82 protein-coding genes and 2 tRNA genes (1 of these 84 running past the window's edge) are annotated in these 91,739 nt (G+C 67.1%); 43 read left to right on the top strand and 41 right to left on the bottom strand.

The annotated features are described in order from the left end of the window. A partial coding sequence (locus tag CR919_RS18345) for an IS3 family transposase (RefSeq protein WP_133119640.1) occupies positions 1–127 on the top strand: 127 nt, incomplete at its 5' end. A gap of 168 nt (positions 128–295) precedes the next feature. On the opposite strand, the gene xseA is transcribed toward CR919_RS18345, so the two are convergent. Next, a complete protein-coding gene (gene xseA / locus CR919_RS18340) occupies positions 296–1,636 on the bottom strand; it encodes an exodeoxyribonuclease VII large subunit (RefSeq protein ID WP_099821228.1) in 1,341 nt (446 codons plus the stop codon). A 45-nt stretch (positions 1,637–1,681) separates the two neighbouring features. Further along, positions 1,682–2,752, bottom strand: coding sequence for a tRNA epoxyqueuosine(34) reductase QueG (gene queG / locus CR919_RS18335; protein WP_099821227.1), 1,071 nt, complete (start codon positions 2,750–2,752; stop codon positions 1,682–1,684). A gap of 23 nt (positions 2,753–2,775) precedes the next feature. Here queG and CR919_RS18330 point away from each other — a divergent pair, with 23 nt between their 5' ends. The 6 genes from CR919_RS18330 (at position 2,776) to CR919_RS18305 (ending at position 10,311) form a co-directional block, all read left to right on the top strand. Continuing rightward, a complete protein-coding gene (locus CR919_RS18330; protein ID WP_099821226.1) occupies positions 2,776–4,260 on the top strand; it encodes an NAD(P)H-hydrate dehydratase in 1,485 nt (494 codons plus the stop codon). Continuing rightward, entirely contained in the window at positions 4,257–4,739 is a 483-nt protein-coding gene (gene tsaE, locus CR919_RS18325; protein ID WP_099821225.1) for a tRNA (adenosine(37)-N6)-threonylcarbamoyltransferase complex ATPase subunit type 1 TsaE, read from the top strand. The genes CR919_RS18330 and tsaE overlap by 4 nt, the downstream gene beginning before the upstream one ends. Positions 4,740–4,821: 82 nt before the next feature. Further along, positions 4,822–6,399, top strand: coding sequence for an N-acetylmuramoyl-L-alanine amidase (locus CR919_RS18320; protein ID WP_099821224.1), 1,578 nt, complete (start codon positions 4,822–4,824; stop codon positions 6,397–6,399). A gap of 128 nt (positions 6,400–6,527) precedes the next feature. Continuing rightward, entirely contained in the window at positions 6,528–8,429 is a 1,902-nt protein-coding gene (gene mutL / locus CR919_RS18315; RefSeq protein WP_099821223.1) for a DNA mismatch repair endonuclease MutL, read from the top strand. 11 nt (positions 8,430–8,440) lie between these two features. Next, the gene (locus tag CR919_RS18310) at positions 8,441–9,370 is read left to right on the top strand and encodes a DUF1684 domain-containing protein (RefSeq protein WP_099821222.1); all 930 of its coding nucleotides are present in this window, start codon (positions 8,441–8,443) and stop codon (positions 9,368–9,370) included. 2 nt (positions 9,371–9,372) lie between these two features. Further along, complete coding sequence (locus CR919_RS18305; protein WP_099821221.1) at positions 9,373–10,311, top strand: TraB/GumN family protein; 939 nt, start codon at positions 9,373–9,375, stop codon at positions 10,309–10,311. Positions 10,312–10,392: 81 nt separating this feature from the next. Here CR919_RS18305 and phaR read toward each other — a convergent pair whose 3' ends face one another. The 3 genes from phaR to gluQRS all read right to left on the bottom strand — a co-directional run bounded on the left by phaR (position 10,393) and on the right by gluQRS (position 12,796). Continuing rightward, positions 10,393–10,938: a polyhydroxyalkanoate synthesis repressor PhaR gene (gene phaR / locus CR919_RS18300; RefSeq protein ID WP_099821236.1), complete on the bottom strand. Its 546-nt coding sequence runs from the start codon at positions 10,936–10,938 to the stop codon at positions 10,393–10,395. Between the two features lie 179 nt (positions 10,939–11,117). Beyond that, entirely contained in the window at positions 11,118–11,858 is a 741-nt protein-coding gene (gene phbB, locus CR919_RS18295; protein WP_089236243.1) for an acetoacetyl-CoA reductase, read from the bottom strand. 17 nt (positions 11,859–11,875) lie between these two features. Continuing rightward, positions 11,876–12,796 (bottom strand): tRNA glutamyl-Q(34) synthetase GluQRS, encoded by a 921-nt coding sequence (gene gluQRS / locus CR919_RS18290; protein WP_099821220.1) that lies wholly within the window; start codon positions 12,794–12,796, stop codon positions 11,876–11,878. A 93-nt stretch (positions 12,797–12,889) separates the two neighbouring features. On the opposite strand from gluQRS, the gene htpX reads away from it, so the two are divergent. Then, positions 12,890–13,756 carry a protease HtpX gene (gene htpX, locus CR919_RS18285; RefSeq protein ID WP_099821219.1) on the top strand — a complete coding sequence of 289 codons (867 nt, stop codon included), beginning with the start codon at positions 12,890–12,892 and terminating at the stop codon, positions 13,754–13,756. Positions 13,757–14,476: 720 nt separating this feature from the next. Here the strand turns inward: htpX and CR919_RS18280 are convergent. Beyond that, entirely contained in the window at positions 14,477–15,304 is an 828-nt protein-coding gene (locus CR919_RS18280) for an inositol monophosphatase family protein (protein WP_089236240.1), read from the bottom strand. Between the two features lie 120 nt (positions 15,305–15,424). On the opposite strand from CR919_RS18280, the gene CR919_RS18275 reads away from it, so the two are divergent. Together CR919_RS18275 and CR919_RS18260 are read left to right on the top strand one after the other, a co-directional pair. Beyond that, positions 15,425–16,195 (top strand): RNA methyltransferase, encoded by a 771-nt coding sequence (locus CR919_RS18275; protein ID WP_099821218.1) that lies wholly within the window; start codon positions 15,425–15,427, stop codon positions 16,193–16,195. Between the two features lie 431 nt (positions 16,196–16,626). Next, entirely contained in the window at positions 16,627–18,753 is a 2,127-nt protein-coding gene (locus tag CR919_RS18260) for a GGDEF domain-containing protein (protein WP_099821217.1), read from the top strand. A 69-nt stretch (positions 18,754–18,822) separates the two neighbouring features. Here the strand turns inward: CR919_RS18260 and epmB are convergent, their stop codons facing one another. Continuing rightward, positions 18,823–19,863 carry an EF-P beta-lysylation protein EpmB gene (gene epmB, locus CR919_RS18255; protein WP_099821216.1) on the bottom strand — a complete coding sequence of 347 codons (1,041 nt, stop codon included), beginning with the start codon at positions 19,861–19,863 and terminating at the stop codon, positions 18,823–18,825. Between the two features lie 97 nt (positions 19,864–19,960). Between epmB and efp the strand changes: the two genes are divergently transcribed. From efp to CR919_RS18225, 5 genes are all read left to right on the top strand, one after another. Next, positions 19,961–20,527, top strand: coding sequence for an elongation factor P (gene efp / locus CR919_RS18250; RefSeq protein WP_006379771.1), 567 nt, complete (start codon positions 19,961–19,963; stop codon positions 20,525–20,527). A 219-nt stretch (positions 20,528–20,746) separates the two neighbouring features. Further along, complete coding sequence (locus CR919_RS18240; RefSeq protein WP_099821214.1) at positions 20,747–22,090, top strand: TRZ/ATZ family hydrolase; 1,344 nt, start codon at positions 20,747–20,749, stop codon at positions 22,088–22,090. Positions 22,091–22,116: 26 nt separating this feature from the next. Further along, the gene (ubiG, locus tag CR919_RS18235) at positions 22,117–22,833 is read left to right on the top strand and encodes a bifunctional 2-polyprenyl-6-hydroxyphenol methylase/3-demethylubiquinol 3-O-methyltransferase UbiG (protein WP_099821213.1); all 717 of its coding nucleotides are present in this window, start codon (positions 22,117–22,119) and stop codon (positions 22,831–22,833) included. Continuing rightward, complete coding sequence (locus CR919_RS18230) at positions 22,830–23,525, top strand: phosphoglycolate phosphatase (RefSeq protein ID WP_099821212.1); 696 nt, start codon at positions 22,830–22,832, stop codon at positions 23,523–23,525. The genes ubiG and CR919_RS18230 overlap by 4 nt, the downstream gene beginning before the upstream one ends. Before the next feature lie 11 nt (positions 23,526–23,536). Then, positions 23,537–24,241, top strand: a complete 705-nt coding sequence (locus tag CR919_RS18225; protein ID WP_099821211.1) for a phytoene/squalene synthase family protein — start codon at positions 23,537–23,539, stop codon at positions 24,239–24,241. Between the two features lie 165 nt (positions 24,242–24,406). Here the strand turns inward: CR919_RS18225 and CR919_RS18220 are convergent, their stop codons facing one another. The 3 genes from CR919_RS18220 to yidD are packed head-to-tail and all read right to left on the bottom strand — an operon-like array spanning position 24,407 to position 26,857. Next, positions 24,407–25,255: a M23 family metallopeptidase gene (locus tag CR919_RS18220; protein ID WP_099821210.1), complete on the bottom strand. Its 849-nt coding sequence runs from the start codon at positions 25,253–25,255 to the stop codon at positions 24,407–24,409. Continuing rightward, positions 25,255–26,601, bottom strand: coding sequence for a dihydroorotase (locus CR919_RS18215; RefSeq protein WP_099821209.1), 1,347 nt, complete (start codon positions 26,599–26,601; stop codon positions 25,255–25,257). Before CR919_RS18215 ends, CR919_RS18220 begins: the two co-directional genes overlap by 1 nt. 1 nt (position 26,602) lies before the next feature. After that, entirely contained in the window at positions 26,603–26,857 is a 255-nt protein-coding gene (yidD, locus tag CR919_RS18210) for a membrane protein insertion efficiency factor YidD (RefSeq protein WP_014037867.1), read from the bottom strand. A gap of 273 nt (positions 26,858–27,130) precedes the next feature. Between yidD and dksA the strand changes: the two genes are divergently transcribed. Beyond that, a complete protein-coding gene (gene dksA / locus CR919_RS18205) occupies positions 27,131–28,351 on the top strand; it encodes an RNA polymerase-binding protein DksA (protein WP_099821208.1) in 1,221 nt (406 codons plus the stop codon). Between the two features lie 733 nt (positions 28,352–29,084). Here dksA and CR919_RS18200 read toward each other — a convergent pair. Genes CR919_RS18200 through cysS form a run of 3 tightly spaced genes read right to left on the bottom strand, consistent with a single transcriptional unit; the run spans position 29,085 to position 32,212 of the window. Next, positions 29,085–30,332 carry an MFS transporter gene (locus tag CR919_RS18200; RefSeq protein WP_099821207.1) on the bottom strand — a complete coding sequence of 416 codons (1,248 nt, stop codon included), beginning with the start codon at positions 30,330–30,332 and terminating at the stop codon, positions 29,085–29,087. Further along, positions 30,329–30,781, bottom strand: coding sequence for a SufE family protein (locus tag CR919_RS18195; protein ID WP_099821206.1), 453 nt, complete (start codon positions 30,779–30,781; stop codon positions 30,329–30,331). The genes CR919_RS18200 and CR919_RS18195 overlap by 4 nt, the downstream gene beginning before the upstream one ends. A gap of 54 nt (positions 30,782–30,835) precedes the next feature. Next, positions 30,836–32,212: a cysteine--tRNA ligase gene (gene cysS / locus CR919_RS18190; RefSeq protein WP_099821205.1), complete on the bottom strand. Its 1,377-nt coding sequence runs from the start codon at positions 32,210–32,212 to the stop codon at positions 30,836–30,838. Positions 32,213–32,398: 186 nt separating this feature from the next. On the opposite strand from cysS, the gene CR919_RS18185 reads away from it, so the two are divergent. From CR919_RS18185 to CR919_RS18135, 11 genes are all read left to right on the top strand, one after another. Further along, positions 32,399–32,962, top strand: coding sequence for a hypothetical protein (locus CR919_RS18185; RefSeq protein ID WP_099821204.1), 564 nt, complete (start codon positions 32,399–32,401; stop codon positions 32,960–32,962). 329 nt (positions 32,963–33,291) lie between these two features. Beyond that, positions 33,292–34,302 (top strand): N-acetylornithine carbamoyltransferase, encoded by a 1,011-nt coding sequence (locus tag CR919_RS18180; protein ID WP_025876421.1) that lies wholly within the window; start codon positions 33,292–33,294, stop codon positions 34,300–34,302. Positions 34,303–34,361: 59 nt separating this feature from the next. Then, on the top strand, positions 34,362–35,558 hold the full coding sequence (locus tag CR919_RS18175; RefSeq protein ID WP_099821203.1) for an argininosuccinate synthase: 1,197 nt from the start codon (positions 34,362–34,364) through the stop codon (positions 35,556–35,558). A 140-nt stretch (positions 35,559–35,698) separates the two neighbouring features. Then, entirely contained in the window at positions 35,699–36,787 is a 1,089-nt protein-coding gene (locus CR919_RS18170; protein WP_099821202.1) for an acetylornithine deacetylase, read from the top strand. A 74-nt stretch (positions 36,788–36,861) separates the two neighbouring features. After that, positions 36,862–38,190: an acetylglutamate kinase gene (locus tag CR919_RS18165; RefSeq protein WP_099821201.1), complete on the top strand. Its 1,329-nt coding sequence runs from the start codon at positions 36,862–36,864 to the stop codon at positions 38,188–38,190. A gap of 5 nt (positions 38,191–38,195) precedes the next feature. Continuing rightward, entirely contained in the window at positions 38,196–38,795 is a 600-nt protein-coding gene (locus tag CR919_RS18160) for a GNAT family protein (RefSeq protein WP_099821200.1), read from the top strand. Between the two features lie 10 nt (positions 38,796–38,805). Then, positions 38,806–39,762, top strand: coding sequence for an N-acetyl-gamma-glutamyl-phosphate reductase (argC, locus tag CR919_RS18155; RefSeq protein WP_099821199.1), 957 nt, complete (start codon positions 38,806–38,808; stop codon positions 39,760–39,762). Positions 39,763–39,780: 18 nt separating this feature from the next. Beyond that, positions 39,781–41,076, top strand: coding sequence for an argininosuccinate lyase (argH, locus tag CR919_RS18150; protein ID WP_099821198.1), 1,296 nt, complete (start codon positions 39,781–39,783; stop codon positions 41,074–41,076). After that, positions 41,076–41,339, top strand: a complete 264-nt coding sequence (locus tag CR919_RS18145; RefSeq protein WP_089236219.1) for a YciI family protein — start codon at positions 41,076–41,078, stop codon at positions 41,337–41,339. The genes argH and CR919_RS18145 overlap by 1 nt, the downstream gene beginning before the upstream one ends. Positions 41,340–41,349: 10 nt before the next feature. Beyond that, positions 41,350–42,507 carry a glutamate 5-kinase gene (proB, locus tag CR919_RS18140; protein ID WP_099821197.1) on the top strand — a complete coding sequence of 386 codons (1,158 nt, stop codon included), beginning with the start codon at positions 41,350–41,352 and terminating at the stop codon, positions 42,505–42,507. Further along, positions 42,504–43,775 (top strand): glutamate-5-semialdehyde dehydrogenase, encoded by a 1,272-nt coding sequence (locus CR919_RS18135; protein WP_099821196.1) that lies wholly within the window; start codon positions 42,504–42,506, stop codon positions 43,773–43,775. Before proB ends, CR919_RS18135 begins: the two co-directional genes overlap by 4 nt. A gap of 558 nt (positions 43,776–44,333) precedes the next feature. Here CR919_RS18135 and pgaD read toward each other — a convergent pair. From pgaD to CR919_RS18075, 10 genes are all read right to left on the bottom strand, one after another. Next, positions 44,334–44,825 (bottom strand): poly-beta-1,6-N-acetyl-D-glucosamine biosynthesis protein PgaD, encoded by a 492-nt coding sequence (pgaD, locus tag CR919_RS18120; RefSeq protein ID WP_099821193.1) that lies wholly within the window; start codon positions 44,823–44,825, stop codon positions 44,334–44,336. Then, positions 44,822–46,075 (bottom strand): poly-beta-1,6-N-acetyl-D-glucosamine synthase, encoded by a 1,254-nt coding sequence (gene pgaC, locus CR919_RS18115; protein WP_099821192.1) that lies wholly within the window; start codon positions 46,073–46,075, stop codon positions 44,822–44,824. The genes pgaD and pgaC overlap by 4 nt, the downstream gene beginning before the upstream one ends. A gap of 1 nt (position 46,076) precedes the next feature. Next, positions 46,077–47,975: a poly-beta-1,6-N-acetyl-D-glucosamine N-deacetylase PgaB gene (gene pgaB / locus CR919_RS18110; protein ID WP_099821235.1), complete on the bottom strand. Its 1,899-nt coding sequence runs from the start codon at positions 47,973–47,975 to the stop codon at positions 46,077–46,079. 10 nt (positions 47,976–47,985) lie between these two features. Beyond that, the gene (pgaA, locus tag CR919_RS18105) at positions 47,986–50,025 is read right to left on the bottom strand and encodes a poly-beta-1,6 N-acetyl-D-glucosamine export porin PgaA (protein WP_099821191.1); all 2,040 of its coding nucleotides are present in this window, start codon (positions 50,023–50,025) and stop codon (positions 47,986–47,988) included. 330 nt (positions 50,026–50,355) lie between these two features. Beyond that, on the bottom strand, positions 50,356–51,561 hold the full coding sequence (locus CR919_RS18100) for an MFS transporter (RefSeq protein ID WP_099821190.1): 1,206 nt from the start codon (positions 51,559–51,561) through the stop codon (positions 50,356–50,358). A 226-nt stretch (positions 51,562–51,787) separates the two neighbouring features. Then, a tRNA-Pro gene (locus tag CR919_RS18095) sits at positions 51,788–51,864 on the bottom strand. Between the two features lie 138 nt (positions 51,865–52,002). Beyond that, a tRNA-Pro gene (locus tag CR919_RS18090) sits at positions 52,003–52,079 on the bottom strand. A gap of 56 nt (positions 52,080–52,135) precedes the next feature. Continuing rightward, a complete protein-coding gene (gene cydX, locus CR919_RS18085) occupies positions 52,136–52,249 on the bottom strand; it encodes a cytochrome bd-I oxidase subunit CydX (RefSeq protein WP_025876452.1) in 114 nt (37 codons plus the stop codon). A gap of 54 nt (positions 52,250–52,303) precedes the next feature. Next, on the bottom strand, positions 52,304–53,458 hold the full coding sequence (gene cydB, locus CR919_RS18080) for a cytochrome d ubiquinol oxidase subunit II (protein WP_099821189.1): 1,155 nt from the start codon (positions 53,456–53,458) through the stop codon (positions 52,304–52,306). Between the two features lie 15 nt (positions 53,459–53,473). Further along, a complete protein-coding gene (locus CR919_RS18075) occupies positions 53,474–55,057 on the bottom strand; it encodes a cytochrome ubiquinol oxidase subunit I (RefSeq protein WP_099821188.1) in 1,584 nt (527 codons plus the stop codon). Positions 55,058–55,341: 284 nt separating this feature from the next. On the opposite strand from CR919_RS18075, the gene cydD reads away from it, so the two are divergent. Both cydD and cydC read left to right on the top strand, forming a co-directional pair. Continuing rightward, positions 55,342–57,030, top strand: a complete 1,689-nt coding sequence (cydD, locus tag CR919_RS18070) for a thiol reductant ABC exporter subunit CydD (protein WP_243380314.1) — start codon at positions 55,342–55,344, stop codon at positions 57,028–57,030. After that, complete coding sequence (gene cydC, locus CR919_RS18065) at positions 57,027–58,706, top strand: thiol reductant ABC exporter subunit CydC (protein WP_099821186.1); 1,680 nt, start codon at positions 57,027–57,029, stop codon at positions 58,704–58,706. Before cydD ends, cydC begins: the two co-directional genes overlap by 4 nt. A 50-nt stretch (positions 58,707–58,756) precedes the next feature. Here the strand turns inward: cydC and CR919_RS18060 are convergent, their stop codons facing one another. The 11 genes from CR919_RS18060 to ccmA all read right to left on the bottom strand — a co-directional run bounded on the left by CR919_RS18060 (position 58,757) and on the right by ccmA (position 67,201). After that, positions 58,757–59,101 carry a DUF1294 domain-containing protein gene (locus tag CR919_RS18060; RefSeq protein WP_099821185.1) on the bottom strand — a complete coding sequence of 115 codons (345 nt, stop codon included), beginning with the start codon at positions 59,099–59,101 and terminating at the stop codon, positions 58,757–58,759. After that, complete coding sequence (locus CR919_RS18055; RefSeq protein ID WP_099821184.1) at positions 59,101–60,213, bottom strand: homoserine O-acetyltransferase; 1,113 nt, start codon at positions 60,211–60,213, stop codon at positions 59,101–59,103. Before CR919_RS18055 ends, CR919_RS18060 begins: the two co-directional genes overlap by 1 nt. Positions 60,214–60,366: 153 nt before the next feature. Continuing rightward, positions 60,367–61,356 carry a tetratricopeptide repeat protein gene (locus CR919_RS18050; RefSeq protein WP_099821234.1) on the bottom strand — a complete coding sequence of 330 codons (990 nt, stop codon included), beginning with the start codon at positions 61,354–61,356 and terminating at the stop codon, positions 60,367–60,369. Next, the gene (locus CR919_RS18045; RefSeq protein ID WP_099821233.1) at positions 61,350–61,808 is read right to left on the bottom strand and encodes a cytochrome c-type biogenesis protein; all 459 of its coding nucleotides are present in this window, start codon (positions 61,806–61,808) and stop codon (positions 61,350–61,352) included. The genes CR919_RS18050 and CR919_RS18045 overlap by 7 nt, the downstream gene beginning before the upstream one ends. A 4-nt stretch (positions 61,809–61,812) precedes the next feature. Then, on the bottom strand, positions 61,813–62,430 hold the full coding sequence (locus CR919_RS18040) for a DsbE family thiol:disulfide interchange protein (protein ID WP_025876469.1): 618 nt from the start codon (positions 62,428–62,430) through the stop codon (positions 61,813–61,815). A gap of 9 nt (positions 62,431–62,439) precedes the next feature. After that, the gene (locus CR919_RS18035) at positions 62,440–64,359 is read right to left on the bottom strand and encodes a heme lyase CcmF/NrfE family subunit (RefSeq protein ID WP_099821183.1); all 1,920 of its coding nucleotides are present in this window, start codon (positions 64,357–64,359) and stop codon (positions 62,440–62,442) included. Then, positions 64,360–64,821, bottom strand: a complete 462-nt coding sequence (gene ccmE / locus CR919_RS18030) for a cytochrome c maturation protein CcmE (protein ID WP_089236204.1) — start codon at positions 64,819–64,821, stop codon at positions 64,360–64,362. It lies immediately after the preceding gene. Next, the gene (gene ccmD / locus CR919_RS18025; RefSeq protein WP_099821182.1) at positions 64,818–65,003 is read right to left on the bottom strand and encodes a heme exporter protein CcmD; all 186 of its coding nucleotides are present in this window, start codon (positions 65,001–65,003) and stop codon (positions 64,818–64,820) included. Before ccmD ends, ccmE begins: the two co-directional genes overlap by 4 nt. Next, on the bottom strand, positions 65,000–65,764 hold the full coding sequence (gene ccmC / locus CR919_RS18020) for a heme ABC transporter permease CcmC (protein ID WP_099821181.1): 765 nt from the start codon (positions 65,762–65,764) through the stop codon (positions 65,000–65,002). The genes ccmD and ccmC overlap by 4 nt, the downstream gene beginning before the upstream one ends. 43 nt (positions 65,765–65,807) lie before the next feature. Then, positions 65,808–66,503, bottom strand: a complete 696-nt coding sequence (ccmB, locus tag CR919_RS18015; RefSeq protein ID WP_089236201.1) for a heme exporter protein CcmB — start codon at positions 66,501–66,503, stop codon at positions 65,808–65,810. Then, positions 66,500–67,201, bottom strand: a complete 702-nt coding sequence (gene ccmA, locus CR919_RS18010) for a heme ABC exporter ATP-binding protein CcmA (RefSeq protein WP_089236200.1) — start codon at positions 67,199–67,201, stop codon at positions 66,500–66,502. Before ccmA ends, ccmB begins: the two co-directional genes overlap by 4 nt. Before the next feature lie 143 nt (positions 67,202–67,344). Here ccmA and CR919_RS18005 point away from each other — a divergent pair, with 143 nt between their 5' ends. From CR919_RS18005 to CR919_RS17995, 3 genes are all read left to right on the top strand, one after another. Then, a complete protein-coding gene (locus CR919_RS18005) occupies positions 67,345–68,493 on the top strand; it encodes a pyridoxal phosphate-dependent aminotransferase (RefSeq protein WP_099821180.1) in 1,149 nt (382 codons plus the stop codon). 14 nt (positions 68,494–68,507) lie between these two features. Next, entirely contained in the window at positions 68,508–69,314 is an 807-nt protein-coding gene (locus CR919_RS18000) for an amidohydrolase (protein WP_099821179.1), read from the top strand. 105 nt (positions 69,315–69,419) lie between these two features. Continuing rightward, complete coding sequence (locus tag CR919_RS17995; protein ID WP_089236197.1) at positions 69,420–69,857, top strand: hypothetical protein; 438 nt, start codon at positions 69,420–69,422, stop codon at positions 69,855–69,857. On the opposite strand, the gene CR919_RS17990 is transcribed toward CR919_RS17995, so the two are convergent. Together CR919_RS17990 and CR919_RS17985 are read right to left on the bottom strand one after the other, a co-directional pair. Further along, complete coding sequence (locus CR919_RS17990; RefSeq protein WP_099821178.1) at positions 69,844–70,137, bottom strand: hypothetical protein; 294 nt, start codon at positions 70,135–70,137, stop codon at positions 69,844–69,846. The two genes, CR919_RS17995 and CR919_RS17990, sit on opposite strands and share 14 nt — an antisense overlap. Before the next feature lie 95 nt (positions 70,138–70,232). Beyond that, a complete protein-coding gene (locus tag CR919_RS17985) occupies positions 70,233–71,360 on the bottom strand; it encodes an MFS transporter (protein ID WP_099821177.1) in 1,128 nt (375 codons plus the stop codon). A 78-nt stretch (positions 71,361–71,438) separates the two neighbouring features. On the opposite strand from CR919_RS17985, the gene CR919_RS17980 reads away from it, so the two are divergent. Beyond that, positions 71,439–72,239 carry a helix-turn-helix transcriptional regulator gene (locus CR919_RS17980; RefSeq protein WP_243380308.1) on the top strand — a complete coding sequence of 267 codons (801 nt, stop codon included), beginning with the start codon at positions 71,439–71,441 and terminating at the stop codon, positions 72,237–72,239. Positions 72,240–72,256: 17 nt separating this feature from the next. Here the strand turns inward: CR919_RS17980 and CR919_RS17975 are convergent, their stop codons facing one another. Genes CR919_RS17975 through CR919_RS17960 form a run of 4 tightly spaced genes read right to left on the bottom strand, consistent with a single transcriptional unit; the run spans position 72,257 to position 76,521 of the window. After that, complete coding sequence (locus CR919_RS17975; protein WP_133119639.1) at positions 72,257–72,982, bottom strand: hypothetical protein; 726 nt, start codon at positions 72,980–72,982, stop codon at positions 72,257–72,259. Between the two features lie 27 nt (positions 72,983–73,009). Next, on the bottom strand, positions 73,010–74,737 hold the full coding sequence (locus CR919_RS17970; RefSeq protein WP_099821174.1) for a pseudouridine synthase: 1,728 nt from the start codon (positions 74,735–74,737) through the stop codon (positions 73,010–73,012). Next, positions 74,730–75,602, bottom strand: coding sequence for an SMC-Scp complex subunit ScpB (gene scpB / locus CR919_RS17965; protein ID WP_099821173.1), 873 nt, complete (start codon positions 75,600–75,602; stop codon positions 74,730–74,732). Before scpB ends, CR919_RS17970 begins: the two co-directional genes overlap by 8 nt. A gap of 13 nt (positions 75,603–75,615) precedes the next feature. Continuing rightward, on the bottom strand, positions 75,616–76,521 hold the full coding sequence (locus CR919_RS17960) for a ScpA family protein (protein WP_025876498.1): 906 nt from the start codon (positions 76,519–76,521) through the stop codon (positions 75,616–75,618). 372 nt (positions 76,522–76,893) lie between these two features. Between CR919_RS17960 and CR919_RS17955 the strand changes: the two genes are divergently transcribed. The 10 genes from CR919_RS17955 (at position 76,894) to CR919_RS17910 (ending at position 90,741) form a co-directional block, all read left to right on the top strand. Then, positions 76,894–77,193, top strand: coding sequence for a YciI family protein (locus CR919_RS17955; protein ID WP_089238010.1), 300 nt, complete (start codon positions 76,894–76,896; stop codon positions 77,191–77,193). Further along, a complete protein-coding gene (locus CR919_RS17950; protein WP_099821172.1) occupies positions 77,190–77,465 on the top strand; it encodes a BolA family protein in 276 nt (91 codons plus the stop codon). The genes CR919_RS17955 and CR919_RS17950 overlap by 4 nt, the downstream gene beginning before the upstream one ends. 164 nt (positions 77,466–77,629) lie before the next feature. Continuing rightward, entirely contained in the window at positions 77,630–78,652 is a 1,023-nt protein-coding gene (locus CR919_RS17945) for a LacI family DNA-binding transcriptional regulator (RefSeq protein WP_099821232.1), read from the top strand. Between the two features lie 76 nt (positions 78,653–78,728). Next, positions 78,729–81,785, top strand: a complete 3,057-nt coding sequence (locus tag CR919_RS17940; RefSeq protein ID WP_099821171.1) for a TonB-dependent receptor — start codon at positions 78,729–78,731, stop codon at positions 81,783–81,785. A 244-nt stretch (positions 81,786–82,029) separates the two neighbouring features. After that, positions 82,030–83,634, top strand: coding sequence for a glucoamylase family protein (locus tag CR919_RS17935; RefSeq protein ID WP_099821170.1), 1,605 nt, complete (start codon positions 82,030–82,032; stop codon positions 83,632–83,634). A 4-nt stretch (positions 83,635–83,638) separates the two neighbouring features. Beyond that, positions 83,639–84,979, top strand: a complete 1,341-nt coding sequence (locus tag CR919_RS17930) for a sugar ABC transporter substrate-binding protein (protein ID WP_099821169.1) — start codon at positions 83,639–83,641, stop codon at positions 84,977–84,979. Next, positions 84,976–85,857, top strand: a complete 882-nt coding sequence (locus CR919_RS17925) for a sugar ABC transporter permease (RefSeq protein ID WP_099821168.1) — start codon at positions 84,976–84,978, stop codon at positions 85,855–85,857. The genes CR919_RS17930 and CR919_RS17925 overlap by 4 nt, the downstream gene beginning before the upstream one ends. Further along, positions 85,854–86,690: a carbohydrate ABC transporter permease gene (locus CR919_RS17920; protein WP_099821167.1), complete on the top strand. Its 837-nt coding sequence runs from the start codon at positions 85,854–85,856 to the stop codon at positions 86,688–86,690. The genes CR919_RS17925 and CR919_RS17920 overlap by 4 nt, the downstream gene beginning before the upstream one ends. Further along, positions 86,687–89,854 (top strand): discoidin domain-containing protein, encoded by a 3,168-nt coding sequence (locus tag CR919_RS17915; protein WP_099821166.1) that lies wholly within the window; start codon positions 86,687–86,689, stop codon positions 89,852–89,854. Before CR919_RS17920 ends, CR919_RS17915 begins: the two co-directional genes overlap by 4 nt. Positions 89,855–89,856: 2 nt before the next feature. Further along, the gene (locus tag CR919_RS17910; RefSeq protein WP_099821165.1) at positions 89,857–90,741 is read left to right on the top strand and encodes an endonuclease/exonuclease/phosphatase family protein; all 885 of its coding nucleotides are present in this window, start codon (positions 89,857–89,859) and stop codon (positions 90,739–90,741) included. 115 nt (positions 90,742–90,856) lie between these two features. Here CR919_RS17910 and CR919_RS17905 read toward each other — a convergent pair whose 3' ends face one another. Beyond that, positions 90,857–91,739, bottom strand: partial view of an Rne/Rng family ribonuclease gene (locus CR919_RS17905; RefSeq protein WP_099821164.1) — the 3' end only. The gene runs 2,360 nt beyond the window's last position; the window shows 883 of its 3,243 coding nt (coding positions 2,361–3,243); the start codon falls outside the window, past its right edge; it ends in the stop codon at positions 90,857–90,859.

The raw sequence follows: 91,739 nt of genomic DNA, 5'->3' as shown, positions 1-91,739 counted from the left end.
CAGCATCGAGAGTCTGGAGGCTGGGCTCGTGGAGTACATCAAGTACTACAACCAAGAGCGCATCAGATTGAAATTGAAGGGCCTGAGCCCGGTACAGTACCGGGAACAGGCCCAAGCGGCCGTTTGACCCCACCGTCCAACTCTCGGGGGTCACTTCACGGACGGGTTTACGGCGTCCCCGCAATCCGACACCGCTCCACCAAACCTACAGATAGCCCAGAGCCGGCTGTTGCATTTGACGTTGCCGTTGCTTGAAGCCTCTGCAGGTGCAGGGCGCAGCCCTGCCGAACACCCCTTACTTGACCGCCGTCACCTGGACGTCGATCACGCCGTCGCCGACGCGGGCCTGCAGTGCATCACCCGGTTGCACCTGCTCGATCCGGCGCACCAGCGCGCCATCGTCTGCACGGGTCACGATGCTGTAGCCACGCGCGACGGTGGCCAACGGACTGACCGCTTCCAGCGAACGTGCAAGGCCACGCAGGCGCAGTGCATCACGTTGCAGCAGGCGCTGCAGCGCCGCTTGCGGGCGCCCGCCCAGCGCGGCAAGGCGACGTCGCAGTGCCTCCATCTGCCGTTGCGGATGGTGACCACGCAACACTGCGGCAGCGTGGCGCAGGCGGGCCGCGCGACGCTCCTGCTGCTGGTTGTGTGCCGCATGCAGTCGACGCCCAAGGTCCAGCTGGCGCCGGCGCAGCAGATCCAACCGCGCCTGCGGGCTCTGTGCATTCAAACGCAGCAGGGCGCGATCAGCGCGCTGCATGGCCTGCTGCATGGCGTGGCGTTGCAGCTGCACCATGCGTGCCGCATTGCGGCGCAGGCGCAGGGCCAGGTCGCGCTGATCGGGTACCAGCAGTTCTGCGGCCACCGACGGCGTCGGCGCGCGCAGGTCAGCGGCAAAATCGCTGAGACTGAAGTCGGTTTCGTGACCCACCGCCGAGACCACCGGCGTGCCGCTGGCGGCGATTGCACGGGCCAGGGCTTCATCGTTGAACGCCCACAGGTCTTCCAGTGAGCCACCACCGCGGGTCAGCAGGATCACGTCGTAGCGGCCGCTGGCATCGGCGGCCTGCAGCAGGCGGGTGATCTGCGCGGCAGCGGTCGCGCCCTGCACCAGGGTCGGCAGCAGATCCACTTCCAGCAACGGGAAGCGGCGGCCGAGCACGCTCAGCACATCGCGCACGGCGGCACCGGTGGGCGAGGTGATCACCGCCAGACGCTGCACATGGGCCGGCATTGGCCGCTTGCGGGCCGGGTCGAACAGTCCCTCGGCCTCCAGCCGCGCCTTCAGTTCCTCGAACGCGCGGCGCAGCGCGCCTTCGCCGGCTTCCTCCATGTGGTCCAGCACCATCTGGTACTCGCCACGGGCGTCGTACAGGGTCACCTTGCCACGCACCAGTACGCGCATGCCCTCGCGCGGCACGAACTTCAGGTACTGCGCCTTCATCCTGAACATCGCAGCGCGCAACTGTGCACGCGCATCCTTCAGGGTGAAGTACAGATGGCCGGACGCCGGGCGCGCCACGCTGCCCAGTTCGGCTTCGACCCAGATCGCAGGAAAGCTGCCTTCCAGCAGGTCGCGGGCGAGGGTATTGAGCTGGCTGGGGGTGAAGACGTCGTTGTTGCGTGGCTGCATGGTTACGGCGTGGGGCAGATGGAGCAGGGGCCTCAGGATCGCACGTCAGCGCAGGCCGTGCTGGCCCAGTGCCCACTGCACGTGTTCGCGGACCACGGGGTAAGCATCCTCGGCGCGCGTCTGCAGTGCCGACAGCGCCTCTGCCGTGGTCGGCGCATTGCCCAGTGCCACGGCGATGTTGCGCAGCCAGCGCTCGTGGCCGCTGCGGCGGATCGGGCTGCCTTCGGTACGGCGCAGGAATTCAGCTTCGTCCCACGCGAACAACTGGTCCAGGCGCGCGGTATCCAGGTTGTTGCGCGCGCGGAAGTCGGCCTCGTCGGTACGTTTGGCGAACTTGTTCCAGGGGCAGACCAGCTGGCAGTCGTCGCAGCCATAGATGCGGTTGCCGATCAGTGGTCGCATCTCCACGGGGATCGCGCCGTCATGCTCGATGGTCAGGTAGGAAATGCAGCGGCGTGCATCCAGCCGCTGCGGGCCGGTGATGGCCTGGGTCGGGCAGACGTCGATGCAACGCGTGCAGGTGCCGCAGTGGGCGCTGGCCGGGGTATCAATCGGCAACGGCAGGTCGATGTAGATCTCGCCGATGAAGAACCATGAGCCGCCGTGGCGGTCGATCAGGCAGGTGTGCTTGCCGATCCAGCCCAGCCCCGCGTTGCGTGCCAGTGCGCGCTCCAGCACCGGCGCAGAGTCGACGAACACGCGGTAGCCCAGTGGCGCCACCTCATCGTTGATCTGCGTGGCCAGCTTCTGCAGGCGGTTGCGCATCAGCTTGTGATAGTCGCGGCCGAGTGCGTAGCGCGCCACATAGGCGCGGCCCGGATCGGCCAACGTGGCCCAGGCTTCGGTGTCATCCTTGTGGCTGTAGTCCATGCCCACCGAGATCACCCGCACGGTGCCGGGCAGCAGCTCTGCCGGGCGCGCGCGCAGGGTGCCGTGGCGGGCCATCCAGTCCATCGTGCCGTACAGGCCCTGGCCCAGCCAGTCGGCCAGGTGCGCCTCATCCTCGCCCAGTTCGATGCCGGCGATACCGCAGCGCTGGAAGCCATGCGCACGCGCGAGGTCGCGGATGCGCTGTACGGCCAGGGCCGGATCGAGGGGGGCAGGGGCGGGGGACATGTGCACCAGTTTAAAATCCCTGCATGGCCAACCTTGCCGATCTGTTCGATTCCCGTGCCGCACGCACACTCGATGCCCAGGCCTCCGCGCTGGCGGGCGAGGCTGGCTGGGGCCTCATGGCGCAGGCGGGGCAGGCGGCCTGGCAATGCCTGCTGCAACACTGGCCACAGGCGCGCCGGCTCGGCGTGGTCGTTGGCAGCGGCAACAATGGCGGCGATGGTTACGTGCTGGCCCGTCATGCGCTGCAGGCGGGGCTGCAGGTTGAGGTGGTCGCGCTGCCGGGCAGTCCGCCTTCCACCGCATTGGCGCAGCGTGCGGCAGCGGATTTCAAGTCCGCCGGGGGAGCCGTTGCCGAGTTCAACGGCGAACTGGTCCAGGCCGATGTATGGGGCGATGCCCTGTTCGGCCTCGGCTTCGCCCGCGCACCGAGCGGTGCAGCACAGGCCTTGATCGAGGCGCTGAACGCGCAGCGGGCGCCGGTGTTGGCGCTGGATGTGCCCAGCGGCGTCGATGCCGACCGCGGCTGCGTGCCGGGCGTAGCCGTGCGCGCGACCCTGACCTTGCAGTTCATCGTCGCCCATCGTGGCCTGTACACCGGCGACGCGCTGGAATACGTCGGGCGCAGGCAGCTGGCCCCGCTGACGCTGCCCGACGAGGCCTGGCAGGGTGTCGTTGCCGCTGCAGAGTGCTGGACGCAGCCGCGCCTGCCCGATCTGCTGCCGCCGCGCCGTGCCAACAGCCACAAGGGGGATTCCGGCCATGTGCTGTGCGTGGGCGGCAACCATGGCAGCGGCGGTGCCATCGCGATGGCTGCCGAAGCCGCGCTGCGTGCTGGCGCAGGCCTGTTGAGCATCGGCACGCGTGGCGACCATGTCGGCCCACTGCTGGCCAGGTTGCCCGAAGCGATGACGCATGCGCTGGAAGATGGCGCTGCGCTGCCCGCCTTGCTGGCAAAAGCCAAGGTGGTGGCGATCGGCCCGGGCCTGGGCCAGGACGAATGGTCGCGCGCGCTGTATGTGCGTGTGCTGCAGTCGGGCCTGCCGCTGGTGATCGACGCCGATGCGCTGAACCTGCTGGCGCAGGATGCGCACGCGTTGACCGATGCGATCCTGACCCCGCACCCCGGCGAAGCTGCGCGCTTGCTGGAAACCACCACGGCGGCAATCCAGGCCGATCGCTACGGCAGCGCGCAGGCGCTGGCCGAGCGCTATCACGCGGTGGTGGTGCTGAAAGGGGCTGGCAGCATCGTCGCCGCGCCCGGCCACACCCCTCGATTGATTGCGGCCGGCAACCCGGGAATGGCGGTGGGTGGCATGGGGGACCTGTTGACCGGCATCATCGCCAGCCTGCGCGCGCAGGGTCTGCCTGCGTTCGATGCGGCGGCCGGCGGTGCGCTGCTGCATGCCCTGGCCGGTGATGTCGCCGCAGCCGACGGTGCCCGCGGCCTGCTTCCCACTGATCTGCTGGCGCCCCTGCGGCGGCTGGCCAACCCGGACTGTTCCCGATGACCGAATTCTTCCTTGCTGACAGCGACGCCACCGAACTGCTGGGGCAATGGCTGGCAGCCACCCGTCCGCCGCAGGCGCTGGTCGAACTGCGCGGCGATCTTGGCGCCGGCAAATCGACCACGGCACGCGCGCTGCTGCGGGCGCTCGGCGTGCAGGGCGCGATCCGCAGCCCCACTTACACGCTGGTCGAGCGCTATCCGTTGTCCAGTGGCGGCGAAGCCTGGCACCTGGACCTGTATCGCATCGGCCAGGCCGGCGAGCTGGATTTCCTTGGGCTGGACGAGGGCAGCGCGGTGCTGTGGCTGGTCGAGTGGCCCGAGCGTGGTGCCGGTGCACTGCCGCCCACCGATCTGGTCGTGGCACTGGAAATTGAAGGGCAGGGGCGTCGCGTGCGTCTCACTGGCGTCAGCGACGCGGGACGTGAATGGCTGTTGCGGCTTCCCGAAGGTGGCGACTTGCAGGCCCTTTCTGTCGGCTGACGAGAACAAACACCGGCAGGTTACGGATTATTAAGGAAAAAGGTGTTGCATTCCGTTCAGTGCGGTGATTGAATCCTGAGTCATGCGCCCGGGGAATCGACTCATTGCCATCTGTGCCGCCGTCGGACTTGGTCTGGCGAGCGTCAGTGCGTGGGCCGGTGAGGTCCGTCAGGTCCTGCTGAATACCGGTTCTACCGGAACCCGTGCGGAAATCGCGCTGGTCGGCAGTGGCGGCTACAAGACCCTGTCGTTGGCCGGTCCGAACCGGCTGGTGGTCGATTTCCCCGATTCCAGCGCGGTGCGCAACCTGAAGATGCCTTCGCCGCAGGGCGTGGTCACGGCGGTGCGCACCGGGCAGCCGGTACCGGGCACCTTCCGTGTCGTATTCGACCTGGCCGAGACGGTCGCGCCCTTCCGCCCGCAGATGCAGCGCGAAGGCAATGAATCCAAGCTGGTGATCGAGTGGCCGGGCGATGGTCCGGCCGTGGCCGCCAGCCGACCCGCGGTGACCCCTGCGCCGACGCAGCCGCCTGCAGCATCTTCGGTGAGCCCGGCTTCGACCCCGAGCCCGACCCCAGCACAGACCGCACAGTCCCGTGGTGATGCCGCGCGCGCCACCGCGCTGTTGACCGCGCAGGTCCAGCAGCAGGCCAGTGCCAGCGCTGCGGCACCCGCCGCGCCGACGCCGGCGCCGAGCACCACCCCGGTGCAGATGGCGGCAGCAGGTACCACCGCCAGCAGCACGCCGATGTCATCGCCGGCAGCGATCCTGGCCGGCCAGGCCACCACTGCGGTGGTGACCACCCAGCCGAAGCCGGTGCCGGCCCCTGTTGCGCCGACCGAGTCGCCACGTCCGACCATGCCCAGCGATGCCTCGCGTATCCGCATGCAGCCGGGCATGCGTCACCTGGTGGTGGCGATCGACCCGGGCCATGGCGGCCAGGACCCCGGTGCCATCGGCCCGACCGGCAAGCGCGAGAAGGACGTCACCCTGGCGGTGGCGCGTGAACTGGCCCGTCAGGTCAATGCCACGCCCGGCCTGAAAGCGTTCCTGACCCGCGACAGCGATGTGTTCATTCCGCTGCCGATGCGTGCGCAGAAGGCGCGTGCGAACAAGGCCGACATCTTCATTTCGATCCACGCCGATGCCGCCGAGAACCGCTCGGCCACCGGTTCGTCGGTATACGTGCTGTCGACCAAGGGCGCGTCTTCGCAGCGTGCGCGCTGGCTGGCGGACAAGGAAAACGCCGCCGATCTGGTCGGTGGCGTGCGCCTGCAGCAGACCGAAGGCACGTTGGCCAACGTCCTGCTGGACCTGGCGCAGAGCGGGTACATGAAATCCTCCGAGGATGCTGCCGGCCACGTGCTGGGCGGCCTGAAGCGGATCGGCAACAACCACAAGCCGAACATCGAGCGCGCCAACTTCGCCGTGCTGCGCACCTCGGACATGCCGGCGATGCTGGTGGAAACCGCGTTCATCTCCAACCCGGATGAAGAGCGCCGCCTGATCGACCCGGCCTACCAGCGCAAGGTCGCCGGTGCGGTACTCGATGGCGTGCACACGTTCTTCAGCCGGCAGCCGCCGCCGGGGACGCTGTACGCCGCGCGCGCGCAGGCCGAGATCGACGCCGCAAGCACCGTGGCCGGCGGCAGCAAGTAAGCCGCTGGATCGCCTGATTCTGCTGGAGCCAAGCCCTGCCTGGCTGGCGCTGCACACGGTGGATCTCGACCCTACCTGTCGCCGCTCCGCTATCATCGTGGCATGACGTCTGCCTGCCCCACCTGCCCATGAACGCGCCCGATCCGCGTCCGATCCGGCCGTTGCCGGAAATCCTGATCAACCAGATTGCCGCCGGTGAGGTGGTCGAACGGCCCGCATCGGTGGTCAAGGAGCTGGTTGAGAACGCGATCGATGCCGGCGCCAGCCGCGTCGACATCGAACTGGAAGAAGGCGGTGTGCGCCTGATCCGCATCCGCGACAACGGCAGCGGCATTGCCGCAGAACAGTTGCCGCTGGCCGTCTCGCGGCACGCCACCAGCAAGATCGCCAACCTGGACGAGCTGGAAGCGGTGGCGACGCTGGGGTTCCGTGGCGAAGCGCTGCCGTCGATCGCCTCGGTCAGTCGTTTCACCCTGTCCTCGCGCCGTGCCCATGATGAGCACGGTTCGGCACTGCAGATCGAAGGCGGCAAGATCGGCGAGGTGACCCCGCGCGCGCATGCGCCGGGCACCACGGTGGAAGTGCGCGAGTTGTTCTACAACGTGCCGGCGCGGCGCAAGTTCCTGCGCGCCGAGCGCACCGAGCTGGGGCATATCGAAGAGTGGTTGCGCTCGCTGGCGCTGGCCCGTCCCGATGTCGAGCTGCGTGTCTCGCACAACGGCAAGGCCTCGCGTCGCTACAAGCCGGGCGACCTGTATTCGGACGTGCGCCTGGCCGAGACCCTGGGCGAAGACTTCGCCAGCCAGGCCGTGCGCGTGGACCACAGCAGTGCCGGCCTGCGCCTGCATGGCTGGATCGCGCAGCCGCATTATTCGCGTGCCAGCACCGATCAGCAGTACCTGTACGTCAACGGCCGTTCGGTGCGTGACCGCAGTGTCGCGCACGCGGTGAAGATGGCCTACGGCGACGTGCTGTATCACGGTCGGCAGCCAGCCTATGTGCTGTTCCTGGAACTGGACCCGACGCGCGTCGATGTGAACGTGCATCCGGCCAAGCATGAGGTGCGCTTCCGTGACTCGCGGCTGGTGCATGACTTCGTCTACCGCACCTTGAAGGACGCGCTGGCCGACACGCGTGCAGGCATGAGCGCGCAGGAGATCGGTGCCGGCGCGGTGCATCCGGCCGAAGGCGGCAGCGCGACTGCGATGCCGGGCGCGACGGCCTCCAGCTTCGGCTACGTGCGCGGTCCGGCACCCGGTGCGGGGCAGGGCGGTGGTGGCGGCTTTTCCGGTTGGCGCCCGCAGCAGCCGCTGGGCCTGCAGGTGGCCGATGCACCCGCGGCCTATGCTGCGCTGTATGCCTCGCCAGCCGGTGCCGAGCGCGGTGCGGCACTGCCGCCGATGCCGATGGAGAACGGACTGCCGGTCACCAGTGCCGACGCCGGGGTGCCGCCGCTGGGCTACGCCGTTGCCCAGCTGCATGGCATCTACATCCTGGCCGAGAATGCCGAAGGCCTGATCGTGGTCGACATGCATGCGGCGCACGAACGCATCGGCTACGAGCGGTTGAAGAATGCGCACGATGGCATCGGCCTGCAGTCGCAGCCCTTGCTGGTGCCGATCACCCTGGCGGTGGGCGAGCGCGAGGCAGACACTGCGGAAGCGGAGGCCGATACGCTGGCCGCCCTCGGGTTCGAGATCACCCGCGCCGGACCAGGCGCACTGCACGTGCGCAGCATCCCGGCGCTGCTGGCCCATGCCGAGCCCGAAGGCCTGCTGCGCGATGTGCTGACCGACCTGCGCGAGCACGGCCAGAGCCGTCGCATCGCCACGGCGCGCGACGAGCTGCTGTCGACCATGGCCTGCCATGGTGCCGTGCGTGCCAACCGGCGCCTGACCGTGCCGGAAATGAACGCGCTGCTGCGCGACATGGAAATCACCGAACGGTCCGGCCAGTGCAACCACGGCCGGCCGACCTGGGCCCGTTTTTCGCTGGCGGAGATCGACCGCTGGTTCCTGCGCGGACGTTGAGGGGAGCACCGATGCGACTTTGGAGAACGGGCGGCCTGCTGGCGGCCCTGTTGCTGGCGGCCTGCAGCCCGGCGCCGACGCCGGCACCGGCCGCGGTTGAGGATCCGGCCTTCGCCGCGCAGCAACAGCAATGGCGGGTGCTGCGTTACCAGGACCTGACCCGGCCCGATGGCTGGACCGCGCTGGTCGGCCTGCACTGGTTGCAGAACCGGTCGCACTTCGTCGGCAGTGGTGCCACCAGCGGCATCCGCCTGGCGGTGGGGCCGGCCAAGCTGGGGCTGTTGCGGCGTGAAGGCGACCAGTGGTGGTTCACGCCGGAATCCGGTACCGATGTCACCCTCGACGGACAGCCGGTGCGCGGGCGCGTGCGCATGGATACCGACAAGGATCCGCAGCCGACCCTGCTGGCCTTCGATGGCGGCAAGGGCCAGCTCAGCCTGATCCGTCGTGGCGCGCGCGATGCGCTGCGGGTCAAGCACGCCGATGCACCGGCACGCCGCGATTTCGCAGGCCTGCAGTACTGGCCCGGTGGTCCGCAATGGCAGGTGCAGGCGCGTTTCATCGCGCATCCGCCAGGCAAGACCCTGCCGATCGTGGACATCACCGGCCTGACCACCGAGATGCCCAACGCCGGTGCGGTGGAATTCGATCGCGACGGCCGCAGCTGGCGGCTGGAAGCGATCGGCGAGCCGGGGCAGCCGCTGTTCCTGATCTTCGCCGACCGCACCAGTGGCCACGGCAGCTATCCTGCTGGCCGCTATCTGGATACCGGTGCGCCCACCGCCGATGGTCACGTGATGATCGACTTCAACCACGCCCACAACCCGCCGTGCGCGTTCACCGCCTATGCAACCTGCCCGCTGGCGCCGCCGGAAAACCGCTTGGACCTGCGCGTGGAAGCGGGCGAGAAGGCGTATCACCTGCCTGAAGGAGAGGGCTGAACATGTTGATGAAACTGTTGTTGCGTAGTGCCGTTTTTCTCGTTGCCTGCGCCGCTGGCCCGTTGGCCATCGCGCGCGATGCGCCGGCCGAAGCCACGGCGGGCAAGCCGCCGGTGCCGCTGCTGTGGAAGGTCACCGGGCAGGGAGATGCGCGCCTGTACCTGCTGGGTTCTTTCCATCTGTTGAAGCCACAGGACTATCCGCTGTCGAGCGACGTCGAGCAGGCATTCGAAGCCTCGCAGCGCGTGCTGTTCGAAGTGACGCCGGAGGAACTGCAGTCGCCGCAGATGGCCAGCCAGATGGTGCAGGTGGCTACCCGCAAGGATGGCAGCGAACTCAAGCGTGACCTGGATGCGCCGACCTGGCAGAAGCTGCAGGCCTATGCGACGCAGAACAAACTGCCACTGGCGCAGCTGCAGGGCATGAAGGCGTGGTTCGTCGGCCTGACCATCACCGTGGGCCAGATGCAGAAGCTGGGCCTGGACCCGGAGCTGGGGCTGGACCGTCACTTCATGCAGCGGGCGCAGAAGGCTGGCAAGAAGACTGCAGGCCTGGAAGACATGTCCAGCCAGATCAACCTGCTCGATGGCATGAGCGTGCAGGAGCAGCGGCAGATGCTGTCCGAGGCGCTGGACGAAGCAGGCAAGGGCGATGCCCAGGCGCAGATGCTGCATGAGGCCTGGCGCCGCGGCGATGATCGCCTGTTGTGGAACCGGATGGGCGTGGAGATGCGCCAGAGGTACCCGCAGCTCTACCAGCGCATCAATACCGACCGCAACGATGCATGGTTGCCCAAGCTGCAGCCTTACCTGCAGGCCGGGCAGGGCGGCACGCTGGTGGTGGTGGGCGGCCTGCACCTGCTGGGCAACGATGGCGTGGTGGAGAAGCTGCGCGCGAAGGGCTACAAGGTCGAGCGTGTCTGCAAGGGCTGCAGGAAGTAGATCCACGCCACGCGTGGGGCATTCAAAACAAAACGGCGCGCCCATGGCGCGCCGTTTTCGTATCAGCCGGGGCGGGTCGCCTCAGCGGCGGGTCTTGCCGCCGGTCCCTGCGCCACTGGTCGGCTCGCTCGGCTTGCCGGCCGTGCCGGTGCCGGTGCCCGTTCCGGTGCCACCCGGACGCGGACCACCGAAACCACTGCCCATGTTGCGCTGGAATTCCTGCCACAGCTCCAGGTTGCGCTCGGTCAGCTGGTTCATCATCGCCCACGGCGTCTGCCCCAGCAGGTTGCCCATCTGCTGACGGAACTGCTGCTGCTGGTCGAGGAAGACCTGCATGCTGCGCTCCAGGTAGTTGCCCATGAAGCCCTGCAGGGAATCGCCGTAGAAGCGGATCAGCTGGCTCAACAGCTGGGTGGAGAGCATCGGTTCACCGTCCTGCTCCTGGTCGGCGATGATCTGCAGCAGGACCGATCGGGTCAGGTCGTCGCCGCTCTTGGCGTCGCGGACTTCGAAGTCTTCGCCGTCGAGGATCAGCTGACGCACGTCCTCGATGGTGATGTAGCTGGAGATCTCGGTGTCGTACAGACGGCGGTTCGGATACTTCTTGATGATGCGGGTCGCAGCCATGAAGCGGTACTCGTCACAGTAGACGCGCAGCATGGCGCAGTGCAGCAGCGGTTGCAACCGCCCCAGCCCCCGCCAGGCTTGGCTTTCCGTGCCCGGAATGTTGCGCAACAAGGCTTTGCGTGCTGCGCAGCATGACCAACGGCAGGGTGCAGCGCCGGGCCCTCAGGCCCTGGCGCCGTCTACCAGCCCATGTGGTGGCCGCCGTTGATGTCCAGGTTGCTGCCGGTGATCCACGAGGCCTCTTCGGCCACCAGGAAGGACACGCCATAGGCGATTTCTTCCGGCTTGCCCAGGCGCCCGGTGGGGATGTCGGCGATGATCTTGGCGCGCACTTCCTCGGGCACCGCCATCACCATGTCGGTGGCCACATAGCCGGGCGAGATGGTGTTCACGGTGATGCCGAAGCCTGCGTTCTCGCGCGCCAGCGAGATGGTGAAGCCATGCATGCCGGCCTTGGCGGCGGCGTAGTTGGCCTGCCCGTACTGGCCCTTCAGGCCGTTGATCGAGCTGATCTGGATGACCCGGCCCCAGCCGCGTCGACGCATGCCTTCGATGACCGGGCGGGTGACGTTGAACACCGAATTGAGGTTGGTGTTGATCACATCGTGCCACTGCTCCGCGCGCATGCGGTGGAAGGTGGTGTCGCGGGTGATGCCGGCGTTGTTGACCAGGATCTCGACCGGGCCCAGTTCGGCCTCGACCGCGCGGATCAGGGCTTCGGCGCTGGCGGAGTCGGAGACATCGCCCGGGAAGATCGACACCTGGTAGCCGCGTTCGGTCATCGCCTGCTGCCAGGCGCGGGCCTTGGCTTCGTCACGGTAGTTGGTGGCGACGCGGTGGCCCTGGTCGGCCAGGCGTTGGCAGATGGCGGTGCCGATGCCGCCGGTTCCGCCGGTGACCAGTGCGACGCGAGATGTCATGGAAAGCTGTCCGGATATCAGGTGGGGGAAGGGGGATTCTGCAACATCGGCGCGGAAAGTGCGCCCGCCGGCAGCAGGATGTCCGCGCGTGGCAGCAGGCCGGGGTCGAAGCTGCGCTGGGCGGTGGCCAACAGCGCATCGCGGTCGTCGATGCCTACCAGTGCGGTGCCCGGCTGGCCCAGCAGTTCCCACAACCGGCGCAGCACCGGCACCGGCGCGCGGGCCTCCACCGGCAGCGCGGCCAGTGACTTGGACAGTTTGTGGCCCGGAGCATCCAGCAGCAGCGGCAGGTGCCAGTAGCGTGGCGTCGGCAGGCCCAGCGCCCGCTGCAGCAGGATCTGGCGGGCGGTGGAATCGAGCAGGTCGGCGCCGCGCACGACCTCATCCACGCCCTGCGCGGCATCGTCGACCACCACTGCCAGCTGGTAGGCCCAGCAGCCGTCGGCGCGGCGCAATACGAAGTCGCCCACCTCGGCATGGACATCCTGTTGCTGCCGGCCGCGCAGGCCATCCTCGAAATGCACCACGCTGCCCGCAGGTACCCGGAAGCGGACGGCCGGGTCCGCTCGTGGCTGACGCGCAACGCAGTGGTGATGGATGCCGCCATTGGCGGCCAGATCGCTGCGGCTGCAGTGGCAGACAAAGGCGTGGCCATCGGCCAGCAGGCGGTCCAGCGCAGTCTGATAAGCGTCGCCGCGCGCGCTTTGCCAGATCACCGGCCCGTCGTGGGCCAGGCCGAACGCGGCCAGGGCCTGCAGTTGCGCCTGTGCCGCGCCGGCCACCGTGCGGGGTGGGTCGACGTCCTCGATGCGCAACCGCCACAGGCCGCCATGGTGGCGCGCGAGCAGCCAGCTGCCGAAGGCGGCAAGCAGGGAGCCGGGATGCAGCAGGCCGGTGGGTGAGGGCGCGAAACGGCCGCAGGGAAGGTTGGAGGTCATGCAGGCTGAATCGTCGGTCAGGTTGGCGCTTGAATTCAAGCTGACCGCACCGCAAATTGACGGATATCAACCCCTTCCAAGCCGGAATTTCCCATGTTTACCCGCATTGCCCTGTTCCTGGCGACCAATCTCGCGGTCCTGATCCTCGCCAGCATCGTGATGTCGCTGCTGGGGGTCAATTCGAACCAGATGAGTGGCCTGCTGGTCATGGCCGCGATCTTCGGTTTCGGTGGCTCCCTCATCTCGCTGCTGCTGTCCAAGTGGATGGCCAAGCGCTCCACCGGTGCGGTGGTGATCACCGAGCCGCGCAACCAGACCGAGCGCTGGCTGCTGGCCACCGTCGAGCGCCAGGCCAAGGCGGCCGGTATCGGCATGCCGGAAGTGGCGGTGTATGACGGCCCGGAGATCAACGCGTTCGCCACCGGTGCGAACCGCAACAACGCGCTGGTGGCGGTGTCCACCGGCCTGCTGCACAACATGAGCGAGGACGAAGCCGAAGCCGTGCTCGGCCACGAGATCGCCCACGTCGCCAACGGTGACATGATCACCATGGCACTGCTGCAGGGCGTGCTGAACACCTTCGTGATCGTGCTGGCCCGCGTCGTCGGCGGCGTGATCGACAGCGCATTGTCCGGCAACCGCGAAGGCGGCGGCCGTGGCTTTGCCTACTACATCATCGTGTTCGTGCTGGAGATGGTGTTCGGCCTGTTCGCCACCATGATCTCGATGTGGTTCTCGCGCCACCGCGAGTTCCGCGCCGACGCCGGCGGTGCTTCGCTGGCCGGTCGCCAGAAGATGATCGCCGCGCTGGAGCGCCTGCAGCTCAACCACGGCCAGAGCACGTTGCCGACGCAGATCGCGGCCTTCGGTATTGCCGGTTCGACCGCGAAGAAGCTTTTCATGAGCCATCCGCCGCTGGAAGAGCGCATCGCCGCGCTGCGGGCGTCGACCGCGGCGTAAGCTCCGGCCTCCGATGGAGATGCAGGAACGCCTGGCCTCGCGCTGGGCGTTTTTGTTTGCGGGGATGCATTGCTGGCGCCGGGCTCGCCCGGCGGCTCGTTTCCGCGACCGCGGAGGGGTGTCACTTTCTTTGCTCGTGCAAAGAAAGTAACCAAAGAAACACGCCGCCAGTCCGCGAGCCGATGCTGCGCATCGGTGCCCTGCGCTTCTCGGGGAATCAGGGGACGGCGCCGAACTCGCTGCGCTCAGACACCGGCGCCTCTGCGCCCCTGATTCCCCTGCGATGCTCGGCTCGCTACAAGGCGGACCCAACGTCAAAGGCCACAGCTGCACCCAGTAGATCCACGCCATGCGTGGATGCTCTTGCCGTTGATCTTGATCTTCCAGTCCGCCTTGTAGCGAGCCGAGCACCGCAGGTCCGGCGAGGGCGCAGAGGCGCGGGTGTCTGAGCGCAGCGAGTTCCCGCACCGTCCCTCGACGGATCGAGGAGCGCAGGAAACCGACGTGCGAAGCACGACGGCTCGCGGCCGGCGGAGCGTTTCTTTGGTTACTTTCTTGATGGCGCACATCCCTGTGCGCCACCCTGCGGGCCGGCTGCGCCGTTCCGCGCTGCTCCTGCAGCGCGGTGCACGAGCAAAGAAAGTGACAAGCACGATCACCGCACAAACGAAAACGGCACCTTCGCTGGTGCCGTCTCCATGAACCGCTTTACGCAGAAAATCAGAACTTCGCGTCGAACTCGGCGGCGTAGCCCGTGTTCACCAGCACCTTCTGCAGCGACTCGGCCACCTTCAGGTTGCCGGCCACGATCTGCTGGGTGTCCGGGCCGCGGTTGTCCATGCGGGCCGGGGTCGCGCCCTTGAAGTCGCAAACCTTGCCACCGGCCTCGCGCACCAGCAGCACGCCGGCGGCGATGTCCCAGGCCTTCACGCCGGCCTCGAAGTAGGCGTCGGCGCGGCCACAGGCCACATAGGCCAGGTCCAGCGCGGCCGAACCCGAGCGGCGGATGTCCTCGGCGTGCACCAGCAGGGCGTCCACCGACTTCAGCTGTGCACTGGCGCGTGCGCGCTCGCGCGGGGCGAAACCGGTGTGGATCATGGTGCCTTCCAGATCCTTGCGGTCGGCCACGCGGATACGACGGTCGTTGAGCACGGCGCCGGCACCACGGCTGGCGGTGAACAGTTCATTGCGCAGCGGATCGAAGATCACCGCGTCGGTCGGCTCGCCGTTCTCGACCAGGGCGATCGACACGCAGTAGTGCGGCACGCCGCGCAGGTAGTTGCTGGTGCCGTCCAGCGGGTCGATGACCCACATGTGGCGACGCTCGCTCTGCACGCCACCTTCTTCACCGAAGATGCCGTACTCGGGGTAAGCGCGCTTGAGTTCCTTGACGATCACCTTTTCCGCGTCCGCATCGACTTCGCTGGCGTAGTCCATGCGGCCCTTCTGGACTACATTCAGTGCCTCGAGCTTGTTGATGTTGCGCAAGAGGACGTTGCCGGCGAGGCGGGCGGCCTTGACCATGACGGTTACGGCGGGTTTCTGCATGGCATGGGCTCCCGGAAGGGCAGAAGAGAAGGGCTGGCGGGGGAAAAGAGCGGGTCCGGCGCAGTGGCCGGCCGCACAGTTTACCATTGGTCTTCGTCCAGCTCGACATTTTCCCTGTTCATGTCCCAGTTTCCTGCCGCTACCCGCCTCCGATTCGTCCTGGTCGGGACCCAACACCCCGGCAACATGGGGGCCGCCGCCCGTGCCCTGAAGACCATGGGCCTGGCCCGCCTGGTCCTGGTGGCGCCGGAGAAGCCGCTTGATGAAGAGGCCTTCCGGCGCTCGGCCGGCGCCGAAGACGTGCTCGGCGACGCACCGGTGGTGGCCACCCTGGCCGAAGCCGTTGCCGACTGCCGGTTCGTGCTGGGCTGCACCGCACGGGCGCGCCGGGTCCAGCTGGAGGAGTTCCTGCCGGCAGATGCCGCCGCCCGCGCCGTGGCCAAGGCCAGCGAAGGCGCCGAGGTGGCGCTGGTGTTCGGCCGTGAGCGCACCGGCCTGACCAACGAGGAGCTGCAGCTGTGCCACGCCGCAGTGCACATCCCGTCCGACCCGGAGTTCAGCTCGCTCAACCTGGCCGCTGCGGTGCAGGTGCTGGCCTATGAAGTGCGCATGCAGCTGCTGGGTGCACAGCCGGTGGCCGCGACCGGGCCGGACAGTCGCGAGCAGACGGCCAGCCACGATCAGATGGAGAGCTTCTTCGCCCAGTTGGGCGAGACCCTGGACGAGATCGATTTCCACAAAGGCCGCGCGCCTGATTCGGCGATGCGCAAGCTGCGCCGCCTGTTCCTGCGCAGCGAGCCCAGCGAGCAGGAAGTGCGTCTGCTGCGCGGCATCCTGGCCGATACCCAGCGCATGGCGCGCTTGGCGCAGAAGAACAGCAAGGACAGCTGACGACGGTCTCATTTTTTCGGGTAGTCTGTCCGGATACCCCGGGGGGATGATGCTTGTGTCGGGTCTGCGTAGGGCAATGCAGGGGGAACTGCTGAGCCTGGCCTTGGCCCTGCTGGCCGGGACGGCGCATGCTGCGCCGGTTCTACAGTTGGGGCGTTGGGCAGCGAAGTGGGGCAACTCGCGATGACGCAGGATCATGCGCCTGGCCGTGTGGGCCGTGTGGGCCGTGTGGGCCGGCAGGTGGCCGGGCCGGCGCCGACGGTGTCCGGCCGTGCGTCCGGCGTGCAGCCGCGTGTCGTCTGTCGTCGACGGGTGCAGAGTGCGTTGCAGAGGGTGTTGGGGGCTTCCGGTTTCCGCCGCGTCGTTGCGCATGCGCAGCCGTGGTTGGATGAATTGAAACAAAGGTCGACGCGCGTGCGGATGGAAGTGGAATGAAGTTGCTCGGCTCCGGGATGCAGGCCCGATTCCTGCTGGCGATGGGCGGGGCGATGCTGGTGGTGGTGGCGATCCTGGCCGTGCTGCTGGGGCGGCAGGCGGCGATGCAGGGCGAGGTGAGGTCGCTCAGCAACGGCGTCATCCACGAACTGTTCGACCGCAGCGTGCGCAGTCGTGGCGAGGCCATGGTGCGCGAGCTGTCCGATGCGCTTGCCGGTCCGCTTCACAAGAACGATCTGGACCAGGTCGGGGCGTTGGTGCGCAGCATTTCGCGGCAGCCGGTGGTGCGCTATGTACTGGTGTTCGACGACCGTGGACGGTTGGTCCACGACGGCTCGGCCGGGGTGCCCGATGCCGGACGGCCGATGGCCGATCCGCTGGCCGCCGGGGCGATCGCCGCGCAGTCGCTGGTGGTGCAGCAGTCGCCCACGGTGCTCGACAACGCGATGCCGATCAGGATGGGCAAGCAGCGCATCGGTGGTGTCCGCGTCGGCATGGCCCTGGACGAAGTGCTGCAGCGTGAGCAGGCAGCCAATGCGACCCTCGGTGAGCGGCTGCAGCAGATGGGAAGCCGGCATCTGGGCTGGCTGCTGCTGATGCTGGGCCTGCTGGTGGTGATCGGCGTGGTGGTGATCCTGTACGTGCAGCGCACGCTGGTGGCGCCGATCCGCGAGCTGGCCGCGGCCGCCCGGCGCATCGAGGCGGGTGACTACCAGGCGCCGCTGCGCGAAAACACCCGCGACGACGAGGTGGGTGAACTGGTGCGTGGCTTTGCCCGCATGCGTGATGCGATTGCCCGCCATGACCGCGAAGTGCGGCGCATGGCCTACACCGACGCGTTGACCGGGCTCACCAACCGGCTGGCATTCCGCGAGGCGCTGGACCACCGGTTGATGGCCGCACGTGCGTCCAATCACCGGCTGGGCCTGCTGTTCGCCGATATCGATGATTTCAAGCGGGTCAATGACACGCTGGGCCATGAGGCCGGCGACGAGGCGTTGCTGCAGTTTGCCCAGCGCATCGGCCGTGCCGTGACCGAGGCGGGCGGCGACGACGCGGTGCTGGCGCGGTTCGGCGGCGATGAATTCGTGATCCTGGTTGGCGATGGCGATGTCGCGGCCAATGCGCGGTTGCTGGCCGAAGTGCTGGTGCGCGAGCTGGGCAAGCCGCTGGTGGTGCAGGGCAGGGAGCTGTTCCTGGGCACTTCGATCGGCGTGACCCTGTTCCCCGACGATGCCGCCGATGCCACGACGCTGCTGAAGAACGGCGACATCGCCATGTACCAGGCGAAGATGGCCGGCAAGAACTGCTATCGCTATTACAGCCGGGCCATGGATCACGCGGTCGAGCGCCGCGTGCACATGGAACAGGAGCTGCGCGGTGCCTGGGAGCGCGGCGAGCTGCGGTTGGCCTACCAGCCGATCTTCCGCATGCGCGACCGTCGCATGGTCGGCGTGGAAGTGCTGCTGCGCTGGCAGCACCCGACGCTGGGCACGATCCCGCCATCGGTGTTCATCGAGGTGGCCGAGCAGAGTGGCCTGATCGAGATCATCGGCCCGAAGGTGCTGCGTGCCGCCTGCATGGAAGCCGTGCAGTGGCCGCGGGGCGTGGCCGGTGACGAGCTGTTCGTTTCGGTCAATGTGTCGCCACGGCAGTTGCGCGGCGGTGAGCTGCCGGCGTTGGTCGCGCAGTGCCTGCAGGAGTCGGGTCTACCGGCCTCGCGCCTGCACCTGGAGCTGACCGAGACGGCGGTGATCGGCGATGAGATGCTGGCCGCACAGCTGCTGGATCGCCTGCACCGGGCGGGGGTGAAGGTGTGGCTGGACGACTTCGGTACCGGCTTCTCCGGTCTCAGCCACCTGCGGCAGGTGCCGGTGGACGGGGTCAAGATCGACAAGAGCTTCGTCGCCGACATGCAGCGCGACCCGGACGATCTGGCCCTGACCACGGCGATCATCGCCATGGCCCATGCCCTGGGCATCACGGTGGTGGCCGAGGGTATCGAGCAGGAGGCGCAGTTCGAGCTGCTGGCCCAGCGTGGTTGCGACCTCGGTCAGGGCTATCGCTTGAGCCACCCGGTCACTGCCACCGAGGTGGTGCGGATGATCGAATCGGGCGCGTGACAGTAGATCCACGCCATGCGTGGATGGGCGTTCCTGGCAGAAGCATCCACGCATGGCGTGGATCTACTGTCAGACCGGGCGCTTGCTCGGGTCGCCGGGCAGCTCGCGGACCAGCTTCGGCACCAGATAGCCGGACAGCCGCGCAGTAAGGCCGGCAATCAGGGCCTTGGCCTGGACGTCGTCCACTTCGAAATGGGCCACGCCCTCGACCCGATCCAGCTGGTGCAGGTAATAGGGCAGCACGCCGGCGGCGAAGCTGCGCTCGCTCAGGTCCTGCAGCGCCTGCACGCTGTCGTTGACTCCGCGCAGCAGCACGGCCTGGTTCAGCAGCTGCGCGCCGATGCCGCGCAGGCGGGCCATCGCGGTATCGACGCTGGCATCGAATTCATTGGCGTGGTTGGCGTGGACCACGATCGCCAGTGGCCATGGCAGGCTGCCCAGCCAGGCCAGCAGCTCGTCATCGACCCGCTCGGGCAGCACGATCGGCAGGCGCGTATGGATGCGCAGCCGGCGGATATGCGCGATGCCGCGCAGCGCATCGGTCAGCTCGGCCAGCTTGTGGGTGGCCAGTGACAGCGGGTCGCCGCCGGACAGGATCACCTCATCGATGTCCGGGTCTGCAGCGATGGCCTGCACTGCCTCCTGCCATCCCCCCTTGGCGGCATTTTCGGCGCCATAGTCGAAATGCCGGCGGAAACAGTAGCGGCAGTTGATCGCGCAGCTGCCGGTGGCCACCAGCAGGGCGCGACCGCGGTACTTCTGGATGACCCCGGTGGCCTTCTTTGCTGCACCGTCGCCCACCGCATCGAAGCTGAACCCGGGGGCCGGGCGCATCTCGGCATCGATCGGCAGCACCTGCCGCAGCAGCGGATCGTGGGCATCGCCACGGCGCATGCGCGCGACGAAACCCTCCGGCACGCGCAGCGCGAACTGGGCGATGGCCGCCTCCGATACACCCAGTGCCGTGGCATCCAGATCCAGCCGGGCCAGCAGCGCCTGCGGGTCGCGCAGGGCCTGCCGCCACAGCTGCTGCCAGCGCGCGGGCGCCGCTGGCGACTGGGTCCGGGGGAAGGCGGAAAGCTGCATGGAGAGGGGGCCTGCGGTTATCATGGACACATAAACAGTTGCCCGCCGGGGTTCCGGTGGGCTTTCCATTCTATCCGGCTCGCCGCACGCGCGGCGGTTTCGCCATTTGAGGAGCTTGAGCATGGCCACTGCGGGCATGAACGATGTCAAGAACGGGATGAAGATCCTGGTCAACAATGAACCGGCCGTCATCTCCGAGACCGAGTTCATCAAGCCGGGCAAGGGCCAGGCCTTCACCCGCGTGCGCTATCGCTTCATCAAGTCGGGCCGCACGGTCGAAATGACCATGAAGGCGACCGACGACGTGGAAGTGGCCGATGTGGTCGATACCAACATGGACTACATGTACAGCGACGGCGAGTACTGGCACTTCATGGACCCGGAAACCTTCGAGCAGGTGCAGGCCGACAAGGCCGGCATGGGCGGCGCCGAGAAGTGGCTGAAGGGCGAAGAGTCCTGCATCGTCACCCTGTTCAATGGCTCCCCGATCTTCGTGCAGCCGCCGAACTTCGTCGAACTGAAGATCACCGAGACCGACCCGGGCGTCCGTGGCGACACCTCGGGCGGCGGCGGCAAGCCGGCCACCCTGGAAACCGGTGCCGTGGTGCGCGTGCCGCTGTTCGTCAACCAGGATGAAATCATCAAGGTCGACACCCGTTCGGGCGAGTACTCCTCACGCGTGAAGTAATCCGGGTACGCGCCGGCGCATTCGCGCTGGCGCTCCCACGATCCGCCATGCGGATCGTGGGCCCCCGCTCACCAGCACCCACACCCCGCCGCTTCGCGGCCGCCCCTGACTCAGGGGCTTGCCTTCCAGAAGCCCAGCGGTAGCCGTTTGACCGGTGATCAGTCGCCAGGTCGGAGCCAAGGCTACGTACGGTCCTTCCCCCATAGCCAGTGAGCCCGCATGAGCGATAGCCCGCACCTCCCCGAAGCCTGCGATCTGCTGATCGAAGCCGGTTATGTCGTTCCGATCGAGCCGCATGCGGTGGTGCTGGAAGACCATGCCGTCGCCGTGCGTGGCAGTGAGATCGTGGCCATCCTGCCGCGTGCCGAAGCGCGTGCGCGCTTCCGCGCCACCCAGGTGGTCAGCCGCCCCGAAGCGGCGCTGATGCCGGGCCTGGTCAACGCACATACGCACAACCCGATGACCCTGCTGCGCGGCGTCGCCGACGACCTGCCGCTGATGACCTGGCTGCAGCAGCACATCTGGCCGGTGGAAGCGGCGGTGATCGGCCCCGAGTTCGTGGCCGACGGCACCACCCTGGCCATCGCCGAGATGCTGCGTGGCGGCACCACCTGCGCCAACGAGAACTATTTCTTCGGTGACGTCCAGGCCGCCGTCTACAAGAAGCACGGCTTCCGCGCGCTGGTCGGCGCGGTGATCATCGATTTCCCCACCGCCTGGGCCAAGACCGACGACGAGTACTTCGCCAAGGCCGGTGAACTGCATGACCAGTGGCGCACCGACCCGCTGATCGGCACCGCGTTCGCGCCGCATGCGCCGTACACCGTCAACGATTCCAATTTCGAGCGGGTGCGGATGCTGTCCGACCAGCTCGACATGCAGGTGCACCTGCATACCCATGAAACCGCGCAGGAAATCACCGATTCGATCAAGCTGCACGGCCAGCGTCCGCTGGCGCGGCTGGATCGCCTCGGCCTGGTCAACGACCGCCTGATCGCGGTGCACATGACCCAGCTGACCGAGGCCGAGATCCACCTGTGCGCCGAGCGCGGCGTCAGCGTGGTGCATTGCCCGGAATCGAACCTGAAACTGGCCTCCGGTTTCTGCCCGGCCTGCGCCCTGCAGCGCGCCGGCGTGAACCTGGCCATCGGCACCGACGGCTGCGCCAGCAACAACGACCTGGACATGTTCAGCGAGAACCGCACCGCGGCGATCCTGGCCAAGGCCGTGGCCGACGACGCCACCGCGCTGGACGCGGCGACCACGTTGCGCGCGTCCACGCTGGGTGGCGCCCGCGCGCTGGGCTTCGGCGAGCGCATCGGCTCGATCGAGGTCGGCAAACAGGCCGACCTGGTCTGCGTCGACCTGTCCGCGCTGGAGACCCAGCCGCTGCACAATGTGCTGTCGCAGCTGGTGTACGCCACCGGCCGCCAGCAGGTCAGCGACGTCTGGATCGCCGGCAAGCCCAAGCTGGTGCAGCGTGAGCTGGTCGGCATGGACCTGCCGGGCATCATCGCCAACGCGCGCCAGTGGCGCGAGCGCATCCGTCATATCCGCGCCTGAGTACAGGCGCCGCAAGGACAACCGTCATGACTGCCCCCCACGCTTCTTCCAATTTCGATCAGGCCGAGCTGGACAAGTTCGCCGCGCTGGCCAACCGCTGGTGGGACGCCGATGGCCCGCAGAAGCCGCTGCACGCACTGAATCCGGTGCGCCTGCAGTACGTTGCCGACCGCGCGCCGCTGCGTGGTGCGCGCGTGCTCGACATCGGTTGTGGTGGCGGGCTGCTGAGTGAAGCGCTGGCCCAGGCCGGTGCCGAGGTGACCGCCATCGACCTGGCGCCGGAGCTGGTCAAGGTCGCGCGCCTGCACGCACTGGAAAGTGGTGTCAGCGTCGACTACCGGGTGCAGGCCGCCGAAGACCTTGCCGCCGAACAGCCGGGCAGCTTCGACGTGGTGACCTGCATGGAAATGCTCGAGCACGTGCCCGATCCGGGCGCGATCATCGAGGCCTGCAACCGTCTGCTGAAGCCGGGCGGCCATCTGTTCCTGTCCACCATCAACCGCACCGCTGCGGCCTTTGCCGTGGCCATCGTCGGTGCCGAGTACGTGGCGCGGCTGCTGCCCAAGGGCACCCACCACTACCAGGAATTCATCAAGCCGGCCGAGCTGGCGCGCTGGCTGCGCGAGGCCGATCTGCAGCTGGCCGATGTCAGCGGCATGGCCTACGAGCCGTGGCGCAACCGCGCCCGCCTGAGCAGCCGTACCGACATCAATTACCTGGCCCACGCGGTCAAGGCGCCGTGACCGCCGCAGCATTTCCGCGTGCGGTGCTGTTCGACCTGGACGGCACCCTGCTGGACAGCGCAGCGGATTTCGTCGCCACGCTTGACGTGATGCTGGCCGAGCGTGGCCGCGCACCGATCGATCCGGCGCAGTTGCGTCCGGTGGTGTCGAAGGGCTCGCGGGCGATGGTGTCGGCCGCGTTTCCAGAACTGGAAGCGGCCGCGCGCGATGCGCTGATTCCGGAATTCCTGCAGCGCTACGAAGCCTCGATCGGCCAGCACGCCGTGTTGTTCGGTGGCGTCGCCGGCATGCTCGATGCGCTGGACGCGGCCGGTACGGTGTGGGGCATCGTCACCAACAAGCCCGAGTACCTGGCGCGGCTGATCGTGCCGCAGTACGGCTGGCAGCAGCGTTGCGCGGTGCTGGTTGGTGGTGACACCCTGGCCGAGCGCAAGCCGCATCCGTTGCCGCTGCTGCACGCCGCGCAGCTGATCGGCATCGCAGCGGAAGACTGCGTGTATGTCGGCGACGATGAGCGCGACATCATCGCCGCGCGTGCCGCCGGCATGCCGTCGGTGGCGGCACTGTGGGGCTACCGCCTGCACAGCGATGACCCGTTGGCCTGGCAGGCCGATGTGCTGGTCGAGAACGCCGAACTCCTGCAACTGGCCAGCCTCTGGCCGACCCGGCCGGCGACCCCGGCCCAGCCGTAAGGAACAACGTAGTGAGCAGTACCGCGCTGGACAGTTTCCTCGACAAGTGGCGCAGCCGCTGGCCGGAATGGTCGGTGGCTGAGCCGTTCGTGGCCGAACCGCAGCGCCCTGTGGCGCTGGCGTGGTTCGCGCTGCTGCAGGAATTCGACGACATGCTCAACACCACTGGCGACCCGCTGCCGGCCGACGCCAAGCTGGCCTGGTGGGGCGAGGAACTGCGCAGCTGGGCCGCGCAGCGTTCGCGGCATCCGCTGGGACGCGTGCTGGAGCCGGTGCGGGCACCGTGGGCGCAGCTGGCCGAGGCGCTGCCGGATCTGGTCGAGGCGCGCATTGTCGCGCTGGACGCTGCCGCTGCCGAGCGCGCACTGGGCAACTATGCCGAAGCAGTGGCTGCGGTCGAAGCGGTGGTGTTTGCCGACACGCCGCGCAAGGGCGCCGGCCGTGCAGTGCTGCTGCAGACCCTGGCCCAGCGCCTGCAGGACGCTGGCGTGGCCGGCGTGCCGCGCAGCCTGCTGGACGAGGACGCCGGCAATGCCGCACAGCGTTGGGCGCAGCAGCTGCTGAAAGGGTGGGGCGCCCGTGTGCCCGGTCCGCGCGCGCGCCGCGTGTGGTCGAGCCTGGCGCGTGCCCGCCTGGCGGCGCAGGCCGCCGGCAAGCCGATTGAAGCGACGCCAGTGCGCACGTTGCTGCGTGTATGGTGGGCCGCGCGCGCCTGAACGATTGGCCGCTGCGCTCGCCGGGCATGGCCCGGCGCCACCGCGCATGGTTGATTGCATGCTGTCTGTAGCGCCGAGCCTATGCTCGGCTATTCATGGCCAACTGCAGCCGAGCGTGGGCTCGGCTCTACGGCAGCGGCCCACCACCGTAACGGGCGATGGGCGTTACTTCCGTTCCAACACCAGCAGCGGGTCGATGCGGGTATCGAACCAGTTCATGCCCCAGTGCAGATGCGGGCCGGTAGCGCGACCGGTGGCGCCGACGGCGGCGATCACCTGGCCCTGTTCGACGCGATCACCGACCTTCACGTCGATGCGCGACAGGTGCAGGAAGTTCGAGCTGACGCCGAAGCCATGGTCGAGCAGCAAGGTACCGCCGGTCAGATACAGATCCGGGCCTGCGAAGGTGACGATACCCGCAGCCGGTGCTTTCACCGGGGTACCGGTCGGCACCGCGATGTCCATGCCGGAGTGACCGGCACCGGGCTGGCCGTTGTACACACGCGCATTGCCGAAGCGGCCGCTGATGCGACCCTGCACCGGCCAGATGAAGGTCTGGGTGAAATCGGTGCGGTTGTCGTCCCGCGCGCGCGCCGCGGTGACCTGCGCCTGCTCGCGCTTGATCCGCTCGGCGATGGCCGGCGGCGGATTGACCGTCTTAGGCGGTACGCCGTTGACCCGCTCGGTCGGCCAGTCGCGCGGCGTCACCGTGATGGCGGCCGTCTCGCTGCTGCCATCCGGCCGGCGGATCTGCACCTGCAGCGGTCCCTTCTCATCGCGACCGATGCCGAACACCACGCTGCCGTAGCTGCTCACGCGCAGGTCGCGGCCTGCGTAGCGCACGCTGCTGCCTGCGGGAACCTTGCCGATCACCAGCGCGCCCTGCGACGCGCTGGCCGGGAACACCACGCGGCTGTCGATCAGGTCGCCGATGCCGTCCTGCGCCTGTGCCGACGGTGCGGGGAACAGGGGCGCCGCCAGCAGCAGCGCCCCGAACATGAGTGCCGAACGCATCAGCGGTCGTAGGTCATGCGCTGGCCGGCGGGCTGACCCACCAGCTTGCTACCGTCCCACACCAGCTGGCCGTTGACCCAGGTGGAGGCGATGCGCGATTGGAACGTGGTGCCTTCGAACGGCGACCAGCCGCACTTGGACAGCACGTCCTCGCGCTTGACCGTGAACGGCACGTCTTCCACCAGCACCAGGTCGGCGAAGTAGCCTTCGCGCAGGAAGCCACGCTCTTCCACGTCGAACAACTGGGCGGGAGCATGGGCGAATTTCTGCACCACCTGCTCGCGGGTCAGTTTGCCTTCGTGCACGCGTTCCAGCGCGGCGACCAGCGCGTACTGCACCAGCGGCAGGCCGGACGGCGCCTGCGCATAGGGCTTCTGCTTCTCTTCCCAGGTATGCGGGGCGTGGTCGGTGGCCAGGACATCCAGTACGTCGTCAGCCAACGCGGCGGTGATCGCCTCGCGATCGGCCACGTCCTTGATCGCCGGGTTGCACTTGATCAGGTTGCCCTTGGTGGCGTAGTCCGGGCGGGCGAAGTGCAGGAAGTGCACGCAGGTCTCGGCGGTGATCTGCTTGCGGCTGCCGTCGGCGCGGATCAGCGGGCCCTTCTCGAACAGCGCCAGTTCGTCGGCGGTGGAAATGTGCAGCACGTGCAGGCGGGTGCCGTGCTTGCGCGCCAGCGACATGGCCAGCCGCGTCGACTTGATGCAGGCTTCACGCGATCGGATGTCCGGGTGCATCTCCGGGGTCAGTGCGTCGCCGTACTTTTCCTGGAAGGCCTTCAGGTTGGCATCGATCATCGGCGTGTCTTCGCAGTGCGTGATGATCGGGGTCGGGCACTCGCGGAAGATCGCATCCAGGGTTTCCGGGTTGTCGACCAGCATGTTGCCGGTGGATGCACCCATGAACACCTTCACGCCCGGCGCCTTCTTCGGGTCGAGCGCGCGGATGGCCTCCAGGTTGTCGTTGCTGGCCCCGTGGTAGAACCCGTAGTTGGCCCAGGCACGGCCGCGCGCCAGCTCGTACTTGGCTTCAAGAATGGTCGAGTCGAGTGTCGGCGGGTTGGTGTTGGGCATGTCCATGAAGCTGGTCAGGCCGCCGGCCACGGCCGCAGCCGACTCGCTGGCGATGTCACCCTTGTGGGTCAGGCCCGGTTCGCGGAAATGCACCTGGTCGTCGATCATCCCGGGCAGCAGCCAGCGCCCGGCCGCATCCACCACCTGTTCGCCATCACGCGGGGTCAACCCCTTGCCGATCTGCGCGATGCGGTCGTTCTCGATGCGCAGGTCGCCTTCGAAGGTGCGGCCTTCGTTGACCAGGCGGGCGTTGGTGATGAGCGTGGAGGACATGTCAGTGTTTTCCTGTGCAACGGCAAGAAGGGGCGTTGGGAGATTCGGGCACTGGATCGAAGCCGCCGGGATGGAACGGATGGCAGCGGCCCAGCCGTCGCGCCGCCAGCCAGCTGCCGCGCAGCGGGCCGTGCCGGGAGATGGCGTCCATGGCGTATTCAGAGCAGCTCGGCACGAAACGGCAGCGAGGCCCCAGCAGCGGGCTGATGAAGCGCTTGTAGAAGCGCAGCAGGGCGATGAGCAGGCGCGAGATCACTCAGTCATCTTAAGCCAGTTGGCATGAAGGCCGCATTTGTGCAGGATGGGCCGTTGGTCGCATGTCGTAGATGGCCTGCGACCGCTATCGGCACCCCTCCAGGTGCCGGACAGGTTCCGTACCGCGCAAGGCGGTCCGTGTTCGTCGGACCGCACCTTGGACCCGTTGACTCCTGGACTGAATGGAGCGGGCCCCCAAGGTTGCTGCTGCGGGTCGGGTAGGCTATAAAGGCCCGCTTTCCCGGGCCCCGGGGAATCCAAGGAAGAGCGTTTCGTGGCTGCTAAAAAAACTGCAAAGAAGGCCGTCAAGGCCGCCAAGAAAACCGCCAAGCCTGTTGTGAAGAAGTTGGCGGCCAAGCCCGTTGCCAAGAAGCCGGCCAGCAAGCCGGTGACCAAGGCGGCATCCTCACAACCGGCGGCCAGGAAGGCCACCGCAAAGAAAGCGCCGGCCAAGTCCGGCAAGCCGGCAGTGGCGAAGAAACCCGCTGCGCCGGTCAAGGCCAAACCTGTCGTTGCCAGCAAGAAGGCACCGGCGGTGAAGAAGGTTGCCAGCAAGGCTGCGCCGGTGAAGAAGGCCGCTGCCAAGCCGGCGCCGAAGAAGGCAGCAGCCAAGCCGGCGCCGAAGGCGGTGGTGAAGAAGGTTGCCGCCGCGCCTGCTGCGAAGCCGGCAGCCAAGAAGGTGGCGCCTGCCAAGCCGGCACCTGCCGCCAAGGCTGCCAAGAATGTCGCCGCGCCGGCTGCCAAGCCGACGCCGGCCCCTGTAGTGAAGTCCGCACCGAAGCCAGCTGCGAAGCCGGCCCCGGCCAAGTCTGTCCCGGCCAAGACCGCGGCAGTGGCAGCAGCCAAACCGGCCTCCAAGCCGGCCCCGGCCGCCGCTTCTGCAGCATCGACCGCCCCGCAATCCAAGAATCCCGTGCCCGTTTCGAAATCGCCTGCTAAAACCGCCGTGAAATCCGATTCCGCTCCGAAGACCGTGACCCGCCCCGTGGGCAAGGTCGCTGTGGCCGTCGCCGCCCGTTCGTCGGCACCTGCGCCGCGCAGCAAGTACAAGGTCGTCGAATACAAGACCGACGAGGCCACTGGCCGCCCGATCCTGCCGGCAGGCTACAAGCCGGCCTCGGACGAGGAGTACATGAGCCCGCTGCAGCAGGAGTACTTCCGCCAGCGCCTGCAGAACTGGCGCGCCGATCTGGTGGAAGAGTCCAAGCAGACCATCGAGAACCTGCGTGAGGAAGTGCGTGACATCGGCGATGAAGCCGAGCGCGCGACCCGCGAGACCGAGAACTCGCTGGAACTGCGCACCCGTGACCGTTACCGCAAGCTGATCGGCAAGATCGACAGCACCCTCAAGCGCCTGGAAGCGGGCGATTACGGGTACTGCGTGGACACCGGTGAAGAAATCGGCCTGGAGCGCCTCGAAGCGCGCCTGACCGCCGAGCGCACCATCGACGCCCAGGAGCGTTGGGAGCACCTGCAGAAGCAGCAGGGCGACTGATTCCGGTTCGTTGTGATGTCATGCGAAAAGCCCGGCTTCGGCCGGGTTTTTTGTTGGGATCGAGTTGGCTGTGTAGAGCAGCGCCTTGGTTGTTCCGTGAGCGAGCCGGCGGGTCACCCGGGCCAGGACACGCCGTAAACCCATCCTGGGGGCTCGGTCGCGCCATCCATGGCGCGAACGGTCCTGGCCCGGGTGACCCACCCGCTCCAGAGGGTTCCCGAGTGCGGCCGCTGTAGAGCCGAGCCCACGCTCGGCTCAGGTCGAAGCCGTGGGGCAGGGAAGAGCAAGAGCAAGAGCAAGAGCAAGAGCAAGAGCAAGAGCAGCCAAGCATGGCTTGGCTCTACCAGGAGCGGTCATGCGTGCGCTCGCGGCTGTTGGGTCCGCCTTGTAGCGAGCCGAGCACCGCAGGGGAATCAGGGGCGAAGAGGCGCCGCTGTTTGAGCGCAGCGAGTTCGGCGCCGTCCCCTGATTCACCGAGGAGCGCAGGGCACCGGTGCGCAGCGCCGGCTCGCGGATGGCGGCGCGTTTCTTTGGTTACTTTCTTGATGGCGCACATCCATGTGCGCCACCCTGCGGGCCGGCTATGCCGTTCCGCGCTGCTCCTGCAGCACGGTGCGCGCGCAAAGAAAGTGACACCCCGCCGCGGTCGCGGAAAAGGGCCGCCGGGCATGGCCCGGCGCTACCAGTGCGTCGGCGCACGTAAACCCGCTGTCGCGGAAACGACGAGCCGACGCTACTGCAGATCGCGCAGATTCAATTTCCGCAGCGTCGGGTTCTTCCACGCGGTGATCCCGGCCACGCTCAGCACCGCGAACCCGCCCAGTACCACTGCCGGTACCAGCCCCAGCACCTTGGCCATCGTGCCGGCATAGAACGCGCCCAGTTCGTTGGACGAGCTGATGAAGATGCCGTTGATCGACGACACCCGGCCGCGCATCTCTTCCGGCGTGGCCAGCTGCAGGATGGTGGAGCGGATCACCACCGACACGCCGTCGAAGGCGCCGTAGAACAGCAGGATCAACGCCGACAGCCAGAAGTGCTGGGACAGGCCGAAGCCGATCACGCACAGGCCGAAGCCGGCCACCGCGAACAGCAGCACGCGACCGGCGTTGCGGTGCAGGGGGTGGCGCGCCAGCCACAGGCCGACGCACACCGAACCCAGTGCCGGGGCCGCGCGCAGGATGCCCAGGCCCTCCGGGCCGTGGTGCAGGATCTCGTGCAGGAACGCCGGCAGCATCGCCACTACGCCGCCCAGCAGTACCGAGAACATGTCCAGCGCCATGGCACCGACCATGATCCGGTTGCCAACCACGAAGCGCGCGCCTTCGGCGATGCTCTTGAAGATCGGGGCGGCAGGGCCGGCATGCACCGGTTCTTCCACTTTCAGCGTGGCCAGGCAGCCCATCGCGACCAGCGCGAAGGCCGTGGCGACCGCGTAGGACAAGCCCTTGCCACCGACGCCGACCAGCACGCCACCCAGTGCCGGGCCGGCGATCATGCCGCTCTGGAACACCACGGCGCCGAGGCCGGCGCCACGGGCGAAATGTTCACGTGGCAGCACGCGGGCGAACAGGGCGTTGTAGATCGGTGACAGGAAGGCGCGGACCATGCCGGTCAGGGCGATGGCTGCATAGATCGGCCACACGCCTTCAACCGGCAGCCAGCCCTTGGCCACGCTGGTCAGCACCAGCGCGGTGGCGATCAGTCCGGAACAGGCGACCATGCCCAGCTTGCGGCGCGGCAGATGATCCACCAGATAACCGGCGAACGGCGCCACGCAGAAGAAAGGCAGCACCTCGGCCAGGCCGATCAGGCCCAGCGAGAACGGATTGCGGGTGACTTCGTAGATGTGCCAACCGACGGTGACCGCGACTACCTGGTAGGACAGCATCGCGAAGATGCGGTACGCCAGCAGCCGGGCGAAACCGGGCCGGGACAGCAGGCCCAGCGCGGTGTCTTCGGCCGTGGCAGGTTCGCTCACGATGGATCGCGCTGCAGCTGGGCCTGCGCGGTCTCACGGATGAAGGCCAGCATCGCCGCCACGCCGTTGCTGCGGGTCGGCGACAGGTGGCGGGACAGGCCGATATCCTGGATATAGCTGGGTTCGGTGGCCAGGATCTCCTGCGCGGTGCGCCCGGAGTACACGCGCAGCGCCAGGAAGATCAGGCCGGAGACGATGGCCGAATCACTGATGGCGTGGAAACGCAGCGACTGCGCATTGCCTTCCGGCACGATCCAGACCATCGACTGGCAACCGAGCAGGCGGTGCTCTTCGGTCTTCCATGCTTCCGGGAAGGCGGGCAGCTTGCGGCCGAGGTCGATCAGGTACTGGTAGCGCTCGGACCAATCGCCGAAGAAACCGAATTCCTCGGCGATGGCCGTCTGTGCCTCGGCGGCAGTGGGTTCAAGCGGGAATGGGGAGTCGATCACAACAGTCTCTACAGTGGGAGCGTGGCCGGCGGGCCGGCCACGGGGCAGGGCAGGTCAGCCGCGCTTGCGCGACCAGCGCACGCCCTGCGGGGTGTCTTCCAGCACGATGCCTTCGGCGGCCAGCTGGTCGCGGATGGCGTCGGAACGGGCGAAGTCGCGCGCCTGCTTGGCTGCCGCACGTTCGTCGATCAGGCCCTGGATGCGCGCGTCGTCGTCGCTGTCGCCAGCGGCGTTGCCGAACCACTGCGCCGGATCGGCCTGCAGCAGGCCGAGCGCGAGGCCGGCGCCCAGCAGTTCGCCCTTCAAGCGTGCGCGTTCGGCCGGATCGGTGGCGCGGCGTGCTTCACCGGCGATACGGGCCACTTCGGCCAGCGCCTGCGGGGTGTTGAGATCGTCGTCCAGGGTCGCCTCGACGGTGGCCGGGATCATTGCGCTGGCCTCGACCGATGCCAGCTCGCGCAGGGTGCCGTACAGGCGATCCAGCGTGCGCACCGATTGCTCGATCAGGCCATCGGACCAGTCCAGCGGCTGCCGGTAGTGGGCCGACAGCAGGGCCAGGCGCAGTGCCTCCGGCGGATGCTGGCGCACCAGGTCATGCACGCGCTCGATGTTGCCGAGCGACTTGCTCATCTTGGCGCCGCCGAAGTTGAGCATGCCGTTGTGCAGCCAGAAGCGGGCGAAGATCCTGCCGCCGTGGGCGCATTCGCTCTGCGCCAACTCGTTCTCGTGATGCGGGAACTGCAGGTCGACACCGCCGGCATGGATGTCGATGGTCTCGCCCAGGTGGGCGGCGGCCATTGCCGAGCACTCGATGTGCCAGCCCGGACGGCCGCGGCCCCAGGGCGATTCCCAGCCGGGCAGGTCGTCGCTGGACGGCTTCCACAGCACGAAATCGCCCGGGTCGCGCTTGTACGGGGCCACGTCGACACGGGCACCGGCCAGCATCTCGTCCGGGTCGCGGCGCGAGAGCTTGCCGTAGCCGTCGAAGCTGGCCACCGCGAACAGCACATGGCCTTCGGCGGCGTAGGCATGCCCGCTGCTGACCAGCTGCTCGATCATGGTGATGATCTGCGGAATGTGCGCGGTCACTTCCGGCTCGATGTCCGGCGGTGCCACGCCCAGCGCGGCCATGTCTTCACGGTAGGCGGCGGCGAAGCGGTCGGTGATGGTGCTGATCGGCACGCCCTGCTCGCGCGCGGCGGTGTTGATCTTGTCGTCCACGTCGGTGATGTTGCGGGCGTAGCGCAGGCCACCGAAGCGCCGCCGCAGCAGGTCGGCCAGCACCCCGAACACCACCGGCCCGCGGGCGTTGCCGATGTGCACGTAGTTGTAGACCGTCGGGCCGCACACATACAGGGTCGGACAGGCCGGGTCGAGCGGGGTGAACGGTTCGAGCTGGCGAGTCAGGTTGTTGTGCAGGCGCAGGGTCATGGGTCTGTGACTGGGGGACAAGCCTGTGATTTTAGAACGTGTCGGGGCCCTTTGGGGGGCCGTTGCCACCGGTGGACGTCAGCGGCGGCCCGGGTGGGGTGGGCAGGAACGGCGCGGACGGGTAATGTTCAGCCCCTTGCGGTCACCACTGCCTACACTATTGCCGTGTCCCTGCTCCTTTCGCCAATGAAAACCACCGCGTTGCTGACCCTGGCCTGCCTGTCGGCGCTGCCCGCCGTGGTCCTGGCCCAGGAAGCCGAGCCCCGCAACCGGGTGGTGATCGTGGAGAACGTGAAGTTCGACTACGCCCAGGTGCTCAACGTGGAGCCGGTGTTCCAGACCCTGCGCGCGACCCGCACCGAGGAGCACTGCGAGCCGGTCTCGACCCGCACCCTGGCCCCGGTCAATGTCACTGGCGAGGAGCCGGTCGAGGACAAGGGCCGCATCGGCCGCCTGTGGGATTCGGTGCGCTCGATGTTCAAGCGCAGCGATGAGGAGGTGCTGGAGGAGCTTCCGGCGGAAACCCCCGCGCCGGCGCCGGCCAACACGGGCCCGATGCTGACCCGGGACTGTCGTATCGTCCCTGTCGGGCGCGAGTTCCGCCGTCCCATCGCCTATGACGTGGACTACGTCTACAAGGGCACCAAGTACCGTTCACGGCTGCCGGAAGACCCTGGCAACCGGCTGAAGATCCGGGTTTCGATCACCCCCTGGGTGGGCCCGGAGCAGGCTGCCGCCGGCACCCCCTGATTCTGCGACGCCGGCCTCTTGCGCCGGCCCCGGCCGCATGTAAAGATTGCCGACCAATGAAGCTCACCGACTTCCAGCACGACAGCAGCGCCGCCCGCCAGGCCACTGGCATGACGTCGCGTGCCCGTCGACCGGAACCCCACATTCTCGCTGGGTAATCCGGAGCTTTCTGCTGTTCGTCCGAAAAAAACCCAGCCCGCCGGCTGGGTTTTTTCGTTTCCGCGTTCTGAAAGCTTCATCTGCAACCTTTTCGTACCACCCTGGTTCCCGGTTTTCCCTTCCACCTTCCACCGCGTCGACCACCGGCGCCGCTCATGCAAGGAATGATGATGTCCCCCAAGCACTTCCTGAACACCCAGGACTGGAGCCGCAGCGAACTTGACGCGCTGCTGACCCAGGCTGCGCTGTTCAAGCGCAACAAGCTCGGCGACCAGCTCAAGGGCAAGTCGATCGCGCTGGTGTTCTTCAATCCGTCCATGCGCACCCGCACCAGTTTCGAGCTGGGCGCGTTCCAGCTCGGTGCCCACGCAGTGGTGCTGCAGCCGGGCAAGGATGCATGGCCGATCGAGTTCAACCTCGGCACGGTGATGGACGGCGATACCGAAGAGCACATCGCTGAAGTGGCCAAGGTGCTCGGCCGTTACTGCGACATCATCGCCGTGCGCGCGTTCCCCAAGTTCGTCGACTGGGCCTACGACCGCCAGGACGTCGTGCTCGAGAGTTTCGCCAGATACTCGCCGGTGCCGGTGATCAACATGGAGACCATCACCCATCCGTGCCAGGAACTGGCGCACGTGATGGCCCTGCAGGAGCATTTCGGTACTCAGGACCTGCGCGGCAAGAAGTACGTGCTGACCTGGACCTACCACCCCAAGCCGCTGAACACCGCGGTGGCCAACTCGGCGCTGACCATCGCCACCCGCATGGGCATGGACGTGACGCTGCTGTGCCCGACCGCCGACTACATCCTCGACGAGCGCTACATGGGCTGGGCCGAGCAGAACGTGGCCGAGAGCGGCGGTTCGCTGAAGATCAGCCATGACATCGACAGCGCCTATGCCGGTGCCGACGTGGTCTATGCCAAGAGCTGGGGCGCGCTGCCGTTCTTCGGCAACTGGGAACCGGAGAAGCCGATCCGCGACCAGTTCAAGCACTTCATCGTCGACGAACGGAAGATGGCGCTGACCAACAACGGTGTGTTCAGCCACTGCCTGCCGCTGCGCCGCAACGTGAAGGCGACTGACGGCGTGATGGATTCGCCGCAGTGCATCGCCATCAACGAGGCCGAGAATCGCCTGCATGTGCAGAAGGCGATCATGGCCGCTGTTGCCGGCCGCTGATTCTTTTCGATTCGAACATTTCCGCCGGGCATGGCCCGGCGCTACCAGGACATACCCCCATGAGCAACAAAGACGTCGTTCTCGCTTTCTCCGGCGGCCTTGATACCAGCTTCTGCGTGCCGTACCTGCAGGAGCGCGGCTACAACGTGCATACCGTGTTCGCCGATACCGGCGGCGTGGATGACGAAGAGCGCGATTTCATCGAGAAGCGTGCCGCCGAGCTGGGTGTCACCAGCCACCAGACCGTCGATGGCGGTCCGGCCATCTGGTCCGGCTTCGTCAAGCCGTTCGTGTGGGCCGGCGAGGGCTACCAGGGCCAGTACCCGCTGCTGGTGTCGGACCGTTACCTGATCGTCGATGCCGCGCTCAAGCGCGCCGCCGAACTGGGCACCAACATCATCGCCCACGGCTGCACCGGCATGGGCAACGACCAGGTGCGTTTCGACCTGGCAGTGAAGGCGCTGGGTGACTACCAGATCATCGCGCCGATCCGCGAGATCCAGAAGGAACACACCCAGACCCGCGCCTACGAGCAGAAGTACCTGGAAGAGCGTGGCTTCGGCGTGCGCGCCAAGCAGCAGGCCTACACCATCAACGAGAACCTGCTGGGCCTGACCATGTCCGGCGGCGAGATCGACCGTTGGGAAGCACCGGGCGAGGGCGCCCGTGGCTGGTGCGCACCGCGCATCGAATGGCCGGAAGCACCGCTGACCGTCACCCTGAAGTTTGTCGAAGGCGAAGCCGTCGAGCTCAACGGCAAGGCACTGCCGGGCGAGCAGATCCTGGCCCAGCTCAACAAGCTGTTCGCTCCGTACGGCGTCGGCCGTGGCGTGTACACCGGCGACACCGTGATCGGCCTCAAGGGTCGCATCGTGTTCGAGGCGCCGGGCCTGGTCTCGCTGCTGGCCGCGCACCGCGCGCTGGAAGATGCGGTGCTGACCAAGCAGCAGAACCGCTTCAAGCCGGACGTGGCGCGCAAGTGGGTGGAGCTGGTGTACGAAGGCTTCTACCACGACCCGCTGAAGACCGACATCGAAGCCTTCCTGAAGTCCTCGCAGGCCAAGGTCAACGGCGAAGTGGTGCTGGAAACCCGTGGTGGTCGCGTCGACGCCGTTGCGGTGAAGTCGCCGCACCTGCTCAACACCAAGGGCGCCACGTATGCGCAGTCGGCGGACTGGGGCGTAGAGGAGGCCGAAGGCTTCATCAAGCTGTTCGGCATGAGCTCGACGTTGTATGCGCAGGTCAACCGCGGCTGAGCCGCGATCGACCTGCCCGCGCATTCCTCCTTAACCCCGCGCCGTTGGCGCGCCCCCTTCAACAAGAAGGGGGCTCTCCTCCAGACGCGTTCCGGTAGCGCCGGGCCATGCCCGGCGGAAATCCACAGGATTGTTGATTCATGCTTGAACAGACGCTCGATCACCTGCAGGCGCTGGTGTCCTTCGACACCCGCAACCCGCCGCGTGCGATCACCACCGGTGGCATCTTCGATTACCTGCGCGACAACCTGCCCGGGTTCAATGTCGAGGTGATCGACCACGGCGCCGGCGCGGTCAGCCTGTATGCCGTGCGCGGTACGCCGAAGTACCTGTTCAACGTGCATCTGGACACCGTGCCGGACTCGCCGCACTGGAGTGCCGACCCGCACGTGATGCGCCGCCTGGACGACCGCGTGGTCGGCCTCGGCGTGTGTGACATCAAGGGCGCGGCCGCGGCGCTGGTGGCGGCGGCCAACGCCAGTGATGGCGATGCCGCGTTCCTGTTCTCCAGCGATGAAGAAGCCAACGATCCGCGCTGCATCGCGGCGTTCCTGGCCCGGGGCATCAAGTACGAAGCGGTGCTGGTGGCCGAGCCGACCATGAGCGAAGCGGTGCTCGCGCACCGTGGCATCAGCTCGGTGCTGATGCAGTTCGCCGGCCGTGCCGGCCATGCGTCGGGCAAGCAGGATGCCGCCGCCAGCGCGCTGCACCAGGCGATGCGCTGGGGCAACCGCGCGCTGGACCACGTCGAATCGCTGGCTTCGGCACGCTTTGGTGGACTGACCGGCCTGCGCTTCAACATCGGGCGCGTGGAAGGTGGCATCAAGGCCAACATGATCGCGCCGGCGGCGGAAGTGCGCTTTGGCTTCCGGCCGCTGCCGTCGATGGATATCGATGCGCTGCTGGCGACCTTTGCCGGTTTCGCCGAACCGGAAGCGGCGGTGTTCACTGAAACCTTCCGTGGCCCGAGCCTGCCGGCCGGTGACATCGCCGAAGCCGAGAACCGCCGCCTGCTGGCGCGCGACGTGGCCGATGCGCTGGACCTGCCGATCGGCAACGCGGTGGACTTCTGGACCGAGGCGTCGCTGTTCTCGGCCGCTGGCTACACCACGCTGGTGTTCGGCCCGGGCGACATCGCCCAGGCCCATACCGCCGACGAGTTCGTGACGCTGGAGCAGCTGCAGCGCTACGCCGACGCCGTACACCGGATCATCGCCGCCGGCGCCTGATCGACCTACAACGCCGCTGCGCTTCTGCGCGGCGGAACTGCAACGCGGCGACCGCCGCCTGTGACGAAACCGAAATGTCTCCTGCCCTCCAGCCCCACCGCCAGACCCGCCAGACCATCGTGCGCCTGCTCTCGAGCATGGCCAGCGCGAAGGAGATCAGCCAGTACCTCAAGCGCTTCTCGCAGCTGGACGCCAAGCGCTTCGCCGTGGTCAAGGTCGGCGGCGCGGTGCTGCGCGACGATCTCGACGCGCTGACCTCCTCGCTGTCGTTCCTGCAGGAGGTCGGCCTGACCCCGATCGTGCTGCATGGCGCCGGCCCGCAGCTGGATGCGGAACTGGCGGCCGCCGGCATTGAAAAGCAGACGGTCAACGGCCTGCGGGTGACCTCGCCGGAAGCGCTGGCGATCGTGCGCCGGGTGTTCCAGCAATCCAACCTGCGCCTGGTCGAAGCCCTGCAGCAGAACGGCGCGCGCGCCACGTCCATCACTGGTGGCGTGTTCGAGGCGGAGTACCTGGCCCTGGATACCTACGGCCTGGTCGGCGAGGTGAAGAAGGTCAACCTGGCACCGATCGAAGCCAGCCTGCGTGCCGGCTCGATCCCGGTCATCACCAGTCTTGGTGAGACCGCCGGCGGGCAGATCCTCAACGTCAATGCCGACTTCGCCGCCAACGAACTTGTGCAGGAACTGCAGCCGTACAAGATCATCTTCCTGACCGGCACCGGCGGCCTGCTGGACGAAGAGGGCAGCGTGATCGATTCGATCAACCTGTCCACCGAGTACGACCACCTGATCGCACAACCGTGGATCCACGGTGGCATGAAGGTGAAGATCGAACAGATCAAATCGCTGCTGGATCGCCTGCCGCTGGAATCGTCGGTGTCGATCACCCGGCCCGCCGACCTGGCCAAGGAACTGTTCACCCACAAGGGCTCGGGCACGCTGGTGCGCAAGGGCGAGAAGGTGCTGCGTGCAACCGCCTGGAGCGAGCTGGACCTGCCGCGCCTGAAGGGCCTGATCGAATCCAGTTTCGGTCGTACTCTGGTGGCGGACTATTTCCAGAAGACCACGCTGCTGCGCGCCTATGTCAGCGAGAACTACCGCACGGCGGTGATCCTCACCGATGAGGCCGAGGGCGTGTACCTGGACAAGTTCGCCGTGCTCGACGACGCGCAGGGCGAAGGCCTTGGCCGCGCCGTCTGGAACGTGATGCGCGAGGAAACCCCGCAGCTGTTCTGGCGCTCGCGCAACGGCAATCCGATCAACCATTTCTACTATGCCGAATCCGATGGCTGCTACAAGCAGGGCCATTGGAAGGTGTTCTGGTACGGTGCCGATGGCATCGACCGGATCAGGACCTATGTCGACCACTGCGCCGTGCGCGCACCGAGCCTGGAGGGCTGAGCGCGATGAACCACGCCGACTGGACCCGGGTACCCACGCTGACCGGCACGCATGCGCGGCTGGAACCGCTGCAGATGAGCCATATCGATGGCCTGCGCGGTGCGTTGGGTGACGGCGCGTTGTCGAAGCTCTGGTACACCCAGGTGCCCGATGCGAAGACCATGACCGGCTACGTGCAGGCCGCGCTGCAGGCGCAGGCCGAAGGCAAGGTGCTGCCGTTCGTGGTGTTCGATGCCAATGACCAGATCGTCGGCACCACCCGCTACTACGACCTGCAGGCAGACGTGCCGCGGCTCAGCATCGGCTACACCTGGTACGGCGAGTCGGTGCAGCGCACCGGGGTCAACACCGAAACCAAGCTGATGCTGCTCGGCCATGCCTTCGAGCGCTTGGAATGCCTGAGCGTGGTGTTTGAAACCAGCTGGTTCAACTTCACCTCGCGTACCGCGATCGCACGCCTGGGCGCCAAGCAGGATGGCGTGCTGCGCAATCACCGTCGTCATCCCGACGGCACGCCACGCGACACCGTCATCTTCTCCATCATCGACGCGGAATGGCAGGGCGTGAAACGCCACCTGCAGCACCGCCTCGACTCGCACGCATGAGCACGTACGCATGAGCACTTCCTCCTCGTTCACCGTCGGCATCGTCGGCGCCCGCGGCCATACCGGCGCCGAGCTGATCCGGCTGGTGGCCGCACATCCGAACCTGCAACTGGGCTTCGTGTCGTCGCGCGAACTGGCCGGGCAGCGCGTGTCCGACCACTACCCGCAGTGGCAGGGTGAACTGCAGTTCGAAAATCTCGACGCCGATGCCGTGGCCGCCAAGGGCGTGGATGCGGTGATCCTGGCCCTGCCCAACGGCCTGGCCGCTCCGTTCGTGGCGGCGCTGGAAACGGCGAAGCCGGACACGGTGATCGTCGACCTGTCGGCCGACTACCGTTTCGACACTACCTGGTACTACGGCTTGCCCGAGCTTACCCGCAGCCGTTACCGCGGGCAGAAGCACATCAGCAATCCCGGCTGCTACGCCACCGCGATGCAGCTGGCGATCCATCCGCTGCGGGAACTGCTGGCCGGACCGCCACAGTGCTTCGGCGTGTCTGGCTACTCCGGTGCCGGCACCTCGCCGTCGGACAAGAACAATGTCGAGCTGCTGGCCGACAACCTGATGCCGTACGCGCTGACCAACCACGTGCACGAACGTGAGGTGTCCGTGCAGCTCGGCGTGGCCGTCGAGTTCATGCCGCACGTTGCGCCGCATTTCCGTGGCATCACCCTCACCGCCAACCTGTGGTTGAACCGGGTGCAGACCCGCGAGCAGATCGTCGAGCGCTTCCAGCAGGCCTATGCCGGTGAAGCACTCATCGAGGTCGTGGACGAGGCGCCGTGGGTGAGCCGCATCGCGGGCCGCCATGGCGCCCAGGTCGGCGGCTTCACGCTGGCCCCGGGCGGCAAGCGGGTGGTGGTGGTGGCGACCCTGGACAACCTGCTCAAGGGCGCGGCCACCCAGGCCATGCAGAACCTCAATCTCGCGCTGGGCATCGACGAACTGACGTCGATCCCGCACTGAAACCGTACAGGAGCCCCCATGGCAGACCTTCTTTGGCAGAAGCCCGGCGTCGCTGTCGATGCCCAGATCCAGACCTTCCTCGCCGGCGACGACGTGATCCTCGACCGCGAATTCTTCCTGCATGACATCGCCGCCAGCGCCGCGCACGCGCAGGGCCTGCAGCACATCGGCATCCTCAGCGCCGATGAACTCGCTGGCCTGCTGCGCGAACTGGAGGTGCTGGCGCAGGACTTCCGCGAAGGCCGCTTCGTGCTGGATACGCAGTATGAAGATGGCCATTCGGCCATCGAGGCACGGTTGACCGAGCGCCTGGGTGATGCAGGCCGCAAGATCCATACCGGCCGTAGCCGCAACGACCAGATCCTGGTCGCGACCCGGTTGTGGTTGAAGGAGAAGCTGCAGCGCGTCGCGCAGGTGAGTGCCGAAGTGGCCAAGGTGGCGCTCGACCGTGCGCAGGCCGAGCAGCATCTGCCGATTCCCGGTTACACCCACATCCAGCGTGCCGTGGTGTCGTCGGCCGGCATGTGGTGGGCTGGGTGGGCCGAGGCTTTCATCGACAACGCTGTGCGTGCCCGCGATACCCATGCACTGGTTGATGCCAATCCGCTCGGCACCGCCGCCGGTTACGGCGTGAACCTGCCGCTGGACCGCGAGCACACCACCCGCGCGCTCGGCTTTGCGCGCATGCAGATCTCGCCGATCTACGCGCAGCTGTCGCGTGGCAAGTTCGAACTGGCCGCACTGGAAGCGCTGGGTGGCGCGACCCTGGACCTGCGCCGCATCGCCTGGGACCTGTCGCTGTTCACCAGCGCCGAATTCGGTTTCGTGGCGCTGCCGGCGCAGTACACCACCGGCAGTTCGATCATGCCCAACAAGCGCAATCCGGACGTGATCGAGCTGATGCGGGCGACCCATGCCAGCGTCGCCGCTGCACGTACCGAGATCGAGCAGCTGCTGTCGCTGCCGTCGGGTTACCACCGCGATCTGCAGTCGTCCAAGGGCGCGATCTTCCACGGCTTCGGTCGTGGCCTGGCCGCGCTGGAGCTGCTGCCGGCGCTGCTGGCCAACCTGGAATGGCGCGATGACAAGCTGCGTGCGGCGATCGATTCGGGCATGTACGCCACCGACGTAGCGGTGGAAGCCGCGGTCGCCGGCGTGCCGTTCCGCGAGGCCTACAAGGCCGCTGCTGCCGGCGCCGACAGCGCAGGGCAGGGGCGTACGCCGGAAGGCAGCCTGGCGGCGCGGGTATCGCCGGGTTCGGCGTCGGACCTGCGCCTGGATGAACTGCGCGCGCGCTGGCAGGCGCTGTCCTGATGGCCGGCACCGTCTACCTGGTGCTGGCGATGCGCCAGCCCGGCTTCACCGACGCCGTGGTGCAACCGCACCGCGACTTTCTTGATGCGCTGCAGGCCGAGGGCAAGCTGCAGCTGACCGGCGGCTTTGCCGATGGCAGTGGCGGCGCCTATGTGCTGTGCAACGTCGACAGCCTGGCGCAGGCACAGGCCATCGTCGCCACCGATCCGCTGGTGACGATGCAGGCATCGGCGCTGAGTGTCCACGAATGGAATACCCGCTGAGGCGCTCCTGATGACTGTCCACGCCGCCACCGTTGCATCGCCGTTCCCCGAACAAGCGCTGCCGTCGTGGCGGCGTGCCGTGCTCAAGGTCGGCAGCAGCCTGCTCGCGGCCGATGGCGGTGGCCTGTCGCCGCGTCATGCGCTGGGCCTGGCCCAGTTCGTCTCGGCCAACGTGCTTGCTGGGCGCGAAGTGGTGATCGTCTCCTCCGGCGCGGTCGCTGCCGGCCGCGCGATCCTGCCCAGGGCCGATGAACCCGGTGCAGCGATGGCTGCGCGACAGGCGTTGGCGGCACTGGGCCAGGCGCAGCTGATCGGTCTGTGGCAGCGCTTCTTCGAGCGCCCGGTGGCGCAGGTGCTGCTGACCCATGACGATCTGCGCAACCGCCGTCGCTACCTCAATGCACGGGCCACCCTCAACGAGCTGTTGCGGCTGGGTGCGCTGCCGGTGGTCAACGAGAACGACACCGTGTCGGTGGACGAGCTCAAGCTCGGTGACAACGACAACCTGGCTGCGACCGTGGCGGCGCTGGTCGATGCCGATGCACTGTTCATCGCCACCGACATCGATGGTCTGTACAGTGCCGACCCGCGCACGCATGCCGATGCACGGCCGTTGCACGAGGTGCCGGAGTTGAATGATGCCGTGCTGGCGATGGCTGGCGGTGCCGGTTCAGTCGCCGGTACCGGTGGCATGCGCACCAAGCTGGAGGCCGCGGCCAAGGCCGGCCGTGTCGGCATCGAAACCTACCTGTTCAACGGTCGCAGCGGCGAGGTGGTGCGCGCGCTGGCGCAGGATCGCCTGTTCGGTACCCGCATCCACGCGGCGCGCAGCCGCGAGGCCGCCCGCAAGCACTGGCTGCGGCACGCGCCGCTGGCCGAAGGCGCGATCCTGATCGACGCCGGTGCAGCGCAGGCGATGCGCGAGAAGGGCGCCTCACTGCTGCCCGGTGGCATCACCGGTGCCGACGGCGCGTTCCGCCGTGGTGACATGGTGCAGGTGTGCTGGAACACCGAAGCCGGCCGGGTCTGCGTGGCCCGTGGTGTCAGCCAGTACGCCGCCGATGACGTGCGCCGCATTGCCGGCCGCCACACGCGCGACATCCAGACCGTGCTCGGCTACAACTACGGCGGTACCGTCGTCCATCGCGACGATCTGGTGCTGCCATGAACCCATTGCAGGATGTCCCGATGAGTGAGATCGAATCGCAGGCCCGCGCCTGCCGTGACGCAGCCCAGGTGGTCGCGGGCCTCGACAGCGGTGCCCGCAGGGCGCTGCTGCAGGCGATGGCGCAGTCACTGGAGGTCAATGCCGGGCAGATTCTTGCAGGCAACGCGCGCGACCTCGCTGCCGCCCGCGACAAGGGCGTGGGCAGTGCGATGCTCGACCGCCTGGCGCTGGACCCGGCGCGCCTGCTGGCGATGGCCGATGCCGTGCGTGAGGTGGCGAGCCTGCCGGACCCGGTCGGGCAGGTGACCCGCGACGACGTGCGACCGAACGGCATCCGCGTACAGAAGGTGCGCGTGCCGCTGGGGGTGATCGCGATGATCTACGAAGCACGCCCGAACGTGACCGCCGAAGCCGCCGCGCTGTGCCTGAAAGCGGGCAACGGCGTGATTCTGCGTGGAGGCTCGGAGGCGATCCATTCCAACACTGCCATCGCCCAGGCGTTGGCCGCAGCATTGAAGGCCAACGGCGTGCCCCCTGCTGCCGTGACGGTGCTGACCGACCTGCGCCGCGAAGCCATGCTGGAACTGCTGCAGCTGCATGAACTGATCGACCTGGCGATCCCGCGCGGTGGCGAGGGCCTGATCCGCTTCGTTGCAGAACACGCGCGGGTACCGGTGATCAAGCACTACAAGGGTGTGTGTCATCTGTTCGTCGATGCCAGCGCCGACCCTGTCAAGGCGCTCGATCTGCTGGTGGATGGCAAGTGCAGTCGCCCGTCCGCGTGCAATTCACTGGAAACCCTGCTGGTGCACCAGGACATTGCTGCGGACTTCCTGCCGCGTGCTGCGCAGGCGCTGGCCGAACGCGGCGTGCAGCTGCGTGCCGACACGCGCGCGCAGCCGTTGCTGCCGGGAAGCATCGTAGCCAGCGAGGACGACTATGCCGCCGAGTTCCTTGATCTGGTACTGGCGGTCCGCGTGGTCGATGATCTTGACGCAGCGATCGCGCACATCCGCACCTACACCTCCGACCATACCGAAGTGATTGCCACCGAAGACGCGGCCAGTGCCGAACGTTTCGTCAACGCGTTGCGCTCGGCGGTGGTGATGGTCAACGCGTCGTCGCGCTTTTCCGATGGCGGCCAGCTTGGTCTCGGCAGCGAAATCGGCATCTCCACCACGCGCCTGCATGCCTATGGCCCGATGGGACTGGAAGCACTCACGGTCGAACGTTTCGTGGTGCGCGGCGAAGGCCAGGTTCGTAGCTAGGTTCATGGCCGGGCTGCGCCCGGCACCTGCAGAAGCAACTGCAACGGCCGAAGCAAGGGCCGAAGCGACGGCAACAGCTGGGTTCCTGTGGGATGGCGGGGTGGGTCCGGTTGCGGGGGACGCCGCAAGTACGTCCCTGTAGGCTTGGGCGCGCCATCCATGGCGCTTACACCCCCGCAACCGGACCCACCCCGCCTTCGACAATTTCCCGCGGTCTGCCGGAATGGCATGGCCTGCTCTTGGTAGGTGTCGACCTTGGTCGACACGTAGATCCACGCCATGCGTGGATGCTTTTCAGTCCGAATTCGAAATATTCGATTCCGATGGAGATTCATCCACGCATGGCGTGGATCTACCAGATTGCGGAAATCTGTCAGAGGTGGGGCGGTGTCGGATTGCGGGGTGTCCGCGGCATGGATGCCGCGGCCAAGCCTACAAGGACGTACTTGCGGCGTCCCCGCAATCCGACACCGCCCCGCCACCCCACGGAATGCCAGCTGTTGCTGTTGCTTCGGCCGTTGCCTCTGCAGGTGCCGGGCGCAGCCCGGCCGAACCCCGTCACCGCAACAGCTGCGTGGTCATGCCCAGCGGCCGCGCATGCTCATCCATGTGCAGGGTGATGGCCTTCGCATTGAACATCTGTTCGGCAAGCTGGTCGCTGGCGCCAAGCGAATGGGCGATCTCCGAGCGGCTGGCGTCCACCCGCGGGTGGCGACGCTCCTTGCCGGCGAAGCGGTAGCGGTTGTACTCGGCCCAGGCGATCAGCAGCAACGCACAGCCGGCCAGGATCACCGGCAGGGCGATGATCACGAACGGGTCGAGATGCTGCTTGCGCTCGTACAGTTGCAACCACGCCAGGTGTCCACCCAGCAGCCAGGACACCAGGGTGACCAGTGGCGCCCACAGATAGAAGTAGAACCCCCAGAACGCCAGGGTCACAAACCCCCAGGCGGTGCGCTGCAGGCGGGGCTGCTTGCGCGGTTTCTGGATCAGGCGCGAGTCGAAGCGGTTGGACGGCCGGCTGGCCGCCGTCTGGCGATGTGCGTTCATCGGATACCTCTGTCTGGGCTGACCCAGGTGGCACGCTTGCCACGCCGCCTGAGCAGCGTCTTCGGCAGTGCCACCAGCGTGGTGAACAGGCTGATCAACCAGTACGCCATCGGGTACCAGATGACCCAGAAATAGTTGCGGCCGATATGCGTTTCGTAACGCCTGTCGATGATCAGGCTGCTGGCGAACTGCAGCAGGCAGACCAACGCCAGGATCACGCCATGCCATTGCGGCAGCAACGTGTCGATGTACAACTGCGGCGGCACCGGGATGAACTTGCCCAGTGCCCACAGCAGGATGATCGCGAGCATGGTGTAGGCCCACAGCACGCTGAGGATGTATTCCAGCAGCACGCCCCACATGCGCCGCTTGCGCCAGCTGAACAACGAGGAGCCGTGGCGCAGCAGCACTTCCACACCGCCCTGCGCCCAGCGCAGGCGCTGCCGCCACAGTCCCTTCAGGGTTTCCGGCATCAGGATGAAGCACAGTGCGTTGGGCTCGTAACGGATGTCCCAATGATCCAGCTGCAGGCGCCAGCTGATGTCGATGTCCTCGGTGACCATGTCATCGGCCCAGTAGCCGATGCGGTGCAGTGCCGTGCGACGGAACGCGGCGATGACCCCGGACACGGTGAAGATGCGGCCGTAGACACGTTGGGCGCGCTTGATCATGCCGATGATCGAGGAGAACTCCGCCACCTGCAGGCGGCCGAGCAGGGTGGAGCGGTTGCGGATGCGTGGATTGCCGGTCACCGCACCCACGCGTGGGCCGCTGGTCAGGTGCCAGACCATCCAGTGCATGGCGAATTCTTCCAGCATGGCATCGCCGTCGATGCACACCAGGTATTCCGATCGCGCAGCCAGGGCGCCCATGCGCAGCGCGTTGGCCTTGCCCAGGTTGCGGTCCAGATGGACCACGCGCAGGCGTGGGTGCAGGGCCGCCAGCGCATCCAGGCGGGTACCGGTGTCGTCGCTGCTGCCATCGTTGATGGCGATCACTTCGAAGTCCGGATAGCGCTGGGCCAATGCCGCGCCGAGGGTGTCGTCCAGGTTGGCCGATTCGTTGTGGCAGGGAATCAACAGGCTGGCGAACGGATACTCCGCCATGGGCGGTGGATCGTTGCGCGGCCGCGACTTCCGCTCACGGCGGAAGAAGTAGTACAGGCCACCCGACATCCAGAAGAACGCCATCACCATGGGGTAGAAGAAGGCGAACTGGAACATGGCGTTGAGCCACGGGTTCATGTCCACGTCACTTCTCCGGATACGGGAAGTTGCGCGCGGACATCGCCGCGCGTGCATCCTGGGTCGACGGCTTGTCGGCAATGAAATCGTCCGGGTACCACGCGAAATGGCGCACGCCCTGCGCTTGCAGGCGGCGGATCTGCGCGCGCAGCTGTTCGCCGCTGATCGGCGTCTGCGTGCGCCAGTCCACGGTCTGCAGCTCGAACATCGTGTGCTTCAGGTCCGGATCGTGCTCGCGCACTGCCACCACCAGGCGGTCCATCCAGCGCTGGGGACGGCGGCTGCCTTCCATCCACGGCATCGCCATCAGCGCGGTGCGGTCATAGGCCTTGTTGAACAGGTCCAGGCGCTGGGCAAACCATGCCGCACTCTGCGGCTCCAGCACCGGCTGCGCGTACAGGTTGCGTACGGTGCCCAGCTTCGGGCGCCAGCGTTGTGCGCTGTCACGCAGTTCCAAAGTGAAATCGATCAGCGCCTGGGTGCGGCCACCGTCGCTGCCTTCCTGTGGCAGCTGCGCCAGTTCGGTGTCGCGTACGTAGCCGTCATCGTGGAACAGCAGGCCTTCGAAGTACGAATTGATCGCCAGGTCTTCGTAGATGTCCTTGATGATCTGCCGTGCCTGCGGCTTGGTGAAATCCAGGCGGTACATGCCATCGCGTTCCGGGCTCTGGATGCCCAGCGCCGCACGCTGCGCAGCGTCGGGCAGTTCATAGCCCAGCACCGGCAGCCACGCGTAGACCTTCACCCCGGCGCGGGTTTTCAGCTGCCAGGCGACGCGGTTGAACAGGTCCGCGCGCATCGGCAGGTGCCGGTTCGGGAAGTACAGCGCATCGGCGGTGTTGTTGCCGTCCGGGTCGGCGAAGGCCTGCAGGTAGACGTGGGTCGGGCCGATCCGCTTCACGCGCTCGATCAGGGCATCCAGGTTGCGTGCCTGCTGTGCAGGGTCGCTGTCGTAGACCGAGTCCATATCGATCTGCAGTGCACGGGTACCGTCCAGGTTGACGTTGCGACGCAGCTCGAAGGCCAGCGAGGTGACGTTCGGATTGCTGGTCACCAGCAGGCGTGCCAGGCCGTGCAGGTCGGCAGTCACCGGCGTGCTGCGTCCTTCCAGGTCGAAGGAAACCGGCATGCCCAGCTGCTCGGCGATGTCATTGCTCAACTGGTTGTAGGCGGCATACGGCCAGACGATCGCTTTCGGGCGTACGCCCAGTTCCTTCTCGATGCGCTGCACGCTGCGGCCCAGATCATCGCGCAGGCGCTTCTCGTACTCCTGCGCGCTTTCATAGCGCTGCGCCTTGGGGTCGTAGATGCGGGTGATCACCGCCGGGGTCTGGTTGCCCTGCGGATTGGACTGCACGCCGTGGTGCAGGTTGTCGGTGTGGCTGGCCAGTTCGATCAGGCCGCTGGCCTGCATCTCGCGCAGCTGGTCCCAGGTCAGGAAGTCGTCATGGCCGAACGGACGGTAGCCGTAGTCGATGGTGCGGCCCGGTGCCATGTCCACGTAGTCGGTGATCACCGCCACCAGCGCCGGATAGTTGTACGCGCGCAGCAGCGGATAGACACGGCTGTACACGCTGCGCAGGCCGTCGTCGAAGGTCAGCAGCACCGGCCGCGGCGGCAGCTTTGCTTCTCCACGCGAGGCCTTGATCAGCTGCGACAGCGACACCGGGTGATAGCCATGGGCGGACAGCCAGTCCAGGTGTGCGGCGAAGTTCTGCGTGCTGACCGCGTAGGCGTCGGCATCGGATTTCTCCAGCACATCATCGCGCACGTCGTGGTAGCTGAGGACCAGCAGGCCGTTGTCGGCCGCGTCCAGTTCCGCGGCCGAGCTTGCGCGCTGGGCTGCGGCGGGCAGGGCCAGGCACAGCAGCGCCAGCAGCAGTACGGTCGTCAGGTTGCGAAGCATCCGTTCCATCTCATTCTCCCCAGCGCAGCGCGGCATCGAAGCCGATATGTCGTTCACGTTGGCCGTCGTAGACCGGCCGCGACCAACTCACGCCGTACTCGAGGATCCGCCCCTGATCGAACTGCCATTCGTGGCGGTAGGCCACGGTCGGAATGATTGAACTGCCAAAGCCTTCCTGCCAGTAGTTGCCAACGGACACCGTCAGGCGATGGCGGAAGTGGCGCTCGTAATGGCGCCACAACTGCTGGTCGATGCGCAGGCCCACTTCCACCGACCGGTCCCGCGAAGGGTTGAAGTACGGCGCATCGTCGCGGCTGCCACGGCTGGTATAGACACTGCCCAGGCCATCGATCAACAGGCGCGGGCGGGTCAACAGCCGTTGTTCGATCGCACTGTTCAGCGTATCGCGGCGGTTGCCATCGTCGTAGCGGAACTGGCTGCCACCGATGCTCCAGTGGGTGCGCTCGTTGCGCGTGTAATCCACGGCAACGGCGACGCTGTCGGCGGTGATGCCGGCCACGCGCGCCTGCATCGACGCTTCCGGGTCATTGCGGGCAGCGGTTACACCCGCGTGCCAGCGATCGTTGAACTGCCAGCCGACGCTGCCACGCAGGCCGGTGTCGCCGATGCTGTCGTTGGGGCGCATCACCGCGGCCTCGGCGTCGAGGCGGTCGAAGCGGTAGCGCACGCCGGCACCGATCCACAGCGGATCGATATCCTGGTCCTGGAAGGTGACCGAACGGCGGTCGGCGAAGGCGAACAGCCGCCAGCGGTCGTTGAGCACCGGCGAGGCGACTTCCATGCCGTAGTGCAGGTCGTCGTTGCCCAGCGGCGAGGTGCCGCCACCGCCGGAACTGCGGCCGCCCTCGACCTTGGCCAACAGCTGCCAGCCGCGATGGGCGCGCCAATCGCGGTCCATGCGCTGCACCGACGGCTGACTTGGATAGCGGGCCAGCAGGTCGTCATGCAGCGGTCGCGCCAGGTCGTCGCGTTGCAGCTGCACGTAGGATTCATACATGCCCAGGCGTGGCGCGATGTCACGTGGGTCCAGGGTGTAGGCCATCTGGTGGCGTTCCAGGGCGCGCCGTGGCCAGCCGCGCATCTGGTAGACGCTGCCCAGCGAGGTCTGCAGGCTGCCATTGCCCGGGCCGACGTCGACCAGCGCTTCCAGCTCGCGCTGGGCCGTGGGCAGATCGCCGCTGTAGGCGCGCACCATTGCCAGGTTCAGGTCGGCTTCGTAGCGCGCCCAGTTCTGGAAGGGGGTCTTGCCGCCGCCCCAGCGCCATGCCGGTTCATCCTTCTGCCAGGCCTGCAGGTAGCCCACCGCCTTCTCCGCCTGCTCGGTTTCAAGATAGGCATAGGCCAGCTCCGAGCGCGACTGGAAGCGCGAGGGATCGTTCTTCGCGGCGGCCTCCAGCAATGGGATGGCTTCCTCCGGATTCTGGGTGGACATCAGCGAGTCGCCGACCGCCGGCAACACGTAATCGGGCAGGGCATGGCCCTCGCGCTGCAGCGCCCGCGCCTCGTCACGCACCTGCGCGTGGCGGGCCAGGCGGTTGAGCAGGATCAGCCGGTCCATGCGGATCCGCAGCGGCGCCTGCGCCTGCGCGGTGCCATCGCGCTCGACGTACTGCTCCATTTCCGCCAGCGAAGCCTCGGCCTCGTCCAGCCGGGTGTCTTCGGTTTCGCCGTAGGCCAGGCTCCAGTTGACCAGCTTGGCCACATAGTTGGCCTCCAGCCGCGCTTTCTGGTCCTGGTCGAACAGGTTGGGCCGGGCCTGGTAAAGCCGCCAGGCGCGATGGGCATTGCCGATGTCGCCCAGGGTCAGAACCTGCAGCTTGTACAGCAGGTCGTCATTGGGCTCGCGCAGCTGCGCCCGCTCGATCGCCGCCAGGGCATCGACCCAGCGCGCCTGGTCACGGTAGTGGCCGATTTCGGCGAGCCGGTCGGCGCGCGTGGTCGCGGTGGGCGGCGAGGCCGCGTGGGCCCAGCACGCCAGAGTGGCGCAGGCCAGGCCGACGCACAGCGCCAGCGGACGGTGAACAACCATGAGACCCCCTAAGCATCCATTGCTGAACGATGTGCTGAAAAGTGTGACGCACATCACATGCCAACTATAGCTGACGTTCTGTCGCTGCGACCAGTTCCGGTCCGCATCTGGTAGACGGCGGGACCTTGAAGGAACGGCCAGCCCGGTTCAGGTCAGTGGCAAGGTGGCGCCGTCCCCCAGGTGTGCGGCTCGCTTGCAGGGCGGTTCCCGACACAAAACGGGTCAGCTTTGGACACGCTATGTCACCCGCTGCGGTGGCGGTGTGTAGAGGATGGTAGCGGGGTGTGTGGGTCCGGCTTCACGGCGGCGGACGTAAGCCCGCCGGTCCGGTCACCACAGGTCTTCCAGCTTGCGCGGCTTGCAGGCCACCCACGAGGCGCACAGCATCAGCACCGCGCAGCTGAACAGGAAGGCGAAGGGCAGGGTCCAGCCCTCGCTGACGGTGTGCAGCCAGCCGACCAGGAACGGGCCCAGGCAGCTGAAGCTGTAGCCCACGCCCTGCATGAAGCCGGACAAGGCCGCCGAGCCCGTCGGGGTGCGCGTGCGCAGATTGATCAGGGTCAGCGCCAGCGGGAACGTGGACGGCCCGACGCCCAGCAGGCAGGCCCACAGCAACGGCGCCTTCATCGGCGCGAACAGCAGGCCGGCGAAGGCGATGACGAAGGCCGAAAAGCCGATCAGCACCAGCGGGAACGGATTCTGCAGGCGCACGGCCAGCGACGGGATCACCAGCGATGGCAGCAGGCCCAGGGCCGAAAACACCGCCACCATCACCCCACCGAAGGCGGGCGTGGCACCGGCTTCGACCACGATGCGCGGCAGCCAGGTGAACATCGAATAGGTCATCAGCGAAGTCATGCCGAACATCAGCGTCATGCTCCAGCCCAATGACGTGCGCCAGACCTTGCCGTGCGGCTGCACGGTGGGGTCGCTGCTGTCCAGCACCGGTTTCGGTGCACGGCGGGCTAGCAACAGCCATGGCAGGGTCGCCGCCAGCGCCAGCAGCGCCCACATGCCCAGCGACACCCGCCAGCCCGCGGCGTTGGCCACCGGCACCGCCAGCAGCGCCGGCATCATCGTGCCCAGCTGCAACACGCTGATGTACAGCGTGCTCATGGTGCCGACCTTGTTGGCGAAGTAGCGCTTCACCAGCGGCGGCACCACCACGTTGCCGATGCCCATGCCGGCCAGTGCGATCACCGAGCCCAGCAGCAGGGTGCCGACATTGCCGGCGCTGGAGCGCAGCAGCAGGCCGGTGGCGGCCATCAGCATGGCCAGCAGGGTGGTGCGCTCAAGGCCCAGGCGTCGTGCCAGCGCCGGGGTGGCGACGCCGAACAGCGCGAACGAGGCGGTCGGCAGCATGCCCAGCACGCCGGTCATGGTGGTGCCGAAGCCGAACTGCTGGCCCAGCACGTCCAGCAGCGGGGTGATCGAGGTGACGGCAGTACGCAGGTTGACCGCGGCCAGCAGGATTGCGGCGAACGCCAGCAGGCGACCATGCAGCAACGATGGCGAAGAGGAGGTGGGGGACGTCATGCGGTGTTCCTTGCAGGTGGCGCACGCCGCGCAGGTGGCGTGCAGCGCCCGCACCGGACGGGGCCGGTGTGGCAGGTGGGGGAGTGGCGGCCATTGTACGTGGCCGGGCCGGGTCAGGTCCCCGGCGGCATGTGTTGATGGCGGCGTAGCCGGTTGTCCCGGATTTCAGGCACAAAAAAACCCGGAGGACACTGATGTCTTCCAGGCTTCTTGGTGACCACTGAAGTGGTCGGGGAGACAGGATTCGAACCTGCGACCTCTACGTCCCGAACGTAGCGCTCTACCAGACTGAGCTACACCCCGAAGGGAGCCGCCTATTCTAGCCATTTCCCCCGATGGCGGCAAGGGGGAAGGCCGTTCTGCTTCGCTGCCGTGACAGCGACTCCTGCGGGAACAAAAAAGCCTGGAAGACTTCACCAGGCTTCAATGCGACCACCGAAGTGGTCGGGGAGACAGGATTCGAACCTGCGACCTCTACGTCCCGAACGTAGCGCTCTACCAGACTGAGCTACACCCCGAAGGAGCCGCCAAGAATACGGTGTGAAGGCCGTTCCGGCAACCCCTTTTTACAGTTTCAACGCACTTCCTTGTCGGCGCGCGCGCTTTCGCGTGCTTCGAACCACATCCCGTTGAGGATGGCCACGACCGAAGCCAGGCCAGCGCCGAGAATCCAAGCGAAATACCACATGGTCAATCTCCTGTGTGCGAGGGGTGTGCCGACCCTGGGCCGGCACACGGGCAATCAGTACGCGTTGGGGTTGTCGTCCATGTCCTCGACCGTCGTCTTGCCCTTCAGCACGCGGTACACCCAGGTGGTGTAGGCGAGGATGATCGGCAGGAAGATGGCCGTGGCCAGTAGCATGATCCACAGCGTGAGGTGGCTGGACGAGCTGTCCCAGACCGTCAGGCTGGAGGTGGGCTGGCTGGAGGACGGCAGCAGGAACGGGAAGATCGCAAAGCCGACGGTGAGGATGATGCCGGCAATGGACGCGCCCGAGGCGATGAAGGCCAGGCCGCCACGACGCGCACGCAGCAGCACCGCACTGGCAAGTGCACCCAGCAGACCCAGCACCGGGAACACCAGCGTTGCCGGCATGCTGCTGTAGTTGCGCAGCCAGCCACCGGCGGCGGTGCCCAGTTCGGCGGTCTTCAACAGCGGATTGGTCGGCCCGTCGGTCACCACCTGCGCGGTGATCTGATAGCCCGGCAGGCCGAAGGCCACCCAGGCGCCGGCAGCGGCGAACAACACGAAGCTGATGATGGCGGCGATGCTGCCGTAGCGCGCCGCACGTTCGGCCACCGGGCCGTCGGTCTTGAGCACCAGCATGGCCGCACCGTGCGATACCAGCATGGCCACGCTGATCAGGCCGGCGATGAGCGCGAACGGCGTCAGCAGGCCGAAGAACGAACCGGTGTAGGTCACGCGCAGCGTGTCATCGAAATGGAACGGCACACCCAGCAGCACGTTGCCCACCGCGACGCCGGCAATCAGGCCCGGCAGCAGGCCACCGACGAACAGCACGCGGTCCCAGTTGTCGCGCCAGCGCTTGGACGGCAGCTTGCTGCGGTACTTGAAGCCGACCGGGCGCAGGATCAACCCGAACAGCATCGCAAACACCGCCAGGTAGAAGCCGGAGAAGCTGACCGCATACAGCGGCGGCCATGCGGCGAAGATCGCGCCGCCACCCAGCACCAACCAGACCTGGTTGCCTTCCCACACCGGGCCGACGGTGTTGATCACCAGCCGGCGTTCTTCATCGGTCTTTGCCACGAACGGCAGCAGGGTGCCGACGCCCAGGTCGAAACCATCCATGACGGCCCAGCCGACCAGCAGGATGCCGAGCAGCAGCCACCAGATCACGCGGAGCGTGGTGTAATCAAGTGCAATGAATTCCATCTGGATTCTCCTGCCTCAGGCCTGGCCGGGGGCAACGGCATTGGGGGAAACAGGGCGGATGTCGGCCTGCAGCGTCGGCAGGATGTCGTCCGGACCCTTGCGGACCGCCTTCAGCATCAGCTTGATTTCGATGATCAGCAGCACCGTATACAGGCTGGTGAACACCGCCAGCGTGGTCAGGATTTCATGCAGTGCCAGGCCCGATGCCGCATAGAAGGTCGGCAGCACGCCGTCCACCGCCCACGGCTGGCGACCGTACTCGGCCACGAACCAGCCGCATTCGATCGCGATCCACGGCGCTGGCAGGCTCCACACGGCCAGCTTCAGGAACCAGCGCTTGTCCTGGAAGTTGTTGCGGCACGAGTAGTAGAAGGCCAGCGCGAAGAAGGCGATCAGGTAGAAGCCCAGCCCGGCCATGATGCGGAAGGTCCAGAACAGCGGCGCCACGCGCGGCACGGTATCCATCGCGGCCTTGGAGATTTCCTCCGGCGTCGCGTTGAGGATGTCTTCGCGGTAACGCTTCAGCAGCAGGCCATGGCCGAGATCCTGCCAATGGCGATCGAACATCTCCCGTGCTTCGAGGTCGTTCTTGTCCTTCTTCACCCGTTCCAGCGCGCCGTAGGCGATCTGGCCACCACGGATGCGGTGCTCTGCACGGTCGACCAGTTCGAGGATGCCCGGAATCGGCTGGTCCAGCGAACGGGTGGCGATCAGGCCCATCAGGTACGGGATCTTGATCGCGTAGTCGTTGGTGTGGGTGTCCTGGTTGGGGATGCCGAAGGCGGTGAAGTCCGCCGGCGCACGCTCGGTCTCCCACATCGCTTCGATCGCCGCCAGCTTCATCTTCTGGTGTTCGCTGGCGGCATAGCCGCTCTCGTCACCCAGCACGACCACCGACAGCGAGGACAGCAGGCCGAAGGCTGCGGCCACCGCGAACGAACGGCGGGCCATGTCCCTGTGCTTGTTGCGCAGCAGGTACAGGGCGCTGATCGACATCACGAAGATCGCACCGGTCACGTAGCCGGCACTGACGGTGTGCACGAACTTGGCCTGCGCCACCGGGTTCAGCAGCACCGCGGCGAAGTCGACCACTTCCATGCGCATGGTTTCGGGGTTGAACACCGCACCGGTCGGGTTCTGCATCCAGCCGTTGGCGATCAGGATCCACACCGCCGACAGGTTGGTGCCCAGCGCCATCAACCACGTCACGGTGAGGTGCTTGACCGGGCTCAGGCGCTTCCAGCCGAAGAAGAACAGACCGATGAAGGTCGCTTCGAGGAAGAACGCCATCAGGCCTTCGATCGCCAGCGGCGCACCGAAGATGTCACCCACGTAATGGCTGTAGTACGACCAGTTCATGCCGAACTGGAACTCCATCACCAGGCCGGTGGCCACGCCGATGGCGAAGTTGATGCCGAACAGGGTGCCCCAGAACAGGGTCATCTGCCGCCAGACCTGCTTGCGGGTCATGACGTACACGCTTTCCATGATGGCCACCATGAAGGACAGGCCAAGCGTGAGCGGTACGAATAGGAAGTGGTACATCGCGGTCAGAGCGAATTGCAGCCGCGACAGTTCTACGACTGTCTGATCAATCATGGCCTGGCTACCTCGTTGGATAGTGCCGTTGCAGGTGGCGGGAAGGGTGGTCTACGGGGTGAATGATGTGACCGACTACTTCAAACAGCCTTGATCCAGATCAATGTATGAACAGGTGTTCAGGGGGATCGTATGCCAACCCGATGAAGACTGCGACCGCCGGCCGCAGGGGAAGGCGGTTGCCTGCGCCTACAATGCCGTCCATCCCCTGCTGCCTGTGAAGAGCCTTGAGCGCTGCCGAACCGACCGCTGACGCCCCTGATCGGGATGACGAATCGACCCGCCTGCGGCGTGTCCGCACCGCGTGGCTGGCCGATCTGGCCCGCGCCGCGAAGGGACGGCAGCGGCTGGCGTCGCTGTGCATCAGCCTGTCAGGTGCGCTGTTGATCGGCCAGGCCGCCGCCATCGCCTGGCTGGTGCAGCAGGTGCTGGTCGAGCGCGCGCCGTTGGCCCAGGGCCTGCCGGTGCTGGCCGCGCTGGCGGTGATCCTGGTGGTGCGGACCCTGCTGGGCAGTGTCACCCAGGCGGCGGCCGGTGACGTTGCCGATGCCGCACGCCTGTCCCTGCGCGAGCGTGTCTTCGCGCGCCTGCTCGGGCACGGCCCGTTGTGGCTGCGGCAGCGCCGCACCGGCGAGCTGGGCGAGCTGATGCTGCATCACGGCGATGCGATCGAGAACTACTACAGCGGTTTCCTGCCGGTACGCACCGAAGTGGTGGTGGTGCCCTTGTTGATCCTGGCTGCTGTGGCCTGGGTCGACTGGGTGGTCGCACTGATCCTGCTGTTCACCGCACCGCTGGTGCCGTTTTTCATGATGCTGGTGGGCTGGGGCGCTGAAGCGGCCGGACGCGCGCAGCTGGGCGAACTGGCGCGGATGAGCGGACACTTCGCCGATCGCATCAAGGGCCTGGGCCTGCTGCGCCTGTATGGCCGTGGGGAGGCCGAACTGGCCGGCATCGAGGCTGCGGCCGAGGGCGTTCGCGTGCGCACCATGAAGGTGCTGCGCATCGCCTTCCTGTCGTCCACCGTGCTGGAATTCTTTGCCTCGGTCAGCGTGGCGATGGTGGCGTTGTATCTGGGCCTGAGCTATCTGGGCCTGATGTCGCTGCATGCGACCGTGCCGACGCTGGGGGCGGGCTTGTTCTGCCTGCTGCTGGCGCCGGAGTTCTACGCGCCGTTGCGGCGCCTGGCCGCACACTATCACGATCGCGCCAATGCACTGGCCGCTGCCGCCGAGGTGGAGCGCCTGCTGCAGGCGCTGCCGGAAGACGAGGCGCCCAGCAGCGACGGCAGTACGCCGCTGGCACCGGAGCCGGCCGAAGCCGCCTTGCCGCCGCTGCAGGCGCACGGTCTGGTACTGCGTCCGTTGGGCGCTGCGCACGACGTGCTGCAGAACCTGGACCTGCAGCTGGAACCGGGGCAGCGCCTGGCCCTTGTCGGTCCCAGTGGCAGCGGCAAGAGCACGTTGCTGGAAGCGCTGGCCGGTTGGCTGCCGCCGCGTGCGGGCCGGGTGCAGCTGCGGCCGGGGCTGCAGGTGGCCTATGCCAGCCAGCGTCCGTATCTGTTCCACGGCAGCATCGCCGAGAACCTGCGCCTGGCCGATCCCGGTGCCAGTGACGCGCGTCTGCGCGCCGTTGCCGAAGCCGCACAGGTGCTGCAGTTCGCGCAGCGCCTGCCGCAGGGGCTGGATACGCTGATCGGCGAGCGCGGCTTCGGCCTGTCCGGTGGCGAGGCACGTCGCATCGGCCTGGCCCGTCTGCTGCTGCGCGATCCGCAGGTGCTGCTGCTGGATGAGCCTACTGCCTTCCTCGACGCCGAAACCGAAGCGGCGCTGCTGCGCAGCCTGGCCGCGTATGCGCGCGGACGCAGCGTGGTGGTGGCCACCCACAGCCCGGCGGTGATCGCCTGGGCCGACCGCTGCCTGCTGTTGCCCGAAGGGCGCCTGGTTGAGCCGGCGCAGGCGGTACGCGCATGAGCCGGTCTGCCGATTCGCTGCGCACGGTGTTCCTGCGCCATCGCCCGCGCCTGCTGCTGGCGGTGCTGCTGCTGTGGACCACGATGCTGGCCGGCACCGCACTGCTGGGTCTGTCGGGCGGCTTCCTCACTGCTGCAGCGCTGGCCGGTGCGGCGGGACTTGGCCAGGGCTTCAATTTCTTCACCCCGTCGGCCGGCATCCGCGGGCTGACCATGGCGCGCATCGCATCGCGCTATTTCGAAAAACTGGTGGGGCATGACGCCACCCTGCGCATCGCCCGCGACCTGCGCGTGTGGTTCTTCCGCCGCGCGCTGCCGCTGGCGCCGGCACGGCTCGGTGCGACCCGCACCGGTGATCTGCTGGCGCGGCTGCTGGGCGACATCGGCGAGATCGATGGCCTGCTGGTGCGTGCCATCGGCCCGTTGCTGGCGCTGGCTGCGTTGACGCTGGTGGGCGTGGGCTCGGCGGCGTTGATCCTGCCATCGGCAGCGCTGCTGCTGGCGGTACTGGCGCTGCTGATCGGCATTGGCGTGCCGTGGCTGGGCGTACGTGGCCATGACAGCGAAGAGGCCGACCGCGCTGCCCATCGTGCGGCGTTGCGCACGGCGGCATTCGAGGGACTGGAAGGGGCGGCTGATCTGGCCGCGCTGAATGCTGGCAATGCCTGGCAGTTGAAGGTGCGGGTGGCGGCCAAGCAGGTGGCCTCGCGCGATCGTCGTCGACGCCTGCGGCTGATCGCTGCCTCAACGCTGCATGGCGTGCTGGCCGGGCTCGGCCTGGTGGCGATGCTGGCACTGGCGCTGCATGCGGCCGAACAACAGCGCATCGCACCGGAAATGGCCGCCGGGCTGGTGTTCCTGACGGTAGCGATGATCGAGCTGTGGGCGGGCATGGGCCTGGCCTGGCAGTCGCTGCAATCGGGCCGCATTGCCGCCGCGCGCCTGCAGGCCATCGTCGAGCAACCGCCTTCGGTGCAGGAGCCGGCATCGCCGCAGCCGCTGGCGCCGGCCGCGACCGTGCACTGGGACGATGTGCACTTCCAGTGGCCGGGCGCCGCACGGCCGGTCCTGTGTGGCCTGCAGCTGACGCTGGCGCCGGGCGAGCGCATCGCCATCCGTGGCGACAGCGGCAGCGGCAAGACCACGTTGTCGAGCCTGCTGCTGCGCCTGTGGGATCCGCAGCAGGGACGGCTGACCTACGGTGGCCAGGACCTGCGCGATGTCGCCCAGGCCGACTGGCACCAGCACCTGGCGTGGCTGCCGCAGAACGCGCCGGTATTTGCCGGCAGCGTGGCCGAGAACCTGCGACTGGGTGATCCCGAGGCCAGCGACGAGGCGTTGTGGGCGGTGCTGCAGCGGGTACGGCTGGCCGAATGGGCCGAGCGCAACGGCGGCCTGCAGGCCTGGGTGGGCGAGAACGGCGCGACGATGTCGGCCGGCCAGGCGCGTCGCCTGGCGCTGGCGCGCGCGCTGCTGCGCAATGCGCCGATCCTGCTGGTGGACGAGCCCACCGAGGGGCTGGACGTGGATACCGCGCGCGCACTGCTGCAGGACCTGCCAGCCCTGCTGGACGGACGCAGTCTGTTGATGATCACCCACGATGACCTGCCGGCGGGTGTGGTGGATGTGCAGTACCGGTTGCGCGATGGGGTATTGGTCCGCGAACCGCTTCGGTAGATGCCGACCTTGGTCGGCATATGCACGCGTGGCGTGGATCGACAGGGCAGCTACCGCGAATATTCGCGCAGCATCACCGCGATCGAGGCCACGTTGGCCAGCACGCACAGCCAGAACACCCACTGGAACGGCATCTTGCGATGCTTGTGGCGGAACAGCGCCTGGCCGAGCAGGGCACCAGGCCAGCCGCCGGCAAAAGCCAGCAGCTGCAGCGTGCGTTCCGGCGTCCGCTGCTGTTTTCGCTGCGCTGCGCGCTTGTCGCGCCCATACAGAGCGAACGACACCGCGCTGGCCAGCGCGCACCAGGCCCCCAGCCACAGTGGAAACACGCCGGTTGCGGTCAAGCCGATCAACGCACCGAACGCGGCCAGCGCCAGATTGCGCCGCCACACCATTACAGTTCGTCGAGGAAGCCGCGCACGGCCGGGCCGAAACGTTCGAAGTCGACCAGGAACGCGTCATGGCCCTGCGGTGACTCCAGGCCGATGAAACGCGCATCCGCGCCGCCGGCACGCAGGCCATCGGCGACCTGTTGCTGCTGCTGTACCGGGAACAGGATGTCGGTGTTGGCGCCGATCGCCAGTGCCTTGCCGACGCGGATGCTGGCCAGTCCGGCCAGCACATCGCCATCGCCATATTCGGCCAGGTCGAACCAGTCCATCGAGCGGCTCAGGTACAGATAGCAGTTCGGATCGAAGAAACGCACGAACCGGCGTGCATGCCCTTCCAGATAGCTTTCGACCTGGAATTCCAGACCGAACGGATCATCGTCGGTCTGGTCGGAATCCAGCCGCACGCGACCGAAGCGACCATCCCATTCCAGCGCCGAGCGGTAGGTGATCACGCCCAGCTTGCGTGCCATGCGCATGCCCGATTCCGGGTACGCCTCATTGTCGTAGTGGCCACCGTTCCAGCGCGGATCCAGGCGGATCGCTTCGCGCTGCAGCGAACGGATGGCGATCGAGAAGGGCAACGCCTGTGCGCTGCCGGAAATGTTGATATGGCTGCGGGCGATGCCCGGGTGCAGCAGCAACACCGCCAGCGCCGTCATCCCGCCCATTGAATTGCCGATCACGCAGGCGAGCTGTTCGATGCCCAGTGCGCGCACCACGTCGATCGCCGCGCGTGCGCCGTCTTCGATCGACAGTTCCGGGAAATCCAGCCGATACAGCTCGCCGTTGGCCGGATTGATCGACGCAGGGCCGGTGGAGCCCTTGCAGCTGCCCAGCGAGTTCACGCAGACCACGAACCAGCGGTCTGTATCGATCGGCTTGCCGGGCCCGATCATGGCCTCCCACCAGCCCGGTGCGGGATTGGCTTCGTTGGCGGCCGCATGCGCGTCAGGCGACAGGCCGGTGACGATCAGGATCGCGTTGCTGGCGTCTGCGTCGAGCGCGCCCCAGGTCTCGTAGGCCACGCGCGCGCCATGCAGGGCGCCGCCGCGTTTGCACGGAAAGGGTGAGGGCAGGGCATGGAAGCGGGTGCCGGGCGGAATGAATTCGGTCATGCGGGCATTCTAGCGGGGCGGCATGTGCAGCTGGCGACACGCAGGTTTCCATGGGCGGGCAGAGCGTGGATCCGCCGGGCATGGCCCGGCGCTACCGGTGGTGCGCGTGGGTAGCGCCGGGCCATGCCCGGCGAGCGCAGCGGCGCGGGTACGTTACGGGAACCGCAACTCGACCACGCCGTCATGCGGCAGGCTGACCTTGACCGGCGCGGTCTGCAGGTCGTCTTCGCTGCGGTTGGCGCTGCCGCTGCGCGAAATGCGCGCCAGTACTTCCACTTCGCGATGCGCCGACAACGCTGCAGTCGGCATCGGGCTGTCGCCGTCGCCGAGGCCGACCGTTGCAGGGAAGCTGGCCAAGGGCAGCTTGCGTGCAGCCACCGGCATCGGCGGGCCACCCACCGCGCGCGCCAGCACGAAGACCTGGGTGCTGGCCGGCCAATCACTTGCTTTCAACGATGCGGGCAGGTGCACCCGCACCTGCAGCAGCGCCGGTGCAGTTGCCGGTGCGTCCGCCGGCTGGCCGGCCGCGTCACGGGCGATGGCGATCTGCGCCTGCAGCGCCTGCGCCGCGCCCGGCTCCAGGCGAGGCAGCAGCGTGCTCCAGAGATCGGCGGCCTCGGCGTTGCGGCCACGCTGGCGCAGCGCGATGCCAAGCAGCCAGCTTGCGCGTTCGGCATCGGGCGACAGGGTACGTGCACGCTGCAGCCATGCCAGCGCGGTGTCATCGAACTGCTTGCCCGGATCGGCCTGCGCGCGTGCCTGCGCGGCCTCGACCAGCACGCCCGGTTCGTCCGGCGCCAGGGCTGCGGCGCGGTTGAAGGCATCGGCCGCAGCGGCGGCATTGCCGAGCTCGGCCTGCGAACGTCCCAGCAGCGCCCAGCCATCGGCGCGTTGCGGGTCACGCTGCAACGCCTGCTGCAGTGCTTCTACGCCGTCACGCAGGGTCGCGACCGACGGCGCAGGCTGCACCTGTGCGGCGCGGGGATTGCCAACCAGCAGGTACAGGCAGGCACCAGCCACGCCCAGTGCCACCACCCCCAGCACGAAGCTGCGCCGGCCTTGCTGGCGCAGCGGCCACAGCACCACGGCCGCCAACAGCGCAGCGGCCACTGCGGCGACCATCGGCAACCCGTACGTCACCAGTCCTCTCCCTCGGTTGGGTTCACTGCAGCAGATGCATCCATCTGCCGGCTGCGACGACGGACGATGCCCATCACCACCAGCGCGCCGCCACCCAGTACCAGCAGCGGACCGCCCCACAGCAGCCAGGTGCCCGGTTGCAGTGGCGGTTGATAGAGCACGAACTCGCCATAGCGGGCGACCAGGAACTGCTTTATCGCCGCATCGTCGAGGCCCTGCTGCATCAACTGCAGCACTTCACGGCGCAGATCCTGGGCGATCTGCGCATTGGAATCGGCCAATGACTGGTTCTGGCACTGCACGCAGCGCAACTGCGCGGCCAGGTCGTGGAAGCGCGCTTCCTCGGCCGCATCGCGGAACACCAGCGGCCGCGCATCATGCACCGGTTGCTGGGCAAGGCCGGCGATCGGCAGCGCCAGGGTCATCGCCAGCAGCAGCGGCAGCAGCCAGCGCATGCGCTTACGGCGAGGCGTGCAGGGTGTTGCCGGCATCGCCCTGGGCCTTTTCAAGCTTTTCCAGCGCCGGAATCAATTTCTCGTCGACCACCTGCTGGGTCATTGCACCGCTGTACTTCCAGCGCACGATGCCACTGCCATCGACCAGGAAGGTCTCCGGTGCTGCGGTAACACCCCAGTCGATGGCGGTGCGACCTTCGATGTCGCTCAGTACGACCATGAACGGGTTGCCCAGCTGTTCCAGCCAGTGCAGCGCGTCGGTGGGTTCATCCTTCCAGTTGTAGCCGATCACGCGCACGCGCTTGCTCTCGGCGAAGCGGGTCAGCACCGGATGTTCTTCGCGGCAGGCCGCGCACCAGCTGCCCCAGACGTTGAGCAGGTAGGGCGCACCACGCAGCTCTTCGCTACGCACGATCATCTGCGGGTCATGCAGCACCGGCAGCGCGAACGCCGGCGCCGGCTTGTCGATCAGTGCCGAAGGCAGCACATCGCGCTGCGGATCGCCCGATTTCATCACCCCGTAGATCATCAGGCCAAGCAGGCCGAAGAAGAACAGGACGCCAATCACGATGGCTACCGGCGGCAGCGGGCGGGAAGGGCGTGGGGCGGGCGACTCGGACATGGGGAACTCCTACGGACGACGAAAGCGGCGATCGGCGGCGGTGATGAATCCGCCCAGGGCCATCAACAGCGCGCCCAGCCAGATCCAGCGCACGAAGGGCTTGATGTGCACCCGTACCGCCCATGCATTGTTGCCCAGCGGCTCGCCCAATGCCACGTAGACATCACCGCTGAGGCGTGCATCGATGCCGGCTTCGGTCATCACCTGGCCGCCGCTGGCGTACTGGCGCTTCTCCGGATGCAGCAGGGCCAGTTCGCGACCCTCGCGCAGCACCCGCAGATGGCCGCGGTCAGCGATGAAATTGGGGCCTTCGCGGTGGTCCACGCCCTCGAAGCGGACTTCGTGGCCGGCGACCACCACCTGCTGGCCCGGTGACAGCGCGACTTCGCGCTGCACGTTCAAGGCTTCCACCAGCAGCGCGCCGGCCAGGAACACCGCGACACCGGCATGGGCGACGATCATGCCAAGCATCTCGGCAGTGAAGCGGCCATTGCCACGCAGGCGCTGCCAGACGAAACGGGCGGTGCCCAGGCCGACCCAGGCTGCGGCCGCGACGCCGATACCGGCCTTCCAGCCATTCTGCGGCGCCTGCCACCAGGCCCAGGCGCCGAGCAGCAAGGCCAAGCCCGCCCATGGCAACAGCACTGCCAGTGCGCGCGAGGGTTGGTCGCGCTGCCACTTCACCAGCGGACCGAACGGCAGCAGCATCACCAACGGTGCCATCAACAGCAGGAACAGGCTGCCGAAGTACGGCGGCCCCACCGAGATCTTGCCCAGCGACAGCGCATCGGCCAGCAGCGGGTAGAGCGTGCCGAGCAGGACCATCGCGCAGGCGCTGGCCAGCAGCAGGTTGTTGGCCAGCAGCAGGGTTTCGCGCGAGGTTGCGGTGAAGCCACGGCGCGGATCGCCGGCATCCACGGCCAGCCGCGGCGCACGCAGCGCATACAGCAGCAGGCTGCCACCCACCAGCACCGACAGGAAGATCAGGATGAACAACCCGCGCGAGGGATCGGCGGCGAACGAATGCACGCTGGTCAGCACGCCGGAGCGGACCAGGAAGGTGCCCAGCAGCGACAGCGCGAATGCCGCGATGGCCAGCAGCAGCGTCCAGCTGCCGAAGGTGCCGCGCTTTTCGGTCACCGCCTGTGAATGGATCAGCGCCGCGCCAACCAGCCACGGCATGAAGCTGGCGTTCTCGACCGGGTCCCAGAACCACCAGCCGCCCCAGCCCAGTTCGTAGTACGCCCACCAGCTGCCCAGTGCAATGCCCAGCGTGAGGAAGCCCCAGGCGACGTTGGTCCAGGGCCGCGTCCAGCGTTGCCAGCGCGCATCGACGCGGCCTTCCAGCAGCGCCGCCACGGCGAAGGCGAACGGCACCGCGAAGCCCACGTAGCCCAGGTACAGCATCGGCGGATGGATGATCAGCCCCGGGTCCTGCAGCAGCGGGTTGAGATCACGGCCTTCCAGCGGCACCGGGTTCAAGCGCAGGAACGGATTGGAGGTGAAGATCAGGAAAGCGAGGAAGCCGACACTGACCACGCCCATCACCGCCAGCACGCGCGCCTGTACCGGTGCCGGCAGATGCCGCGAGAACAGCGCCACCGCGCCGGTCCACAGCGCCAGCACCAGCGCCCACATCAGCAGCGAGCCTTCGTGCGCCCCCCACACCGCCGAATAGCGGTAGATCAGCGGCAGCAGCGAATTGGAGTTTTCGGCGACGTAACGTACCGAGAAGTCCTGCTGCACGAAGGCCGCCGTCAGTACGGCGAAGGCGCCGGCCAGCAGCAGAAGCTGGGCAAATGCAGCCGGACGGGCAACGGCCATCCATGCCTCATTGCTGCGCTGCGCACCCACCAGCGGCAACACGGCCTGCAGCAGCGAGGCCAGCAACGCGCAGAGCAGGAGGATCTGACCGAATTCGGGAAGCACTCAGCGCACCTCGGGCGCCGTGACCGGCACATCGTGCTTGCGATGCGCATCGCCCATCTTGTCGGCCACTTCCTTGGGCACGTAGTTCTCATCGTGCTTGGCCAGTACCTCGTCGGCGACGAAGATGCCGTCCTGCAGGCGGCCACTGGCGACCACCGCGGTGCCCTCGCGGAACATGTCCGGCAGGATGCGGTCGGTACTGACCGGCAGCGTCGCATCGCCGTCGGTGACCACGAAGTGGGCCTGCAGTGAGCCGCTGGGCCGATCGAAGGAACCCTTCACCACCATGCCGCCCAGACGGAAGCGCGACTGCGCATCGACGTCCCCGCGCAGTACTTCCGAAGGCGTGTACAGGTAGGCGATGTTGCGCTGCAGGGCGAAGGCGACCAGGGTGGTCGCCAGCGCTGAGGCCAGCAGCAGCAGGAGCACCCAGATCATGCGGCGTCGCTGTACCGGCGTCATCGGCTGAGCTCGGTGGCCAGCGGCGCCTGTGCCGCCGCGTTGCCACGCGCCTGCAGCCGCTGTTGGCGGCGTTGCGCCAGCTGTCGGGCGCTGCGCAGGCGCAGCCACGAGCCCAGCGCATCGGCGCCCAGCACCAGCAGGAACACCGCGAAGGCGGCGATGAGGTAGGGCAGGTGGGTCATTGCCGTGCCTCCCCATCCGCGGTGCCGAAGCGCTCGCCGATCCAGGCCTTGCCGGCCTCGCGCGCGATGTTGTCGGCACGCGCCTTGGCCAGCAGCGAGCCGACGAACCACAGTTTGGTGGCCACCACCATCCACCACAGCGGGGCGATCAGTTCCGGCCGCACCGCGTTCTCGCCGAACACGTTGATCGACTGGCGCTGGTGCAGCGCCCCCCACCAGTCCACCGAGTAGCGGATGATCGGCAGCAGTCCCACACCGACGATGGCCAGCAGGCCGGCCGCGCGTGCGGCGCTGCGGCGGTCTTCGATGGCGTGGTACAGGCCGATCACGCCCAGGTACAGGAACAGCAGGATCAGCTCGCTGGTCATGCGCGGGTCCCAGTCCCACCAGGTGCCCCAGGTGCCCTTGCCCCAGATGCTGCCGGTCAGCAGGGTGATCAGGGTGAAGCCAGCGCCCATCGGCGCACAGGCCATCGCCAGGATCTCGCAGATCTTGATGCGCCAGATCAGCGCGATGGCGGCGTAGGCAGCCATCAGCGCAAACACGAACAGGCTCATCCAGGCGCTGGGGACATGGATGTAGATGATGCGGAAGGCATCGTGCTGGTTCTGTTCCGGCGGTGCCACGAACAGGCCCTGCCACAGGCCGATCAGCAGCACAGGAACCGCCGCAGCGTAGAACACGCGGGACCAGCGTGAGGCGAAACGATCGAAGGTCGGGGGCGAACCGAGTTGATGGAACCAGCGGACGATCGGATTCATGCGTGGCGGCTATCCAGCAGGGGTGGATTGGCTCTCAGCTCGGTCAACTCAGAGAAATACGGATCGCAGCAGCGGTGGCCAGCGGTGCCAGCACCAGGGCGATCACCAGCCCGGCGCCCAGCATCAGCAGCGCACCGACCGGATCCTGTCCGCGGCTGGCTGCCGCCAGGCTGCCGGCACCGAAGACAAGCACCGGTACGTACAACGGCAACGACAGCAACGCCACGAGAATACCAGAGCGCCGGATGCCCACGGTCAGTGCAGCGACCACGCCACCGATCAGGCTCAACAACGGTGTTCCCAGCAGCAACGATGCCAGCAGCATCGGCAGCTGGTCATGCGGCAGATGCAGCATTTCCGCCAGCAGCGGGCTCAGCAGGATCAACGGCAGGGCGGTGGTCGCCCAGTGCAGCAGCACCCGCACCAGCACCAGCCAGGCCAGCGGCACCGGCGCCAGCAGCCATTGTTCGAGCGAACCGTCTTCAGCATCGGAGCGGAACAGCGAATCCAGTGCCAGCTGCCCGGCCAGCAGCACCGCCAACCACAGCACCGCACCGGCGGTGGCGGCCAGCGGCTGCGGGTCGCGGCCCTGGGCGAGGGCGAACAGCACCACCACCAGCAGGGCGAACAGCACCGGCTGCAGCGCATCGCCGCGGCGGCGCCAGAGCAGGCGCAGGTCGCGCGCCACCAGGGCACGGGCGGTCTGCCACAGGCCCGGTTCAGTGCCCGGCGCGATCATGCTTCACCGCCCAGATCGAGCTGGCGGGTGCGTACCGGCGGCGCGGCATAGGCGCCATGGGTGGTGACCAGGGCGGCGCCGCCGCTGCGCAGGTGTGCGGAAATCATCCGGTTGACCAGGTTGATGCCTTCCAGGTCGAGGTTGGCATAGGGTTCGTCGAGCAGCCACAGCGGGGCCGGCGACAGCCAGATGCGGGCCAGCGCCAGCCGCCGTTTCTGTCCGGCCGACAGGTGCCGCACCAGGGTGTCCTCGTAGCCGGCCAGACCAACGATGGCCAGCGCATTGCCCGGCATCTGCCGTGCGCGGCGGCCATGCAGGCCACACAGGAAATGCAGGTTCTCCAGCGTGTCCAGGTCCGGCTTCAGGGCAGGCAGGTGGCTGAGGTAGGCGACATAGCGCGCGCGCTCGGCGTTGCTGGCCGGCTTGCCGTCGATCAGCACCTGGCCCGCGCCCGGGCGTGCCAGGCCCGACAGCACGCGCAGCAGGGTGGTCTTGCCGGCACCATTGCCGCCCTGCACCAGCAGCGCCTCGCCGGCATCCACGTGGAAGTCCAGCGGGCCGAACACCGGCTCGTCATTGCGGGAGAAGCTCAGGCCGCTGGCGGCCAGCAATGCAGGGGTGTTCAAGGCGCAGGGGTCTTCATGCGGGAGTGCGGCGGCAATTGTAGCGGTGAATGTGACCCGGTAGCGCCGGGCCATGCCCGGCGAGCACGCGGCGCGGCTTGCCATCGGTGCGGCATGTGCAAAGAGCCGCCGGGCATGACCCGGCGCTACCGTCGGCGCCGCAGGCCGGGTCGGGATTTCGTACACTTCCAGCCCTTGTTTCCCCACAGCCCAGGCCGATGCAACCGAACACCAAGCTGCCCAAGGTCGGTACCACGATCTTCACCGTGATGTCCCAGCTCGCCGCCGAACATGGCGCGGTCAACCTCGGCCAGGGCTTCCCGGATTTCTCTGCGCCGCAGCGCCTGATCGACGAAACCAGCAAGGCGATGGCCGCCGGCCTGAACCAATACCCGCCGATGACCGGCGTGGCACCGCTGCGCCAGGCCATCGCGCAGAAGTCGCTGGACCTGTACGGCGCGCAGATCGATCCGGACACCGAGATCACCGTCACCAGCGGCGCCACCGAGGCGATCTTCAACGCCATCCACGCCGTGGTGCGTGCCGGTGAGGAAGTGATCGTGCTCGACCCGGCCTACGACTGCTACGAACCGGCCATCGAGCTGGCCGGTGCCACGGCGGTGCATGTGCCGCTCGACCCGCAGACCTTCGCGGTGGACTGGGACCGCGTGCGTGCGGCGATCACCCCGCGCACCCGCCTGCTGATGGTCAACACCCCGCACAACCCGTCCGGCGCGATGCTGGACGAAGCGGACATGCAGGCCTTGGCCGACGTGCTGCGCGGCACGCAGATCTACCTGATCTCCGATGAGGTGTACGAGCACATCATCTACGACGGCCGCCGTCATGAATCGGCACTGCGCTACCCGGAGCTGCGCGAGCGCACCTTCGTCATCTCCAGCTTCGGCAAGACCTACCACTGCACCGGCTGGAAGATCGGCTACGCGGTGGCGCCGCCGGCGATGACCGCTGAATTCCGCAAGGTGCACCAGTACAACACCTTCACCAGTTTCGGCCCGGCGCAGTACGGTTTTGCCGCGATGATCCGCGACGAACCGCAGCATCACCTGGAACTGGGCGCGTTCTATGAAGCCAAGCGCGACCGCTTCCGCGAGCAGCTGGCTGGCACCCGCCTGAAGGCGCTGCCGGTGCCGGGCGGCTACTTCCAGCTGGTCGACTATTCGGCCATCAGCGACCTGCCGGACCACGAGTTCGTGAAGTGGCTGACCATCGAGAAGGGCGTCACCGCCATCCCGCTGTCGCCGTTCTACGAAACCGCGCCGGCCGGCCAGCGGTTGGTGCGCCTGTGCTTCGCCAAGAACGAGGCCACCCTGGACGCGGCGATCGAACGCCTGCGCCTGCTGTGAGCGGAGAAGACAGCATGCAGGACCTGCGCATTTCCCTCGTCCAGGGCGACACCCGTTGGCACGACCCGGCGGGCAACCGCCAGTATTACGGTGCGCTGCTGGCACCGCTGGCCGGGACCACCGATCTGGTGATCCTGCCGGAAACCTTCACCAGTGGCTTTTCCAACGAGGCCATCGCCCAGGCCGAAGGCATGGACGGCCCGACCGTGGCCTGGGTGCGCGAACAGGCCAAGGCCGTGAACGCGGCGGTGATCGGCAGTGTGCAGCTGCGCGATGGCGAGGGCGTCTACAACCGCCTGCTGTTCGCCACCCCTGACGGTGGCCTGCAATACTACGACAAGCGCCACCTGTTCCGTTACGGCGGCGAGCACGAGCGCTATGCCGCCGGCCGCGACCGCCTGTGCGTGGAATGGAAGGGCTGGCGGATCAATCCGCAGGTCTGCTACGACCTGCGTTTCCCGGTGTTCTGCCGCAACCGCTACAACGTTGAGCGTGTTGAACAACTGGACTTCGACCTGCAGATCTTCGTCGCCAACTGGCCGTCGGCGCGCGCCTATGCGTGGAAGACCCTGCTGCGCGCGCGGGCGATCGAGAACCTGTGCTTCGTCGCCGCAGTAAACCGCGTGGGCGTGGACGGCAACCAGCTGCACTACGCCGGCGATAGTGCGGTCATCGACTTCCTCGGCCAGCCGCAGGTAGAGATCCGCGAGCGCGAGCAGGTGGTGACTACCACCATCTCGGCCGAAGCGCTGGCTTCGCACCGTGCACGCTTCCCGGCGATGCTCGATGCCGACGCCTTCCATCTGGATGTGCAGGCCTGATACGGCGGCTGAACGCCTGCCGCCTCACCGCGCGCGCCTGCATCCAACGTGCACGCGCGCGCTGCTAGATTCGCCCACATTCCGACCGATGTGGACGTGTTGCCGATGAATACCAAGCCCTTTGCCCTGCTGCTGGCGCTGGCCGCCGCGTCGCTGGCCCCGACCGCTCAGGCCGGCGGCAACCTCGATTGCCAGCTGCGCTACAACCTGTCGGGCTGGTCGCTGATCTACAAGACCGCCTCGGGCAACGGCACCATCCACTGCACCAACGGCGCCAGCATGCCGGTGCGGATCCAGCTGAAGGGCGGCGGCCTGACCGTCGGCAAGTCGAAGATCACCGATGGCCGTGGCAGCTTCACCGGCGCCAGCAGCGTCGGCGAGCTGCTGGGCACCTATGCCTCGGTAGGCGCGCACGCCGGTGCGGTGAAGTCCAGCAACGCGCAGGTGATGACCAAGGGCGATATTTCGCTGGCCCTGTCCGGCACCGGCAAGGGCTGGGACCTGGGCGTCGACGGCGCGGCGTTCACCATCAGCCGGCGTTGATCGGGGATGGCCCGACGCCTTCCCAGCTGATGCGGATGTAATGCTGCTCGGCGTCGCTGGGCAGCCGTTCGACACCGAAGCGGTTGTTCAGCAACTGCTCGACGACACCGTCGACGAGGCGCTCGCTGGCCAGCGCCTTGTTGAAGCCGAACACGATGTAACGGCGTCCGTTTTCCGAGCCCACCTGGATCGATTTGTCGAGATCGCTGTAGTACTGCTCGACCGGTCGAGTCGCTGCGTTGGCGTTTTCGCGTGCCTGTTCCGCGGTGATGGTGATCATGGGCATCTACCTCGTCGGGGGGAGTCCGCACGATAGCCAGCGCTGCCGCGCGGTTTCCGGCAGTGGCGCACAGCGCAGCGCATTTGCAGCAATTCCTAGGCCATCCCGCGTCGCCGCCGCAGCAACCATAGCGCCAGCAACGCGCAGGCGATGATGGATGGCGCCAGCATCTGCAGTGCGCCGACAACGGCCATCGCCGCGCCGATCAGCAGGTAGTAGAGCAGGCCGAACAGGGCGCCGGCACTGCCCAGGCAGTGTGCATAGCCGCGTAGTGCCTGCCCGAGCACATTGGGGATGGCCAGGCCGAATCCCGCTACGACCGGCAGCATCGCCATCACCATGACCGGTTGCCCGCGCAGCAGCGCGGCCAGGACACCACCGGCCAGTACCAGCGATGCCGCGATTCGGATGCGCGTCAATGCAGGGACGCCGGCACGCAGCAGGCGCCCATTGCCCCAGGCGCCCAATGCCGAGCCCAGCGCCAGCACCGCACCGCTGGCGCCGAACCAGCCGACCGGCCAATGCAGGCGTGCAAACACGAATGGCCCCAGCGCGTACCAGCTGTACATGGCCACGTTGAAGGCCATGACCAGCAACGCCTGCGACCAGATCCAACGGTCGCCCAGCAGTTGCCGCAGCAGCGGCCGCAGCGGTACGGCTGCGATCTGCGCGGGTCGGCTTTCACGCAGCCCGGTCACGCAGCCGAGCATCAGCAATGCCGCGATCAGCAGCAGACCCGCCTGCACGCCGGCGTAGCCATCGGCGGCAACCAGCAACGCGCCCAGGGCCAGCCCGATCGCCGGGCTCAGCGCCAATGCCATTCCGATCCAGGAAAACGCCTGCGCCAGCGCAGGTCCTTGCAGGTGGTCGCGCAGCACGGTCTGGGTCACGACCGAGGTGGCGGCGGCTCCCGACGCGGCCAGCATCTGTGCCGCCAGCACCTGGCCGAACGTGCGTGCGGTCAATCCGCCCAACGCGGCCACAACGAAAACGACCAGGCCACCCAGCAGGGCGGGGCGCCGACCCACGCGGTCGGCCAATCGTCCCCACAGCAGGACGCCCAGCGCGAAGCCCAGCAGGTACAGGCTCATCGCCTGGCTGGCGGCGCTCGCCGGCAGCGCAAAGCGTTGCGCCAGAGCGGCGAGCGCCGGGCTGTACAGGGTCTGCGCCAGCTGCGGAAACATCAGCAGGGCAATGGTGAGCAGCAGCAGGCGAGGCGACATCAGCGCGCTCCGGAAACAGGGGCGCGCATTGTCGTGGCCCCGGCGATGACGCACTCTAGGGATCAGGACAGTAAATGGATGAAATCGGACATGGCGTGGCTGCAGCCCGACGCTCTCTTCGATGCCGATGCCTGGAGCGCACCGGTGATCGGTATCGCTGCAACCCTGGCCGAGCACGACTCGGGATGGCACCAGCACGCACGTTCGCAGCTGCTGTACACCCGCGCCGGTTGCACGCGGCTGACGTTCGGCGATCGCATCAGCCTGCTGCCGCCATCGCGCGCGGCGTGGATTCCCGGTGGCCTGCTGCACCGCGCGCAGATGCGGCAGGCGGTGGACTATCGATCGCTGTACTTCGATGCCGCGTTGTCGGCGCAGTTGCCGCAGCAGCCAGCAATCATTGGTGTCGGTCCGCTGCTGCAGGCGCTGCTGGAGCCGATCGCGCAGGCGCCGTTCGCCCATGACTGGCAAGCGTCGCGAGCGCGGCATCAACTGGCCCTATGCGTGCTGGAGATTGCCGCCGCACCGGCAGAGCCGATGGAGCTGCCATTGCCACGCGATCCGCGCATCGCCCGCTCCTTGCCGGTGGCCGAACAGCTGCCCCCCGAGCTGGGTGAGCTGGCCGCGCGCAGCGGCCTGAGCGAGCGCACGATCAGCCGCCTGATGCAGCGTGATACCGGGATGGGCTACCAAGCGTGGCGCCAGCAATGGCGGCTGATGCGGGCCATGGAATTGCTGCTGCTCGGCCATCGCGTCGCGCATGTGGCGTTGGAGCTGGGGTTCTCGGCGGAGAGTCCTTTCATCGCCTTTTTCCGCAGCATGGCTGCGACCACGCCCGCGGCCTTCCAGCGTGCGGCCAGAGGCAGCCCCGCAGAGTGAGGTGTCCGTTGCTGCGCCTACTGCTGGGCCATCAGCCAGGCCAAGGTGCCGCGATGCGGTTCGGGCACGGTGGAGGATGCGGCATCGAGCAGCATCAGTGATGCCCAGCAGACGTCGGCAGCCGGTGCAGTTTCCATCCGCGGCAGTATCGCCAAGGCACGTTCGCGTGTGCTTTCGTCGGCCATCGAGGCGAGCAAGGCCTCGGTCGCCTCGGCAATCTGCTGTTCACTGGCAGGGGTTGCGGGTCGCTGTTCGAGCTCGGCGAGGCTGGCCTCATAGCTCATCTCGAACCAGAAATCGATGTCCTGCGACGGTCGCTTCTCCAGTTCGTCGAACAAGGTCCTGCCCACCTGCGCGATGTCCGACGCCGTGGTGGCGCGGGCGATCATTGCGCATTTCTCCACCGGCATTCCGCGCAGCATTGCGGCCAGCAACTGCGCACGGCGCTCCAGCATGGGGCGGGGCAGGCGGCCGATTCCATCCAGTGCAAGCTGTGCACCAGCGACAGCAGCCTTGTCCTTGCTGCCGGCCTGCTTGATGCGGGTGAGATAGCGCTCATCGACGATCAGCCGACGCAGCATGCGGTCGGCCGGATCATGCAGGGCCGAAGATTTCGGCCAGGGATTCTGCGTGGCGGCGATTTCCTGCTTGAGTCGGTCGGCAGCGCGTTCGCAGCCGCCGACCAGCAGAAGAGCCACCAGCAGGGCGCCCATGCGGGCGCCCAGAGACAACATCCGTGTCATCGATCGTTCCATCCTGGTTGGGTTGGATCAGCCGCCGCGCGGGCCGCTGCGACGCGGGCCACCCGGGCCACGGTTGCCGCCGGGGCCACCCGGGCCGCGGTTGCCACCCGGGCCACCCGGACCACGGTTGCCACCGGGACCACCCGGACCGCGGTTGCCACCCGGACCACCCGGGCCACGGTTACCGCCCGGACGTGCATTCGCATTGCCGCCCGGACGACCGTTGCCGGCCGGACGCGAGGTGCCGTACGGACTGAAGCCCGGATTGGCGTGGTCGGACGGGAAGCTCGGGGCATTGCCCGGATGGCCGTACGGGTGCTTGTTGCCCTGGCCCTGCGAGCGGTTGCCCGCACCGGCCGGACGACCCTGGCCGCCGGCGCCACCGCGTCCTTCGCCACCGTAGCCGCCGCGACCTTCACCGCCGTAGCCGCCACGACCCTGGCCGCCACCGGCGCCTGCGCCCGGACCCTTCGGCTTGCCGTACGGACGGCCCTGGCCGCCGGCACCTGCACCTGCGCCCGGACCACGGGCACCCGGGCCACGTGCACCTGGACCGGCATTGCGGTGGCCGCTCGGGCCGGTGCTGACGCCGTCCGGCACGTACCAGGTACGGAATGCGGCCGGATTGCCTTCCGGCAGCGAACGGTCGTTCTTCGGCGCGCGCTGCTTGAACGGGCGCTGCGACTGCTTGGCTGCGGCTTCACCGCTGACCGTCAGGCCGCCCTTGAAACCACCGCCACCCTTGCCGCCGCGACCGCGGCCGCGATCTTCGCGCACGTTGTCGAAACGACGCAGTTCGCGGCCTTCATCGGCGGTGTTGTGACCGTTGACGTAGGCGTTGCCGCGGCCACCTTCGCGCACGCGCACGGTGGTCTTGGCGGCACGACGCTGGCCGATCACCGGCTGCAGGGTCAGGGCCGACGGCGCGCCTTCTTCCAGCTTCAGTTCGGCGCGCAGCGCTTCGACCTGGCTGCCCGGCAGTTCGACGGACTGGCCGCGGGCCAGTTCGCGCGGCAGGCTGACCTTGCCGTAGCGGGTGCGCTTGAGGCGGCTGACCTGGCAGCCCTGCGATTCCCACAGGCGGCGCACTTCGCGGTTGCGGCCTTCCTTCACCACGACGCGGAACCAGTCGTGCGAATCGGTACCGCCGATGCGTTCGATCTCATCGAACTTGGCCGGGCCATCTTCCAGTGCGACACCACGGGTGAGGCGGTCGACGACGGCGTCAGGCACCTTGTCCTCGCCTTCCGGGGCACGCACGCGCACCACGTACTCGCGCTCGACCTCGAACGAGGGGTGCATCATGGCGTTGGCCAGCTCACCGTCGGTGGTCGCCAGCAGCAGGCCGGTGGTGTTGATGTCCAGGCGGCCGACGGCGATCCAGCGGGCACCCTTCAGCGCCGGCAGGGATTCGAACACGGTCGGGCGACCTTCGGGGTCTTCGCGGGTGGTCACTTCGCCTTCCGGCTTGTTGTAGACCAGCACGCGCGAGGGCTCGGCCAGCGCGGTGGCGACGAAGCCGCGACCGTCGAGCTCGATCTTGTCGCCGCTCTTGACCGACATGCCGGTCTGCGCGACTTCACCGTTGACCTTGACCAGGCCTTCGGCGATGCGCTGTTCCAGCGCACGACGCGAGCCGAGGCCGGCCTGGGCCAGGACCTTGTGCAGGCGTTCTTCCAGCTTGAACTGTTCGGACGTGGCTTCGCGCTTGAGCGAAAGCTTGTTCAACGAGGGCTTGCGGGGGGTGTCACTCATCAGTTTTGCTCCGGCCGACGGTTTCGAGGTCGGCCTCTGGTTCGGAATCGGCTTGGTCAACAGCCACGGTCGTCTTCGCGACGGCGTTGTCTTCGCGTTCGTTCACTGTCACCGCGCGCTCGCCCGGCGCGGAATCGGGGTGCCCATCATCGGAGGGCGAAGGTGCTTGCTCATCGTCGGCCGCCGCAGGGAATGCGTCGGCAGAATCGGGGGTGTCGCCGGCGGTCATGCCGGTGTCGTCATTTGCAGCGGCGTCCGGGTCGGCGCTCACGTCCGGGCCGTCGGCACTGGCGACCGGCGGTGCGTCGCGATCCAGCGCCAGCTGCGGTTCCAGGTCGCCCAGGTCCTTCAGCTCGGAAAGGGGCGGCAGTTCGTCCAGGCGTTTCAGCCCGAAGTAGTCCAGGAAGCCCTTGGTGGTGCCGAACAGGGCCGGCTTGCCGGGTACGTCGCGGTGGCCGACCACGCGGATCCACTCGCGCTCTTCCAGCGCCTGGATGATGTTACTGCTGACCGCCACGCCGCGCACCTGCTCGATCTCGCCACGGGTGATCGGTTGCCGGTAGGCGATCAGTGCCAGCGTTTCCAGGGTGGCGCGGGTATAGCGGGTCTTGCGTTCGGTCCACAGCCGGCTGATCCAGCCATGTACTTCAGCGGTCACCTGGTAGCGGAAGCCGGAGGCCACCTCCACCAGTTCCACGCCACGGTCCTGGCAGCTCTCGCGCAGCCGTTCCAGCGCACGTTCGATGCTGCCCGGCGGTGCCGGCTCATCTTCCGGGAACAGGTCCTTCAGCTGGGCCAGGGTGAGCGGCTGGCTGGAGGCCAGCAACGCACCTTCGACAATGCGGTTGATCAGCGTTTGATCCATCGGCAGTCAGCGCTCACTCGTTTTCATTGGCGGCGTCGTTGTCGTCGAATTCGCTGCTGAACTGCAGCGGGGCATTGGTGTTGCCGGCGGCCAGGGACTTCACGTAGATCGGCGCCAGCGGTTCTTCCTGCACGAGGTCCAGCAGCTGCTCCTTGGCCAGTTCCAGCACCGCCAGGAACGTGACCAGCACGCCCAGCTTGCCTTCTTCGGCGGTGAACAGGTTTTCAAAACGATAGAACCTGCCGTCTTCAAGCCGTCCCAGCACTTCGCCCATGCGCTGCCGGACACTCAGTGCCTCGCGCTTGATCGCGTGGCCGGTGAACAGCTCGGCGCGCTTGAGCACGTCGTGCAGCGCCATCAGCATTTCCTTCAGGTCCACCGGCGGTGGCAGCTTCACTGCGGCGCGCTCGGGCATGAAGGCATGCGCCACGGTGGTATCGCGGTCCTGCCGGGGCAGGGCGTCGATATCCTCGGCAGCCTGCTTGAAGCGTTCGTACTCCTGCAGCCGTCGCACCAGCTCCGCACGCGGATCGGCTTCCTCGCCCTCCACGCTGGGGGGGCGGGGCAGCAGCATGCGCGACTTCACTTCCGCCAGGATCGCCGCCATCACCAGGTACTCGGCGGCAAGCTCGAAGCGCAGCTCGCGCATCACGGTGATGTATTCCACGTACTGCCGGGTGATCTCGGCCACGGGGATGTCCAGCACGTCCAGGTTCTGCCGGCGGATCAGGTACAGCAGCAGGTCCAGCGGTCCTTCAAAGGCGTCCAGGATGACTTCCAGCGCATCCGGCGGGATGTACAGGTCCTGCGGAATCTGCAGGACCGGTTGCCCATGCACCACGGCCAGCGGCATTTCCTGCTGCTGGGGGGCGGGCGGCCGGGTTGGCGTGTTCGCGTCGAGCGCGAGTTCGGAAGTCATCTAATGGAGATCAGGATTGCAACGGACCAGTCGCGGCAGCTGGCACACCGGGCAACTGCCACGGACCGCCAGGACACCAGGCACGCCTGTCTCGGCGCGGTTCCACACATCAAACAACAGGACGCTCCGCAGGACACGGCAGCGACAGGACTACGGGAGGTCGTCTACGGGGCCCGGTCGTGTGGACCGGTTCGAAGCAGCGGGTCGGTCGTCGGGGGCTGCGTTGGCCGCAAAAACCGACGGGCTGCTGCATCCAGCCACGTGCAATGGTTGCTAGGGTAAGCCTTTGCCGCGCCAGTGTCCAGCCGAGGCCGGGCAGGGGGCGGGATTGGCTAGAATCGCTTCACCAGCAACGCGAGCGAGGAAATGCCGGTGTGGTATGTGATTGAAGGTTACGACGGCCAGGATGTACTGGCCCAGCGGCTGCAGGCGCGGCCCGAGCACCTGGCGCGGTTGACCGCACTGCGCGATGAAGGCCGCCTGCTTCTGGCGGGGCCGTGTCCGGCGATCGACAGCGAAGACCCGGGCCCGGCAGGGTTCAGTGGCTCGGTGGTGATTGCCAGCTTCGACTCGCTGCCGCAGGCCCAGGCCTGGGCCGATGCCGACCCCTACGTCGCCGCAGGCGTCTACGTGCGGGTGCAGGTGCGTCCGTTCCGCAAGGTGCTGCCGTGAACGCGAAACGCATCGAGCAGATTCGTGATGCGCTGCAGCAAGCGCTGGCCCCCAGCGTGCTTGAGATCGAAGACGACAGCCATCGCCATGCAGGCCACGCTGGAGCGCGCGATGGTCGCGGCCATTTCAACGTGCACGTGGTCAGCGAGCGCTTCGCGGGACTGGCCCCGCTGGCCCGTCATCGCGCGGTCTACGCAGCGCTGGGCACGCTGATGGAAACCGACATCCACGCGTTGTCCATTCGCGCACATACCCCGTCAGAGCAGGGCTGAAACCCTGTCCCGAGCTGTCCTGGCAGGTCCGTCGAGGGGCCTGCCAAGGACAGATTCCTGTGTCCGTTTAGGGACATTCGCCTAACGGACTGTTTACAAGCGCAGATGGAAACGCTTACATTCCGCGCCATTGCTGGTGGATCCAAGCCGTGGAGGGCGGCTTCGTGAACAAAGCAGCCATAACAATCAAAGACGTCGCCCGTGAAGCCAAGGTCTCTGTGGCCACGGTTTCGCGCGCGCTCAACGGGCATGAAAATGTCGCCGAACCGGTCCGCCAGCTTGTGCTGGAGGTGGCCGCACGGCTGCGTTACACCCCGCACGCCGCTGCCCGCAGCCTGAGCAGCCGCCGCACCAATACGGTGGGCGTGGTGCTTCCAGACCTGTACGGCGAATTCTTCTCCGAACTGATGCGCGGCATCGACAACGTCGCCCGCAGCCGGCGCCAGCACCTGCTGGTGTCGAGCTATCACGGCGACCAGGAGCAGCAGGGCGCAGCCCTGCGCGCCATGCGCGGCCGGGTCGACGGTCTGCTGGTGCTCTCGCCCTATGCGGAGAGCCCGGGGTTCCTGACCGACAACCTGCCGCAGGCATTGCCGACGGTACTCATCAACACCTACCTGCCTGGGCAGGACCATCCGGTGTTGAGCATCGATGACCATGCAGGGGCGATGGCGATGACCCGCCACCTGCTCGACGTCGGTCATCGGCGCATTGCATTCATTTCTGGCCCGGACCTCAACTTCGACGCGCGTGAGCGCCTGCGCGGCTTCCGTGATGCGCTGGCGGCTTTTGGCGGTGGCGCCGAGGGGATCGAGTTGCCCGGTGATTTCGACGAAGCTTCCGGCCATCGCGCCGGTCAGGAGTTGCTGGCAGCCGGCACGCTGCCCGATGCCGTATTCGCCGCCAACGATATGATGGCCCTGGGTTGCCTGTATGCCTTCGCGCAGGCAGGTGTCCATGTGCCCTCCGATGTCGCCCTGGCCGGTTTCGATGACATTCCGCTTGCGCGTTTCGTCCACCCGTCGCTGACCACCATGCAGGTCAGCATCGCCGAGCTGGGCGATCGGGCGATGTCGCGTTTGTTGCAGTTGATGGACGGCACCTCCACGGATGGGACAGGGGACAAACAGACCCTGGTCCCGCGCCTGATTGTTCGCGATTCCACCACTCCGCCATCCGGCCATTGAAGCCAGAGGCGTTCCTTCTTTTTTGATTGATCGCAGGTGCCGCGCAAGCGGTCACCGCCACCCGGAGATTGAGTTGATGATGCATTCCACGATCCGCACGCCGGCGCGCCGGCTGCTGAGCACCGCCCTGGTCAGCTGCCTGATGCTGGCCGCCGCCCCGAACGTCATGGCGCAGTCGGCCAACGCCAGCCTGCGTGGCCAGGTGTCCGGCGCGCAGGCCGGTGCCGAAGTCACCGCCACCAACATCGCCACCGGTACCGTGCGTCGCGGCACCGTGCGCGCCGACGGCAGCTATTCGCTGATGGGCCTGGACCCGGGCACCTATGACGTGGTGGCCAACGGCCAGACCCAGAAGGTCACCGTCACCGTCGCCTCGACCTCGACGCTCAACTTCGCTGGCGCCGCCGCCGGTGGCACCGGTACGACCGCCGCCACCAACCTGGACACCGTCAACGTCGTCGCGCCGACCCTGCTGCAGGAAGTGCGCACCTCCGAAGTCGGCAAGACCGTCAGCCTGCAGCAGATCCAGACCACCCCGCAGGTGTCGCGCAACTTCCTGGAGTTCGCCGACGCGGTGCCGGGCCTGATCTTCACCCGTGATGCCAAGGGCAACACCTCGCTGCGCGGCGGTGCCACCAATTCCGACGGTACCAACGTCTACATCGACGGCGTGGGCCAGAAGAGCTACGTCAAGGGCGGCGGCGTGGCCGGCCAGTCCGGCAGCGCCGGCAACCCGTTCCCGCAGCTGGCCATCGGCGAATACAAGGTCATCAGCGGCAATTACAAGGCCGAGTACGGTCAGGTGTCGAGCGCCGCAGTGACCGCTGCCACCAAGTCCGGTACCAATGAATTCAAGGGTGAGGCGTTCTACCGCTACACCGATGAGGACATGCGCGCCAAGACCCCGGCCGAGCGCCAGGGCGGCAAGGACAAGATGGTCTCGGCCGAGAAGGAATACGGTTTCGCCCTGGGCGGCCCGATCATCCAGGACAAGGCCCACTTCTTCGTGACCTATGAAGCCAAGCGCTTCGACCTGCCGGTCACCATCGCGCCGGACGGCGCGGTCACCGGTGCTGCCGGCCTGCTGCCGCCGGCAGGCGCCGCCGGCCTGGGCCCGGCCAGCCAGCCGTTCCAGCAGGATCTGATCTTCGGCAAGATCGACTTCGAGCCGACCGACAACGATCGCATCGAACTGACCTTCCAGGACCGCGATGAAACCCAGTCGCAGTTCAGTGGCCAGACCTCGCCGGAAGCCGGCCGTGAAGTGGTCAACACCGACCGTCGTTACGCCCTGCGCTGGAACCACAGCGGCGAGCGTTACTACAACGAAATGATGGTCACCCATGAAGATTCGTTCAACAACCCGACGCCGCTGACCCTGGCCAACGGCATCACCTACACCGCACCGGACGGCACCGAAGACCGCACCGTGGTGAAGATCGGTGGCGCATCGGCACTGGATTCGCAGGTGAAGGGCCAGAAGGGCTGGTCGATCGAAGACAACCTGACACTGGATGGCATCCAGTGGGCGGGCGACCACACCATCAAGATGGGCGTGAAGTACAAGGCGATCGACCTGTACGCCTCCGATGCGGCGCAGATCAACCCGACCTTCACCTACAGCCTGGGCGATCCGGACTTCCCCGATTCCATTCCGTACAAGGCGCAGTTCGTCAAGCCGGTGACCGGCGTGGATGGCGTGTCCGGTGAAGTGCGTTCGAAGTCCAAGCAGTACGGCGTGTTCATCCAGGACGACTGGCAGGTCAACGACCACCTGCAGCTGAACATCGGCCTGCGCTGGGACTACGAAAAGACCCCGTCCTACCTGGACTTCGTCACCCCGCAGGCCGTGGTCGACGCGATCTATTCGCAGGATCCGCGCGGCCCCGCCGGCCAGACCTACGCCGATTCGCTGGCGCTGGGCGGCCTGGACATCAGCGACTACATCAGCAACGGCCACAACCGCAAGGCATTCAAGGATGCCTGGCAGCCGCGCCTGGGCTTCTCGTATGACATCAACGCCGACGAGCAGCACGTGATCCACGGTGGTGCCGGCCGTTCCTACGACCGCGACCTGTTCGACAACCTGCAGCTGGAAACCACCAAGCTGGCCCTGCCGCAGCCGACCATCTACTTCCGTAACCCGGCCACCGGCACCTGCATCAACGGCCAGGCCGCCTGCTATGACTGGAACCCGAACCTGCTCAACGGCATCGGCAACCTGCAGAGCCTGGTCGGTGCGACCAGCAATGCTGGCCTGGAAGTGGATCTGCTGAACAACAAGCTGAAGGCTCCGTACTCGGATCAGTTCAGCCTGGGCATGAGCAACCAGATCGGTGACTGGCTGACCGACGCCACCATCGCTCGTACCCTGAGCTACGACGGCTTCGCCTTCACCCTGGGCAACCGTTACCCGACCGGCCAGTTCTTCGATGACCCGCGCCTGTGCGGTGGCACCGAGCCTGGCCTGAGCCAGGCATGGAGCTGCAACGTGCCGGGCTTCGGCAGCCTGATCATCGGCCAGCAGGGCATCAAGACCCGTGCGACCCAGATCCTGCTGTCGGCGCAGAAGCCGTTCACCCAGGAAAGCGGCTGGGGTACCTCGATCGCCTACACCTGGACGACCGCGCGCCACAACCGCGACATCAACGAGAAGTACGCCTTCGACCGCGGCCTGATCGAGGATTACCCGACCATCCGTTCCAACGGCGCGCCGCGTCACCGCTTGGTGGTCACCGGTTCGTACGCGGGCTTCTGGGGCATCACCTTCGGTGGCAAGATCACCCTGGCCACCCCGACCGCCGTCAATGACTGGTACCCGGTGCCGCAGGCCAGTGGCTACAACTTGCCGACTCCGCAGGCGGCTGTGCCCAACGCCAATGGCAAGTTCCTGCTGGGCGGCAAGATCTTCGGCTACCGTTCGGTCGACCTGCAGGCGACGAAGACGTTCAAGATGCCGGGCGATACGGAGCTGTACGCGCGTATCGACATCATCAACGTGTTCAACTTCGACAACTTCTCCACCTACAACTACGTCAAGAGCAACGGCAAGCTGCAGGCCAGCTACAACGAGACCGGCGACATCATCGGTACGCCGCGTCAGGTCAAGGCCGAAGTGGGCTTCCGCTTCTGATTGCGGGAAGTTGATGCAGTACGGAGCCCTCGGTTCGCTGATGGCTCCGGTTTCAACGGCAATGGCCGGCCTCCGGGCCGGTCCATTGCCCACGCCATTGCCAGGCAGGGGGCAATGGCGTGGGCAATGACCGCGGTGTCATCGACCACGTTTCCGTGGTTTTTTAAGACCGCACTTTGTAAACGATTTCAGGTCATTGGACGTTATGCTCTTTCATCGATCAGCCCACCGGAGGAACCGCGCCATGCAGGCACGCCACCTGATGACCGCCGCTGCGATGACCCTGGCCATCGCCGCCTGCAAACCGGCCCAGCAGGAGCCTGCCAAGCCGCGTCCGCCGGTGATCCTGATCGAGGCGGACGCACCGCCGCGGCCGATGAAGCCTGAGCTGCCGCCGCTGTTTGATGACATCGAGCGCCGCACCTTCCAGTTCTTCTGGGATACCACCAACGAGATCAACGGCCTGACTCCGGACCGCTATCCGTCGCGGCCGTTTGCCAGCATCGCCTCGGTCGGCTTCGCCCTGACCGCCTATCCGATCGGCATCGAGAACGGCTGGATCAGCCGCAACCAGGCGATCGACCGCACCTTGACCACCCTGAAGTTCTTCCGTGATGTGCCGATGGGCCCGCAGCGCACCGGCAAGGCCGGCTACAAGGGCTTCTACTACCACTTCCTGGACATGCAGGAAGGGCGCCGCTACGACAGCTGGGTGGAACTGTCCTCGGTGGACACCGCGCTGCTGATGATGGGCGTGCTGTTCGCCCAGTCGTACTACGACGGCGACGATCCGCGCGAGAAGGAAATCCGGCAGATCGCCGACACCCTGTACAAGCAGGTCGACTGGCCGTGGCTGCAGCAGCGTGCGCCGCTGATCTCGATGGGCTGGTTCCCCGAGAACGGCTTCATCGACCATGACTGGATGGGCTACAACGAGGCGATGATGGTCTACATCCTCGCCCTGGGTTCGCCCAGCCATCCGGTCAGCCCGGATGCGTGGACGGTGTGGACGCGGACCTACGACAACGACTGGGGTGTCTACCAGGGCCAGGAATACCTGTCCTTCGGCCCGCTGTTCGGCCACCAGTACAGCCACGTCTGGATCGATTTCCGCGACATCCAGGATGCCTACATGCGCGAGCGTGGCAGCACCTACTTCCTCAACAGCCGTTCGGCCGCGCTGGCCCAGCGAGAGTACGCCATCGCCAATCCGATGAACTGGAAGGAGTACGGCGAGAACGTGTGGGGCCTGACCGCCAGTGACGGTCCGCAGAACACCACCCAGGAATACCGCGGCGAGCAGCGCCAGTTCCGCCATTACTCATCACGCGGCGCAGGCCTGCGCGAGAATTTCGATGACGGCACGATCGCGCCAACCGCGGCGATCTCCTCGGTCGTGTTCGCGCCTGAGGAAGTGATCCCGGCCACGCTGGAGATGCACAAGCGCTACGGCGACTACATCTACTCCAGCTACGGCTTCCTGGATTCGTTCAATCCCAGTTTCAACTACGACATCCCGATCAAGACCGGGCGCGTGGTGCCCGATCGCGGCTGGGTCGCCAGCGACTACATCGCCATCGACCAGGGCCCGATCCTGACCATGATCGCCAACTACCGCAACGACTTCGTCTGGGATGTGATGAAGAAGAACCCGTACATCCGCAAGGGCCTGGAACGGGCGGGCTTCAGTGGTGGCTGGCTGGCGCCGGAAGGTTCCTTCCAGCCGCTGGAGCTGCAGAAGGATGAGAAGGCCGCAGCAGCACGTGCGGTCGGTATCGCTGAATCACGTGCGGCCGCCGCGCAGGAACAGAAAAACAATGCCAACCGCAACACCGGCCAGGGGAAGTAACAAGGTGCACGACTGGAAACACCGCCTGCGACGCTGGGCATTGCCTGCACTGGCCGCGCTGGCCATCGCCGGCTGTGCCCGCCAGGAGCAGGGCACCACCACCGTGCGCTTCTGGGCGATGGGGCGCGAGGCCGAAGTGGTCAGCGAGCTGATCCACGAATTCGAAGCGGAGAACCCCGGCATCAAGGTCGATGTGCAGAACATCCCGTGGACGGCCGCGCACGAAAAGCTGCTGACCGCGTTCGCTGCCGATGGCCTGCCCGACGTGTGCCAGCTCGGCAACACCTGGGTGCCCGAATTCGCCGAACTCAACGCGCTGACGCCGCTGCAGCCGTTCGTGCGGCGCTCGACCGTGGTCGATCCGAAGGACTATTTCCAGGGCATCTGGGATACCAACGTGATCCACGACGAGCTGGTCGGCGTGCCGTGGTACGTCGATACCCGCCTGATCTACTACCGCAAGGACCTGTTGGCCAAGGCCGGCTTCGACCACCCGCCGCGCACCTGGGCGGAATGGAACGAGCAGATGGCCGCGATCAAGCGCATGCAGGGCCCGAACCGCTATGCGGTGCTGATGCCGATCAACGAGTTCGAGCAGCAGCTGTCGCTGGCGCTGCAGCAGCCGGACCCGCTGCTGCGTGATGACGACACCCGTGGCAATTTCTCCAGCCCTGGCTTCCGTCGCACGCTCGGTTTCTACGCCAACATGTTCGAGCAGGGCTGGGCGCCGAAGATGTCCGAGACGCAGATCTCCAACGTCTGGGATGAATTCTTCCGCGGCTTCAACGTGTTCTACATCTCCGGCCCCTGGAACATCCGCGAGTTCAAGAAGCTGCAGCCGAAGGAACTGGAAGGAAAGTGGGGCACCGCCGCATTGCCTGGCCCTGAGGGTCCGGGCGCGGGCATCGCCGGTGGCACCAGCCTGGTGATCTTCCGCAAGTCGCAGCAGAAGGAAGCCTCCTGGAAGCTGATCGAGTTCCTGTCGCGGCCGGCAATCCAGGCGCGCTTCCACGCGATCATCGGCGACCTGCCGCCGCGCCGCAGCACCTGGAACGCGCCGTCGCTGGCCAACGATCCGCTTGCCGCCGCGTTCCGCGACCAGCTGGAGCGGGTCAAGCCGACCCCGAAGGTGCTCGAATGGGAGCGTATCGTGCAGGAAATGCGCATCGTCACCGAACAGGTGGTGCGCGGTGGCCTGCCGCAGGACAAGGCCGTGGCCGAACTGGACCAGCGCGTGGACAAGGTGCTGGCCAAGCGTCGCTGGATGCATGAACAACAACGCCTGCAGCGCAGCGCACCCCCCTCGGGTTCGACCAGTGCAGTCGCGGCCGGGAGCCCGCAATGAAACGTTCTTCCCTTGCCGGCTGGATCTTCGCCGGCCCCTCGCTGATCGTGCTTGGTGTGTTCTTCGGCCTGCCGGTGGCCTCGGCGCTGGCGCTGAGCGTGACCGACTTCGACCTGTACGCGCTGGCCGACAGCAGCAACCTGCGCTTCGTGGGCCTCGGCAACTACATCGACCTGCTGCAGACGCCGATGTTCTGGAAGTCGCTGTGGAACACCACGTATTTCGTGGTGATCGGCGTGCCGCTGTCGATCGGTGTGTCGCTGGGCGCGGCGATGCTGCTCAATGCCCCGGCGGCGCGCTTCAAGGCGCTGTTCCGCACCGCGCTGTTCGCGCCGGTGGTGACCACGCTGGTGGCAGTGGCGGTGATCTGGCGCTACCTGTTCCACACCAGCTACGGCCTGGTGAATTACGGCCTCGGCCACCTGGGCGTCAGTCCGATCGACTGGCTGGGCGATCCCAACTGGGCGATGCCGACCATCATGCTGTTCGCGGTCTGGAAGAACTTCGGCTACAACATGGTGATCTTCCTGGCCGGCCTGCAGGCGATCCCGCATGACCTGTACGAGGCCGCGCGCATCGACGGCGCCTCGCGCTGGAAGCAGTTCCTGCACATCACCCTGCCGATGCTCGGCCCGGTGCTGCTGGTGGTCGGGGTGATCACCGTGTCCGGTTACTTCCAGCTGTTTGCAGAACCTTACGTGATGACCCGCGGCGATCCACTGCAGAGCACCGTCAGCGTGCTGTATTTCATGTTCGAGGAAGGCTTCAAGTGGTGGAACCTGGGACGCGCCTCGGCTGTGGCGTTCCTGCTGTTCCTGATCATCCTGGCGGTGACCACCGTGATGCTGCGCTTTGGCCGCAAGAGGCAGTTGGTATGAGTCGTGAAATCGGCCAGTCACGCTGGCACCCGTGGATGATCAACGGCGCGCTGCTGGTGCTGGCCCTGGTCAGCCTGGCACCGTTGCTGTGGATGCTGTCGGTCTCGTTCATGCCGCAGGGCGAGGCGACGCATTTCCCGCCGCCGCTGTTGCCGTCCAGCATCACCACGCACAACTACACGGAGCTGTTCGCGCGTACCGGCATGGGCGGCAACTTCGCCAACAGCCTGCTGGTGTCGCTGGCGATCACCCTCGGTTCGCTGCTGCTCAACACGATGGCCGGTTACGCCTTCGCCAAGCTCAACTTCGCCGGCCGTGAGCGCCTGTTCCAGGTGCTGATGGCGGCGCTGGTGATCCCGGCGCAGGTGGCGATGCTGCCGCTGTTCCTGCTGATGAAGCAGCTGGGCCTGGTCAACAGCTTCGGCGGCGTGATCGTGCCGGCGCTGGCCAGCGTGTTCGGCATCTTCCTGGTGCGCCAGTACGCCCGCTCGATTCCCGATGAGCTGCTGGAAGCCGCACGCATCGACGGGGCAGGGGAGCTGCGGATCTTCTTCCAGATCGTGCTGCCGATGTTGAAGCCGGTGCTGGTGACGCTGGCGATCTTCACCTTCATGGGCGCCTGGAACGATTTCATGTGGCCGCTGATCGTGTTGACCGACCAGGAGCACTACACTTTGCCGGTGGCGCTGGCCACCCTCTCGCGCGAACACATCATGGACGTGGAAATGATGATGGCCGGCGCGGTGGTCACCGTGGTCCCGGTGCTGGCGCTGTTCCTGGTGCTGCAGCGGTACTACATCCAAGGATTGTTGCTGGGGAGCGTGAAGGGATGAAGCGTGCGATCGCCGTTGGACTGGGCCTGTTGTGGTCTTCCCTGGCGATCGCCGCACCACCGGCGCTGCCCGCGCCGAAGGTGCTGGATGATTTCGACGACATCAGCGCATGGAAGCTGGTGTTGTCCGACCAGGTCAGCGGCTCGCTGCGGCCGGTCAGTGGCGCCGGCGGTGGCCGCGCGCTGTGCCTGGATTATGACTTCCATGAGGTCTCCGGCTACGTCGGCATCCGTCGCCCACTGAACATCGAGTACCCGGCCAACTACCGTTTCGGTTTCCAGCTGCGCGGTGATTCGCCGGCCAACGACCTGCAGTTCAAGCTGATCGACGCCAGCGGCGACAACGTGTGGTGGGTCAACCGCCCCGGCTACGCTTTCCCGAAGGCGTGGACGCCGGTGGAGTACCGCCGCCGACAGATCGACAAGGCCTGGGGGCCATCGCCAGAGAAGGACATGGCGCGCAGCGCGTCGATGGAATTCACGATCTACAGCAAGGTCGGCGGCCGTGGCACGGTGTGCTTCGACAAGCTGACCCTGCAGGGCCTGCCCGCGCAGGATGATTCGGCGCTGCGGCCCTCGGTGATCGCCGATACCGCAACCGCGCTGCAGGACCGGATGATCGACGGCAAGTCCGATACCTTCTGGATCAGTGGCGGGGTCAAGCAGCAGACCATCAGCCTGGACCTGCACAAGAGCCGCGAGATCGGCGGTGCGGTGATCGACTGGCTGCCGGACCTGGAAGCGAACCGCTATACCGTGCGCACCTCCGAGGACGGTCGTGACTGGCGTACCGTGCGCGAAGTGACCGCTGGTGCCGGAGGCCGCGACTGGTTGGCACTGCCCGACACCGATGCGCGCTACGTCCGTTTCGACCTGCAGGGCGGACCGAACTGGCGCTACGGCATCCGTGACATCACCCTGAAGCCGCTGGCGTTTGCTGCCACTCCCAATGCCTTCCTGTCCTCGGTGGCGGCCGACCTGCCGCGTGGCACATTGCCGCGCGCCTACGTCGGCGAGCAGCCGTACTGGACCCTGTTGGGCCTGGACGGTGGCCAGGAACAGGCGTTGATCAGTGAGGACGGCGCACTGGAGCCGGCCAAGGGCAGCTTCAGCATCGAGCCGTTCATCCGCCTCGACGGCAAGCTGCTGGATTGGGCCGACGTTGCCATCACCCAGTCGCTGCAGGATCGCTACCTGCCGATCGCCACGGTCGACTGGGTGCACGAGAAGGCCGGCCTGTCGGTGACCAGCTTCGTGCAGGGCACGCCCGAACGCGCGCAGCTGATCGGGCGCTACCGGTTGAGCAACCCGGACAAGGTCGCGCACGAATACACCCTGGCACTGGCGATCCGCCCGTGGCAGGTCAATCCGCCCACCCAGTTCCTCAACACGGTGGGCGGCTTCAGCCGCATCGACAGCCTGGACGTGGGCGAGCAGCTGGTGCGCATCAATGGCGAACCGCGGCTGTATCCCCTGCAGGTGCCGGATGCGCGCTTTGCCAGCAGTTTCGACGGCAAGCTGGATGCGATGCACCTGGCCAGCGGCAAGCTGCCCGCCACCACCGCCGTGAAGGATCCGACCGGCATGGCGTCCGGCGCGCTCCTGTACACGATCAAGCTCGAACCCGGGCAGAGCCGCGAGGTGGCGATCGTGCTGCCGCAGACCGGCAGCTGGGCGCCGCAGGCGCTGGACGTGGCCAAGGCACAGCAGCAGGTTGCGGCAATGTGGCGCGACAAGCTGGGTGCTGTGACCATGCAGGTGCCGGCTGCCGGCCAACCGCTGGTGGAAACCCTGCGCACCGCGGTGGCGCACATGCTGATCTCGCGTGTCGGCCCGCGCCTGCAGCCGGGTACGCGCTCGTACGCGCGCAGCTGGATCCGCGATGGCGCGATGATCTCCGAAGGCCTGCTGCGGATGGGCCGCAGCGATGCCGTGCGCGACTACGTGACGTGGTACGCGCCCTATCAGTTTGAAAACGGCAAGGTGCCGTGCTGCGTCGATGCGCGTGGCAGTGACCCTGTGCCGGAAAACGACAGTCACGGCGAATTGATCTACAACATCGCCGAATACGGCCGTTACACCGGCGACAGCGCCTTCCTCGAGCAGATGTGGCCGCATGTGCTGGGCGCCTACAGCTACATGGAACAACTGCGGGGCAGCGAGCGCACCGAGGAGAACCGTGCGCGCAATCCTGCCTTCTACGGGATGATGCCGGCCTCGATCAGCCACGAGGGCTATTCGGCCAAGCCGATGCATTCGTACTGGGACAACTTCTGGGCGCTGCGTGGTTACAAGGACGCCGCGCAGCTGGCGGCGCAGCTGGGCAAGGTCGAGGCGATGCAGATCAGCGAATCGCGCGATCAGTTCCGTGATGACCTGCAAGCCTCGCTGCTGGCGGCCATGCAGCAGCATCGCATCGACTACCTGCCGGGTTCGGCCGAGCTGGGTGACTTCGACGCCACCTCCACCACGATTGCGTTGGCACCGGGCGGCGAGCAGGGGCGGTTGCCGCAGGAGGCGCTGGACGCAACCTTCCAGCGCTACTGGAACGAATTCGTCGCGCGCCGCGATGGCAAGCGCGAATGGAAGGACTACACGCCGTACGAATGGCGCAACGTCGCCGCGTTCGTGCGCCTGGGCTGGCGTGATCGTGCCTGGCAGGCCACCGAATTCTTCTTCAAGGATCGCGCGCCGCAGGCCTGGAACCAGTGGGCCGAGGTGGTCTCGCGTACGCCGCGCAAGCCGTTCTTCGTGGGTGACCTGCCGCATGCCTGGGTGGCATCGGACTTTGTCCGTTCGGCGCTGGACATGTTCGCCTACAACCGCGATGCGGATGAGGCGCTGGTGCTCGCTGCCGGTATCCCGGTGGCGTGGCTGCAGGGCGAGGGCATCGCCGTGCAGGGCCTGCGCACGCCGCAGGGCCAGCTCAACTATCGCCTGCAGCGCAGCGACAAGCAGCTGGTGCTGGAAGTGCAGCCGGGCCTGGTGCCGCCGGCCGGCGGCGTGGTGCTGCCATGGCCGTATGCAGGCGAACCCGGCCAGGCGACGGTCAATGGCGAGACGGTGGAATGGATCAACAACGAGCTGCATGTGCACCAGTTGCCGGCACGGGTCGAGATCGATGTGCCCAGCGCAGTGCGCCGCGCCGAACGCAAAGGGCAGTAACCATGCGTCAACCGATCGGGATCGGCCGCCGTCTCTGCGTGCTGGGGCTGGCGATCGCGCTGGCCCTGCCCGGATTGGCGGCAGCCGCCGTGCCGGCCAGCACCGCCGATGCGGCCACAGCGGTCGGCGAGCCCGGAATGAGCATGGTGACGTTCAACCTGCACCACGACCGCGAGGACTGGCCCAGCCGTCGCCGCACGATCGTGGCTGAGCTCAAGCGCCTGCAGCCCGATGCCATCGCGTTGCAGGAAGTGATCCAGAAGCGCAACGTGCGCAACCAGGCGCAGTGGCTGGCCAGCCAGCTCGGTTACCGCTACGTATTCGTGTCCACCGATCCGGTGGGAGCGCCCAAGCGCTACGGCAATGCGCTGCTGACCCGGCGCCCGATCCTGGCCCGTGGCGAGCACCTGCTGCTGCCACTGGATGACTACCGCACCGTGGCCCATCTGCGCATCGACGTGGACGGTCAGCCGGTCAATGTCTATGCCACCCATCTCAACGAGCGCAGTGACGACGCCGGCCAGCGCGTCCGCCGCAGCCAGGTCGAGGACCTGCTGCGTTTCATTGCCGGCAGCGCTGCGGGTGCGCCGGTGGTGATTGCCGGCGACTTCAATGCACTGGTCGATGCCAGCGATCTGAGCGAGCTGCGCAGCCACTACGGCGACAGCTACGGCAGCGTGCACGTCAACACCGACCTGGCCGGTGTCAGTACGCTCAACCGACACTACTACCAGGCACCGTCGCGGATCGACCACATCTTCTTCCAGCAGGACCAGATGGTCGCGCGCGAAGCGAAGATCCTGTTCGACCAGCCGGATGACGGCGGCCGTTGGGCCTCGGATCACTACGGGGTGTGGACCCGGCTGCAGTTCGCGCCGAAACCCTGATATCGGCGTGGCGCGCTGACGCGTCCGGCGTTCGCTACGGTATTTGATACGTCACAAACGGAAACGGCGGGGATCATCGATCCCCGCCGTTTCGTTGTTGCCGATAAACGATGGATCAGGCGGCAGGCGGCGTGCGCTTGCCAGCGTCCTCGTCTTCTTCCGAGGCCTGCGCGTCGGCGGCCTGTGCGGCAGCGTCGGCGTGGCCATCAGCGATCGGGTCGACCGCCGCCGGCACGACCGGATCGGCGACCGGTGCAGCGGTTTCCACCGGTGCGGCTTCGACAGCCACCGGGGTTGCCGGCTGCTCGACGACCGGGGCGACTTCAACCTCGGCCTTCGGTTCGACCACCGGAGCGGCTTCAACCACCGGCGCAACGTCAGCCACCACCGGCTTCGGCTCCGCCACCGGTGCGGCTTCGATTACCGCAGTCGGTTCAGCGACCGGAGCTGCTTCGATCGCAGCGGCAGCCTCGACCACCGGCGGCTTCACCTCGCTCACCGCCGCTGCTTCGGGCGCCGGCTGTACCGGCGTCGCTGCATCGATGGCATCCAGCATGCTGGTCTGCACCGGCGACGGGGTCGGTTCGACCTTGGCGACGGCTTCCAGCGGAGCCGGGGTCTGCACCGCGGCGGCGACCGGAGCGGCTGCTTCGACCACGGCGCTGCTCACGGCAGCGACCGGGGCAACCGCGGCGGCTACCGCAACCGGTGCACGTGCCGGCTTGCCGGCATCAACGGCGGCCGGCTCGACTTCGTCATCGAAATCGAATTCCGGCTGCGAACGCGACGGCTGCACGGCGGCAACCGGGGTGTTCACCGAAGCCTGTGCAGCCTGCTCGGCGGAATCGCCGTCGTTGTCGTCGCCCTCGGCATCATCGCCGTCGTCCAGATCATCACCCAGCGCGTCGCCGCCTGCGGCGTTCTCGGCACCACCACGACGACGACGACGACCACCGCGACGGCCGCGACGACGGCGGGTTGCGCCTTCGCCGGTCTGA

Source organism: Stenotrophomonas sp. LMG 10879, from assembly GCF_002750935.1.
GTDB classification, from domain to species: Bacteria; Pseudomonadota; Gammaproteobacteria; order Xanthomonadales; family Xanthomonadaceae; genus Stenotrophomonas; species Stenotrophomonas lactitubi_B.
The sequence above is the reverse complement of the archived record's forward strand: the minus strand, read 5'-3'. Positions and strand labels throughout refer to the sequence as shown.

Coding starts and splice junctions, on each gene's coding strand:
- xseA (WP_099821228.1), bottom strand. CDS start 1,636: ATGCAGCCACGCAACAACGACGTCTTCACCCCCAGCCAGCTCAATACC.
- queG (WP_099821227.1), bottom strand. CDS start 2,752: ATGTCCCCCGCCCCTGCCCCCCTCGATCCGGCCCTGGCCGTACAGCGC.
- CR919_RS18330 (WP_099821226.1), top strand. CDS start 2,776: ATGGCCAACCTTGCCGATCTGTTCGATTCCCGTGCCGCACGCACACTC.
- tsaE (WP_099821225.1), top strand. CDS start 4,257: ATGACCGAATTCTTCCTTGCTGACAGCGACGCCACCGAACTGCTGGGG.
- CR919_RS18320 (WP_099821224.1), top strand. CDS start 4,822: ATGCGCCCGGGGAATCGACTCATTGCCATCTGTGCCGCCGTCGGACTT.
- mutL (WP_099821223.1), top strand. CDS start 6,528: ATGAACGCGCCCGATCCGCGTCCGATCCGGCCGTTGCCGGAAATCCTG.
- CR919_RS18310 (WP_099821222.1), top strand. CDS start 8,441: ATGCGACTTTGGAGAACGGGCGGCCTGCTGGCGGCCCTGTTGCTGGCG.
- CR919_RS18305 (WP_099821221.1), top strand. CDS start 9,373: ATGTTGATGAAACTGTTGTTGCGTAGTGCCGTTTTTCTCGTTGCCTGC.
- phaR (WP_099821236.1), bottom strand. CDS start 10,938: ATGGCTGCGACCCGCATCATCAAGAAGTATCCGAACCGCCGTCTGTAC.
- phbB (WP_089236243.1), bottom strand. CDS start 11,858: ATGACATCTCGCGTCGCACTGGTCACCGGCGGAACCGGCGGCATCGGC.
- gluQRS (WP_099821220.1), bottom strand. CDS start 12,796: ATGACCTCCAACCTTCCCTGCGGCCGTTTCGCGCCCTCACCCACCGGC.
- htpX (WP_099821219.1), top strand. CDS start 12,890: ATGTTTACCCGCATTGCCCTGTTCCTGGCGACCAATCTCGCGGTCCTG.
- CR919_RS18280 (WP_089236240.1), bottom strand. CDS start 15,304: ATGCAGAAACCCGCCGTAACCGTCATGGTCAAGGCCGCCCGCCTCGCC.
- CR919_RS18275 (WP_099821218.1), top strand. CDS start 15,425: ATGTCCCAGTTTCCTGCCGCTACCCGCCTCCGATTCGTCCTGGTCGGG.
- CR919_RS18260 (WP_099821217.1), top strand. CDS start 16,627: ATGAAGTTGCTCGGCTCCGGGATGCAGGCCCGATTCCTGCTGGCGATG.
- epmB (WP_099821216.1), bottom strand. CDS start 19,863: ATGATAACCGCAGGCCCCCTCTCCATGCAGCTTTCCGCCTTCCCCCGG.
- efp (WP_006379771.1), top strand. CDS start 19,961: ATGGCCACTGCGGGCATGAACGATGTCAAGAACGGGATGAAGATCCTG.
- CR919_RS18240 (WP_099821214.1), top strand. CDS start 20,747: ATGAGCGATAGCCCGCACCTCCCCGAAGCCTGCGATCTGCTGATCGAA.
- ubiG (WP_099821213.1), top strand. CDS start 22,117: ATGACTGCCCCCCACGCTTCTTCCAATTTCGATCAGGCCGAGCTGGAC.
- CR919_RS18220 (WP_099821210.1), bottom strand. CDS start 25,255: ATGCGTTCGGCACTCATGTTCGGGGCGCTGCTGCTGGCGGCGCCCCTG.
- CR919_RS18215 (WP_099821209.1), bottom strand. CDS start 26,601: ATGTCCTCCACGCTCATCACCAACGCCCGCCTGGTCAACGAAGGCCGC.
- cysS (WP_099821205.1), bottom strand. CDS start 32,212: ATGACCCTGCGCCTGCACAACAACCTGACTCGCCAGCTCGAACCGTTC.
- CR919_RS18185 (WP_099821204.1), top strand. CDS start 32,399: ATGAAAACCACCGCGTTGCTGACCCTGGCCTGCCTGTCGGCGCTGCCC.
- CR919_RS18180 (WP_025876421.1), top strand. CDS start 33,292: ATGTCCCCCAAGCACTTCCTGAACACCCAGGACTGGAGCCGCAGCGAA.
- CR919_RS18175 (WP_099821203.1), top strand. CDS start 34,362: ATGAGCAACAAAGACGTCGTTCTCGCTTTCTCCGGCGGCCTTGATACC.
- CR919_RS18170 (WP_099821202.1), top strand. CDS start 35,699: ATGCTTGAACAGACGCTCGATCACCTGCAGGCGCTGGTGTCCTTCGAC.
- CR919_RS18165 (WP_099821201.1), top strand. CDS start 36,862: ATGTCTCCTGCCCTCCAGCCCCACCGCCAGACCCGCCAGACCATCGTG.
- CR919_RS18160 (WP_099821200.1), top strand. CDS start 38,196: ATGAACCACGCCGACTGGACCCGGGTACCCACGCTGACCGGCACGCAT.
- argC (WP_099821199.1), top strand. CDS start 38,806: ATGAGCACTTCCTCCTCGTTCACCGTCGGCATCGTCGGCGCCCGCGGC.
- argH (WP_099821198.1), top strand. CDS start 39,781: ATGGCAGACCTTCTTTGGCAGAAGCCCGGCGTCGCTGTCGATGCCCAG.
- CR919_RS18145 (WP_089236219.1), top strand. CDS start 41,076: ATGGCCGGCACCGTCTACCTGGTGCTGGCGATGCGCCAGCCCGGCTTC.
- proB (WP_099821197.1), top strand. CDS start 41,350: ATGACTGTCCACGCCGCCACCGTTGCATCGCCGTTCCCCGAACAAGCG.
- CR919_RS18135 (WP_099821196.1), top strand. CDS start 42,504: ATGAACCCATTGCAGGATGTCCCGATGAGTGAGATCGAATCGCAGGCC.
- pgaD (WP_099821193.1), bottom strand. CDS start 44,825: ATGAACGCACATCGCCAGACGGCGGCCAGCCGGCCGTCCAACCGCTTC.
- pgaB (WP_099821235.1), bottom strand. CDS start 47,975: ATGCTTCGCAACCTGACGACCGTACTGCTGCTGGCGCTGCTGTGCCTG.
- pgaA (WP_099821191.1), bottom strand. CDS start 50,025: ATGGTTGTTCACCGTCCGCTGGCGCTGTGCGTCGGCCTGGCCTGCGCC.
- CR919_RS18100 (WP_099821190.1), bottom strand. CDS start 51,561: ATGACGTCCCCCACCTCCTCTTCGCCATCGTTGCTGCATGGTCGCCTG.
- cydX (WP_025876452.1), bottom strand. CDS start 52,249: ATGTGGTATTTCGCTTGGATTCTCGGCGCTGGCCTGGCTTCGGTCGTG.
- cydB (WP_099821189.1), bottom strand. CDS start 53,458: ATGGAATTCATTGCACTTGATTACACCACGCTCCGCGTGATCTGGTGG.
- CR919_RS18075 (WP_099821188.1), bottom strand. CDS start 55,057: ATGATTGATCAGACAGTCGTAGAACTGTCGCGGCTGCAATTCGCTCTG.
- cydC (WP_099821186.1), top strand. CDS start 57,027: ATGAGCCGGTCTGCCGATTCGCTGCGCACGGTGTTCCTGCGCCATCGC.
- CR919_RS18060 (WP_099821185.1), bottom strand. CDS start 59,101: ATGGTGTGGCGGCGCAATCTGGCGCTGGCCGCGTTCGGTGCGTTGATC.
- CR919_RS18055 (WP_099821184.1), bottom strand. CDS start 60,213: ATGACCGAATTCATTCCGCCCGGCACCCGCTTCCATGCCCTGCCCTCA.
- CR919_RS18045 (WP_099821233.1), bottom strand. CDS start 61,808: ATGCGCTGGCTGCTGCCGCTGCTGCTGGCGATGACCCTGGCGCTGCCG.
- CR919_RS18040 (WP_025876469.1), bottom strand. CDS start 62,430: ATGTCCGAGTCGCCCGCCCCACGCCCTTCCCGCCCGCTGCCGCCGGTA.
- ccmE (WP_089236204.1), bottom strand. CDS start 64,821: ATGACGCCGGTACAGCGACGCCGCATGATCTGGGTGCTCCTGCTGCTG.
- ccmD (WP_099821182.1), bottom strand. CDS start 65,003: ATGACCCACCTGCCCTACCTCATCGCCGCCTTCGCGGTGTTCCTGCTG.
- ccmC (WP_099821181.1), bottom strand. CDS start 65,764: ATGAATCCGATCGTCCGCTGGTTCCATCAACTCGGTTCGCCCCCGACC.
- ccmB (WP_089236201.1), bottom strand. CDS start 66,503: ATGATCGCGCCGGGCACTGAACCGGGCCTGTGGCAGACCGCCCGTGCC.
- ccmA (WP_089236200.1), bottom strand. CDS start 67,201: ATGGCCCGGCGCTACCGGGTCACATTCACCGCTACAATTGCCGCCGCA.
- CR919_RS18005 (WP_099821180.1), top strand. CDS start 67,345: ATGCAACCGAACACCAAGCTGCCCAAGGTCGGTACCACGATCTTCACC.
- CR919_RS18000 (WP_099821179.1), top strand. CDS start 68,508: ATGCAGGACCTGCGCATTTCCCTCGTCCAGGGCGACACCCGTTGGCAC.
- CR919_RS17995 (WP_089236197.1), top strand. CDS start 69,420: ATGAATACCAAGCCCTTTGCCCTGCTGCTGGCGCTGGCCGCCGCGTCG.
- CR919_RS17990 (WP_099821178.1), bottom strand. CDS start 70,137: ATGATCACCATCACCGCGGAACAGGCACGCGAAAACGCCAACGCAGCG.
- CR919_RS17985 (WP_099821177.1), bottom strand. CDS start 71,360: ATGTCGCCTCGCCTGCTGCTGCTCACCATTGCCCTGCTGATGTTTCCG.
- CR919_RS17980 (WP_243380308.1), top strand. CDS start 71,439: ATGAAATCGGACATGGCGTGGCTGCAGCCCGACGCTCTCTTCGATGCC.
- CR919_RS17975 (WP_133119639.1), bottom strand. CDS start 72,982: ATGACACGGATGTTGTCTCTGGGCGCCCGCATGGGCGCCCTGCTGGTG.
- CR919_RS17970 (WP_099821174.1), bottom strand. CDS start 74,737: ATGAGTGACACCCCCCGCAAGCCCTCGTTGAACAAGCTTTCGCTCAAG.
- scpB (WP_099821173.1), bottom strand. CDS start 75,602: ATGGATCAAACGCTGATCAACCGCATTGTCGAAGGTGCGTTGCTGGCC.
- CR919_RS17960 (WP_025876498.1), bottom strand. CDS start 76,521: ATGACTTCCGAACTCGCGCTCGACGCGAACACGCCAACCCGGCCGCCC.
- CR919_RS17940 (WP_099821171.1), top strand. CDS start 78,729: ATGATGCATTCCACGATCCGCACGCCGGCGCGCCGGCTGCTGAGCACC.
- CR919_RS17935 (WP_099821170.1), top strand. CDS start 82,030: ATGCAGGCACGCCACCTGATGACCGCCGCTGCGATGACCCTGGCCATC.
- CR919_RS17925 (WP_099821168.1), top strand. CDS start 84,976: ATGAAACGTTCTTCCCTTGCCGGCTGGATCTTCGCCGGCCCCTCGCTG.
- CR919_RS17920 (WP_099821167.1), top strand. CDS start 85,854: ATGAGTCGTGAAATCGGCCAGTCACGCTGGCACCCGTGGATGATCAAC.
- CR919_RS17915 (WP_099821166.1), top strand. CDS start 86,687: ATGAAGCGTGCGATCGCCGTTGGACTGGGCCTGTTGTGGTCTTCCCTG.
- CR919_RS17910 (WP_099821165.1), top strand. CDS start 89,857: ATGCGTCAACCGATCGGGATCGGCCGCCGTCTCTGCGTGCTGGGGCTG.